The following is a 113,250-nucleotide window of genomic DNA, read 5'->3' as shown; positions in this document are numbered from 1 at the left end:
GAAGACGCCCTCGGCGGTACGCGGGTCGCTGTCCGGGTTCGGGTCCTGGATCCAGAAGCCGCGCGAGCCCGAGGCGCGCACCGCCGTGACGACGCCGGGCACGCCGGTGACCGCCCGGCCGTCCAGCGCGGAGACCCGGGTGGTGCCCTGGATGTCGTGCACCCGCACGGTGCCGGGCTCGGTCGGGTTCCCCGGGTCGCCCGGGTCCTCGCCGCCGCCGGAGGTCTCGCCGGCGGCGTTGACCGGGGTCGGGGCGGCCGCCGCGAGGTCGGCCGCGTTGTCGTCGGTGTCCGCGAGCGAGGCCGCGCGCGCCACGGAGGCGGTGGCGGAGGCGCCCGCCGCCGGGCCGCTGCCCTCCCGGACGACCGCGGTGCCGTAGCCCACCAGGTCGACGATCCGGGTGTCGGCCGCGCAGTCGGCCGCCGTCTTGCAGGTCAGCGGGGTGGTCCCGGAGACCAGGGCGACGGTGCCCGAGGCGGCGGACATCGCGACCGTGCCGGTGGCGTCCGGCGTGGGCAGGGCGACCGTGCCGCCGGTGCCCGCGGCCTGGGCGACCAGATAGCGGCCGCCGGGCGCGACGGAGCCGGTCAGCGCCGAGACCTGCCACAGCGAGCCCGCCGACGGGGCACCGGGCAGGTACTGGACGCTGAAGCCGGAGAGGTCGTACGCGGCGGAGCCGGCGTTCGCCAGCTCGATGAAGTCACGGGTGAGCGTCGCGCCCGCGTTCCCGCCGCCGCCGTACACCTCGGAGATCACGGCGGTGGACGACGGGGCCGCGAAGGCGGCGGGCAGCGCGGTCGCCGAGAGCGTCACGGCTACCGCGCCGGCCAGCAGGACGGAACGGGGTCTTGATATGCGCACGGAAACTGCCCCTCAGAGTGTAGTGAGGGAGCACAAGCTATGCGCGTAGAACCGGCCATGACAAGGCATCAGAGGTTAATTCCAGAAAACGCCCCGACGTCCGCCCGGTGCCCGCCGCAGGGCCCGCGCGCCCGGCGGCCGTTCATCCGGCCGCCGCACGCCCGCCATGCCGCCGCAATACCCGGGCAACACCCCCTCGTCAGCCTCGCTCTGGCCCCTGTGCGGGAGCGCCGCCGTTCGTACCCGGGCGTGTAGTCAGGCCGCGGGCACCCGGTCCAGGAAGCCGCTGACCGAGCCGATCCGCCCGTCGTCGGCCAGAGCGATCACGTCCGAGCCGGCGACGGGCGCCGAGCCGTCGGGCGCCACCAGCTCCCAGCCGAAGCGGACCAGGGTGTGGTGCCCGTCGACCGCCCCGGCCGGCCGGAACACGAAGCCGGGGAACTGTGTCCGCGCGCCGGTGATCGCGGCCGCCAGACCCTCGTGGCCCCGGACGTCGGCGAGCGGGTCGGTGTAGGTGGCGTCCTCGGTGAACGCCGCCGCGACGGCCTTGGCCAGCTCCTCGGGGTCGGCGTTCCACGCGGCGAAGTAGCGCTGGACGGCGTCGTCGTAGGCGGTCATCGTGCGGTCCTCTCATCGGGCCGCCGACCGGTGGGCCGGGGGCGCTGTGCTCGTGAGGAACACGATGTCCGACGGGCCAAAGGGCGTCGATTACCTCCGGGGTAAGGGCCGTTCGACGACACGCGCCGGGGCCGGACAGGCCCTAGGAGGTGCCGTCCGCGATGACGTGCATGGCCGCCTCCTCGGCGGACGCCGCGGCCCCGTCGATCCCGACGTCCTCGCCGGCCATGCTGTCCGGTTCGTTCAGGTCCAGCTCGCGGGTGAGCCGCCCGGCCCGTGCGGTCCCGACCTCCGCGTCCCACGGCTCGCCGTCCCCCTCCGCCACATCGCCCACGTCGTCGCCGGGCGCGTCGGCGCTCTCCGGCAGCTCCCGGGCCAGCCGCCCGTCCAGCGTCTCCCCGCTGACCTGCTCGGACGCGGTGGTGCCCCGGTCCTCCACGGCCCACGGCCGCTCGGGCGGTGAGTACCCCTCGTCCAGGACATCGGCCAGGCCGCGCTCCCGAGCCTCCAGGGTGTCCTCCGTGTCCAGCTGCTCCACGGGGTCGGAGGCCTCCGGCTGCTGGGGCTGATAGACGTCGTCGCCCCGGTCGGCATCTTCCATGACGATTCCCTCCACGGTGTCGGGGATCCCGGTCATGCCTGCCGTACGACGCGGGGGCAAGGGGGCATACGGGCCCGAATGCCTGCGGACTTCCCGTACCACCCCTTCAGGATAGGCAGCCGGGGCCCGGCCCCGCAGCGTGCGGCGGTGCGCGGGCGGGGACGGCCGGTGTGCGCGACCATGGAAGGTGCAGGCCGGACCGCACGGTCCCCGCCGGGAGCCCGTCGTGGCGGCCGGCCAGGAAAGGCCGTCTGGAGAAAACGTCATGGATTACCCGGAGCGCTATCAGCTGGTGTTTCAGACGTCCGCCGTGGAGGACGACGCGGTGATCGTCCGGCGGACGGCACAGTCCGGGGCCGGCGGATACCCGGTCTACGAGGACGAGACCGGGATCGTCCGCGCCGAGATCAGCGAACGCGGTGAGGTCCGCATGCTCGCCAGCGGCGGGCACCAGCGCCTCGGCACCCCGCTGGTGGTGCCCGAACCGGCCGCCTGAGGCGGCTCCGCCCGCCGCCTGCCCACCTCCCGGGAGGTACACCCCGGGAGGATGTCCCCATGACCGAACCGCTTCCGCTCGCCGGCATCACCGTCGTCAGCCTGGAACAGGCCGTCGCCGCGCCCTTCGCCACCCGTCAGCTGGCCGATCTCGGCGCCCGCGTCATCAAGGTCGAGCGCCCGGGCGGTGGTGACTTCGCCCGCCGCTACGACACCACCGTGCACGGCCAGGCCAGCTATTTCGTCTGGCTCAACCGCTCCAAGGAGTCCCTCACCCTGGACTTCAAGACGCCCGAGGGCCGCGAGATCCTCGAAGAACTCCTGGCCGGGGCCGATGTGTTCGTGCAGAACCTCGCGCCGGGCGCGGCCGGCCGTCTGGGCCTGGGCGCCGCCGCGCTCCAGGAGCGGTACCCCTCGCTGATCACCTGCACGGTCAGCGGTTACGGGACGAGCGGCTCGTGGTCGGACCGCAAGGCGTACGACCTCCTGATCCAGTGCCAGACCGGACTGCTCTCGATCACGGGCTCCCCGGAGGAACCCGCGCGCTCCGGGATCTCCGTCGCCGACATCGCCGGCGGGATGTACGCGTACAGCGGCATCCTGTCCGCCCTGTTCACCCGGGCCACCACCGGCCGCGCCCCCACCGTCGAGGTCTCCCTCTTCGACGCGCTCGCCGAGTGGATGAGCCAGCCCGCCTACTACACGCGCTACGGCGGCACCCCGCCGCCCCGCATCGGCGCACAGCACGCCACGATCGCCCCCTACGGCCCGTTCACCGCCGCCGACGGCAGGGACGTGATGCTGTCCATCCAGAACGAGCGCGAGTGGGCCGCCCTGTGCGCCGAGGTCCTCGGGCTGCCCGCTCTCGTGGACGACCCCCGGTTCGCCACCGGCACGGACCGGGTCGCGCACCGCGCGGAGCTGAACGCGGTCGTCGCCGCCCGGTTCGCCCGGCTCGGCAGCGAGGAGGCGGGGGAGCTGCTGGACGCGGCGGGCATCGCCAACGCGGGCGTGAACTCCGTCGAGGAGTTTCTCGGCCACCCCGCCCTGACCGAGCGCGACCGCTGGCGGGACATCGAGGTGCCGGGCGCCCCCGGGCCCGTCCGGGCGCTCCTGCCCCCGGTGGACCTCGGCGGGGTCGGCCCGCGCATGGACCCGGTGCCGGAGGCGGGCCGGGACACCGGGCGCATCCTCGCCGGCCTGGGGCGCAGCCGGGCGGACATCGAGCGCCTGTGCGCCCGTGGAGTGGTGGATCTCGCCGGTCCCTATCACGAGGACATGCCCGGAGACATCCTGCCGACGCAGGACAATCCGGCCTGAGGCGTCCAACACTTGGTCGAAATTTTGCCCCTGGTGGGCTGTCTCCGCAGGACACCAGGCACACTCAACCTGTAGGAATCTCGCCACGAAGAGGATCACGAATGATCACGTTGAACAAGGAAGACGGCCCGGCGGACCTCGACGGGGTGACCCACCTGTCCATCGGTGTCTCCTGGGACCCCACGGTCGGCAGCAGTGGCGGGCTGATGGGGAAGCTGCGCCAGAAGAAGGGCACGGACCTCGACCTCATCGCCATCGCGATGCAGGGCGCGGACCCGGTCCGGCTGGCCGGCCTGGACTCCCTGGACCCGCTGGGCAACGGCTCGCTGGTGCACAGCGGTGACAACCAGACCGGCAAGGGCGACGGCGACGACGAGACGGTGACCGTCGACTTCGCGCGCGTCCCGCCGAACATCACGTCCATCGTCTTCATCGCCGCCGCGTACAAGAAGGGCAGCTCCTTCCAGAACGCGCGCAACATCAGCTTCAAGGTGTACGACGCGACCGGCGGCAGCAGCCAGCAGGTCGCCGACATCTGGCCGAGCCTGCTCAGCAACGACAACGGCTGCGCCGTGGCCAAGGCGATGCGGGTCGGCGGCGCCTGGAAGCTTCAGGTGATCAACGAGACGGGGAAGATCAAGCAGGGCGCCGAGCAGGCCCTGATGCGTTTCGCCGTGAGCAAGTAGCGGCTGTGAGCAAGTTGCAGCCGTGAGCAAGTAGCCGGCCCACCGCCGCCGGGGCGTGTTCCTGGAACGACCGGCCCCGGCCCGCACGCGAGGTGGCTCAGTCCACCCGGCGCGTACGGGCCGGGGCCGCGGCGTTCCCGGAGGCCAGCGGGGACCGCGCAAGTTCCGCACAGCCCGCGGCGATCAGGCCCAGGGCCAGCAGCTCGGGCAGCACCCACCAGCCGGTGCGCAGTTCCTCGCCGAACAGGGTCACCCCGTACAGCACGCTGATCAGGGCGTCGCCCAGCGTCAGACACGGCTGCACGGCGACCAGCGTGCCCGCCTGAAGGGCGTTCTGGAGCAGGAACAGCGCCCCGACGCCGGCCGCCGCGGTGGCGTACAGCTGCCAGGACGTGAAGAGCGCCGCCACTCCGTCCCCGTCGCCGAGCCGCGCCACGGCGTCCTTCATCAGGGCGGCGGTCAGCGCGTACCCGCAGGCGGCGGCCAGGCCGAGCAGGGCGGCCCGGGGGTTGCCCCGGGTGGCCATGGCCCCGGCGATCAGCGCCGCCTCGAACAGGCCCGTCAGGATCAGCGCCGGGATCCACGCGGCCCCCCGCACCATCTCGCTGCCGCCGCCCGGCGCGGCCGAGGCCATGCCGAGCGCCAGCCCCACCGTCACGGCGGCCACCCCGTACCAGACCGCCCGGGGCAGCCGTACGCGCATCACGAACCCCGCCATCAGCAGCGTCGCCGGCAGCTCGATCACGAAGATCGGCTGGACCACCGCGATCGGGCCCGTCGCCAGCGCCACGGCCTGGCAGACGGCGGCGACGATCACCAGGGCGATGCCCGCGAGCCACACCTTCTGGCGCAGCAGATGGCCGATCAGCGACACCCGCATCGCCTCGGAGTCGGGCACGTTGAGCGCGGCACGGCGCTGGAAGACGGAGGCGGAGCCGTTGCTGAGCGCGGTCAGGACGGCGAACAGGACGCTGATCACCGGTCCATGATGCGGGCGGCCCGCGCCCGATCCCGGGTCCCGCCGCCCTGCGGCATGGCGCTCCGCCGCACCGCCCACCATGCCGCCCCCACCATGCCGCCCGCATCAGGACGGAACCTGACCGGATGGGCGCGTAGCGTGCCGTCCATGGCCGTGAAGAAGAAGACCTCCGCCGGCGCAGCCCCCGTCCTCTCGCCGAGGGCCCTGGGGCGGGCGACCCTGGAGCGCCAACTCCTGCTCCGCCGCTCCGCGATGACCCCCAAGGAGGCCGTCGCCCACCTCGTCGGCCTCCAGGCGCAGAACACCAGCCCGCCGTACTACCAGCTCCTCGCCAGGCTGGAGGGGTTCGACCCGGCCGCGCTCGCCGACCTGATGGAGTCGCGCGAGGTCGTCCGCGTCGTCACCCTGCGTTCCACCATCCACACCCACACCGCCGACGACGCGCTGGCCCTGCGTCCGCTCGTGCAGGAGGCCCGCGACCGGGAACTGCGGCTCTTCCGCAAACGCCTGGTGGGCGTGGACCTGGACCGGCTCCGCGACCTGAGCAGGGAGTTCGTCCAGGAGGAACCCCGCACCCCGAAGGAGATCCGGGAGCGGCTGCTCACCGAGTGGCCCGACGCGGACCCGCCCGCCCTGAGCACGGCCGCGCGCTGTCTGCTGCCGCTGGTCCAGGTCACCCCGCGCGGGGTGTGGGGCCGCAGCGGCGCGGTCAGGCTGACCACCGCCGAGCACTGGCTCGGCCGCCGCACCGAACCGGCGCCCGCGCCGGACGCCACCGTGCTGCGCTACCTCGCGGCCTTCGGCCCGGCCTCGGTCAAGGACATGCAGGCGTGGGCCGGGCTGACCCGGCTGCGGGAGGTCTTCGACCGGCTGCGGCCCCGGCTCGTCACCTTCCGTGACGAGCACGGCGTCGAGCTGTTCGATCTGCCCGACGCCCCGCGCCCCGAGGAGGACACCCCCGCCCCGCCGCGTTTCCTGCCGGAGTTCGACAACGTCCTGCTCGCCCACGCGGACCGCACCCGCGTCATCCCGCCGCGCTTCAAGGGCCGCAACGGGGTGGGCAACCAGGCGTACGGGACCGTGCTGGCGGACGGATTCCTCGCGGCGCTCTGGCGGCTGGAGGAGGGCAGGCGCGGCGCCCCCACGATCCTCACCGTGCAGGGGCTGCGCCGGCTCACGCCCGCCGAGCGGGACGCGGTCACGGAGGAGGCCGTCGCCCTGCTCTCGGTGATGACGAAGGCCACCACCGACAGGAACGGCTACGACATCCGGTTCGCCTCGTTCATCGACTTCGGCGACTGACCTGTCGGCCCGCCGACCGGCCCGCCGACCGACCCGCCGACCGCCCGGCCCACCGACAGGCGGCGGCCGGGCCCTATGGCAGCAGCCCCGCCCGGCGGGCCGCGACGACCGCCTCCAGCCGGGTGTGCGCGCCGAGCTTGCGCATCGCGGCGCGCAGATAGCCCTTCACCGTCTCCGGGCGCAGCCCCAGCCGGTCCGCCGCCACCGCGTTGGTCGCGCCCGCCGCCACACAGGCCAGCACGTCCACCTCGCGCGGCGCCAGCTGCACCTCCCGCGACTTCTGCCCCGGGACGCCCGCCGCCGAGGCCAGCCGCCCGCACACCGCGAGCAGCTCGTCGCGCAGCGCCGGGTCCACGACCTTCGGCATCAGGGCCCGCAGCTCGCGGTGCGCCTCCCGGACGTCCTCCCAGGCCCCGGGGGCCGCCCCGGGGTCGGTGTCCTCCTCCCGCGTCACCGCCATCAGCTGCTGCACCTCGTCCCGTACGGCCAGCGCCTGCTCCACGTCACGGGCCGCCGCCACCGCCGCGTCGAACGTGCGGTCCCCGAGCGTGAGGGGCTCGCGCAGCGCCCCGTAGAGCACACCGCGCACCTTGCGCCGGACGACGACGGGGACGGCGACCACCGAGCGCAGGCCCTCCGCGGCCACCGCCGTGTCGTACTCGTGGCTGATGTGGCGCGAGGAGTGGTAGTCCGTCACCGCGCACGGCCGGGACAGCGCGATCGACTTGCCGCCCAGGCCGCTGCCGGCCGAGATCACCAGCCCGCGCAAGGCCGAGGTCTGCGCCCCGGTCAGCTCGGCGATCCGGGCGTGGCGGGTGTCCGAGAGCAGCCCGCCGAACGCGACGGGCAGCCCGCTCGTCCGGCGCAGCCTCATCAGCGCCGCTTGCATCTCGAACGCATCGACGGATTCCGGCACGCTGACGCCTCTCTGCCCGGACCGGGGCTGCGACACCCCGCTCCACCCCCGTTCGGGGGTGGTGAGACCTGGGTCACTGTTTACATCATGTTAAGAGACCGGTCGGGTCCGCAATGATTCGGTCCGCAACAAGGAGGGCACATGTCGGCAACCAGTGCGACGGAGACGTTCCGGGCCGCCCGGGACTTTCTGCTGCGGCACCGCGATGACTACACCGCGGCCTACGAGGGTTTCCGCTGGCCCCGCAGCGACCACTTCAACTGGGCCCTCGACTGGTTCGACGTCATCGCGGAGAACAACGACCGCACCGCCCTGCACATCGTGGAGGAGGACGGCGGCCGCACCGAGATGTCCTTCGCACAGATGTCCGCCCGCTCCAACCGGGCCGCGAACTGGCTGCGCGCCCAGGGCGTCCGCGAGGGCGACCGCATCCTCGTGATGCTCGGCAACCAGGTGGAGCTGTGGGAGACCGCGCTCGCCGCGATGAAGCTGCGCGCCGTCGTCATCCCCGCGACCCCGCTGCTCGGCCCCGCCGACCTGCGCGACCGGGTCGAGCGCGGCCGGGTCCGGCACGTCCTGGTCCGGGACGCCGACACCGCCAAGTTCGACGAGGTGCCCGGCCGCTACACCCGGATCTCCGTCGGCGCGCCCACCGAGGGCTGGCTCGACTATGCCGGTGCCGACGAGCGGCCGGACACCTTCACGGCGGACCGGGAGACCGACGCCGACGAGCCGCTGATGCTCTACTTCACCTCGGGCACGACCGCCAGCCCCAAGCTCGTCGAGCACACCCATGTGTCGTACCCCGTGGGCCACTTGTCGACGATGTACTGGATCGGCCTCAAGCCCGGCGACGTCCACCTCAACATCTCCTCGCCCGGCTGGGCCAAGCACGCCTGGTCCAACCTCTTCGCTCCGTGGAGCGCCGAGGCCACCGTCTTCATCTTCAACTACACCCGCTTCGACGCGGGGCGGCTGATGGCCGAGATGGACCGCTCGGGCATCACCAGCTTCTGCGCCCCGCCCACCGTGTGGCGCATGCTCATCCAGGCCGATCTGTCCCAGCTGACGAACCCGCCGCGCGAGGTCGTCGCCGCGGGCGAACCCCTCAACCCCGAGGTCATCGAGACCGTGCGGCGGGCCTGGGGCGTCACCATCCGCGACGGCTTCGGCCAGACGGAGACCGCCGTCCAGGTCGCCAACACCCCCGGCCAGGTGCTGAAGGCCGGTTCGATGGGCCGCCCCAGTCCGGGCTTCAAGGTGGTCCTGCTCGACCCGGTGAGCGGCGAGCCCGGCGCGGTGGAGGGCGAGATCTCCCTCGACCTGTCGGCCCACCCGGTCGGCCTGATGACCGGCTACCACGGCGACCCCGACCGCACCGCCGAGGCCATGGCCGGCGGCTACTACCGCACCGGCGACATCGGCGCCCGCGACGAGGACGGCTACATCACCTACATCGGCCGCGCCGACGACGTGTTCAAGGCGTCCGACTACAAGATCTCCCCGTTCGAGCTGGAGAGCGCCCTGCTGGAGCACGAGGCCGTCGCCGAGGCCGCGGTCGTCCCCGCGCCCGACCCGGTGCGCCTCGCCGTGCCGAAGGCGTACATCGTGCTCGCCGAGGGCTGGGAGCCCGGACCGGACACCGCGAAGGTGCTGTTCGCCCACTCCCGCGCCGTCCTGGCTCCGTACAAGCGGATCCGCCGGCTGGAGTTCGCCGAGCTGCCCAAGACCGTCTCCGGCAAGATCCGCCGGATCGAGCTGCGCGAGGCCACCGCCCGGGGCACGGGCACCGAGTACGCCGAAGGGGACCTGACGTGACCGAGCTGTCCTACGCCCATGGCACCGGCACCACCGCGCTGCTGGGCGACACCATCGGCCGCAACCTGGACCGGGCGGTCGGGTCCTTCCCGGACCGCGAGGCGCTCGTCGACGTACCGTCGGGGCGGCGCTGGACGTACGCCGAACTCGGCGCGGCCGTCGGGGAACTGGCACGGGCGCTGATGGCGTCGGGCGTGGCCAAGGGGGACCGGGTCGGGATCTGGGCGGTCAACTGCCCGGAGTGGGTACTCGTCCAGTACGCGACGGCGCGCATCGGCGCCGTCATGGTCAACATCAACCCCGCCTACCGGGCGCACGAGCTGGAGTACGTGCTGAACCAGGCGGGGATCTCCCTGCTGGTCGCCTCGCTCGCCCACCGCACCAGCGACTACCGGGCCCTGGTCGACGAGGTCCGGGCCAACTGCCCCGAGCTGCGGGCCGTGCACTACATCGGTGACCGCTCCTGGGACGAACTGATCGCGGTGGCCGATTCGGTGACGGTGGATCAGCTCGCCGCGCGGGAGGCGGAGCTGTCCTGCGACGACCCCATCAACATCCAGTACACCTCCGGCACCACCGGCTTCCCCAAGGGAGCCACCCTCTCCCACCACAACATCCTCAACAACGGCTACTTCGTGGGGGAGCTGGTCGCCTACACCGAGCGCGACCGGGTCTGTCTGCCGGTCCCCTTCTACCACTGCTTCGGCATGGTGATGGGCAACCTCGGCATCACCTCGCACGGCGCCTGCATCGTGATCCCGGCGCCCGCCTTCGAACCGGCCGCCGTGCTCGACGCCGTCCAGCGCGAGCGCTGCACCTCGCTGTACGGGGTGCCCACGATGTTCATCGCCGAGCTCAACCTCCCCGACTTCGCCTCGTACGACCTGTCCTCGCTGCGGACCGGGATCATGGCCGGATCTCCCTGCCCGGTCGAGGTGATGAAGCGGGTCGTCGCGGAGATGCACATGGACGAGGTGTCCATCTGCTACGGCATGACGGAGACCTCGCCGGTCTCCACCCAGACCCGCCGCGACGACGACCTGGAGCGGCGCACCGGCACCGTCGGCCGGGTGATGCCGCACATCGAGGTCAAGGTCGTCGACCCGGTGACGGGCGTGACGCTGGAGCGCGGCGTCTCCGGCGAGCTGTGCACCCGGGGCTACAGCGTGATGCTCGGCTACTGGGAGCAGCCCGAGCGGACCGCCGAGGTGATCGACGCGGGACGCTGGATGCACACCGGCGACCTCGCGGTGATGCGCGAGGACGGCTACGTCCAGATCGTCGGCCGGATCAAGGACATGATCATCCGGGGCGGTGAGAACGTCTATCCCCGGGAGATCGAGGAGTTCCTCTACCGTCACACCGGGATCGCGGACGTGCAGGTCGTGGGCGTGCCCGACGAGCGGTACGGCGAGGAGGTGCTGGCCTGCGTCGTCCCGGCGGACCCGGCGCACCCGCCGACGCTGGAGGAGGTGCGGGAGTTCTGCGCGGGGCAGCTGGCGCACTACAAGATCCCGCGCCTGCTGCAGATCCTGGACACCTTCCCGATGACGGTCAGCGGGAAGGTCCGGAAGGTCGAACTGCGGGAGAACTACCGCCGGTAGGCGCCGACGGGGCCGAGGGGGTCACACGCCGGGGCGCGGTCAGGCGGCTTCGATGATGTCGCCGGCTATGCCCTGTGTGGCGGCGGCCCACTCGATGAGCAGGACCTCGTACGCGGCGGACTCCACGGGGGACCAGTCCTGGCCGGCGCGGGCGTCGACGAGCGCGCGGATCGCCTCGTTCGCCTCGACGGCGGCCGGGTGGGCCGGCTGTGCGGGAAACGCGGTGCGGGGCGGGGTCGTGGGTGGGGTGAGCCGTGGAGTTAAGACCATGCGCACCACTCTAGAGCCCGCCACTGACAAAGGACCGAACATCTGTGGCCCCTGGCTCGAACGTGACCGATTGCACTCACTGTGGCCGGGCGGTTTCTGTGAGGTACGGCACGTCGGCGTACGGGACGTCGCGGCGCATGCAGACCCTCGGCCACCGGTCCAGGCCGTGTTCCGCCTCCTCGGTCCTGATCTTCCGCAGCCCGTCGGTGAGTTCGGCCTCGGTGAGGACACGGAAGCCGAGCCGGGCGTAGTACGGCGCGTTCCACGGCACGCGGGAGAACGTGGTCAGGGTCAGCGCGCCCAGTCCTGCGGCGGCTGCCCAGCCGTCTAGGTGGGCGATGAGGCCGCGCCCCAGCCCGCGCCGGGCGGCCGATGGGTGCACGGAGATCTGCTCGATATGGGCGGCGCCGTCGACCGGGTCGGCGATCAGATAGCCGAGCGGCAGCCCGTCGGGTCCCTCGGTCACCCAGGCACGGCCCGCTCTGCGGTAGCCGTCCAGCAGCTCCAGGGGCGGTGGGTCGTCGTCGGCCACCCAGGACATGCCGACGGTGCGGAAAGGTTCGCCCGCGGCGCGTTCGATCTCCTGGAGCAGGGGGAGATCCGAGCGGCGGGCCGAGCGGATGCGCATGCCTCAGTATGCCGCGCCGGGGCCCCGCCGGTCACGGGGTGCGGAGGTCAGGCGCCGGTGCTGACCAGCTCGTCCGCCGGGCTGTTCACCGGCTGTGGGGTCCCTGTGAGGTCCATGACGAACAGCGGGATGGCGAGCCCGTCCGCCCGCTCCCGGGCCTCCGGCGCGTACCCCGCGAGCGAGAAGAGCACGCCGGACACGGAGCTGTTGAGCGCGTTGAGCCACAGGCACTCGACGTCGCGCAGGCCGGTGGGCCGGGTGGTGGAGTCGACCTGGGCGATCAGTCCGGCCGCCCGCAGATCGATCCGGGACGCGGGGCGGGTGGCCGGCTGGCTGACGTCGCGGTAGCCCAGCCACTGCAGATAGAGCGCGGCGGCGCCGACCGCGTCGCGCGCGGTACGGATCGTGAGCGGCCGAAATGCGGGCCTCGGGGCCGCCGCCGTGCGCGGCAGCGGTATGTGCGCGGGCCGGGTGTCCCTGCCCGCTGCGCGCCCGGCGGCCGCCACCGGGCGGACCGGGATGCGCAGCACGGCTCCGCACGGGCAGCACAGCTCGGGCTGCGGCCACTGGTCGTGCCGTCCGCAGCCCCGGCAGCGCACCGTCACCCAGTCGTCGTTCCAGGTGCGGTGGGTGATCGGGGTGACGGGGGCGCCGCGCAGCAGCGGCGGGGCGGTCGGGGCGCCGCACGGGCACGGGTAGACGGGCGTGACATACGCGTGGTCGCGGCGGCAGGCCGGGCACCGTACCGGCACTGACTCCACCATGGGCTCCTTCCGGGGGCGTACGGACGCGGCCGGACCCCCGGGAGACCGGGCCGACTCCGCTCCGTACCCCCATGCTCCACCAAGAGCGAGGTCCTGGGGAGGGACTTGGGCCACTTCGCGCTCTCTTGACGGCTGTCCGGACGCGCTTTAGATTTGCTTCCGTATAGCAGAATCAAGTTTCCGTAATGCGGAATTGGTGCTCTCAGGTGGCGCGACAGAGCCCGACTCCACCCAGGTCCGAGCAGGAGCACTCAATGCCTCGAATGACCGCTGCCCGAGCGGCAGTTGAGATCCTCAAGCGCGAAGGCGTCAGCAACGCGTTCGGTGTGCCGGGCGCGGCGATCAACCCCTTCTACGCGGCCCTCAAGGCCTCCGGCGGGGTTCACCACACGCTCGCCCGTCACGTCGAGGGCGCCTCCCACATGGCGGAGGGCTACACCCGGGCCCGCCCGGGCAACATCGGCGTCTGCATCGGTACGTCGGGACCGGCCGGCACCGACATGATCACCGGCCTGTACTCCGCCATCGCGGACTCGATCCCGATCCTGTGCATCACCGGCCAGGCCCCGACCGCCGTGCTCCACAAGGAGGACTTCCAGGCGGTCGACATCGCCTCGATCGCGAAGCCGGTCACCAAGGCGGCCACCACCGTCCTGGAGGCCGCGCAGGTCCCCGGCGTCTTCCAGCAGGCCTTCCACCTGATGCGCACCGGCCGCCCCGGCCCGGTCCTGATCGACCTGCCGATCGACGTCCAGCTCACCGAGATCGAGTTCGACCCCGATCTGTACGAGCCGCTGCCGGTGCACAAGCCCGCCGCGTCCCGCAAGCAGATCGAGCGCGCGATCGAGATGCTGAACGCCTCCGAGCGCCCGCTGCTCGTCGCGGGCGGCGGCATCATCAACGCCGACGCCTCCGCACTCCTGGTGGAGTTCGCCGAGCTGACCGGCGTCCCGGTCGTGCCCACCCTGATGGGCTGGGGCATCATCGCCGACGACCACGAGCTGAACGCCGGCATGGTCGGCCTCCAGACCTCGCACCGCTACGGCAACGCGAACTTCCTGGAGTCCGACTTCGTCCTCGGCATCGGCAACCGCTGGGCCAACCGCCACACCGGCAAGCTGGACGTCTACACGAAGGGCCGCACCTTCGTCCACGTCGACATCGAGCCCACCCAGCTGGGCAAGATCTTCGCCCCCGACCTCGGCATCGCCTCCGACGCCAAGGCCGCGCTGGAGCTGTTCGTCGAGGTCGCGCGCGAGCTGAAGGCGGCCGGCAAGCTGAAGGACCGCTCGCAGTGGGCGGCCTCCACACAGGAGCGCAAGGCGACCCTCCAGCGGCGCACGCACTTCGACAACGTCCCGCTGAAGCCGCAGCGCGTCTACGAGGAGATGAACCGGGCGTTCGGCCCGGAGACCCGGTACGTCACCACGATCGGCCTCTCCCAGATCGCGGGCGCGCAGATGCTGCACGTCTACCGGCCGCGCCACTGGATCAACTGCGGCCAGGCGGGCCCGCTCGGCTGGACGATCCCGGCCGCGCTGGGCGTCGCGACCGCCGACCCCGAGGGCTCGGTCGTCGCGCTCTCCGGCGACTACGACTTCCAGTTCATGCTGGAGGAACTGGCGGTCGGCGCCCAGCACCGCATCCCGTACGTGCACGTCCTGGTCAACAACTCCTACCTGGGCCTGATCCGCCAGGCGCAGCGCAACTTCGACATCGACTTCCAGGTCAACCTGGAGTTCGAGAACCTCAACTCCCCGGAACTGGGCGTCTACGGCGTGGACCACGTCAAGGTCGTCGAGGGCCTGGGCTGCAAGGCGATCCGCGTCACCGAGCCGGACCAGCTGCTGCCTGCCTTCGAGGAGGCGAAGAAGCTGGCGGCCGAGCACCGGGTCCCGGTGGTGGTCGAGGCGATCCTGGAGCGCGTCACGAACATCGCGATGAGCGGTACGGACATCGCGTCGGTCAACGAGTTCGAGGACGTGGCGACGGAACCGGGCCACGCCCCGACGGCGATCAGGCCGTACGCGAAGGCCTGAGTCCGGGGGGCCTGCGGGCTGTCCCCCGAAGAGCACCTACGAGGCCGTAGGTGCTCTTCGGCTGTGCGTTTCCCGCCATTGCCCGCCGCAGCCTGACCTGACATCGATCAACTGCCGCCGGCTCCATATCGGCGGGCGGCCGGGATTCTTGCCCTTCGGTAACAGCGGCTCCGGCACCGGCCATTGCGCGTCTGTCGGATCTCCGCGTGCCACGGTCCAGGACCGTCTCATGTTCAAGATCCACTCTCGGCACACGGCCTGGCTGTCGAGCGACGCGCAGGACGTCTTGCTCAGCCTCCGAGCAGGGCCTCTCGTGCTGCCCGAGACCAGATGGATTGCTGACGGACGGAGAAGCCCATCCGGTTCCAGTGGAACAGGATGTGCCGCGCGAGAATGGCGCGTTTGCCGATGCTGAGTGTGCTTGCCTCGGCGGCCTCCGCGAGGTGGCGGCCGTGGTGTCGCAAGGCCTCGACCCACGGACGGACGGGCGTGAGGGGACCGGTCGTGAGGAGGGGGCGGGAATCGGTCAGCAGGAGACGTCTCATGGGTGCCGTCATGGCACTGACCTGCTGCGGCGATACATCCTTGGGGAGGGGCCGTCGCTCTTCGACGCGGCCCCATACGTCGCCCTGCTCGCCTGCTTCGAGCCGGGCCGCCCGCATGAGGAGCGACATGGTCAGAAGCGATGTTTCCTTCGCCCCCAGGATGCCGGAGGGCCCTTCCTCGTAGATGCCGGCGTAGTCGAGGACGCCTTCGCTGTCTGTGTGGAACAGAGCATGTGCGAGGGGCAGCCCGGCGGGCCCGCCGAAGGCGATCATTTCCGGCTCGTACAGGGCAGAGTGCCAGCCGGCGGTCGCACCGCACGACTTGGAGCTGTCGAGGATTGCTGCGATGTGGTCGGCTACGTCCCGCGCGGTCGCTCCGGGAGCGGGGTGGCAGCGCAGGCGCCAGTGCGGTGCCTTCCGTACGAACCACCATTGTCCTACCGGTCCGCCGGTGCGGAGCCTGGGCAAGAAGTAGGCGCGAAAGGCGCGTTCGGCACGTTCGTAGTCCACGAAGAAGATGTTGACCTGATGCCAGCCGCGCGTGGTCCCTTCCAGCGCGGCCCGGCCGGCGGCCTGGTAGCGCTCTACGGCCTCGGCGAGCTGTGCGGCCGGGACATCGGCCGCTCGTGCGGCGTCTTCCACGCGCCCGCCGCTGAAGACGCTGTGGACCGCGTGCTCGACGCGGGCAGGATCGTAGCCGGTCATGTCAGGAGGAGACAGATGTCCCACTGTCCTTGGGGTGTGGTGGCGGCCTCGGCGTCCAGGTGGGCGAGTGCGGCGCCCGCGCGGCCGACGAGGAAGCCGTCTTCCTCGGGGACCGCGGCCAGCAGGTACCGCCGCACGAGCGGTTCGAAGCGGTGGGCGTACTCGCCGGGAGTGTCCGCGTCGGCTGCGACACGCTGCACCGTACGGAGGACGCCGCCGACTCCGTGGCAGAGCCCGCGGTCGGCCAGCATGTCGAGCCGGCGGGTGTCGGCCAGGCAGTAGGTGAGGGCTCGTTCGGCCATGCGTTTGCGGTCGTTGTCTTCCAGAACGATGGCGGCGAGCTGCTGTGCGCGTACGAGTCCCGGTGTGCCGTAGCACCAGCTCGGTGCGGCGGGCCGGGCGGGTGAGGCGCCGCGGTGACTGATCCAGCGCGGCCAGCGCAGTCCGTAGGCGTCGTTCTGCCGGATCTGGTCCAGCCACCGGCAGATGCGTCGGATCGCCTGTTCCTGGCGCTCGGTGTGAACGCCTGCGCGCATGGTCAGGGAGAGCAGTGCGAGTGGACCGGCGATGCCGTGTGCGAGCCCGGCGTTTGCGTGCCCGCCGGGAGTGGCGTTCTGATCGGAGGCGGGGGCGTGCGCCACCCACCAGCCGGGAAGGGGCTGCCCGGCGCGATCAGCGAGCGGTTCGGTGAGGCGGACCAGGTAGTCAAGGATGCCGCGCAGCTCGGGGCCGTGGGGGTTGCGGCGGAGGAGCAGGGCGCCGACCCCCGTCAGGCCGCGCAACAGGTCGTACTCGGCGAACGTGGGGCGCAGGCCCGCGTCGATCCGGTCGTGGGCGGCAGCGAGCCGTGGGCGGGTGTGGGCGGCCACGACCTGATCGAGGGTGTGCAGGGCTCCGGCGTAGCGGTCGGTTCCGTCGGCGGCCAGGTGCAGGGCGAAGGCCATTGCGGGGGCGCCGAGGAAGAGGCCGGCTTCGCGGCCCTCGACGAGCGGGCCGGTGGCGGCGAGTATGCGGCGGGCCTCCGTCCAGCCGCCCGTACCGCGCAGTGCGCGCTCGATGTGCAGCAGCGCTGTGCTCAGGGGGCCGTGCGCGAGGGACTGCCGCGCGGACAGGGAGGTGTCGGGGGTGGGTGGGGCAATGGTCACCGCGCGGCTCCTTCGGTGCGGACGGTCCAGGACAGTGCGGCGGCGCGGACCATGCGTCGGCACAGGGCCTCGGCGTCGGGGTCGATTCCGGCGACGCGGTTGTGGTGCATGTGCAGGAGGGACGGCAGCACGCTCTCCGGCGCGGGGCCCGGGCGCAGGAGCTTGCTGTGGTAGCGGGAAAGCGCGCTGCGGCGCCTCTGCCAGGCGTCGCGCACGGCGTCGCCGCCGGGGAAATCGCTCAGGGACGTGCCCTGGTTGTCGTTCTCGGTGAGCCGCAGGACGAGTGCCTGCGTGTGCCGGGGTGCCGTCGCGCCGTCGGCGCGCAGCAGGTGTTCGGTCAGCCAGGCGTGTGCGGCGCCGGGGGAGCCGAGGAAGCCGGAGGCGATGTCCATGTACGAGGCGGCCGTGATGGCCGGGCGCAGTTCTGCGGGGAGGCCGAGGCGCATCTGCGCCAGCGCGGCAGCCGAGTCGGCGGCGAAGTAGGCCTCGGCAGCGGCCAGGGCGGGGCCGGTCCCGTAGCGGCCGGCTTCGGGCACGTAGGTGTCCCACTGCACGCGCTGGATCAGGCCCTCCTCACGCAGCGCGTCGGCCCACCGGGCCACTTCCCAGGCTGTATCGGCGAAGTCGCCGGGCCGGGGAAGGCTGAAGCGGATGCGGAGATGGGGGTCGGGGTCGGCGTACCGGACGAACCACGCCGCCGGGTCCGACAGATCATCGACCAGCTCGGCAGAGTCCTCGTTCGGGAAGGGCTCCCGGAGCACCGTGGCCACGTCCGTGAGCAGACGCGGGAGGTGAGCGCTGAGTACTTCGTCGGCGCGGTCGGCGCTCCCGTACAGCTTCAGGTATCCGGTGTCGGCAGTGCCGGGGGTCTGGCCGTCCTCCCGGCGGGCGACAGTGTGCCGGCTCGGTGCGGGGGCGGTGGGCTGGTCGGCGGCGAAGGACATGGTCACCTCATGGGCGCGGCCGATCCAGCCGTAGGCGCTCTCCTCCGGCGCTTCGTGCAAGGACAGGGTGCGGTGACGTTCCAACTCCGCTCGCAGGAGGTCTCGGTGACCGGCCTGGTCGAGGTCCAGGCGGAGCTGCTGATCGGTGGAACCGACGAACACCGTGCGCGGCACGCCGTAGCGGGTGCGCCAGTTGATGAAGTCCTCCGTCCACCGGTCGGCTTCAGGAAGGTCGCGGGCGCGCAGTTGCCAGCAGGCTGCCGACAGGATGGTGCGGCCGTGGCGCACTTCTGGAAGGAACGGCAGCCGGGCTGCGACGCCCCAGGCGAAGGGCAGGGGGATGGCGGTGTGGAAGCGGTGGACCTCGGTCAGGAAGCGGACCAGGGGGTGTGTGGCGGAACTCAACTCCACCGCGCTCATCACCGAGGGTTCCAGGCACTGTCCCGTGGAGAGGAAGACGAGGCAGAGGCGTTCGGCGTCACCGACGACCCCCAAGTCGTCCAGGTCGACGGTGGCGTCCGGGTTGTGCTCGCCGATGGCCAGTACCTCGGGGGCGACCAGGGGAGCACGCCCGACATTGGAGGTGTGCCGGCGCAGTGGAGGCGAGGAGACCTGAGCACGAGCCGCGCCTTCGGTCAGGGTCGGCAGGGCCCTGTACGCGTCCTTCATCCGAGCTTGATCGGCCGCGTCCAGCATCGGCAGGAAGCGGCCGGTGAGGGTACCGGCAGCGAGGGACAGGCCGACGGTGGAGAGGGCGAACCGTCCCTCCGTCAGCGCGCGGGTGGACTGCGCGAAGACGGTGAAGCACAGTTCGACGTGGGCCGGGAGTGCCACCGGATCCCCGACGGACAGCGCTTCGACATCTTCCTGGGTGAGGACGATCTCGCGCCGGTCGGTCAGCGCGGCGTTCTGTGCGAGGGCAAGCAGATGTTCGTCGCGCGGCGTCGTGGCGAGGGCGGGGCGGGGCAGAACCGTGCCGCGATACCCGACGGGGAAGCCCAGGCCGGTGTCAGGGCTGGTCAGTTCACGGACCGGGACTACGGTGCCCAAGCTGTAGCGGTCCAGGAACCGTGCCCGGTAGTCCTGCCAGGCCGCCGAGCCGCGCGGATAGGGCGTGATCCGGGCCATCAGGCTCAGAGCCTGCTCCGCCTCGCGGGCCACGGCTTCGGGCAGGATCACGTCACCGTCCGGGCGCACGTTCACAACGAAGCTCTGCTCGGTGACGCCGCTGAGTGCGGCCATCGCGCCAGTGGCCTGCGCGCGCAGGCCCGGCTGCTCGGCGGGAAGAGCACGGTTGTGACGGTCGAGAACACGGTGGACATCGCGAAGCCGGTCGGACGTCCGTGTGTCGGCGCCGCTCTCATCGAGCCGGGCGATCAAGTGGCCAAGAGCGTCAGGGGCGGTCATCGGCGCCTGGAGTTCGGTCAGCAGTACCCGGTGCGTGACCAGTGTGCGGATCATGTCCTCAATGGCTGCCTCGGCGACCTCGGGGTACTCGATGCCGAGTTCGGCCGCCAGTTCGCGGACCGGGACGGGGGTGCGAGCGAGCCGCAGGGCCACTTCGGCGGCACGGGCACGTCGCAGGCTGGTGTCAGTCGGCCCGTCCTCGCCGGGCTGGTTCACCACGGTGATCCGGGAGCCCCGTACGACGTGGGTGGGGTCGGCAACGACCGCCAGGCAGCGCAGGACGGACAGGTCGCTCTCCAACGCGGTGGTGATGGCGTGCAGCCACGCGACGTCGGCGCGCGCGGTCGCGCGGGTCAGTGGACCCCAGTGAACGTGTGCCTCCTTCCCGATACGCGCGACGGTCGGCCCGGCGAACAGCCCGAAGGGGGTCGCCCGGTAACGCATCCTGAGCAGGTAGCGGGCCAGGGACCGGCTGAGCCGGCGAAGGCGGCTGGGTTTGACCGGCTTGCCCGCCACCAGGTCCCGGACGGCATGAGCCAGTAGGGGAGAGGCGTGGCTGATGGCCGCTGCGCGGGAGTCGTCCGCCCAGACGTCTTCGATCCAGGTGCGGGTCTCCTCGACGTCAGCCTCTTCACCCGGCCAATCGAGGGCGGGGGCGTCGAGCGGGACCACCGATGTCCTGATCATGCTCGCGTCAGCGTGGCGGTACATCCGTGCTCCTTCGGATCGCGGCGCCCTGGGGGCGGACGGTCTGCCCGCCCCCGGGACCCCGTCAGCTGCGGGGAGTGTGGTGCCGCCGGGTCAGCTGCCGATGCAGGTGCTGTTGGAGCAGGCCGACTGGCAGGTGGACGTGCAGTTGTCGCCGGTGTCGTTCAGTAGCGCGCCGATGACGGGCGCCGAGGAAACCGTCTCGATGTTCAGGTCGAAGTCCCCGGCGTCGGCGCCGAAGTCCGTCGCCGCCTTCAGTACGGTGCCGGGCTTGGTGCTCATCTGCTGTGCCATCTCGCTCTCCTTCGGGGAGGTGGTAGAGGATGTCCTGTGCGACCTGGTGGTAGCCGGTGGCGGCTACGGCCAGGTGATCGAGACCCGCGAGTGCCGCCGCTCGATACGCCGGCCGTCAGCGGGAAGACGGTCGTCCGGCGCGCCCGCCGGATAGACCTCGATGCGCGCGCGGTCACTGCGGTGCTCGCGGTCCCATACCTGGATCTCCTCGACCAGGCGCTCGGCGAGCTGCTGCCCGCGCGGGCCGTGACCGATGGCGCCCAGCTCGTAGCGGTCCTCCTGGTCCGTGGCCCGCACCGTGCGGTAGGCGAAGCTGCCGCCGTCCACGAGCGTGGGGATGCCGAGCGGGGAGACCGAGGCGACGAGCCCGCGGGAACGTGCGCCCGGCATCGCTGCCAGCAGTGGCAGGTTGTCCAGCGCGGTGGTCAGCCACAGGTCGAGATGTTCGTTGGACTCGCTGCCCCCGAGCGTCACACCGGACCACCGCGTGCTCCTCGGCATCGAGAGGGCCTTGGCCAGGGCTTCGGTGTCCGGCTCGGGGTGACCGTCCAGGCGCAGAGCGACCTGCTCGCCCTCCACGTCGTGGAGCACGGCGAGGCGGACCCTGTTCTCCCCGACGCCCTGCATCGGCACGAAGCCGCACAGCTCGAACCCGTCGCTGACGAGCCGGTCACCGTCGCGGACGAAGGCCACGGTGCGGGTCATGCCTCGCATCCGTAGCGGGACGACGAGACGCCCGCCCTCCTTGAGCTGGTCGAGCCAGGCAGGCGGGATGTCGGCGGCCTGCACCGTCACCACGATCCGGTCGAACGGCGCATGGTCGGGTACCCCGCCCTCCGCGTCCGCGGTGACCACGGTGACGTTGCGATACCCGGTTTCCTTCAGGAAGGCCGAGGCGCGGTCCGTCACCTCCGAATCGATGTCCACGGTCACCACGTGACCGGTGTCGCCGACCACTTCCGAGAGAAGGGCGGCGTTGGGGCCGCCGGAGCCGATCTCAAGCACGGACATCCCCGGCGCGAGGTCTGCCTGCTCCATCTGCATGGCCTGGACGCGCGGCGCGGACACCGAGCTGATCTGCACCCCGCGCTCGTCGGTCTTGGTGATCGTCGCGACTTCGGCGCCGTACGTCGAGACCAGGTCCGCGTCAGGGGTGGCCAGGTGGCGACGGACGTTCCGGAACGCGGCGATCACGCGGGCGCTGCGGGCGGCTCCCAGCTCAATGAGGCTCTCGGCGAGCTCATCGCGCAACTCCTGCTCGGGCGGCTTCTCCACGCTGTCCGTGGTGCTCGTGCTGTCCACGCTGTTCTCCTTCTCGGCTGCGCCGAGCTCGGTCGGGTGGTCGCGGGGTCGGCTCGGGGTCCGGAGAGTCGGCCCCGCGCCGGGGAGGTAACCGATCGACCGCCCGGCCCGTCACATCCGGGCCGCTGAGCGGCCTTCCGGGCGGCGGCCACGAGGCCGCCCTTCCGGTCCCGGAAGTCGCATCGCGTCCGGATCGCCCTGCTGCTCGCGGCCGGCACCGTCATGCAGCAAGCGACGGGTACTGCGTGACGGTGCGAAGCCGTGTACATCAGGTAACTCCGGCTGCGCTGGAACTGGTTAGGGGTTTTGGTGCGGAACCAGGATGAGCTTCCTAGGGGGTTTTGGTACCCCCTTTACCTTTCGGCGTGCGCAAAGCGCTACGGCGCGTCTGCGAGCATCGCGCGCAATAGGTCCGTTGAGGCGTGCACCCTCGGTGAATGAGGTTTCGCCCGGCATCGCGGTCAGCGGACGGCAGCGTTGCTGGGAGAGCCCATCAGGGATGGGGTGATCACGGGATGCTGAACAGGACTGGCGTCGCCGGCGGGCGCGGATCTCGGCATCATCACGGTCCACGCTACGGACGAGGATGGGGCCGCGACCGGGTTGGAGGTGCTTCTCGGTGTCACGGCGGTGCTCGCCGCGTGAGCCCAACCGCGCGCCGATCGGCCTCTGTCCCGGTCGCTGCCCCGGTCACGACCGCGAGGGCCCCTCGCCAGTGCGGTCCTTACTCCTCGGCGGCTGCCGCGAGACCAGTCATCGGACGGGGCGGATCACTACGGTGAGGACCGGCGAGGCCGGTGACGGCTGGCTCTGGCCTATGTCCTCGTAGCCCCATGACTTGTAGAGCGCGTGGACCCTTCCGTCGCCTGCGGCCCCGTTGACCATGAGCGTCACGTACGGCTCGTCGCGGGTGGCGAGGAGGGCGTCGTGGATGCGGCGGGCGGTGCCGGTCTTGCGCCAGGCCGGGCTGACGCCGATCTCTTTGAGAGCCGTGGCCGGGCGCTTGGTGTACTGCTCCGCCGGAGTCGGGCTGGTGCGCTGCCAGTAGCGGTCGCCGTGCTCGATGGTGTTGCTGTACGCGTAGCCGACCGGTTGGTTGTCCGCGTACGCGAGGACGGCAGTGAACCCCGGTTCGGTGGAATGCCGGTCGATGCGTTCGCCGAACGCGGTGACCGCGTAGTTCGGCAGGTGGAGCAGCGGGGCGCGTACCTCGGCGTACACGGCAGACGATCGTCGCGGGCGGTGCCGAGAGCAGTGGGTAGTGCGGCTGGCAGCAAGCCGCATGCTCATGTGGTCGTCTTCCAGGAGGTGGTGTGCTCGTTCCATGTATCCACGGCAGAGCTGCGCGGCGCGGAGGTGCGCAACGAATTCCCGAACTCCCGCAGCATGCAGGTGACCCGGGCGTGTTGGGTAGCCACCTCGGCCGGGACCCTCATCGCGGTGGCCGTAGCGGCGTCGGGTGCACCCTGACCAAGTTGGGCCTGCGCGAGCCGGGCGGTATTGATGGCGCGGTCACGCTGGATCTGAGAAGGAAGGAGGGTCAGGCTCCGGTGGGCGTGTGACTCGGCCTGCTCGAAGCATCCGAGGCGGAGGTACGCCGACAGTGCGAGGGTCTCGAGTTCTGCGCCGTTGCGCACACCGGCCATCCACGCTGGACGAGCGAGATCGGGATCAGCCCGTTCGAATGCGTCCTGGGCGCAGCCGAGAGCGTGCTTCACGGCAGTTGCATCACCCGTGACGCCGAGGGTGGCGGCGTGGCGGGCGTGCCCCAGGCATGCGAACAGCGGATCACGGCGGGTCAGGTGAAGGTTGCGGGCGACATCATTGGCGGCAATCGCGTCGGCGGGGCGGCCCATGTGCCGGTACATGGTGCCCGCGTGACTCCAGATGCGGAACTTGATCGCCTGGTCCCCCGACATCTCCGAGAGGACCTGGGCTTCGCGCATATGCGCCTTCGCGGCATCGTAGCGCCGGCCATCGATGGCCGCCCACATCGCAGAAGAGCGGAATGCGGCTCCGGAGGCGTAGAGACTGCTGCGTACTCGCTGAGTGGCACTGCCCGCGTTCTGGAGGTTCAGCGCCTCGTTGGCGAGCGCAGCGGCCTGCGCCTCGATACGGGGTTGTCCCCCGTGGCGGTGATCGCTGGCGATGATCTCGGCGAAGCGCTTGTTCAGCCGGTTGACGTCGCTCATGCCGATGCGGCGCGGTGACGCGGTCGTTGGGGCTGTTGCTGCTGCGGCCGCTGCCGCAGCGATACCGCCGATGAGGGTACGGCGCTTCATTTCGGGCTCCTCCTGCTGCGATGACGCTGGGGTGGGCGAGGACCGGCTCCGCGGCACGAACCCTAAGGCGACGGCGGGTAATCCGGTGACGTTCTCAAGCGCGGTACGGGTGGCTGACTTCGGCCACATGACTCGGCCCGCTTTCCACGCCCGAACCGATGAACCGTCGAGCCCGCCTGCCCGTCCAGTCAGCTCCTCGACAGCGCTGTTCACGGCATCGGCAAGGCCGTTGGAGCTATACCCATGCTCGGTCATCCACGTCTCAAGGACGGTGTTGCGGATCGCGTCCATGCGGGCAAGGTAGCCGTCATGCTCTCGACCCACCATGTAAAGAGCAGGTCAAAACGCCCTAGGCGAGCCTGTTAGGCGAGCGCTCGAACGCCCTAACCAGCCCTCGGAGAAGCGGAGTTATCTGGATGCCGGTCACTCCTTGCGAGTGACTGGTGACCATTTGTTCCCTCTCTGAAGCAGGAGGCTCGCCATGCCCCACGAACAGCCCCGGAGGAGCCGGCTCGCGTTGGCGGATACGCCCAATGCCGTGGCTCTGGCGCGGCTGCACACTGCCGATGTTCTCTTGGGCTGGGGCGTGTCCTCCGGCATCGTCGACACGGCCAAGCTCCTGGTGTCCGAGCTGGCGACCAACGCCGTGCGGCACACGGAAGAAGGCGCGGCGCCTGCGCTTCCGCTCTCGTCGCAGAGCACCGTGCAGACCTTCGAGCTGCTGGTGGAGGCCGTGCCCGGCGCCGTCAGGCTTTCGGTGTGGGACCGGGATGTGAGGCCACCCGTTCTGAAGGAGGTCGGCGTCGACGCGACGGGTGGGCGCGGGATCTTCATCGTGGCGGCCATGAGCAGGGCCTGGGGTTACTACCCGGCCCGTGGCATGCCGGGCAAAGTGGTGTGGGCGGAGATCGCACTCGCTTCCACGGGGCCGGATGAGGGGCGCGACGCTTCGGTGTCGTCCCCGGGCCGGCCCGCGACGGATGACCTCCGGGGGTCAGGGGACGCACGGGCCGACCCGAACTTGATCGGTCGCGTACTCGTCGGCATCAAAGAACTCTGAGCGCGCAGGCCGAATGTCTTCCGCCCGCGCAGACCGTTGCCCGTGGCTCCGTACGGAAGTCGACGAGCCGAGGTCCTGCGGGATGCGAACCGGGCGAGTGAAACCACAAGCAGGTGCTCGATCTACCCAACGAGGACAACCCCATGACGAACTCGCTGACGACTGCGGCCGAGGATGCCGCCGCGCCGACCGCGATGGGTGCCGTTCGCGCCCTGAAGCTTGTCCTGCAGTACGCCGGTCTCGGCTTCGAGCTGGAGGAGGGCGGCACGCCGGGTGGCTGCCGCCTGCGGTTGGCTCCTTCGGCCGCCCACCCCTGGACGCGCGGAAACGTGCGGGCCCACCTGCTCGCCGAAGGCATTGCCGCAGAGGTGGCGCGGTTTGAACAGCCCTTGCCCCGTCCCGGCCACGAACTGCTTCTCCTTCTGCCTTCGGACGAGGAAGTCCGCTCCCTCGGGCGGCTGTTCGAGGCCCGTCTCACCGAGGTGCAGAACGCGGCGCTGCAGCTGCATCGCGCGCTGGCGCACATCGGCGTCGAGCGGCGCCTGGACATCCAGACCATGGGGGGCCGGACCCTCATCGACATCGGCATGTTCGACCCGGACGCGGCCACGCTGCTGTACCGCAGTCTCGGCGGTGACGAGGCGGTTCTCTGTGCCCTCGACCTCGGGGACTGGCACGACCACGAGCGGTTCGCCCGGGAACTGGAGCGGGCGATCTCCGCGACCGGGCAGGTGCCGCTCGTCGAGTCGGTGCCCACCTGCGGGCAGTGCCGGGGCCGGCACGGCGGCAACCGTATCCGTCTCGACTACCTGGATCCCGACGACGCTCTGCTCCTCGCGGACGCGCTGCACGCACTCGAGGAGATGTCCCCTTCATGACCTTCGCGACCCGCATCACGACGGCCGACAACCAATCGGTCACCGTCGTCAGTCAGAACTCCGCCATCACCGACTGGGCAGGCCGGTACCTGGGTCTGTGGCGGACGGCCGCTGATGTCGGCCCGGGCACCGCCACCGGCCCGGTGATCCGTGCTGACGTCGATGAGGAACAGCATGGCGAGACCGGAGCCCGCGTGCTGGCCGGGCGACCGGAGGAGGTCACCTATGCCACCGCCCCGATGCTGGTCAGCCGTGACAGGGCCGGCCTTGTCACGGCGACGCAGCCGGAGGACGGGTTGTCCTACGCATGGGACCCGGCCGTCGGCCGCATGCGCATCGTCGGTGCCTAGGAGACGGCCGTCGCCACCGCTACGGCCCGCGTCGCGAGGGAGGTCGTCCGCGGGCAGCTCCTCACCGACGGCTGGCAGATCCTCCACGCGTCGGCCGTCACCCGCCCCACCGGCGGTGCCACACTCCTCGCGCTGGGCAACAAGGGGGCCGGCAAGACGACCACCGGATTCCTGCTCGCACGTACCGGCCTCCAACTCCTGGCCAATGACCGAGTTTTCGCTCGGTTCGACGGCGATGTCATCCGCGTCCTGCCCTGGCCCAGTGCAGCGGCCATCGGCTTCGGCCTGCTGGACGCCCTCGGCTGGTACGAGCCCGTACGCGCGCGTACGGGCCGGCGAACGGATGCATCCCACCCAGGCGCAGAGGGTGACCGGCGCGCTCCTCGCCGGCGACCGCACCCCGCTGCGGAAGAAGTCGGGAGCGGAGATGAAGCCGCAGTTCTTCCCCGATCAGTTGGAAACCTGGCTCGGGCTGCCGCCTGCCACCGAAGGACACGTGGTCGGAATCCTCTTCCCGGACATCGCTTCGGAGACCGAACCCGCACTGACCACAGCGGCCCGAGGCGTGACCGATGCCGACTTCTTCAGCTCCGCGACAGAGGACCGGTACTCGGACGTCTTCGGGCTCCTGCCACCCGAGACATCCAACCAGGGCCTCGTCGGTCGTCTGACCCAGCTTCCCCAGCAGGCGCTCACCATGGACCACGATCCCGAGGCAAGCACCGCCGTGCTGCTGGAGGCCGCGAGGTCCGTCTTCTGATGCGAGCAGGGCGCACGAAGGGCGTGGAGCACGGGACCGTAATCCGTACTCCACGCCCGGTTCGGGGAAAAACAGGGGCCGCGGCGGGGGCGAAGGGAAGTGGGTCCGGGGCCTTCAGGTCAGGAGCCCGGGCCACCACCCGCGTACCACCGCACTGGCATCGCACCACCGCCGCGGCCTCGTCCTGCCCGCGTCGCGCGCAACCCCTCATCCGGGTGGGCACGACGGCGCGGGCAGGGTCTGGGGGGAGGGGGCGGTGCCCCTCCCGGTATTAGTCCTCGCGCAGGGCGCGGACTGCCTCCTCCACGCGCTTGCCGTACTCCGGGTCCGCCGCGTGGAAGTGGGCGAGGTTCTTCTCGATCACGTCGTCGCGGGTGACCTGGGACAGCCCGCCCGCGATGTTGGCGATCAGCCGGTCCTTCTCGTCGGCCGACATCAGCCGGTACAGCTCGCCTGCCTGGAAGAAGTCGTCGTCCTTGGTGTGGGCCGGTGCCTCGTGGGTGCCGGTCCAGCCCTGGACGGGCAGCGGGGCGGAGAACGCCGCGTCCGTCTGGGCGGGGCCCGCGTACGAGTTGGGCTCGTAGTTCTTGTCGTGCCGCGCGCCGTTGCGCGTGGCGTGCAGCCCGTCGCGGCCGTAGTTGTCGACGACGGCCGTGCGCGGGGCGTTCACCGGAAGCTGGGTGTGGTTGACGCCCAGCCGGTAGCGGTGCGCGTCCGCGTAGGCGAACAGCCGGCCCTGGAGCATCTTGTCCGGGGACGGGCCGATGCCGGGCACGAAGTTGTTCGGGGAGAACGCGGCCTGCTCGACCTCGGCGAAGACGTTGTCCGGGTTGCGGTCCAGGACCAGCCGGCCGACGCGCTGGAGGGGGTAGTCGCTGTGCGGCCACACCTTGGTCAGGTCGAACGGGTTGAAGCGGTAGTCCGCCGCCTCGGCGGCCGGCATGACCTGCACGTACAGGGTCCAGGACGGGTTGACCCCGCGCTCGATGGCCTGGAGCAGGTCCGTCTGGTGGGAGCTGGCGTCCTTGCCGACGAGCTCCGCGGCCTGCTCGGCGGAGAGCGAGCGCACACCCTGGTTGGTCTTGAAGTGGTACTTGACGAAGAAGGCCTCGCCCGCGGCGTTCGTCCACTGGTAGGTGTGCGAGCCGTAGCCGTTCATGTGGCGGTAGGAGGCCGGGATGCCCCGGTCGCCCATCAGCCAGGTCACCTGGTGCGTCGCCTCGGGGGCGTGCGCCCAGAAGTCCCAGACGTTGTCCGGCTCCTGGCGGCCCGTGAACGGGTCGCGCTTCTGCGAGTGGATGAAGTCGGGGAACTTGATCGGGTCCTTGATGAAGAACACCGGGGTGTTGTTGCCGACCAGGTCGTAGTTGCCCTCGTCCGTGTAGAACTTCAGGGCGAAGCCGCGCGGGTCGCGTACCGCGTCCGCGCCGCCGAGCGAGTCGGCGACCGTGGAGAAGCGGATGAACGTCTCGGTGCGCTTGCCCACCTCGGAGAGGAAGTCGGCGCGGGTGAAGCCCGTGACGTCGTCGGTCACCTCGAAGTAGCCGTACGCGCCGGAGCCCCGGGCGTGCACCACGCGCTCCGGGATGCGCTCCCGGTTGAAGCGGGCGAGCTTCTCCAGGAGGTGACCGTCCTGGAGAAGGATCGGGCCACCGACGCCGGCGGTGGCGGAGTTCTGGTTGTCGGCGACCGGGGCGCCTGACTCGGTCGTAAGCACACGCTGCGTCATGGTGTCGGGGCGACCTTCCGTACGGGAGCTGCTGAACTGCACGTCCTGGGGCTCCAGGAGCGTAAGTACGCCCCGAACCCGACGTCAACAGTTTGTTGAAATTCTTGGAGGAGAGGGTGGCGGGAGGTGTTCCGGGCGGCGCCGGCGCCTGGGCGCGACAGGACAGGTGTCAGCGCCTGCGCCGCCCGGAAGTCTGGGGGGTCAGCCCTGGACGGGCCGGCCGGAGAGGCGCTCGACCGAGCGCAGCAGCGCAGAGTGGTCCAGGCCGCCGTCGCCCTGTGCGCGCAGCGAGGCGACGAGCTGGGCGACCACACCGCCGACGGGCAGCGCGGCACCGACATTGCGGGCGGCGTCCGTGACGATGCCCATGTCCTTGTGGTGCAGGTCGATCCGGAAGCCCGGGGCGAAGTCCCGGTTGAGGAAGTTGTCCTTCTTGCGGGTCAGCACGGTCGAGCCGGCCAGTCCGCCGTTGAGGACGTCGAGCGCGGCGGCGAGGTCGACCCCGGACTTCTCCAGGAAGACCACGGCCTCGGCGCAGGCCTGGATATTGACCGCCACGATCAGCTGGTTCGCGGCCTTCACCGTCTGGCCGGAGCCGTGCGGGCCGCAGAGCACGATGGTCTTGCCGAGTGCCTCCAGCAGCGGCCGCGCGGCGTCGAAGTCCGCCTGCTCGCCGCCGACCATGATGGACAGCACGGCCTCGATCGCGCCCGCCTCGCCGCCGGAGACGGGGGCGTCCAGGACCCGGATGCCCTTCTCGGCGGCGTTCTTCGCGAGGTCCACGGAGGTCTGCGGGGTGATCGAGGACATGTCGATCAGCAGCGCGCCGCGCTTCGCGTTCTCCAGGATGCCCTCGGGGCCGTACGCGATCGCCTCGACCTGCGGGGAGGCGGGCACCATCGTGATGACCACGTCCGCGTCCTCGACCGCCTCGGCGATCGAGCCCGCGCCGGTGCCGCCGGCCGCGGCCAGCCGGTCGACCTTGTCCTGCTCCAGGGTGTAACCGGTGACGTCGTAACCGGCCTTGATCAGGTTCTCGGACATGGGCGAGCCCATGATGCCGAGCCCGATCCACGCAACCTTGGGGAGGTTGTTGCTCATGAGGGTGCCTTCCGATAAACGTGTGTGCGAGTGACGGTCCGCCGTCAGCGGGCGGCCCGCGCGGTGGCCGGGAGCCACTCGAAGGACTCGGCGCTCGGCCGGTCGCCCGGCTTGTACTCCAGGCCGACCCAGCCCTCGTAACCGGCCTTCGCCAGCTCGTCGAGGAGCTGCTCCAGCGGGAGCGAGCCGGTGCCGGGCGCGCCGCGGCCCGGGTTGTCGGCGATCTGGACGTGACCGGTCCTGTCGGCGTACGCGGTGATGACCTGGCTGAGGTCCTCGCCGTTCATCGACAGGTGGTACAGGTCCAGGAGGAACTTCGCGTTGCCGAGGCCCGTCGCCGCGTTGACCCGGTCGACGACCTCGATCCCGGCCGGTGCGCTCACCAGCGGGTAGCGCGGGGACTCCGGCGCGTTCAGGGTCTCGATCAGCAGGACCGCCCCGATCCGGTCGGCCGCGCGGGCGGCGGTGACCAGGTTCTCCAGGGCGAGGGCGTCCTGCTCGGCGGGGTCGACGCCGTCGACCCGGTTGCCGTACAGCGCGTTGAGCGCCTTGCAGCCGACCGAGGCGGCGAAGTCGGCCGCCACGTCGATATTGGCCCGGAAGCGGTCCGACTCCGTGCCGGGCACGGAGAGCGCGCCGCGGTCGGGGCCGGGCAGCTGTCCGGCGTAGAAGTTCAGCCCCACCAGCTGGGTGCCGGCATCGTCGAGCGCCTTCTTGAGCGCGTCGAGCTCGGCCTGGTCGGGGGTGGGGGTCTCGATCCACGGCCACCACAGCTCGACCGCCGTGAAGCCGGCCGCGGCGGCTGCCGCGGGTCGCTCCAGGAGCGGGAGTTCCGTGAAGAGGATCGAAAGGTTCACATCGAAGCGCTGGTCCGGGTAGCCCATGAGGGTTGCGGCGCTCCTTCCGTATTGCGGAAGTTAGTTTCTGCTTAACGGAAGATTGCCCGGGGGGTGGGGGCGATGTCAAGGGGGTGCCCGGAATTCGGGCCGGTCGGGGCGGGCCGGGGCGGCGCGCGTACGGATTCCGGGCGCACGGAAGGCGCACGGAAGGCACACGGAAGCGGGGCGGAGGCCCCCTGGCCCTCCGCCCCGCTTGTGGTGCCTCCTACCGGGTCACCCGGCCGGCACCGTGTCCTGGAAGGTGGTCCCCGCCGCGCGGTAGGCGCTCACCCGGGCGTTGACCTGGGCCGGGGTGAGGACCTGGTCCTTCACATGCAGGACGTAGTCCACCTGCTGGTCGTACGACCGGGGCGTGGTGCCGGTCTGCCCGGCCAGGTCGATCAGCCACTGGTTGAAGTTGATCGACATGCCCCGCTCGGGCAGATAGGCCGCCCCGTGCGTGCCGAACAGCTGGCCGTCGATGTAGTAGGTGATCGCGCTGTTGTCGATGGTCACGACCAGGTCGTGCCAGCCCGCGTAGCTCTGCCGGGACTCGGTGTGCGCGTTGACCGCCTCCCAGGGGTCGGGCCGGTAGGTCTCCCACGAGGTCGTGTACAGGATGTTGCCGCTCTCGCCCCAGCCGCCGTTCGGCAGGTACTCGAAGTCGTACTCCGCGTAGTCGTCCGCCATCGGCGCCTTGAGGTCGTTGATGGTGAAGAACGTCTGCACGAGGTGGTCGCCGTCCGGCCCCGACTTCGGCGCGTCGTTGAACTTCACCCGCGCCGCGTAGGTGCCGTTGCGGAACTTCATGGACTGGGTCAGGATCTCGGTCTGCTTCGTCGACTCACCGCTGCCCGCCGTCGAAGTCTCCAGGTTCATCACGGAGTTGCCGCTCTGTGTGGCGAACGTGACGTTCTCCGGCGCCCAGGTCGCCCCCGGCACCCCGGGACCGCCGGCGTTGGAGCGGACACTCCAGCCGTGGGCCGCGATCTGCGGGTCGGTGTGGCCGCTGTAGTTGAAGTCGTCGAACAGCGTGGGCGCGCCCTCCGGCGGATCGGTGGGGTCGGTCGGGTCCGTCGGGTCGGTGGGATCGGTCGGGTCGTTGCCCGCCGGGGCCTCGCCCCAGACCGTGGCCCCGCCGAGCTGCGCCGTCACCTTCGTCCAGTCGCCGTACGCGGTCGCGCCGGCGCCGAAGGAGTAGTCGTCGCTCTGCACCAGGGGCTGCCAGTTCGACCGGTAGAAGCGCAGTTGCATGTCGCCCGTGTCGGCACCCGGCGCGAGCGTTCCCGCGCCGGAGGTGAAGCCGATCTCCAGATAGCGGTCGGCGGTGGCGGTCGGCGAGGCGAGCGAGCCGAACGTCCCGGTGATGTTCGCGCAGCCCTTCACCGCCCAGGAGCAGGCGAACCGGTAGGCGTCGCCCGCCGCCTCGCCCTTGAAGTAGTAGCGGACCTTGACGTCGCTGAGCTGGACGGCCCCGCTGCCGGTGTTGCGCACCTTCAGCCAGGGCTCGCTCTGATCGGCCGTGGCCCCGGCTGCGCCGGTGCGGTACTGCACGGCGAGCGAGCCGTCGGCGGCGCTCGCCGTGGACGGGACGGCGGCGAGCGCCGTACAGCCGAGGGCCACGGTGGCGGCGGCTGCCGCCGCCGCACGGATGCGGCTCTTCGCGAGTGACTTCATGAGCCTGTTCCTCTCCGGAACGGTCGTGGGGGACTGGATGGTTACGCGGATGGCGCTGTTCCTGGGGAAGCGGCCGTCAGCGGCCGGGGATTCAGGGGGCGGTAGGGGACGCCGAGCGCGTCGAGCCGGGCCGTGTGGCCGCCGAGGCGGGCCAGGAACCCGTGCCAGTCGCGGCCGCCGCCGGACCAGGCCCGGTCCGCCAGCGCGCACAGCCGGGGGAAGGTCAGATACTCGATCCGCTCCGGCGTGCTCGCGTACTCGGTCCACAGCTGGGCCTGGGTGCCGAGCAGCCGGGCGGCCTCGGCCGGGTCCCAGCCGTCCGTCAGCGGCCGGCGGCCGTGCACCGTGCGCAGATCGACCGGCGGGCCGGGCTGCGACGCCGGTTCTGCGGGGTCGGCGGTCTGTGGGTAGTCGAGGTAGGTGGCCCGGTGGTGCGTGGCGATCACCTGGTGGCCGCGGCGGGCGGCGGCGCGGGCGTGCGCCGGGTCGCGCCAGGTCATCACCGTGAAGTCGAGGGGGAGTTCGGTGCCGGTCTCCGCCCAGCCGACCGGCCGCCGGCCCCGCTCCACCAGGAACGACCCGACCCGGCCCATGAACCAGCCGTGCAGCGCCCGGGCATCGGGCAGCCCCTCGGCGGCGGCCCGCTCCCGGGCGGCCGGGCTGTTCTCCCACTCGATGGTCGGGCACTCCTCGCCGCCGATGTGGATGTACGGCGACGGGAAGACGTCCATGACCTCCTCCAGTACCGTCCGGCAGAAGTCGAAGACCTCCTCGTGGACGCCGAACACGTTGTCGCACACGCCCCAGCGGGTCCACACGCCCAGCCGGCGCGAGGGGTCGTTGCCCAGCTCGGGGTGGGCGGCCAGGGCGGCGCGCGCATGGCCGGGCATCTCGATCTCGGGCACCACCCGCACCCCGCGCGCCGCCGCGTAACGCACCAGGTCGCGCAGTTCCTGCCGGGTGTACGCCCCCGAGTGCGGAATTCCGTCGTACGTCTCGGGGGCGCCGCCCGGCGGACCGGACATCGACTGCGTGCGGTGGCCGCCGATCCCGGTCAGCCTCGGATAGGCGGCGACGGGCATCCGCCAGCCCTGGTCGTCGGTGAGATGGAGGTGGAGCGTGTTCAGCTTGTGCAGCGCCATCAGGTCCACGTACCGGCGCAGATACGAGACCGGCTGGAAGTGCCGGGCGACGTCGAGCATCGTGCCCCGCCAGGCGTGCGCGGGTACGTCGCTGATCTCCACGCACGGCAGCGTCCACGGCCCGTCCCGCCGCGCCGGGCCCGAGAGCACCTCGGCGGGCAGCAGCTGACGGATCGTCTGGACGCCGCACAGCAGGCCCGCCGGCCGGGCTGCCCGCAGCAGCACGGTGTCCGGGCCGACGGTGAGTCCGTACCCCTCCTCCCCGAGACCGCCCAGCTGGGGGTCGAGCGCCAGCACGATCCGGCCGGTGGCGGAGGGGGCTAGCGGGAGTCCGGTGGCGGGGCTGAGCAGGGTGCGCAGCAGGTCGGCGGCGCCTTCCGCGCCCGGGTAGGCCCGGATCCCGGTGTCCGGGTCGAGGGTGAAGCTGCCGGGGCGGGACGAGACCTTGGCCGGGCGGGGGACGAGGGTGTGTTCGGGGCGTGGTGCGGGCACGGGGGGCCTCCGGATTCGGATCTGCGGCCGGACGGGAACCGGGGTGTCAGCCTTTGACGGCACCGGCCGCGAAGCCGGAGGTGACATGGCGCTGGAGCAGCAGGAAGACCACCAGCGCGGGCAGGGCGAAGAGCGTCGAGGCGGCCATCGTGGCGCCCCAGTCGGTGCCGAAGGTGTTCTGGAAGGAGGACAGCCAGACCGGCAGGGTGCGGCTGTCCTGGTGCTTGATGATCAGGAAGTTGGCGTACGCGAACTCGTTCCATGCGGTGATGTAGCCGAACAGCGAGGTCGCCATCAGCCCCGGCGCGAGCAGCGGCAGCGCCACCCGCCGGAAGGCCCCGGTCCTGGTGCATCCGTCGACCTGCGCGGCCTCTTCCAGCTCCGGCGGGATCGTCCCGATGAAGCCCCTCAGCACCACGATCGTGAACGGCAGCGTGATCATGAAGTAGACGAGGGTGAGCGTCGGCAGCCGGTCGAGCATGTCGGTGTCGCGGGAGATGATGTAGATCGGGATGATCAGCGACTCCCAGGGCGCCATCTGCGCGATGAAGACCATGAGCATGAACTGCCGCCGGCCCTTCCACCGCATCCGGGCCACCGCGTACGCCGAACCGATGGCGACGAGCAGGGCCAGCAGGACCGCGCTCAGCGTGACCAGGATGCTGTTGCGCCAGAAGAGACCGAAGCCGTCGGCCTGCACGGCGGTGCGGAAGTGGTCGAGCGTCCAGGTGTGCGGGAAGAGCTTCGGATCGGTGGACTGGATGTCCCGGGACGGCTTGAACGCGGTCGAGATCATCCAGTAGACGGGGAACAGACAGACCAGGACGGTCAGTACGGCGGCGGCGTTCAGCGGGATCCGCCGCAGCCTCGGACGCAGCAGGGTCATCGGGATTCGTCCTCCTGACGGAGCATCTGGCGGAAGTAGAGGACGAGCACCCCGGACATCAGGACCACCGTGACCATCGAGGCGGCCGAACCCAGGTCGTAGCGCTGGCCGGCGAGCGCGGTCTGCACCGCGTACACGGGCAGGATCGTCGTGGCGTCCCCCGGGCCGCCGCGGGTCATCACCCAGATCTGGACGAACGCCTTGAACGTCCAGATCACTTCGAGCGAGAAGACCAGCATGAAGATCGGCCGGAGCATCGGGAAGGTGACCGAGCGGAAGATCCGCGCGCCGCTCGCCCCGTCCAGCCGGGCCGACTCGTACAGCTCGGCGGGGACGGTGGTGAGCGCCGAGTACAGGGTGATCGCCGCGAACGGCACCGACTGCCACACGATCAGCAGCACCAGGATCGAGAAGGCCGCAGTGCCGTGCGCGAACCACGGATAGCGGTCGAACGAGGTGAAGCCCGCCTCGGTCAGCAGCCGGTTGACGATGCCGAACTCGGAGTGGAACAGCCACTGGAAGACCGTGGTGGCCGCGATCACCGGCATGGCCCAGGCCAGCACCAGGGCGCTGAGGACCACCCCGCGCCCGAACCGGCCGAGCCGCTCGGTCATCAGGGCGACCAGCGTCGCGATCACCATGATCAGGACGACGTTGACCGCCATGAACAGGAAGGTCCGCCGGACCACCTCCCAGAACCGCGGATCGGACAGCAGCGTGCGGTAGTTGCGCAGTCCGACGAACTCCGCGTCGCCCATGATCAGCTGGCGCAGCCGGAAGTCCTGGAGGGAGATCAGTACGGCCCGCAACAGCGGGTAGAGCAGCAGATAGAGCATGCCGCCGACGGCGGGGGCGATCAGGACGTACGGCCAGGGGCCGCGCGGTTCTCCGGACCGCCTCCCGCGCGGGGACACGGGGGTGCGCGGTGCCGGCCGGAGCCGGGGTCTGGGGGGTGCGGTCCGTTCCCGGATGACCGACACGGCGCGCCTCCTCTCGGTGGTGGGGCGGGCGGGGAGCGGGGAGATCAGGACGCGGTGTTCATGGCCCGAGTGATGTCGGCGGACGCCTTGGCGGCCTCCTTCGCCGGGTCGCCCCCGGTCAGGACGGCGGCCATGTAGTCCTTGATCGGGTTCTCCGCCTCGACGGCGGCCCAGCCGGGCGTGTTGGGCGTGGCATGGCCGTTGGCCGCGCCGACCGCCATCGCCGCCGCGCCCGGATCGCCGGCCACCGCCGAGGCCAGCGTCGTCCGGTTCGGCACATAGCTCATGGCCACGGCCAGCTTCTTCTGCCAGGCGTCACCCGTGAGTTCCTTGACGAAGGTGAGTGCCGCCTCCTGGTGGCCGGAGGCCGTCGGGATCACCAGGTCGGAGCCGCCGGTGAAGACGGCGCCCGGGGTGTCCGCGGTCTTGCCCGGGATCGGGAAGAAGCCGAGCTTGCCCTTGAGATCCGCGTTCTTCTCGGCGATGACATTGGCGCCGCCGGGGGTGGAGATCACCTGCGCGGCCTTGCCCTGGGCCATCACATCGGCCTGCGGCGGGTCGTCCTCGTCGGAGTCCTTGGGCCCCTTGCCGAGCGCCTGGAGCTGTTCGTAGAACTTCATCCCGCGCAGCGCCTCCGGGGTGTCCAGGGCGCCCTTCCACTTCCCGCCGGACTCGGTCGCGAGGTCGCCGCCCTCGTCCCAGACGAAGCCGGCCAGCGCGTACCACATCTGCCCCGGCAGGTAGATGCCCTGCGTACCGCCCTTGTTGAGCTTCTCGGTGGCGGCGAGCCACTGCTCGCGCGTCTTGATCGCGGACGCGTCCACCCCGGCCTTCTCGAACAGGTCGGTGCGGTAGATGACGACGCGGTTGGCCGCGTAGTACGGGACGCCGTACTGCTTGCCCTCGTACGCCCCGGGTTCGGCCAGGCCCTTGAGCCAGTCCTTGCCGTTCAGCTCGTCGACCTTGTCGCTGAGGCCGAGCAGCCCGCCGCTCTGGGCGAACTGCGCGACCTGGGTGTTGCCGCTCTCGATGACGTCCGGCGCGTCGTTGCTGGCCAGCGCGGCGGTGATCTTCTCGCCGATGCCGTCCCACTCCTGGATCTGGACCCGGACCCGGATGTCGGGGTGCTGGTCCTCGAAGCCCTTCACGAACTCCTTCTGGAACTGGGCGGAGACGCTGTCGCGCATCAGCCACACATCGATGTCCGTCCGCCCGTCACCGGACGGCCCGGCGGAGTCGGAGGACGAGCTGCAGGCACTGAGAACGGCGGCCATCACGAGCGCGGACCCACCGGCAAGCAAGCGGTACTTCACGGTTCACCTCTGGAGAACAAGACCTGACCACCTGACCAGTGAAGCCCACTGGACAGCTCACCTCTTGATGGTGGATGAAGGTGGCATAGACCAATGGGACCGTCAAGCCCCTTGGTAGCAAAGGGTTCTGGGGATCTCACGGAAATCCGGCCTGCGAGGATTTCGGCAACACCGGTTACAATCCATCTGACCAGTGGCCGAGTTGGTACGACTGGTTGGTCAACTGGTCAATGAGAGACGGGTCAGGAGGGGCATCGCATGGACGCCGACGCACCGGGGACGGTGCTCAAACGGGAACGGGCCCGCGACGCGGTCCTGGAGCTGATCGAGTCGCGCCGCCCGGGTGACGCCATCCCCTCGGAGCGTTCCCTCTGCGCCACGCTCGGCGTCTCCCGGCCCACCCTGCGGGCCGCGATCGACGAGCTGGTGGCCGCCGGACTGCTGGTGCGCCAGCACGGCCGCGGGATGTTCGTCGCACCCGAGAAGATCACCCAGGAGCTGATCTCGGCCGACCTCGCCCTCTCGGTCCCGCAGGCGGCCGGGGCCTGGTCGAGCCGGCTGCTGGAGTTCACCACCCTCCAGGCCGGCGCCCGGGTCGGCCGCAAGCTGCGCATGTCACCGGCCGCGGACATCGTCTACGTGGCCCGGCTGCGGCTGGTCGACGGCGCCCCGATGGCGATCGAGCACCTGCACATCAGGGCCGAGCTGGTGCCGGGGCTGTCCGCCCAGGAGCTGGAGGACGGCGATCTCTACGAGCATCTGCGCGAGCGCCACGACGTGCATGTCCACGAGGCGGTCCAGGCGATCGAGCCGACCGTGGTCACCCGCGCCGAGGCTCGCCTCCTGGACGTCCCCGAGCTCTCCCCGGCCCTGCTCTTCGAGCGGCTGACCTCGGACTCCACCGGCAGCCCGGTGGAGTACGTGCACTCGCTCTACCGGGGCGACCGCTACCGGATCGTCTCCCGGCTGGCCCTCGGCCCGGCCGCCGCGGTCGAACCGGTCGAGGGCGGCCACCACCCGGGGATCCCGCCGGGGGACTTCGCCCACCGGGACGCGATCACCTCGTCCACCCGCGGCGACATCCAGTCCGGCGGCTGACCCCGTGGAGCCCGCTCCTCGTTGCGCCCTGCGCAATGACCGGTGCGCCTCTTGCGTCGGCCGCCGGGTAAGGCCACTGTGACTGACACATCCGACGCAGCCGACCCCACGAGGTGCCTCGCATGACATCCCCCACCAGCCGCCGCACCCTTCTCGGAGCACTTCTCGCGGGCGGCGCGCTCGCCGCGGCCCCCCGACTGCCCGGCGACCCCTCCGACGCGGGACGCCGCCCCGCCCGGCCGCAGCCCGCCGCCGGCCGGGCCCGGGCGGCCGGCGCGCTGTTCCTCGGCACCTACACCTCGACCAGCCCGGGCGGCACCGGCATCGGCGTCGCCTCGTACGACCCCGGGACCGGTGCCATCGCCGCCCGTACCGTCGTCACCGGCGTCCCGGACCCCTCGTACCTCGCGCTGCACCCCTCCGGCGGCACCCTGTACGCCGTGGACGAGCAGCAGAACGGCGCAGTCACCGCGGTCGCCCTCGCCGAGGACGGGACCTTCGAGGTGCTCGGCGCCCGGGACACCGGCGGCGCGGGGCCCTGCCACCTCTCGGTGCATCCGGGCGGGAAGTGGCTGTTCAGCGCCAACTACACCTCCGGCAGCGTCGCGGTGCACCCGCTGAACGCCGACGGGTCGGTGGGGGAGCGCACGGACCTGGTCGCCCACGGCGCGCCCGCCCCCGGCCCCGGCCAGGACGGTCCGCACGCCCACCAGATCGTCACCGCCCCCGACGGCGGCCACGTGCTCGCCGTCGACCTGGGCAACGACACGGTGTACACCTACCGGCTCGACGAGGAGCACGGCACCCTGGAGCAGCTCTCGTACGCCGCCCTGCGGCCGGGCGCGGGGCCGCGCCACCTCACCTTCCACCCCGATGGCCGGCATGCCTACCTCGCCTGCGAGCTCGACAACACGGCCGTCGTCTGCGGCTACGACCCCGCCACCGGTGTGCTCACCCCGGGCGCCCCGCAGTCCACCGGAACGGGGAGCGGCACCAGCTACCCCGCCCAGTTCCTCGTCACCGGGGACGGCCGTTTCGCCTATCTCGCCAACCGGGGGCACAACAGCCTCACCCGGTACGCGGTCGAGGACGGCGGTGCCGCGCTGCGGCTGCTGGACACCGTCCCGGTGGGCGGCGATTTCCCCCGGCACACCGCCTTCTCGCCGGACGGGGGCCTGCTCTTCGCGGCCAACCAGAAGTCCGGCACCGTCACGGTCTTCCGGGTCGACGGGGAGAGCGGCGCCCTGGAGTCCGCGGGGTCGCCCTTCGAGGCGCCGGCCGCCGTCTGCGTACTGCCGCTCCAGCCGTGAGCGGGGGCCTCCTTCCGTTAGGGTCGTGCCCGAGCCGCGGGTCGCCCCGGACGCGGTGCAACGCATCATGGAGGCACCGTGCGCCTGAGAGTCGAGTTCACCACCGAGCCCTTCGATCTCGACGAGGCACCGGCCCACGCGGTCGTGGCCCGTGAGGTCATCCAGTCGGCCGCGCTGGACGCGGTGGACGTCGGTCCCTTCGGAAACACGGCGGAAGGCGGCGCCGACGAGGTGCTGACCGCGGTGGACGCCCTGCTGCGCCGCACGCTGGCATCGGGTGCCACCCGGGTCTCGCTCCAGGTCAACGTCATCGGAGAGGACCCGAAGTGACCGGGCCCGTGGACCACCCCCTCGTCGCCGCGGTCAAGCCCCTCGTCGACGCCATGGGCGCCGAGCTGCTCGGGCCCGGCGAGGCGCAGGCCGACGACGTCGTGCTCGCCTGGGAGGGCGAGGACGTCATAGCGGTGCGGCTGCCGCAGCTCTCCGACTCGCTGGACCACATCCTGGCCGCGATGGAGCGCCGGCACGGCAAGCCGCTCGCCGAGCTGGACCGCAAGACCAAGCAGGAGGCCGTGCGGCTGCTGGAGGCACGCGGTGCCTTCTCCGTACGCCACGGGGTGGAGACGGTGGCGGGCGCCCTGGGCGTCAGCCGCTTCACCGTCTACAACTATCTGAACCGCGAGAACGGCACCAAGAGCGACTAGTTGGGCGCTCGCAGACAGGTGAACGACACATGATCGATCAGGCCGTCGTCCGGACCCCCGGGCGACGGCCTTTTACATGAACGTAATTTCAACAAAGTGTTGACGTGGTGTTGTGGAGGGCGTTAGCTATCCGCAGCCCGACCAACGCACAGCGAAGAACAGCCACGGAGGCTCCCGTGACTTCGAGCTCCACGCCGGGCCTCGCCCGGTTCAACACCCTGGCGGACCACGAGGCGTCCGCCGCACTGCACGAGGTCTGTGCCAGTGCGGCCTGGGGAAGAGCGATCCTCTCCCGGCGCCCGTACGCCACCGCGGAAGCCCTGCTCTCCGCGAGCGACACCGCCACGGCGGCCCTCGACGCGGGGGACCTCGCCGAGGCCATGGCCGGTCACCCGCCGATCGGCCGCCCGAAGCCCGGGGACCCGACCTCCTCCCGCGAACAGCGCGGGATGGCCGGGGCCACCGAGGAGCTCAAGGCCGAGATGCTCGAACTCAACCTGGCCTACCAGGAGCGGTTCGGACATGTCTTCCTGATCTGCGCCACCGGGGCCACCGGCGAGCAGATGCGCGACGCGGTGAAGTCCCGCATCGGGAACTCGCCCGAGCAGGAGCGCGAGATCGTGCGCACCGAACTGGGCAAGATCAACCGCATCCGCCTCACCCGCCTCGTCACGGAAGACGCGTAACAGAAGGAGAGTGAAGGTCTTGAGCACCTTCGCCACCGCATCGGTGTCCACCCACATCCTGGACACCAGCATCGGCCGCCCCGCCGCAGCCGTCGCCGTCTCGCTCGCCGCCCGCTCGGGCGGGGACGCGCCCTGGGTGACGCTCGGCGGTTCCGCGACCGACGCGGACGGGCGCTGCAAGGACCTGCCGGCCCTGCCGGAAGGCACCACCCACGTACGGCTCGACTTCGAGACCGAGCCGTACTTCACAGCGAAGAAGCAAGCCGAGGCGCAGCAGGACGCCCCCCGCGTAAGGGACAGCGGCGCGTTCTTCCCGGAGGTGGCGATCACATTCGCCGTCACCCCGGGCGAGCACTATCACGTACCGCTGCTGCTCAACCCGTTCGGCTACTCCGTATACCGAGGGAGCTAGCAGACACATGCCCACGATTCTCGGCCAGAACCAGTACGGCAAAGCAGAGAACCGCGTCGTCAAGATCACGCGGGACGGCGACACCCATCACATCAAGGACCTGAACGTCTCGGTCGCCCTGTCCGGCGACATGGACGACGTCCACTACTCCGGCTCCAACGCCAACGTGCTGCCCACGGACACCACCAAGAACACGGTGTACGCCTTCGCCAAGGAGCACGGCATCGAGTCCGCCGAGCAGTTCGGCATCCACCTCGCCCGTCACTTCGTGACGTCGCAGGAGCCGATCCACACCGCGCGGATCCGCATCGAGGAGTACGCCTGGGAGCGCATCGCCACCTCCGACGGGAACTCGCGCTTCATCGGGTCCGACGAGGTCAAGCACTCCTTCGTGCGCAAGAACCAGGAGATCCGCACCACCCAGATCACCTTCGACGGCGACACCTGGCAGGTCATCTCCGGTCTCAAGGACCTCACCGTGATGAACTCGACCAACTCCGAGTTCTGGGGCTACGTCAAGGACAAGTACACGACGCTCAAGGAGGCGTACGACCGCATCCTGGCCACCGACGTCTCCGCCCGCTGGCGCTACAACTGGACCAGCGACGAGCAGCGGATGCCGAACTGGGAGAAGTCCTACGAGCAGGCGCGCAAGCACATGCTCCAGGCCTTCGCCGAGACGTACTCCCTCTCGCTCCAGCAGACCCTGTACCAGATGGGTTCGCGCATCATCAACAGCCGCAGCGAGGTCGACGAGATCCGCTTCTCGCTGCCGAACAACCACCATTTCCTGGTGGACCTGGAGCCGTTCGGCCTCAAGAACGACAACGAGGTCTACTTCGCGGCCGACCGTCCGTACGGGCTCATCGAGGCCACCGTGCTGCGCGACGGCGTCGAGCCGCAGATCCCGGTCGACATGACCAACCTCTGACGCGGCGCCGCGCCGGCTCCCGTCCGTCCACAGCGGACGGGGGCCGGCCGGGCCGGAGGGAAATCCCATGGCAACGCCTGCACCTGGGCCCGCAGAAGCAGAAGGCCCGTGTCCCACCCCACCGGAGTGCTCGGTCCATCCGGTGGACGAGAAGCTCGCCCCCTCGCGGCTGCTGCCCGCCGCGCTCCAGCACATCGCCGCCATGTACGCGGGCGTCGTCACCCCTCCGCTCATCATCGGCCAGGCCGTCGGCCTCGACCAGGCGGGCATGACCCGGCTGATCGCCGCGAGTCTGCTGATCGCGGGCTGCGCCACCGTCCTGCAGACGCTGGGGATCGCCGGATTCGCCGGCAACCGGCTGCCGTTCGTCAACGCCGCCTCGTCCGCCGGCATCGCCCCTATGCTCGCCATCGCGGAGACCAGCGCCCCCGGCCACCAACTGCCCGCCATCTACGGGGCGGTGCTCGTCGCCGGAGTGTTCTGCCTGGCCGTCGGGCCGTTCTTCGGCAGACTCCTGCGCTTCTTCCCGCCGCTGGTCACCGGCGTCGTCATCACCCTCATCGGCGTCACCCTGATGCCGGTCCCGGTCTCCTGGGCCCAGGGCGGCGACAAGACGGCCGCCGACTTCGGCCAGATGAAGTACCTCGCGCTGGCCGCCTTCACCCTCGTCGTGATCCTGCTCATCCAGCGGTTCGGGCGCGGCTTCCTGCGCCAGGTCGCCCTGCTCATGGGCCTGTTGATCGGCACGCTGGCCGCCGTACCCTTCGGCCTCGCCGACTTCTCCGCGCTCCAGGACGCGCCGCTCGCCGCGCTGCCCAGCCCCTTCGCCTTCGGCGCGCCCGAGTTCCGGCCCGCCGCCATCCTCTCGCTGTGCATCGTGATGCTCGTCCTGATGACCGAGTCCGCCGCCGGCATGCTGGCCGTCGGTGAGATCTGCGACCGGCGCACCGACGGACGCACCATCACCCGCGGACTGCGCACCGACGGCCTCGCCACCCTCCTCGGCCCGGTCTTCGGCGGCTTCCCGACGAGCGCCTTCGCGCAGAACGTCGGAGTCGTCTCCCTGACCAAGGTCCGCAGCCGCTACGTCGTGGCCGCCGCCGGCGGCGCGCTGCTGGTGCTCGGACTGTTCCCGGTGCTCGGCGCGGTCGTCTCGCTCGTCCCGATGCCCGTGCTCGGCGGCGCCGGCATCGTGCTGTTCGGCTCGATCGCCGTCAGCGGCATCCGTACGCTCTCCGAGGCCGGGCTCGACGACAGTTCCAACATCATCCTGGTCGCCGTGGCCCTCGGCGCGGGCATCATCCCGCTCGCCGCGCCCGGCTTCTACGCGGACTTCCCGTCCTGGGCGCAGACCGTCCTGGGCTCCGGCATCAGCGCCGGAGCGCTCGTCGCGGTCCTGCTCAACCTGTTCTTCCACCATCTCGGCACCCACAGCCGCACGGCCGTGGCACTCAAATCCTCCTAGGGTCCTGCCGTGCCCACATCGCTGATGAGAGAAGGAAGCACCATGGCAGCATCGGCAGCCCCCGACCGAGTGGAACGCATCGTCATCGAGAACTGCTCGATCGCGACCGTCGACGCCGACGACACCGAGTACGCCTCGGGCCATGTCGTCGTCGCGGGCAACCGCATCGAGTCCGTCGGCGCCGGCCGGGCACCGGAGGGCCTGGAGAACGTCGTACGCCGGATCGACGCAACCGGGCACCTCGTCACGCCCGGCCTGATCAACACGCACCACCACTTCTACCAGTGGATCACCCGCGGTCTGGCCACCGACCACAACCTCTTCGAGTGGCTGGTCGCGCTGTACCCGACGTGGGCGCGCATCGACGAGCCGATGGCCCGCGCCGCCGCGCAGGGCTCGCTCGCCATGATGGCGCGCGGCGGTGTCACCACCGCGATGGACCACCACTACGTCTATCCGCAGGGATCCGGCGACCTGTCCGGCGCCATCATCGGCGCCGCCCGCGACATGGGCGTACGCTTCACCCTCGCCCGCGGGTCCATGGACCGCAGCGAGAAGGACGGCGGGCTGCCGCCGGACTTCGCGGTGGAGACCCTGGAGGGCGCCCTCGCCGCAACCGAGGCGACCGTCGACGCACACCACGACGCCTCCTTCGACGCGATGACCCAGGTCGCCGTCGCCCCCTGTTCGCCCTTCTCCGTCTCCACCGAACTCATGCGCCAGGGCGCGGAGCTGGCCCGGCGCAAGGGCGTCCGGCTGCACACCCACGGCTCGGAGACCGTGGAGGAGGAGAAGTTCTGCCACGAGCTGTTCGGCATGGGCCCGACCGACTACTTCGAGTCGACCGGCTGGCTCGGCGACGACGTGTGGATGGCGCACTGCGTCCACATGAACGACTCCGACATCGCCGCCTTCGCCCGCACCGGCACCGGCGTCGCCCACTGCCCGTCCTCCAACGCCCGGCTGGCCGCCGGCATCGCCCGGGTCCCGGACATGCTCGCCGCGGGCGTCCCGGTCGGCCTCGGCGTCGACGGCACCGCCTCCAACGAGTCCGGCGAACTCCACACCGAGCTGCGCAACGCCCTCCTCATCAACCGCCTCGGCCCGCACCGCGAACGCGCCCTGAACGCCCGTCAGGCCCTGCGGCTGGGTACGTACGGCGGCGCCCAGGTCCTCGGCCGCGCCGCCCAGATCGGCTCCCTGGAGCCCGGCAAGCTCGCCGACCTGGTGCTCTGGAAGCTGGACACCCTCGCGCACGCCTCCATCGCCGACCCGGTCACCGCCCTGGTCTTCGGCGCCGCCGCCCCCGTCACCCTGTCGCTCGTCAACGGCAGGCCGGTCGTCGAGGACAACCACCTGACCACCGTGGACGAGGACGCCATCGCCCGCGCCACCCGCGACGAGGCCCGCCGCCTCGCGCAGATCGCCGCCGGAGCCTGACACCCCGGCACCCCCCGATACCGGCCGGCCGAGGGGGACGGCCCTCGACCGGCCGCCGCGGACCCGAGCGGGGTCCGCGGCAACCGGTACGGGAGGCGCGTACTCAGACGTGCGCGCCTTCCGTCCCGGTGACCCGAGCTGCCCGCACCAGCTGCACGACCTGCCCCACCTGCATCAACGCACCACACGGGGCCCGGTCCGGTGGACCGGCCCCGGCACCACCTCCCTGACACCCACGTCGCCGCAGACGTGTACCCGACCGGAGGAACCGCCGTGGCAGCTACGCCCAGGTTTCGCAACGACGCAAGTGCAGCACCCGCCCCCGACGGTGAGCCGGACACGGCCCCGTCCGACCGCAGGCATCCGGTCGACGAGACGCTCCCCCCACTGAAGATGTTCACCAGCGGCCTCCAGCACGTGGCCGCGATGTACGCGGGCGTGGTGGCTCCGCCCATGATCGTGGGGCCCGCCGTCGGCCTCACGCCCAAGGAGACCGCCTTCCTGATGGGGGCGAGCCTGTTCACCGCGGGCATAGCCACCCTGCTCCAGACGCTCGGCTTCTGGCGGATAGGCGCCCGGCTGCCGTTCGTCAACGGCGTCTCGTTCGCCGGGGTGACCCCGATGGTGGCGATCGGCAAGGACCGGGGGCACGACGGCATCGCCGTGATCTTCGGCGCGATCATCGTCGCCAGCCTCCTCGGCTTCGTCCTCGCCCCGTACTTCTGCAAACTGGTCCGCTTCTTCCCGCCCGTCGTGACCGGCACGGTCATCACCCTGATCGGTGTCTCGCTGCTGCCGGTGGCCTTCAACTGGTCCCAGGGCGGCAACGCGACGGCCGACGACTACGGCTCCACCACCAACATCACCATGGCGGCGGTGACCCTGGTCGTCGTCCTCGCGCTGCGCAAGCTGCTGCGCGGCTTCCTCCAGCAGATCGCGATCCTGCTCGGCCTGGTGGTCGGCACCCTCGTCGCGATTCCCGTCGGCATCACCGACTTCGGTGCCATCAAGGACGCCGACGCGATCGGCTTCCCCACCCCGTTCCACTTCGGGGCGCCGCAGTTCGAGATCGCCGCGATCGTCTCCATGTGCATCGTCATGCTGGTCTGCATGACCGAGTCGACCGCCGACATGCTGGCCCTGGGCAGGATCGTCGACCGGCCGGCCGACGAGCGGACCATCGAGGGCGGGCTGCGCGCCGACACCCTGGGCAGCGCCATCAGCCCGCTGTTCAACGGCTTCATGTGCAGTGCCTTCGCCCAGAACATCGGGCTGGTCGCGATGACCAAGGTCCGCAGCCGCTTCGTCGTCGCCGCGGGCGGCGGCATCCTCATCCTGCTCGGGCTGTTCCCGGTGGCCGCGTCCGTCATCGCGCTGGTCCCGCTGCCGGTGCTCGGCGGCGCGGGCATCGTGCTCTTCGGCTCGGTCGCGGCCAGCGGCATCCAGACCCTGGCCGGCGCCGCGCTGGAGAAGGGCGAGAACGCGCTGATCGTGGCCGCCGCCGTAGGGATCGGGCTGATCCCGATCGCGGCGCCGGAGTTCTACCACGCCTTCCCCAAGGACCTGCTCGTCGTCCTGGACTCGGGGATCTCCACCGGCTGCGTCGTGGCGATCGTCCTCAACCTGGCCTTCAACCACCTCGGCAAGCGGCCGGACGCCGAGCCGGACGCCGAACCCGACGCGGAGTCCGTCGCACAGAAGACGGTCAAGACGGCAACGGCCGGCGTGCACTGACGGACCAGCACCGCGCCGCGGCGCGTACGGCACCGAGCCGTACGCGCCGCGGCGGTGTGCGCCGGGTCAGCCGATGTGGAAGCTGTCGCCGTACACCTTCCAGTCGAGCGGCGGGTCCAGGTTCAGATTGCCGTTCCGCAGGAAGACCCGCTGCGCGGTGTCGACCCGGCTGGTGTCCGAGTGGGCCTCCTCCTGCTGCATGGCCCAGACCCGCGCGTCCAGGAACGCGTCGAGGTAGGCCACCTCGTCACCGCCCTGGGCCGGCGGCTTCGCCTTCGCCAGGGCGCGCTGCCGGATGGACCCGAAGCTCGTGCTGTCGCCGCCGTCGCCGTGCATCACGATGGCGTCGTAGTACGCGAACTGGCCGAGTGTGCCCAGTCCGTCGCTCTTGCCCCGGCTCACGGCCGGGTCGAAGTACACCCGGTCGCGCTCGTCGTTCTGCGCCTGCTGGAAGTCCGGGTCCTGGGCCGCCGTCTCCCAGGCGTCCTGGAAGCCCGGGTCCAGACCGTCGTGCGAGTCGCTGCCGTCCACCTCGCGCAGGGCCGGCAGATACCCGGCGAGCACGTTGTCCGGCTTGCGCTGGGTGTACAGCTCCACCAGGTCGAGCATGTCGCCGGTGCCGGAACAGAAGCCGATGATGCCCGCGGTGTAGCCGCGGCCGTCGCCGATGTCCTCGATGTAGCCGTACTGCGCCTTCCAGTCCAGCGAGGAGTTCTCCGCGCTGGAGACCAGCTGCATGGCGATGTCCTTCTTCGCCGGATCGTCGAGACCGGTCGCGGCCGCCTCCTGGTGGTGAGCCGCCGCGGGGGCGGGGGTGGTGCCGGCGAAGGCGGTGGCGGGCACCGCCGTGAGGGTCAGTCCGAGCGCGACGAGCGCGACGCGCACGGACCGGGTGGTGCGACGTGCGGTGCGCTTGTGGGGAGCGTGCACCTGTCCTCCAAGGGAGTTCGTCGTTCCGGTGTTCTGTTAGGAAGCTTTCCTATCAGAGTCGAACGACCGTCGTACACCCCTTCGACGCAGGCGAGTTGAGCGGCGGGGTCCCGCCAGGGCCGGGTCGCCAGGGTCCGTTGCGGCGGACGGAGAGTCTGTCGTACCGGTGGTGACGGCTCGGTGGCGCTTGAGGCGGTTGTCGGCCCGGACCGGCTGTGATCACGACGGACAGGGGGCTTCCGGCCCTGCTCGACGGCAAGGCGTGCGGTATTTTGCGCGAGACGAAGGAGTACGGACACATGCAGGGAATTTCCTCCGGGAACCTGGTCGGGCAGCTCGTCCGGCTGCTGCCGGAAGTGGAGCCGTACCTTGAGACGGCGGCCCGGCGGCACGGCAGGCGGGCATCCCAGGTGACCCACTGGGACCAGGTCAACACCCACCCCGGGACGCTGCTTTCCGAAGTCCTTGCCTATCCGCTGTTCCAGCCCGGAATGGAGTCCGCCGAGATGGACGTGGCGGACGAGGAATTCCTCGGGCGCTGCTTCGATTTCATCGAGGGCCTCGAGGAGAGTCCGGGGGGCGAACTCGTGGAGACGGCGTACTTCACCTTCGTGGAACCCCTGATGAAGAGCAGGGAAGTGCTCGATCGCGCCTTCCGGTTCGCCGGTCCCAGGACACGTGCGGAGATCCTGTCCATGCTGCGGGGCTGGAACGTCCCCGTGGATGCCTCGTGGGAGGCGGAACGGCGGGCATAGGCGCGGCACCCGGACGCCCGTGCGGGCTGCTGGTCGGTACGGGGGCCGGAGCGGTCGCGGCGACGACCCGCCGGCCCGGACCGCGGCTCCCGGTGCGGGCTACGACCGTCCGGCGGCGGACTCGCCGCCGGGGCCGCTCACCGTCCGCCGCGAAGCGGCAGCGCAGGTCGCGGCCAGCGGCGAACGGCTGTGGCCGGCTCTTTCGCAACAGGCCTCAGGAGCCCTTGATCTCGTAGCTGTCGCCGTACACCTTCCAGCGCAGCGGGGTCTCCAGGCCGAACCTGCCCTCGCGCACGAACACCCGCTGGGCGGTCTCGACCCTGCTGGTGTCGCTGTGCGAGGGCTCCAGGCGGAGCGCGGCGACCCGGGCGTCGAGGAAGGCGTCGAGATAGGCCCCCTCGTCGCCGCCCTCCGCGGGCGGGTCGGCCTCGGCGAGCGCCTGGCGGCGGATCGTACGGAAGCCGACGTTGCCCTCCGCGTCGCCCCCGCCGTGCATCACATAGGCGTCGTAGTAGATGAACTGGCCCAGCGCGCCCAGCCCGTCCTGCTTGCCCTGGCGCACCGCCGGATCGAAGTAGGACCGGTCCCGCTCCGCGTCCTGGGCGGCCCGGAACGCCTGGTCGCCGGCCGCCTTCGCCCAGGCCTCGGTGAACGGGCGGCCGAGACCCGTGTGCGCGTCGCTGCCCTTCACCTCGCGCAGGGCGGGCAGGAACCGCTCCAGCGGATTGCCTGGCCGGGACTTCGCGTACCGCTCGACCACGCTCAGCATGTCGCCGGTCCCCGAGCAGAAGCCGATGATGCCCGCCGTGTAGCCGCGCCCGTCGCCGATGTCCTGGATGTACTTGTACTGGGCCTTCCAGTCCAGGGTGGAATTCTCCGCGCTGGAGACCAGTTGCATGGCGATGTCCTTCTTCGCCGGATCGTCCAGCCCCGCACCGGCGGACCCCTTGCCGGCGGAGGTGTCGGAGACGGCGTCCGTGCACCCGGACAGCACGGCGGTGGCGAGGAGGAGGGCGAGGAGGGACGCGAACGGGGAACGCGGGATGAGCTTCACCGCTCCAGCCTGCCAGGCCGCGGGAGTGATCTTCGCGCATTCGGCTGTAGCGTCAGGGGTATGGATGATCAGTCTGTTGTGGATGTCGGCGATGTGCGGCTGGCGTACCGGACCTGGGGCGACCCGTTCGGCTCGCCCGTCGTGCTGCTGCACGGCCTCGGTGACCGCGCCGGGAGCTGGGAGGCGGCCGGGAGTCTGCTCGGTCAGGAATGGCGGGTCTACGCGCTGGACCTGCGCGGCCACGGCGAGAGCGACTGGCCCGACGAGTACGACTTCGAGCTGATGCGCGACGACGTCCTCGGCTTCCTGGACGCCTGCGAACTCGGCCGGGTCGGCCTGGTCGGCCACGGCATGGGCGGCGTCGTCGCCCACCTGCTCGCCCAGGAGCACGCGGACCGGGTGGAGCGGCTGGTGCTGGTGGAGACCCCGCCGCCGTTCCCCGGCGCGGCCGGCCCCGATGTCCCGCCCGAGGGGCCGGTCGACTACGACGAGGCCGTGCTCGCCGCCGTACGCACGCAGATCGCCGACCCCGACCCGGCCTGGGCGGACGGGCTGGGTGAGATCGTCGCCCCGACCCTGGTGCTCGCCGGCGGACCGGCGAGCACCATGCCGCAGGCCCGGCTCCAGGACATGGCCTCGCTGATCCCGGACTGCCATCTGATCACCCTCGGCGGCGGCCACCGGGTGCACCAGGTCCACGCCGATCAGGTCGCCCAGCAGATCACGGAGTTCTTCACCAGCTGAGCCGGGTGCCGGGCCTGGGTGTCAGGCCCCGGTGCCCGGCTCACGTGCCCGGCCGGTCGGGGTGCGGGCCTCCGTTCAGCCGGCCGGCCGCCAGTCGGGGCGCCGGCCGCTGCGGGCGACCGCCCGGTCCACCAGCGGCGCGTCGTCCGGGACCGCGACCGGCGGGCCGAAGGGGGAGGCCGGCGGCGGGTTGTCGCCCAGGTCGGCCAGCAGCGCCAGCGAGGTGTGCAGATGCGCCTCCTCGGCGCGGTACGGCTGCCCCGTCGCCCTCGCCAGGTCCCAGCCGTGCAGCACCAGCTCATTGAGCGCGACCATGCCCGCCACCTCGCCCGGCAGGTCCACGCTGCCCGCCCGGGTCATGCCCTGCCAGGCGTCGGGGGAGCGCCAGGCCGCCACCAGCTCGTCCAGCGCCACCGGCAGTGCGTCGCGCCAGCCGTCCTCCAGGACACCGGACTCCACCGAGGGGGCGGAGTCGGTCGTCGGGCCCAGGTCCTTGCGCGCGGCGTCCCGGAAGGCCACCGCCAGCCCGCCGACATGGGCGAGCAGGGCCCCCACCGTGACATCGGGGCAGGGGGTCGGCGCGGTGAGCAGGCCGTCGTCGATGGCGTCCAGCTGACCGGCGATCTGGCGGGCGGCCGGTTCCAGGTCGAGGCGGGGCCCGGAACCGGGCGCGGTGTTCGTCTGCGTGTCCATACAGGTGAGACTCCCCGGACGCCCCGGACTCATCGGTCGCCGACACGGGCCGGGCGCACACCGGCACATTGCGGAAGGTTCCGCTCCGTCCCCTTGTCCATGACCCCCACCCCGTGCGATACAGGTCTGGACCATTGCTGTCGGACGGAAGGCAAGACCGTGCAACGCCCCCACGCACCTGCCGCGTTGGCCTGCTCCGCCGCCCTGCTCCTCGCCACCCTGACCGCCTGCGGCTCCGAGGCCGAGGCGGCGGACACCAGGAAACCGACCGTCCCGCACGGGGTGACCGCGCAGGCGAGCAGCGCGACCTCCGCGCACGTCATGTGGGAGGCGGCCACCGACGACACGGCCGTCACCGGGTACGAGATCTACCGCGCGGGCAAGAAGGTCAAGTCGGTCCCGGCGAGCCGGGTGATGATCGACATCGACGGGCTGACCGCCTCGACCGCCTACACCTTCACCGTCCGCGCCCGCGACGCCGCCGGGAACCTCTCCGCACCGAGCGCCGCCGCCTCCGTCACCACGCCCGCCCCCACCCCCGCCGACCACGAACCCCCCACCCGGCCGGTGAAGCTGCGCGGCAAGGCCGACGGCAGCCGGGCCGCCACCCTGTCCTGGGGCGGCTCCACGGACGACATCGGCGTCACCGCGTACGACATCTACCAGGAGGACTCCCGTATCCACAGCGTGCCCGGCACCCGGACCACCGCGCGGATCACCGGCCTGCGCCCCGGCACGATCTACACCTTCACCGTCCGCGCCCGCGACGCGGCGAACACCTCCTCGCCCGACAGCAACGCCCTGGACCTCACCACCGCCTCCGCGCCCGGCGCCCCCGCGAGCACGGCGCCGAGCGACCTGCGGATCACCACGGCCGAGGAGGGCCGGGAGTACGCCGTCGACCTGGACTGGAAGCAGCCCGAGACCGGCGGCGAGATACCCGCCTACCAGCTCTACCTGAACGGCCGGCTGACCACCACCATCGTCTGGGGCGGCACACCCCCCGCAGGCCGGGCGAGTTACCGGCTCACCGTCGCCGAACCGCGCGGCACCCGCTACTCCGTCAAGCTCCGCGCCAAGCTCCCGGACGGCAAGTGGGGCGACTTCTCGGCGCAGCGCACGGTCGTGCTCGGGGAGTGACCCTCCTGCCGCTTCGGCTCCCCCGGGAACCCGCTGATTGGTAGCCTCGTCGGCCAGGGACCACGGGGGAGGGCGCGCATGGTGGCGCGACTTGTGTTCGTGCACGGCATCGGCGGACTTCGGGACACCGTAGGTGAACTGGCCGAGTGGACAGGCGCGTTGGCGGACGGGATGCGGGCCGCCGGTCACTCCGGACTCGCCGCCCGGCTCACCGCCGGCGACGCGGGCATCTGTTCCTTCGCCAACTACGCCGATCTCTTCGCCGACCCCGAGGCGCAGGGCGGACCGGAGCCCGGCGGCGACGGCGCGGCGGACGGCATCCTCGCCGAACTGCTCACCGGCCTGGTGTCCGCACTCGCCGAGGAGAACGCCGGTGGCGGCGAACCCCGCGACGACGTCCGGCGGCACCGGGAAAGGGTCCTGGACCACGCCCGCGCGGAGGCCGCACCGGCGGACCAGGCCCAGGGAGCCCTCTCGGCCGTCCGCCGCGCCCTGAACGTGGCCACCACCCTCATGGCGCTCCGCCCGTGGGGGCCCGTCGCGGGCTGGGCCGCCCCCAAGCTGATGGTCAGGGACCTCGCCCAGGTCGCCCGCTATCTGGCGCGCGGGGAGAGCGACGCGTCGGGGCTGACCCTGGACACCCGGATCCGCCGGCGCCTGCACACCGCGCTGGGGGACACCCCCGCCGTGGTGGTCGCCCACTCCCTGGGGACCGTCGTCGCCCTGGAGGCCCTGCACGCGCGCACGGTCCGCACCCCGCTGCTGGTCACGCTCGGCTCACCGCTCTCGATGCGCACGGTCGTCCGGCCCCGGCTCCGTCCGCAGCCGCCGAGCACACCCGAGCACGTGGAGCGGTGGCTGAACTTCTGGGACAAGGACGACATCATCGCCGCACGGCCCCGGCTCGAACGCGACATCGCCCCCAACACGTCGGGGGTGCTGCCCCGCAGCCGCCGCACCGACGCGGACGGGGTCTGGGTCCACTCCGCCGCGAAATACCTCGCCCAGGCGGCCGTCGCCGGCCCCGTCGCGGAAGCGCTGACGGCGCCAGAGCACCGGTCCGGCTCATGACCCACGGGCCCCGCCGCCATCTGCTGGTCCTGGCGCCGCAGTGCGCGTCGATGCCGCGCCTCACCCGGCTCGACGAGGCGGCCTCCGCGCTCCACGCCGCCCTGGGCCACGCGGAACTGGGCGGCTGCGACCCGGCCCTCCCCGACGGCCGCTCCCTGTACGCCGACGAGGGGCTGACCAGCGAGTGGATCCGCACCCTGATCCGGGAGGCGATCCGGCACGCGGCCGACCGGCGCGCCTCGCTCGTCCTCGCCCTGCTGGGACACGGATTCGTGCCCGGGACGACGAACACGCTGTACCTGATGGGCGCCGACTCCGCGGAGGACCAGACCGAGAGCGCCGTCAACGTGGGCGAACTCCTCGCGGCCGCCGCCAACCGGCTCGACATCCCCAGCGTGCTCGGCATCGTCGACACCTGCCACGCGGCCGGCGCGCTGCCCCCGGGACAGGACCTGACGGCCGGCGCGGGCAACGGGCGCAGCCGGCTCGCCGTGCTCATGGCCTCCTCGCTCACCCAGCCCGCCGTCGACCTCTCCTTCTCCCGGGCGCTCGCCGGTCTGATCCGGGAGGGCTTACCGGGAGCGGGGCCGCTGCTGGGGGTGGACGACGTGCACCGGGCGCTGCGCGGCGCCGTCGTCGGGCAGAACGTGACGGTCAGCCAGCACGACGGCGACCCCTTCGCGACGGAGCCCGTCTGGGTCACCCGCAACCGCCGCGACCAGGACACCGACCCCGGCGGTCTCCTCGGCCGGCTGGTCCGCGAGGAGACCGGCGAGGCCTACGCGGCGCTCGCCACCGCCGAGAGCCCCGCGCCGCCCGCCCCGCACGACGTGCCCTCAGGTCTCGAAGCGCTCGCCGCTCTCAAGGGCCTCCCGCGGTCCCCGGCCCGCGACCGGGCGATCGTCGCCGTGGACGGCCTGCTCATCGCGGCGCGCACCGTCGCCTTCCTCCGCGACCGGCTCGGCGGCGAGCTGACCACCGCCCGGCTGCGCCAGGCCCTGCGCGCCCTGCTGGCGGCGGAACAGCGCACCCTGTCCGCGCCCATGCCCGAGTTCACCGACGTGGCGATCCTGGACCGGCTCGTCGTCGACTTCCCGATGTCCCGGCAGGGCTGCCGCTCCTCGGTCGCCGCGTTCGTCGTCCGCCTCGTGCTCGCCTGCGGCAAGGACCCCGGCGCCCCCGAACTGCACGCCTGGGCGCGGACGGTGCACGCGCAGCAGGAGCTGAACGACGCGGTGACCAAGGCGCTCGACGACCGGGAGGACCGGCAGCTGAGGCTGGCCGTCAGCCTCGACTCCTCGCTCACCGGCGGCTGGCCCGAGACCGTCGGCGCCTGGCTGCTCCAGGACGGCGAACTGCTGGACCGCCGCGACTTCGCCTGCCCCACCGCGGACCGGCGCGGGGCCGAGGCCGCGATCGAGGCGGCGGCCGTCTGGGCCGAGGACCACGCGGAGGCCCTGGGCCGCCGGCTGCGGTGGCTCGACGTCGCCGCGCCGAGCGGTGTCCTGCTGGAGTGGCGGCCCGAGGAGGCGGGGGAGAGCCTGCGCTTCGGCGTGCAGTACGACGTGGTGGTGCACTGGAGCCGGCGCCTCGCCCCCGATCCGCTGCTGCGGCGGATCCAGGGCGCGGTCAGCGAGCGGTGGGAGGAGATCGCCGCCTGCTCCGGGGTACCCGTCGACTGGCTGGAGCACGCCGACACGGCCGACCGGCCCCCGCTCCAGGGCCGGCTGCGCGACGGACGCTACCGGCGGGGCATCGGGCTGACCCACCGCACCGGCCTCGACGACCAGCTGATGGAGATCCTGCTGTCCTACACCCCGGTGCTGCTGTGGCCGCAGGGGGCGGCGGGGTTCCCCGCCGACCGGCACGGCTGCCTGGAGCCCCAGTGGCTGACCATGCCGGAGGGGCTCGGCCACGCCTACCAGCGCCGGTGGCGCGGCGAGCACGCGGGCGACCTTGCCGATCTGCGCGCCGTGTGGGACGACCGGGAGTGGCTGAAGTTCTGCCGACTCGTCAGGAGCACCGTCCCCCCTGTCCACGACACGACCAAGGTCCACGACACGATCAAGGTCCACGACACGATCAAGGAAGCCTCATGACCTGGAATCCGTACTACCGGGGCGACGGAGTGGTGCGGCAGGACACCGAGCTGCCGGCCCCGCCGCCGTGGCGCACCTTCCCCCGCACCACGTCCGCCGAGGTGTTCCAGCCCCCGGAGGGGCTCGTGGACGCGGTCAACGCCGCCCTCGCGCTGCGCAGGCCCCTGCTGATCACCGGCAGTCCGGGCACGGGCAAGTCCACGGTGATCGAGCAGGTGGCCCAGGAACTCGCCCTGGGTCCGGTGCTGCGCTGGCACGTGACCTCGCGCAGCACCCTCGGGGACGCGCTCTACCACTACGACGCCCTCGGCCGGATCCACGCCCACCGTCTGCAGCAGGAGAAGGCGCGGGCCGGCGAGAGCGGAGCCGGTACGGACGACATCGCGGCGTTCATGACGCTCGGCCCCCTGGGCACGGCCCTGCTGCCGTCCGACCGGCCGCGCGCGCTGCTCATCGACGAGATCGACAAGGCCGACCTCGATCTGCCCGGCGATCTCCTCGACGTGCTGGAGCGCGGCACGTTCCGCATCGAGGAGCTGCGCCGCGAGGGGCAGAAGCTGGCCCATCTGCGCATGTCCGGCGGGGACGGGAAGTACCCCGTACGGGACGGGCACGTCCAGTGCACGGAGTTCCCGTTCATCGTCATGACCAGCAACGGGGAGCAGGAGCTGCCCGCGCCGTTCCTGCGCCGCTGTCTGCGCTACACGATGCCGCGCCCCACGGCGGCGCTCGTCCGCGAGGTCGTGCGCGGGCATCTGGCTCTCGACGTCCCCGAGACCGGCCCGCTCGCGGACCTCGTCGACGACTTCGTACGACGCGTCGGCGACGGCGAGCACGTCGCGATCGACCAGCTGCTCAGCACCCTGCATCTGCTGGACGGGGCGGCGGTGCCCGAGGCGGCCGAGCGCGGCAAGCTGATCACGCTGCTGATGAAGAACCTGTCCGGTGCCTGACCGGCCGGTGCCCGAACGGCCCGTGCCGGGAGGGCCGGTGGCCGGCCGGGCCGACGGGCTGGGGGCCGTCGTCGACACGCTGCTCGGTCTGGACCGGGACCTCGACGCCGTGTCCATCGCCGAGATCCTCTGGCTGGCCTCGCGGGAGAACGGTCCGTCCTCGGGCCGGGGGACGGCGGCCGAGGACACCGCACCGGCCGCCCCGGAGCCGCCGCCGCAGCCACCGGCCCCCGGACAGCAGCCCCGTCCGGGCGCGGCGGCGCGGCGCAGCCCGCTGCACACCCCGTGGGAGTCGGGCACCCGTACCCCGGGCGGTACGGGGGTCTCCCTGCCCCGCAGCGGCGCGCTGCCCCGCAGCCGGGAACTGGCCCGCGCGCTGAAGCCGCTCAAACGCCCCTGGCGGCGCGGCCGCAGACAGCGGCTGGACATCGCCGCGACGGTCGCCGACTACGTGCGCGGCGGCGAACTCACCCCGGTCTTCTCCGAGGAACCGGAGCGCTGGTTCGACGCGACCGTGGTCGTCGACCGCTCACCCACCATGCGGGTCTGGGCCGACACCGCCGACGAACTGGTGCGCGTACTCGCCCGCAGCGGAGTCTTCCGCACCCTGCGGGTCCGGGACCTCTACGCGGACGGGTCCGGACTCCCGGCGCTGCACGGGCCGCTCGGCCAGCGCGTCACCGAGGGCGGCGGACGGTCGGCCCAGCCGCGCCGGCTGATGCTCCTCCTGTCGGACTGGGCGTCGGCCGCCTGGCGCGACGGCACCCAGTGGAACCAGCTGCGGACCTGGGCCGCCGCCATGCCCACCTTGCTCCTGAACCCGCTGCCGCCGAAGATCTGGCGGCACACGGGCATGAGCCTGCCCGCCGCCCGGGTGCTCTCGCCCGGGACGGCCGGGGTGCACAACGCCCGTCTGCGGTTCGTCACCTCGCTTCTGATGGGCGAGGCGTTCCCGGAGGCCGCCGACCGCGACTGGCTGCCGGTTCCGGCGACCTCGCTGTCGCCGCACGCCGTCGGCGGCTGGGCCCGCACCCTGATGCTGTCCGACCCCGCGGGCTGCGAGGCCCTGCTGCTGCCCGTACCGGATCTCGTCGGACAGCTGGTGGCGCAGGAGGAGCATCTCCCGCCCGGTGGACGGTCGCTGACGGACGCCTACCTGCACCGCGCCTCGCCGGCTGCGGTGCGCCTGGCCGTGCTGTGTTCCCTGTATCCGCAGGTGAGCATCGACATGCTCGGGGTCGTCCGGCGCAGTCTGGTCCCCGAGGCGTCGTCCGCCGATGTGGCCGAGTTCGTCGTCGGCGGTCTCGTCACGGTGACCGACGCGGCGCGCGAGGGCGGCCCGCTGGTGCTGCGGTTCCGGGAGGGCGCGCGCGAGCAGCTGCGGCCCAGGCTGGGGGCGCTGGACGCGCGGCGCCTGCACAGCGCGCTCGACCGCTACATCGTGGACAACTCCGCCTCGCCGAAGCGGGTCCCGGCCGCCGCGGCGGGCCGGCCGCGGACCGCGCCGGTCCCGGTGGACCCGGAGCCGTTCGCCGAGGTGTCGGCCGGTGCGCTGCAGGCGCTGGGGATCGCGGTGGAGCCGGCCGAGCCCGTCGAGGCGGTGGAGCCGGACTCCGGTGACGAGGAGGCACCCGACCGGGAGGGGCCCGACGCGTGGGAGGCCGACGACGAGGGTCCCCCCTCGCCTCGCGGGTTTTCCCGGACCAGGCCGCGCGGCGCTCCCGGGCGGGACCGGGACCCGGCTCCGTACTTCTTCCTCAGCTACGCGCACACACCGGGGTACGGCGGCGGCTCGGACCCGGACATGTGGGTCGAGCGGCTGTTCCGGGACCTGTGCGGTCATGTGATGGCTCTGACCGACCTTCCGGCAGGCGTCCCGGCCGGGTTCATGGACCGTGAGATCCGGTCCGGCGAGGGCTGGTCGGAGCGGCTGGGCGAGGCGCTGGCGACCAGCCGGGTCTTCGTCCCGCTGTTCTCGCCGCGCTATTTCGCCAGTGAGATGTGCGGCAAGGAGTGGTACGCGTTCGAGCAGCGTACCCTTCACCACCGGACGCGGACGAACCGGTCCGAGTCGGCGATCGTCCCGGCGCTCTGGGTGCCGCTGCCGCCCAGTCAGCTCCCGGGCCCGGCCGAGCGTCTGCAGTACAACCACGGTGATCTCGGCGAACGCTATCTCAGCGACGGGCTGTACGGCCTGATCAAGCTCAGGCTCTTCGCGCAGGAGTACGAGCAGGCGTGCTACGAACTGGCCAAGAGGATCGTCCGGGTCGCCGACACCACGCCCCTCGCCCCGGGGAGCCCCGTCGACTACCGCGACGCCCCCAGCGCCTTCGGGGCGCCGGGCGGCGGGGGAGTTCCCCGTCCGATGCGGATCACCGTCGCCGCCCCCACCCGCCACGATCTGCCCGAGGGGCGTGACCCGGCGTGCTACGGGGACAGCCCGCAGGACTGGAACCCGTACCACCCGGTCTCGGCGCGGTCGCTGGCCCAGGTGGCAGGGGACATCGCCCGGGCCCTGAACTACCAGCCCGTCATCGCCTCGTTCGACGACGCCTCCCGGCGGCAGGAGCCGCAGTGGCTGCCCAGCGCGCCGGAGATCCTCTTCGTGGACCGGTGGGGCCTGGCGGACGAGGGACGCAGACGGCGGCTCGCGGAGTACGACGCGGAGGACCGGCCATGGGTGTCGATGGTCGTGCCCTGGCACCGGGACGACCCGCAGAACGAAGCGGCGGCGTCGGAGCTGGCGGAGACGCTCGAGCGGACGATGCCGGTGAAGATGCGCCAGGGCCGGACCTACAGCCGCGCCGCGGCCCGGGGGGTACCGACGCTGGAGGCGTTCGAGCGGATCCTCCCGCAGGTGATCGAGGTCGCCGCCCAGCAGTACCTGAGGCACGCGACGGTCTACCCGCCGGCGAGCGACCGGGACCCGGGGGCCTTCTCGGCGACGGATCTCGGCCAGGTGCGGCGGCCGAGGGACGACCGGCCCTGAGGGCCGGCCGTCCCAGTGGTCTGTACCTCTTGACGACTTGGTCCAGACCAATTACTTTTCCCTGTGCTCCATGGAACGAAGGACACCCGCACCTCCCCGAGGACCGCCTCACCGGTCCCTGCCTCAAGGGAGAACCATGTTCGAGCACCTGTCCCTCAGACGGAGAACCCCGGCCGCGCTCCTCGGCGTCCTCGCTCTTCTCCTCGCCTTGCTGTCCCTCCAGACGCCCCCCGCCCACGCGGCGGCGGGCAAGCTGACGGCCTCCTTCACCTCCGCCGACAACGGCCCCTGGTGGAAGGGCACCTACATCCTGCGCAACGACACCGACACCGCCGTTACCGGCTGGAGCCTGGAGTTCGACCTGCCGGCCGGAGTCACCCTCGACTCCTCGTACAACGGCACCATCACCACCCAGGGCAGGCACGTCACCGCCGTCAACGCCCACTACAACGGCACGGTCGCGGCCCACGGCAGCACCGAGCCCTACAGCTTCTGGTTCGTCGCCACCGGCCCGATCACCGCGCCGACTGGCTGCCGGATCAACGGCGACAAGTGCGACGGCTCCGCCGACGTGCCGCCGGGCGCGCCCGGCGGGCTGAAGCAGACCGACGTCACCGCCCGCACCGCCTCGCTCTCCTGGACGGCCGCGACGGCGGGCGACTTCCCTGTGGCCTCGTACGACATCCTGGCGGGGGGCAAGGTGCTCGGCACGGCCACCGCGACCACCTCCGCCACGGTCACCGGCCTGACTCCGGCCACCGCCTACTCCTTCACCGTCCGGGCCCGGGACACCCGGGGCAACACCTCCGCCGAGAGCGCCCCGCTGACCGTCACCACGGTCGACCCGGCCACCGACACCACCGCGCCGACCGCCCCCGGCGCCCTGCACTCCACCGCGGTCGACTCCTCGTCCGTCACGCTGGCCTGGACCGCATCCACGGACAACCAGCGCATCGCCGCGTACGACATCTACCGGGGCGCCGCCCTGGCCACCACGGTCTCCGGCACCACGACCGAGGCGACCATCGGAGGCCTGTCGCCCTCGACCTCGTACACCTTCACGGTCAAGGCCCGTGACCCCGCCGACAACGTCTCGCCGGCCGGCAACGCCCTCACGGTGAAGACCGACGACATCGTCGGCGCCGGCAAGTACGCCAAGGTCGGCTACTTCGTTCAGTGGGGGATCTACGGCCGCCAGTACTTCGTGAAGAACCTCCACGACTCCGGGGCCGCCGGCAAGCTCGACATCGTCAACTACGCCTTCGCCAACATCGATCCCGCCAACCTCACCTGCCTGAACGGGGTCACCAAGGGCACCACCGCCGACCCGCAGGACCCCGAGCAGGGGACCGGCGCCGGGGACGCGGACGCCGACTACGCCCGTCCGTTCAGCGCCGCCCAGTCCGTCGACGGTGTCGCGGACGACGGCTGGGGCAGACTGCGCGGCAACTTCAACCAGTTGAAGAAGCTGAAGGCGCTCCACCCGGACCTGAAGATCGTGGTCTCGCTCGGCGGCTGGACCTACTCGAAGTACTTCTCCGACGTCGCCGCCACCGACGCCGCCCGCAAGAAGTTCGTCTCCTCCTGCATCGACATGTACATCAAGGGCAATCTGCCCGAGTACGGCGGCGCGGGCGGCCCCGGCACCGCCGCCGGCATCTTTGACGGCTTCGACATCGACTGGGAGTGGCCGGGCACCGGCACCGGACACCCCGGCAACCACTACTCGCCCGACGACAAGGACAACCTCACCCTGCTGCTCGCGGAGTTCCGCAGGCAACTGGACGCGCTCGGCGGCGGCCACAGGCTGCTCACCGCTTTCACCCCCGCCGACCCGCAGAAGATCGACGAGGGCTGGGACCTGGGCAAGGTCTTCGACTCCCTCGACGTCGCCAACGTCCAGGGCTACGACTTCCACGGCTCGGGCAGCGACAACTCCTGGGAGCCGGACCGCACCGGACACCAGGCCAACCTGTACAACGACGCCCAGGACCCGTACGGCTTCCACTTCAGCGCGGACACCGCCATCAAGGCGTACACGGACGCGGGCGTCGAACCCCGCAAGCTGACCCTCGGCATCCCGTTCTACGGCAGGGGCTGGCAGAACGTCACCGACGGCGGTGCGGCGGGCGAGTGGCAGCCGGCGGGCGGCGCGGCCCCCGGCCAGTTCGCGGAGGAGGCCGGCACCCGGGGCTACGCCAACCTCATCGGCGCGTACCCGGGCATGGCGGTCCACCACGACGAGCAGTCGGTGTCCACGTACGGCTACACCGGGAACCAGTGGTGGTCCTTCGACGACACCTGGTCCCTCGGCAAGAAGACCGCCTATGTGAAGGACAAGGGGCTGCTGGGCGTCATGGTCTGGGAGATGTCGGGCGACACCCCGCAGGGCACCCTGCTGGGCGCGCTGGACTCCGGGCTGAGGTAGCCGGCGACCGCGTCGCGGGCACCCGGAGTCCCGGAGTCCCGGCCTGCCGTGGGGGATATGGCCTCTCAAATCGAGACTTTTCCCCCACGGCGGTAGGCTGGTCGCGGTGCCCCGGGATGGGGCCCGGCCCCAGTCATTCGATGCGCGGGAGGAATCATGACCAGCCCCGAGCAGGACCCGAACCAGCAGGAAGGCCCCGCGGACGGCGGAGCGGCGGGCACGCCCGGCGTCCATGACGGCGGTGCCGACGGCGGCGCGGACGGTGGCGCCGACGGTGGCGCCGACGGGGGTGCGGAGGGCCCTGCGGACGGTGGCGCGGCGGGTACCCCTGGCGTCCATGACGGTGGCGCGGACGGCGGTGCGGAGGGGCCCGCGGACGGTGGCGCGGCGGGCACGCCCGGCGTCCATGACGGTGGCGCGGACGGCGGTGCGGACGCGGCCGGCACCGGTTCTTGAGCGCGCCCCGGACCGAGTCACGGGACCCCGGTGCCGCAACGGCGGGCCCCGGGGTCCTGGAGACACGCCTGACCCGGCTGGGCCGGGACGAATTCGCCCGCGACGTCTGGGCGCGCACCGCGCTGCTCACCCGCCGGGCCAGTGACTTCACGGACCTGTTCTCCGCCGGCGCCGTCGACGAACTGGTCTCGCGGCGCGGACTGCGTACGCCCTTCCTCCGCGTCGCCAAGAACGGCTCCACGCTGACCGAGTCGTCCTACACCTCGTCCGCCGGCGCCGGCGCCACCATCGCGGACCAGCTCGACGACACGGCCCTGTGGCGCGAGTTCGCCGACGGCGCCACGCTCGTCCTGCAGGCACTGCAGCGGACCTGGGGCCCGGTCGCGGACCTCTGCACCGCGCTGAGCACGGAGCTGGGACATCCGGTCCAGGCCAATGCCTACGTCACCCCGCCCCAGAACCGGGGGTTCGACGACCACTACGACGTCCACGACGTCTTCGTCCTCCAGATCGAGGGGACCAAGCGCTGGATCGTCCACCGGCCCGTGCGCCCCGACCCGCTGCGCGACGAGCCGTGGACCGAACGCCGCTCCGTCGTGGCCGAGGCCGCCCGGGGCGAGCCGTACATCGACACCGTGCTCCAACCGGGCGACGTCCTCTACCTGCCCCGGGGCTGGCTGCACGCCGCCGAGGCGCAGGGTGCCGTCTCGATCCATCTGACGCTCGGCATCCACAGCTGGACGCGCTACGCGCTGGCCGAACAGCTCGTCGAAGCGGCCCTCACGGCGCTGCGCGACGACCCCCTGATGCGCGGCACGCTGCCCCTGGGCGCGGACGGGCCGGGCGACGAGACCGGCCTGGTGCGCGAGCGCCTCACCGCCGCCCTCGCCCAGGCCGACCCCGCCCCGCTCTTCCACCGCGCACGCCGACGGCAGGGCCGCGCGGCCCCGCTCGGGCCGCTCGCCCAGCTCACCGCGGTCGACGCCCTCGGCCCCGGGACGACGGTACGGCTCCGGGAGGCGCTGGAAGCACGGCTGCAGGGCACCCGCCTCATCACGCGCATCGGCCGGTTCGACTTCCCGCACACCGATCTGCCGGCGGTGACCCGGCTGCTCGACGGCACGGTGCGCACCGCGGGGGAGCTCGGCGTCCCCCTCGTCCGGAGACTGCTGCACGCGGGCGTACTCGTGCCCGCCGCGCGGTGACGACGTCGCGGTGACCGAGCGACCGGGGCTCCGACCGCCGGGGCCGGACCGCTTCTTCTGCTCAGACGCCGCCCGGGAGCGCGGCGACCCGCTCGCGGGCACGGCGCCGCACGGCCTGGCCTGGGTCCTCGTGGAGCACCGGGGCGGCTGGCCGGCCAACGGCTTCGACGGCCTCGCCCTCGAACCCGCCACCAAGGCACGCGTGTTCGCCGCCGCCCAGGCGGTGCGGGCCCGGATCCTCCTGATCAGACGGCACGCGGGCCGCCGGGACGAGGGCCCCAGGCGCTGGGCCGTACTGCGGTACGAGGGCTCCGGCGCCCACCGCCAGCAGTGGGGCACCTGGAGCCGGGACGAGGACCTGGCGGCGATCGCCGCGGCCCTCGGCGCCCCCGGCGAGACCGGCCTGCCGCCCGTCGTCCTCGTCTGCGCCCACGGCCGCCACGACACCTGCTGCGCCGTGCGCGGCCGGCCCGTCGCACGCGCCCTGACCGAGCGCCTGCCGGACCTGGTGTGGGAGTGCACACACGTCGGCGGCGACCGGTTCGCCGCCAACGTCCTCGTCGCACCCGACGGCGTCTACTACGGCAACCTCGACGCCCCCGCCGCCGTCTCGGCGGTCGAGGAGCACCTGGCCGGCCGGATCCACGCGGCACACCTGCGCGGATACACCGACCTCTTCCCCGCCCAGCAGGCCGCCGTCGCCGCCGTGCTCGCCCGCTTCGGCCCGGCGGCCCGGCACGCCTACACCGTCACCGCCACCTCCCGCGTCGGCGACCACTGGCAGATCCGCGTCACCGGCCACCGGCCACCCGCGACGACGTACGACGTCGAGGTCCGGACCCACCGCGCCCCACCCCGCCGCCTGACCTGCCACGGCCCGGCAACGAGCTCGGCCCTGATCCACGAGGCCACCTCGATCCGCGCCGTCTGAACCCGCCCGGTGGCATACCCGCGCCCCCGGTGCTGTGCGGCACCGGGGGCGCGGGCGTACCCAGGAAGGGGTCAGCGCAGCTGTTCGTACGCGGGCAGGGTCAGGAAGTCCGCGTAGTCCTGGTCCAGGGAGACCTGGAGGAGGAGGTCGTGGGCCTGCTGCCACTTGCCGGCGGTGAAGGCCTCGTCGCCGATCTCGGCGCGGATCGCGGCCAGTTCCTCGGCCGCGACCTTGCGGGCGAGGTCCGCCGTGGCGTGCTCGCCGTTCTCGAAGACCACGTCCGCGTTGATCCACTGCCAGATCTGCGAGCGCGAGATCTCGGCGGTGGCCGCGTCCTCCATCAGGTTGAAGATGGCGACCGCGCCCATGCCGCGCAGCCACGCCTCGATGTAGCGGATGCCGACCGCGACGGCGTTGCGCAGGCCCTCGTAGGTGGGCTTGGCGTGCAGGGTGTCGATGGCGATCAGGTCGCCCGCCGCCACCGAGACGTCCTCGCGCAGGCGCTCCTTCTGGTTCGGCTTCTCGCCGAGGACCGCGTCGAAGGAGGCCATGGCGATCGGGACCAGGTCGGGGTGGGCGACCCAGGAGCCGTCGAAGCCGTCGCCGGCCTCGCGGTCCTTGTCCGCCTTGACCTTCTCGAACGCGACCTTGTTGACCTCGGCGTCGCGCCGGGACGGGATGAAGGCCGCCATGCCGCCGATGGCGTGGGCGCCGCGCTTGTGGCAGGTGCGGACGAGGAGTTCGGTGTACGCCCGCATGAACGGGGCGGTCATCGTCACCGCGTTGCGGTCCGGGAGGACGAACTTGGCGCCGCCGTCACGGAAGTTCTTGACGATGGAGAAGAGGTAGTCCCAGCGGCCGGCGTTCAGCCCGGAGGCGTGGTCGCGGAGCTCGTAGAGGATCTCCTCCATCTCGTACGCGGCGGTGATCGTCTCGATGAGGACGGTCGCGCGGACCGTGCCCTGCGGGATGCCGACGTAGTCCTGGGCGAAGACGAAGATGTCGTTCCAGAGGCGGGCCTCCAGGTGCGACTCCGTCTTCGGCAGGTAGAAGTACGGGCCCTTGCCGAGGTCGATCAGGCGCTGCGCGTTGTGGAAGAAGTAGAGGCCGAAGTCGACCAGCGCGCCCGGCACCGGGGTGCCGTCGAGCTGGAGGTGGCGCTCGTCCAGGTGCCAGCCGCGCGGGCGGGTGACGACGGTCGCGAGCTCGTCGGCCGGCTTCAGGGCGTAGGACTTGCCCGACTTCGGGTCGGTGAAGTCGATGGCGCGGTTGTACGCGTCCATCAGGTTGAGCTGGCCGGTGACGACGTTCTCCCACGTGGGGGCGGACGCGTCCTCGAAGTCGGCGAGCCAGACCTTCGCGCCCGAGTTCAGGGCGTTGATGGTCATCTTGCGGTCGGTGGGACCGGTGATCTCCACCCGGCGGTCGTTCAGCGCGGCGGGTGCCGGCGCGACCTTCCAGGAGTCGTCCGCACGGATCGCCGCGGTCTCCGGCAGGAAGTCCAGCGTGGAGGTGCGGGCGATCTCGGCCCGGCGCTCACCGCGGCGCGCGAGCAGCTCGTCGCGGCGCGGTGTGAACCGGCGGTGCAGCTCGGCCACGAACGCGAGGGCCGCGGGGGTGAGGACCTCGTCCTGCCGGGGCAGGGGCTCGGCATCGACGATGGCCAGCGAGGACGGCGCTGGTGCGGACATGAGCTGTCACTCCTTCAGCGGGCGGTGCGGGCGGCTTCTCACGGCCGCCGGGTCGCCTGAAATGGCACGGCGTGCCAGGGCTCCGGGATACGGCCGTGGGCGCCGTCTGGGGTGCAGAGGGCTTCTGACCAGTGGATAGTAGTTTCCTCATGGTGGAAGTTCAATGGTTTGTTGATATCGAGATTCTCCGGGTCGACAGAAGTGGCGGTCCGCTGGCGCAGCGTGCCAGCGCGCTCACTCCAAGTGTGAGAGGTCCTCGGCCGTGTCGATGTCGTACGCCTGAGCCACATCGGAACACTCGACGAGCGTGATCGCATCGCGGTGCGCCCGCAGATACGCCCGGGCGCCCTGGTCGCCCACCGCCCCCGCCGCGATGTCCGCCCACAGATCCGCCCCGAAGAGCACCGGATGGCCGCGTTCCCCCGCGTACGAGGCCGCCGCGAGGCCGGTGCGCGAGCGGTAGGCCGACCGCACCCGGGCCACCGCCTCCGGCCCGATGCCCGGCTGGTCGACCAGCAGCACCAGGACCGCGTCCGCCCCCGAACCGGCGAGCGCGCCGAGCCCCGCCCGCAGCGAGGAGCCCATCCCCTCGGCCCAGCCGGGGTTGACCGTCACCGTGCAGCCGGGCAGCTCGGCCCTGGCCCGCACCTCGTCGGCCGAGGCGCCGAGCACCACATGGAGGGGGCCGCAGCCGCCCTCGCGCAGGGTGCGCACCGCATGGTCGGCCAGCAGCCCGCCGCGGTGTTCGAGCAGGGCCTTCGGGCGACCGCCGAGCCGGCGCCCGCCGCCGGCCGCGAGCAGCAGCCCGGCGACGACGGGGGAGGCGGTCGGGGAGGAGTGCGGTGTGCTTGTCATGCCGCCTGGATACCGCAGAGCGGCCGCTTGTGCACGGGGCGGGCCCACCGACACGCCCTGTCGACCGGTGGGACACTCCGAGTTCCGGCCGCGGAGTGGCGCCCGGCACCTTTCATGGCGTTAACTTGCCCGCACCCCCGGACACTTGACCACGGTCCGGGACCGGTCGGAACACCGGCACGAAGACGTGCGCGAGGGGGAGTGCTTTGTTGAAGAGCGTGGGGCAGGAGCGGGTGACCGGAAGCGGCGAGGACCCGAGAGTCGCGGAGCTGCGGACCGCCGTCTCCCGGCTCCGCAGGGAGCTGGCCGGGCATCCCGCGGAATTCCCGGACCGCGCGATCGCCGAGGACGAACTCGCGGCGCTCGACGCGATGGCGCTCAGCGGCACCCCCGAGATCCCCCGGCTGCGCCGGTCGCTGCTGCTGATCGCGGGGGCGATCGGTTCCGTCAGCGCCCTGGCCTCGGCCCTGCGGGACGTCCGCGTCGCCGTCGACCTCTTCGGAGAGCCGCCCCGCCGCTGAGCCAGGCGTACGCACGGCCGCGCGTCAGCGGCGGATGGGCCCGCGGGCCGTGGCCACCGCGACCACCGAGGTGCGCGAGTCCACGCCCGGCTTGGCGCGGATGTGCCCCGGACGGGATTGCACCGTCGCCCTGCGGGACGGCCGGCTGACCGTACCCGCACCCGCATCCGTACCCGCCCGAGGGCGCGCCGGATCCCTCAGCTCGCGGGACCGCTGCTGGCCAGCGCCTCGGACAGCTCCTTCGCGGCCTGCTGGAGGATCGGCACGATCCGCTCGGTGGCCGCCTCGGTCACCCGGCCCGCCGGACCGGAGATCGAGATCGCCGCCGAGGTGGGGGAGTCGGGCACGGAGACCGCCAGGCAGCGGACTCCTATCTCCTGCTCGTTGTCGTCCACCGCGTAGCCCACCCTGCGGACCTGCTCCAGCGCCTCCAGGAAGCCGTCCGGCGTGGTGATCGTCTTCTCGGTGGCGGCCGGCATCCCGGTGCGCGCGAGCAGCGCCCGCACCTCGTCCGCCGGGGTGTGCGCGAGCAGCGCCTTGCCGACCCCGGTGGAGTGCGGCAGCACCCGGCGGCCGACCTCGGTGAACATGCGCATCGAGTGCTTGGACGGCACCTGGGCCACGTACACGATCTCGTCGCCGTCCAGCAGCGCCATGTTGGCCGTCTCGCCGGTCTCCTCGACCAGCCGGGCCAGATACGGGCGGGCCCAGGTGCCCAGCAGCCGCGAGGCGGACTCGCCGAGCCGGATCAGCCGGGGGCCCAGCGCGTAGCGCCGGTTGGGCTGCTGGCGTACGTAACCGCAGACGACCAGCGTGCGCATCAGCCGGTGGATCGTGGGCAGCGGGAGCCCGCTGCTCGCGGAGAGCTCGCTCAGGCCGACCTCGCCCCCCGCATCGGCCATCCGCTCCAGCAGATCGAAGGCGCGCTCAAGGGACTGCACACCGCCGCTGGAACCGGCGGGCTTGGAGTCGGAAGTGCTGGCGTGGGACGGCGGCACGTCAACGGTCCTTTCGAAGCGGAAGAGCAAGGCAGCAGCCTACCGGGCGCTTCCCGATCGGCCCACTGCCGAAGGGGCGCCGTCCTGGCCGGTCAGGGCCCGTTTGTCCGGGTGTCCGCACGCGGTACGACGCTCCGGCGGGCGCCGGGTATAGCCCATTCTACGTTCCGCACTCCGAAATAAGTCTTTTACTTTGTGGAAATCTCCAGACGGTGCCATGGGTGGTGACGTGAGTGGTGCCCGAGGTGTACGGGGCGCAGGATGGGGTCTTGACGGGCCGCGTTCCCGAGTGAAGACTCCTTCAACAGTTCGTTGAATTCATGAGGTGGGGAGCACGGGTGTCCGGTACGGACGAGAAGCTGGTACTGCGCTCGACGCGCGTCGTCACCCCCGAGGGGACGCGGCCCGCGGCGGTCGCCGTGACGGGCGGGACGATCGAGGCCGTCCTGCCGTACGACTCCGAGGTGCCCTCCGGCGCCCGGCTGGAGGACTTCGGCGACGACGTCCTGCTGCCCGGCCTCGTCGACACCCATGTCCATGTGAACGACCCGGGCCGCACCGAGTGGGAGGGCTTCTACACCGCCACCCGCGCCGCCGCGGCCGGCGGGATCACCACCCTGCTCGACATGCCCCTCAACTCGCTGCCGCCGACCACCACGGTCGAGCACCTGCGCGTCAAGCAGCGGGTGGCCGAGCCCAAGGTGCACGTGGACACCGGCTTCTGGGGCGGTGCGATCCCCTCGAACGTCAAGGACCTGCGCCCGCTGTACGAGGCCGGGGTCTTCGGCTTCAAGTGCTTCCTCTCGCCCTCCGGCGTCGAGGAGTTCCCCGAGCTGGACCAGGAGCAGCTGGCCCGCTCCATGGCCGAGATCGCGGGCTTCGGCGGTCTGCTGATCGTGCACGCCGAGGACCCCAGCCATCTGGAGTCCGCGCCGCAGCGCGGCGGGCCCGCCTACGCCGACTTCCTCGCCTCCCGGCCGCGCGACGCCGAGAACACCGCGATCGAGGGCCTCATCGCCCACGCCAAGCGGCTGAACGCCCGCGTCCACGTCCTGCACCTGTCCTCCAGCGACGCGCTGCCTCTGATCGCCGCCGCCAAGCGCGAGGGCGTCCGCGTCACCGTCGAGTCCTGCCCGCACTTCCTCACCCTCACCGCCGAGGAAGTCCCCGACGGGGCCACCGAGTTCAAGTGCTGCCCGCCGATCCGCGAGGCCGCCAACCAGGACGCGCTGTGGCAGGGGCTCGCCGACGGCACCATCGACTGCATCGTCTCCGACCACTCGCCCTGCACCACCGACCTCAAGACGCCGGACTTCGCCTCCGCCTGGGGCGGCATCTCCTCCCTCCAGCTCGGCCTGCCCGCCATCTGGACCGAGGCCCGCAGGCGCGGCCACACTCTCGACGACGTCGCTCGCTGGATGTCCTCCGCCCCCGCCGCCCTGGCCGGCCTGCACCGCAAGGGCGCGATCGAGGCCGGGCGCGACGCCGACTTCGCCGTGCTGGCCCCCGACGCCACCTTCACCGTCGACCCGGCCGAGCTCTTCCACCGCAACCAGGTCACCGCGTACGCCGGCCGGACCCTGCAGGGCGTCGTGCGCTCCACCTGGCTGCGCGGCGTACGGATCCAGCACGACGGCACGCTCGCCGGGCCCACCGGCCGGCTCCAGACAAGGGACAACCGATCATGACGGCGACCAACCGCTTCACCGGCGACGCGCACCCCTACGGCGGCGGCGACCCCTACGCCGACTACCGCACCGCCGACTTCCCGTTCACCCGGCTGGTGGACCTCGCCGACCGGCGGCTCGGCGCGGGTGTGATCGCGGCCAACGACGAGTTCTTCGCCGAGCGCGAGAACCTGCTGAAGCCGGAGCCCGCCCACTTCGACCCGGAGCACTTCGGGCACAAGGGCAAGATCATGGACGGCTGGGAGACCCGCCGCCGGCGCGGGGTGAGCGCCGCACAGCCCCACCCCGAGGACGAGGACCACGACTGGGCGCTGGTGCGCCTCGGCGCCCCCGGTGTCATCCGGGGCATCGTCGTCGACACCGCCCATTTCCGGGGCAACTACCCGCAGGCCGTCTCCGTCGAGGCCGTCTCGCTGCCCGGCTCGCCGTCCCCCGAGGAACTGCTCGCCCCCGACGTGAAGTGGACGACGCTCGTCCCCCGTACCCCGGTCGGCGGCCACGCGGCCAACGGATTCACCGTCGACGCCCCGCAGCGCTTCACCCATCTGCGGGTCAACCAGCACCCCGACGGTGGCATAGCCCGGCTCCGCGTCCACGGCGACGTGGCCCCGGACCCCGCCTGGCTGACGGCCCTCGGCACCTTCGACCTCGTCGCGCTGGAGAACGGCGGCCGGGTCGAGGACGCCTCCGACCGCTTCTACTCCCCGGCCACCCACACCATCCAGCCCGGCCGCTCCCGCAAGATGGACGACGGCTGGGAGACCCGCCGCAGGCGCGACAAGGGCAACGACTGGATCCACTACCACCTCGTCGCCCACGCCGAGATCCGCGCCGTCGAGATCGACACCGCCTACCTCAAGGGCAACTCGGCGGGCTGGGCGAGCCTTTCGGTCCGCGAGGGCGAGGACGGCGACTGGAGCGAGGTGCTGCCCAGGACCCGGCTGCAGCCCGACACCGACCACCGCTTCGTCCTGCCCGAGGCCGTGCGCGCCGACCAGGTCCGCATCGACATCTTCCCGGACGGCGGCATCTCCCGGCTGCGGCTGTTCGGCTCGCTGACCGAGCAGGGCGCGGCGGCCCTCGCGGCCCGCCACGCCGAGCTGGGCGGCTGAACGGGCCGGCGGGGGCCGGTGCTCAGAACTCCTCGTGCACCTCGGGGTCCCCGCCGAACCGCTCCCGCGGCCCCGCCGAGACCCGCTCCAGCTCCTCCGGCGTCAGCTCGAACCCGAACAGATCCAGATTCTCCCGCTGCCGCCCCGGATCGGCCGACTTCGGGATCGGCACCGCACCGAGCTGGGTGTGCCAGCGCAGCACCGCCTGCCCCGGCGTGACCCCGTGCGCCTCTGCGACGGCGACCACGTCCGGGTCGGCCAGCAGATCGCGGCCCCGGCCCAGCGGGCTCCAGCTCTCCGTGACGATGCCCTTGGCTTCGTGCACCGCCCGCAGCTCCTCCTGGGGCAGCCGGGGATGCATCTCGATCTGGTTGACGGCGGGCAGCACCCCCGTCTCCTCCTCCAGCCGCGCGAGGTGCTCGGCGGTGAAGTTGGAGACCCCGATCGACCGTACGAGACCCTCCTCGCGCAGCCGGATCAGCGCCCGCCAGGTGTCCACGTACAGACCGACCCGGGGCAGCGGCCAGTGGATGAGATACAGGTCGACGTAGGACAGCCCCAGATTGCGGCGGGACTCCTCGAACGAGGCCAGCGTCTTCTCGTAACCGTGGTGCCGGCCCGGCACCTTGGTCGTGACGAAGACCTCCTCGCGCGGCACCCCGCTGCGGGCGATGCCGCGCCCGGTGCCGGTCTCGTTGCCGTAGTTGAGCGCGGTGTCGACGAGCCGGTAGCCGAGGCCGAGCGCGCCGGCGACGGCCTCCTCGGCCGAGTCGTCGTCCAGGGGCCAGGTGCCGAGCCCCACCGCCGGGATCCGGTGTCCGTCGTCGAAGGTGCGCACCGGGGTGTCGGGCATGATCGTCCCTTCTCGCTGGATCACTGCCCGGCCAGCCTATGACCCGGGCCCGGATCACGCCGGACGAGCGGCCCGGCACCCGGCCCCGGGGGTCAGTACGGGCGGTCCCCGGCGATGGCGACCCGCTCGGCCACCCGCCGGTGCGGGGCGTAGTCGTTGACCGCGTAGTGCTGGGTGGACCGGTTGTCCCAGAACGCCACATCACCCGCGCGCCAGCCGAACCGCACCTGGAACTCCGGCGCGTGCGCCTGCTGGAAGAGCAGCCGCAGCAGCCGGTCGCTCTCCGCCCGCTCCAGGCCCACGATCCGGGTGGTGAACGAGGCGTTGACGAACAGGGTCCGGCGCCCCGTGCCGGGATGGCGCCGCACCACCGGGTGCTCCACCGGCGGGAACTCCTCCTGGTGGGGCGCCAGCCGCTCCGGCGGATAGAAGCGGGAGAACCCAGGGATGAAGTCGTGCACCGCCCGCGCCCCCTCGATGCGCTCCTTCACCTCCTGCGGGAGGTTGTCGTACGCGGCGGCCATGTCCGCCCAGAGGGTGTCGCCGCCGACGGGCGGGACCTCGCGCAGTTGCAGGACCGCGCCGAGGGCGGGGCGCTCGCGGAAGGTCACATCGGCGTGCCAGACGTTCTCGAAGGTGGGCACGGCCGTCCGGTCCAGACGGGCGACCTCGGGGTCGTCCCCCGTGGCCAGCAGCGGGTTGGTCTCCAGCTCACCCCAGTGCGACGCGAAGTCGCGCTGCTGCCGTGAGGTCAGGTGCTGGTCGCGGAAGAACAGCACCTTCCACTCCAGCAGCGCCCGGTCCAGCTCCGCGCGCAGCCCGGGCCCCAGCGGCCGGGACAGATCGACGCCGTGGATCTCCGCGCCGATCACCCGGCCCAGCGGGACCACGCCGAACAGCTCGTAGGGCCGGTCCTCCCACCCCTCGGGCACCCGCCGCAGCACGCGCGGCCCCTCGTAGAGCCCGTCGGCGGGGATGCGGTGCTCGCGCAGGACGGGGGACGTGTCGACGACGGTCATGGGTTCTCCTCCGGGTACGGGGGACGGGCGGGGTCAGCGGGCCGCGTTGCGGACCGCCGTGCCGATCTCGGCGCGCAGCGCGGCGTACTCGGGCAGGCCGCGCAGTTCGTCGGGGCCGACTCCGGTACGGGGCAGGCCGATGGGGACGTCCAGGGCCACGGTCCCGGGCCGGGCCGTGAGGACGACGGTACGGGTGCCGAGGAAGACGGCCTCGTCCACGCTGTGCGTGACGAAGACCGCGGTGGTCCCGGTCTCCGCGCCGACGGTCCGCAGATCCTCCTGGAGCCGCTCGCGGGTGAGCGCGTCCAGCGCGGCGAACGGCTCGTCGAGCAGCAGCAGCCGCTTGCCGCCTGCCAGGGCGCGGGCGATGGCGACACGCTGCTGCTGCCCGCCGGAGATCTGCCAGATCCGCCGGTGCGCGGTGTCCGCGAGACCCACCCGCTCCAGCAACTCGGCGGTGCGCTCGGCCCGTTCGGCTCGCGGCACGCCCGCGTACTTCAGCGCCTGGCCGACGTTGTCGCCGACCGTGCGCCACGGGAAGAGCCGGGGCTGCTGGAAGACGATCCCGGCCTGGCGGCCCGGCTCGGGGGTCTCGCCGTTGACGGTGACCTCCCCGTGCGAGGCCCGCTCGAAGCCCGCGATCAGCCGCAGCAGGGTGCTCTTGCCGCACCCGGACGGGCCGACGAGGACCAGGAACTCACCGGCCGGGATCTCCAGCGAGACCGGCCCGAGCGCGGTCACCGCGTCCGCGCCGCGCCCGTACGTATGGCGTACGTCCCGCACGGAGACGGCGGAGACGGCGGAGACGGCGGAGACGGCGGAGGTCGCGGACGCGGCCGGCTTCCCGGCGGCGGGCCCTTCCTTGCCGAGGGCGTCGAGGTCAGGGAGAGACGGCATCGGCCAGCCCTTCCGCGTAGACGGACTTGCGCAGCGTCTCCAGGTCGGGGGCCGCGTCGATCTGCTTCTGGTCCACCAGGAACTGCGCGGCGCTGTGCAGGTTGTCGGCCAGTCCGCCGATGTGGCCCGGACTGCCGAGCCACTTGGCGTCCGCCTGCTCGGCCGGCTTCAGGAAGATGCCCTGCTTGATCTGCCCGGCCGCCTCGGCGGGGCTGATGCCGAGCTGCTTGCCGACGGCGGTGGAGGCCGCGTCCGGGTCGTCGTGGATGAGGTCGAGCGCCCGCGCCTGCGCCTTGCGCCAGGCGGGCAGCACATCGGGGTGCGCCTTGATGAAGGAGGTGGCGGCGACCCCGAGGTCGAGGGTGGGCTTTCCGGCCGAGGCGAGTTCGCGGCTGGAGATCAGCACCTTGCCGGTCTTCTTCAGCTCGTCGAGGGTGGGCAGCCAGACGTACGAGGCGTCGATGTCGCCGCGCGTCCAGGCGGCCAGGATGTCCTGCGGTTCGAGGTCGAGGAGCTGGACCTTGGACGCGTCCACCCCGGCCTTGTCCAGCGCGGCGAGCAGGCTGTAGTGCGAGGTGGAGCTGAAGGGGGTGGCCACCTTGTGCCCCTCCAGGTCCTTGACGGAGGAGATCTTGGAGCCGTCGCGGGCCACCAGCGCCTCGTTCTCACCGGCCACGTCCAGCACCCAGGTGACCTGGTACGGGATGTTCAGCGGCTTGGACAGGCCCCGGGCGACCGGGCTCGACCCGATGGCGGCGAGGTCCACGGCCCCCGCGACGAAGGCTGTGTTGATGCTGGCACCGGAGTCGAACTTGGTCCACTTGACGGTGTAGCCGGGCAGCGCCTTCTCCAGCCAGCCCTTCTCCTTGACGATCAGGTCGCCGCTGGGGAAGGCCTGGTAGGCGATGCGGATCGTCTTGCCGCCGCCCTTGCCGCCCTCGTCGGAGCCGCCCGAGCCGCACGCGGTGACCACGAGCAGGGCTCCCAGTGCCGCGACGAGCGAGGTGGTGCGGAGCCAACCGCGTGTGCCGGTCATATGCGTGTCCTTCGTGCGGGTGCGGGAGCGGGTCCCTCGGAAAAGCGGGAGGTGGAACGGGAAGTACGGGCGACGGGGCCGGTCATACGTGCCGCCGCCACGGCGCGAGCCGGTTCTCCAGGGCGCGCAGCAGGGCGTCGATGAGCAGGCCGGAGATGCCGATGGCGAAGAGCCCGAGCACGACCGTGTCGGACTGGTTGTAGCGCTGGGCGTCCCGGATGAGACCGCCGATCCCGGGCAGTCCGTTGACCGTCTCGGCGGCGACCACCGAGGAGTAGGCGATCCCGAAGGCGAGCCGGACCCCGATCAGGATCTCGGGCAGCGCGGAGGGCAGCACCACGGAGGTGATGACCTGGCCGCGCCGGGCGCCGATCGCCCGGGCCGCCTCGACCAGCGCGGTCGGCGCGGACGCCACCGCCGACGCGGTGGCCACGGCGACAGGCGGCATCGCCGCGATGGCCAGCAGCCAGAGCTTGGGCGCCTCGTCGATGCCGAACCAGATGATCAGCAGGCTGAAGTAGGCGAGCGGCGGCAGCGTACGCAGGAAGGCGACCGCCGGCTCCAGCACCACCCGGACCCAGGGGAGCGTCCCCATCAGCACCCCGATCGCCAGCCCGGCGGCGGCACCCGCCCCGGCCCCGATGACGATGCGGCGCAGGCTGATGCCCAGGTGCTCGATCAGGGTGTGGCCCTGGTAGCCGCGCACCCCGTCATGGGTGCTCGAGGTCTCCAGCAGCGCGTGCCAGACGGCGGCGGGGGAGGGCACGAGCACCGGCGACCACAGCTCCAGCCAGACCACCAGCTGCCACAGGGCGAGCAGGGCGGCGAGCGCGACGACGCGCAGGCCCACGCGGCGCAGCCGGGCGGCCCGTTCCGGTCGGCCAACGGGTGGCTCCGGCGCACCGGGCGGGGCCGCGCCGGCGGTCCGCTCCTGCACGGATATGGATGTGGACATGAAGAGCTCTCCGGGGGCAGGGAGGGGCGCCGGACCTGATGACGGAACGGGGAGGGCGGGATGCGCGGATGCGGCGCTGGGAGGGACGCGGGAGACCGGTGGCCGGTCGGGCGGGGAGATCCGCGGCGCACGGGGGCGGCACGGGAGGCGTCACTCGGGTTCGGGCATCACTGGGGATGCCGCGTCAGGGCTTCAACAGGAAGCGCTGGAAACACGGCAGAGATCGATGTGGAGACACTCCACCAGAAGACGATCGCCTGTCACGGCAGTTGTTTTAGCACAGCCCCCGGGGAGGCACCAGGCGCGCGCCGCACTGTGAGACGCCGGGAGCCACCGCCACCGGGTGGTGGCGGTGGCTCCCGGCGGATGCGCTCAGGCCGCGTGGCCCCCGTCCACGGTCCACTCGGCGCCGGTGACGAACGCCGCCTCGTCACTGGCCAAGTAGGCGATCAGGGAGGCGACTTCACCGGTGGCGCCGAACCGGTCCAGCGCGTTCGCCGCGCGCTGCCCGGCCGCGTACGGGCCGTCGGCCGGGTTCATCTCGGTGTCGACGGCGCCGGGCTGGACCAGGTTGACCGTGATGCCGCGCGGACCCAGCTCCCGGGCCAGCGGCTTGGTCAGCCCGGACAGCGCCGACTTGCTCATCGCGTAGAGCGTGCCGCCGGGACCGCCCGCGTACCGGCTCAGAGCCGTGCCGACGGAGATGATGCGGCCGCCGGGCTCCAGCACCCCGGCAGGCGAGGAACACCGCCCGTACGTTGACGGCCAGGACCCGGTCGACATCGGCGGGGGTGAGGCCCTCGATCGGGCCGAGGACGCCGATGCCCGCGTTGTTGACCAGGATGTCGAGCCGGCCGAATGCCTCCGCCGCCCGGTGCACCGCAGCGGGCCCGGCGTCCGGGTCGGCCGCGTCGGCGCGCAGGGCGACGGCCCGCCGCCCGCCCGCCTCGATCTTCCGCACGACCTCGCGCGCGGCCTCCTCGTCCCGGACGTAGGTCAGCGCCACATCGGCGCCGTCCCGGGCCAGCCGCAGGGCGGTCGCGGCGCCGATGCCCCGGCTGCCGCCGGTGACGAGCGCGGCGCGGTTCGTGCTGGTGTCGGTGCTGTTCATCAGGGGGTTCCTGTCCATGGCCGGTCGTGCTGACAGGAACAAGCAAAGTCCGCGGGCGCCCCGGACACCGGCGGGAAACGGACGCCCACTCCGCCCTCGCCGGCCCGTTCCAGGGGCTGGTCAGGGCGGGCGGGCGCCCGGTAGCGTGATCGTTACGCGTGCGAGCCGGCGAGGTCTCCACACCACCCCCGTGGAGAACCAGGAGCACCAGCATGTCCTCCGTCGCCGTACCCGTACTCGCCCCGCCGCGCCGCGCGTGGCTCACGGATCTGCCCGTCCTGCTGGTCGCCGTGGTCTGGGGCTCCAGCTATCTGGCCGCCAAGGGCATCACCACGGCGCAGACCGTCATCGCCGTGCTGGTCCTGCGCTTCGCCGTCGTGCTGCCCGTCCTGGTGGTCGCCGGCCGGCGCGGGCTGCGGGCGCTGAACGCGGCCCAGTGGCGGGGCGCGGGGCTGCTGGGCCTGGTGCTCGCGGGGATCTTCCTGGTGGAGACGTACGGCATCGTGCACACCTCCGCGACCAACGCCGGGCTCATCATCAGCCTCACCATGATCTTCACCCCGCTCGCCGAGGCCGCCGTGACACGGACCCGGCCGACCGGGGTCTTCCTCTCGGCCGCCGGGCTCTCCGTGGCGGGGGTGGTGCTGCTGACCCAGGGCGGCGGCTTCACCAGCCCCTCGGCCGGCGATCTGCTGATGCTGCTCGCCGCACTCGCCCGCACCCTGCACGTCCTGCTGATGGCGCGCATCACGTCCGTCCGCTCGGCCGACTCGCTGTCGCTGACCACCGTTCAGCTCGGCAGCGCGGTCGCCGTCTTCGCCCTGCTGGCCGCCGCCCCCGGCACCGGCGACGCGCCGTGGACGGTCGCCGCCGGGTTCGGCGTCCGGGAGTGGGCCGGGCTGCTCTTCCTCTCCGTCTTCTGCACGCTCTTCGCGTTCTTCGTGCAGATGTGGTCCGTACGCCGCACCTCGCCGTCCCGGGTCAGCCTGCTGCTCGGTACGGAACCGCTCTGGGCCGCCGCCGTCGGCATCGCGATCGGCGGCGAGCGGCTGGGCGCCCTCGGTGTCGCCGGTGCGGTCCTCGTGCTCGCGGGCACGGCCTGGGGCCGCCGCAGCGCGGACCCGGCTACTCCCTGACCGCGTCCGACGCGATCATGACGGCGATCCCCGTCACCACCAGCACGATGCCGGCGAAGAGCGGGTAGTCGCGGACGAACGGCACCCGGTGCACCAGGCCGAAGAACCGGAACCAGTCGAACCACTCGTGGAGCAGTCCGGCGGCGCCCTGGACGAAGAGCAGGAAGCCGACCGTCTCGCAGAGTTTCTTCATGACGGCGAGCCTGGCGGACGGCGCGCCGCCGCCGCGTCGGCCGGTGGACTGCGCCGCTGGGCCGAAAGTCTCTCCCTGCGCGACTTTGGTCGTCTCCCGGCCCCGAACCGTCAAAAGCCCGCAGGCAGCTGCGTAGCTTTGTCGATATGACGCGTACGGAATACCCCTGGCTGCTGCCCTCGGCGATGGCCGATCCCGAGCTGCCGGGCGACCGGGGCGGCCGCACGCGCCGCACCGTGCGCGACTGGGTCGTCGACATCACCGCCTTCCTCTGTGCGGCGGGCATGGGGATGGCGACCGTCGCCGCGATCGACGCCGACCACACCACCTCGGACACCTTCGTCCTCGTCGACTCGCTCGTGGGGGCCGCGGCCTGCTGCGCCCTGTGGGTCCGCCGGCGCTGGCCGGTCGGGCTCGCGGTCGCCCTGACGGTCCTGTCCACCGTGGAGCCGGTCGCGGCCGGGGCCCTGCTGGTGGCGCTGTTCAGCGTGGCCGTGCACCGGCCCTTCCGCCCGGTCGCGCTGGTCGGCGCGGGCGCCCTGGCCGTCGCCCCCGTACAGCCGTATCTGCGCCCGGACCCCAACACCTCGTTCATGGCGTCCACCATCATCGGGCTGCTGCTGGTCCTGCTCGTCCTGAGCTGGGGCATGGTCGTACGCTCCCGGCGCCAGCTCGTCGTCTCCCTGCGCGAGCGCGCCCGGCGGGCCGAGACCGAGGCCGCCCTGCGGGCCGAGCAGGCGCAGCGGCTCGCCCGCGAGGACATCGCCCGCGAGATGCACGACGTCCTCGCCCACCGGCTGACCCTGCTCAGCGTCCACGCCGGCGCCCTCGAATTCCGCCCCGACGCGCCCCCGGCCGAAGTCGCCCGCGCCGCCGGAGTCATCCGGGACAGCGCGCACGAGGCGCTCCAGGACCTCCGCGAGATCATCGGCGTCCTGCGCAGCCCCCGGGACGGCGACGGCGAGGGCAACCGGCCGCAGCCCACCCTCGCCACCCTGGACGCGCTGATCGCCGAATCGGGGCTCGCCGGCATGAAGGTCACCCTCGACAACCGCATCGCCGACCCCGCCGCCGCCCCCGCCGCCACCGGACGCACCGTCTACCGCATCGCCCAGGAGGCCCTGACCAACGCCCGCAAGCACGCCCCCGGCGCCGAGGTCACCCTCACGCTCGACGGCGGACCGGGCCGGGGCATCACCGTCGAGGTGCGCAACCCGGACCCCGCCGAACCCTTCGAGCAGGTGCCGGGATCGGGCCAGGGCCTCATCGGGCTGACCGAACGGGCCACGCTCGCCGGCGGCCGGCTCGAACACGGACCCGGTCCCGACGGCGGATTCGTGGTCCGGGCCTGGCTACCGTGGGCGTCATGACCACCCCGACCCCCACGCCCCCCGGTGCCCGGCCCGTGCGGCTGCTCATCGTCGACGACGACCCGCTCGTACGGGCCGGACTCACCCTCATGCTCGGCGGCGCCGACGACATCGACATCGTGGGGGAGGGGACCGACGGCAGCGAGGTGGCCGCGCTCGTCGACCGGCTCCGGCCGGACGTCGTCCTCATGGACATCCGGATGCCGGTGATGGACGGGCTGAGCGCCACCGAGGCGCTGCGCGCCCGGCCGGACGCCCCCGAGATCGTCGTGCTGACGACCTTCCACGCCGACGAACAGGTGCTCCGCGCCATCCGCGCCGGGGCCGCCGGGTTCGTCCTCAAGGACACCCCGCCCGCGCAGATCGTCGAGTCGGTGCGCCGGGTGGCCGCCGGTGACCCGGTCCTGTCGCCCGCGGTCACCCGCCAGTTGATGGCCCGGGCCGCGGGGCCGGGCCACGAGGAGCGGGAGGGCCGCGCCGAACGGGCCCGCCGGCGGCTCGCGCTGCTCGCGGACCGGGAGCGCGAGGTGGCCGTCGCCGTCGGACAGGGCCGCTCCAACGCCGAGATCGCAGCCGCGCTCTACCTCAGCGTGGCCACGGTGAAGACCCAGGTCTCACGCATTCTCGCCAAGTTCGATTTCAACAACCGGGTACAGATCGCCCTGCTGGTCCACGACGCAGGGCTGCTGGAGGATGACGACGAGGGCGACGCGAGCCTGTCTTGAACCTTTCGCCGGGGCCGGGGGCCGCGTCCTACGCTGAGGGTTCCGGTGCTGGCGGCCGGATCCATCAGACCGGGAGGCGGGGCCCATGTCCGAAGTCGATATCGATCTGCGCGGAGTAGCCGACTTCACCGCGAATCCGTATCCGTACTACGAGAGGATGCGCGCCGCCGGACCGGTGCACCCCATCCGCACCGACGAGTTCGACCGGGTCTGGCTCGTCGTCGGCTACGAGGAGGGCCGCGCGGTCCTCGCCGATCAGCGGTTCGGCAAGGACTGGCGGGCGACGCCCGGCGAGATGGGCGGCGACCTGATCAACGCCAACATGCTGGAGGCGGACGCCCCCGACCACACCCGGCTGCGCAAGCTGGTGGCCCGCGCCTTCACCGCCCGCCGCATCGCGTCCCTGCGCCCCCGCGTCCAGGAGATCACCGACCATCTGCTCGATGTGATGGTGCCCGGCGGGCGCGCGGATCTCGTGGACGCGCTGGCCTTCCCGCTGCCGATGACCGTCATCTGCGAACTGATCGGCGTGCCCGATCTGGACCGGTCCGCCTTCCGCAAGCTGTCGAACGGGGTGGTCGCGCCGGAGAGCCCGCAGGAGGAGGGCGAGGCGGCCCGCGCCATGGGCGTCTACCTCGCCGAACTGATCGAGGACAAGCGCTGCTCGCCCGGCGACGACCTGCTGAGCGCGCTGATCGCCGCCCGGTACGAGGACGACGACGCGCTGTCCCCGGACGAACTGGTCGGGATGGCCTTCCTGCTGCTCGTCGCCGGCCACGAGACGACGGTCAACCTGATCTCCAACGGGGTACGCGCGCTGCTCGACCACCCCGACCAGCTGGCCGCGCTGCGCGCCGACTTCGGGCTGCTCGACGGCGCGGTGGAGGAGATGCTCCGCTACGACGGACCGGTGGAGAACTCTACCTTCCGCTTCGCCCGGGAACGCATCGAGATCGGCGGCCGGGTCATCCACAGCGGCGAACCGGTCCTGGTCTCCCTCGCGAGCGCCGACCGGGACCCGGGCCGCTTCCCCGAGCCCGACCGCTTCGACATCCGCCGCGAGACCCAGGGCCACCTGGCCTTCGGGCACGGGATGCACTTCTGCCTGGGCGCGCCGCTGGCCCGGATGGAGGGCCGCATCGCGATCCGGACGCTGCTGGAGCGCTGCCCGGGACTCGCGCCCGACCCGGACGCCGAGGCGCCGCGCTGGGTGCCCGGCATGCTGATCCGCGGGGTGCGCAAGCTCCCCGTGCGCTGGTGATCCCGGCGCGCCGGTGAATCCGTGGCGCCGGTGATCCCGGCGCGCCGGTGGGAGGAGAGGGACCCGTCATGACCGCACTCGACCTGCCGATGGCGCAGAAGGTGCTCGACAGCCAGCCGTTCAGCGCGCTGGTCGGGGCACGGATCACGGCCTTCGGCGACGGGCGCGCCACGCTGGAGATCGACAGCCGTGAGGAACTGCGCCAGCAGAACGGCTTCCTGCACGGCGGGGTGCTGGCCTACGCCGCCGACAACGCGCTCACCTTCGCCGCCGGGACCACGCTCGGCCCGGCGGTGCTGACGGGGGGCTTCTCCATCCAGTACCTCAGGCCCGCCACCGGTGCCGCGCTCGTCGCCCGCGCCGAGGTCGTCCACACCGGGCGGCGGCAGGCCGTGGCGCGCTGCGATCTGTTCGTGGTGGCGCGGGACGGGACCGAGACGCTCTGCGCGGTCGCCCAGGGCACGGTGCTGAGCGCCGCCCCGTCCTGAGCCGCACCCGGTCAGGCGCCCGGGATCCGGGCCAGGTCCACCGGACGGCCCTCCCGCCGTGAGACCTCGCACGCCTCCGCGATCCGCAGGGCGTGCAGCGCCTCGCGCCCGTCGCACGGATTGGGACCCTCGCCCCGGACCAGCCGGAGGAAGGCGTCGAGCTCGGCCTCGTACGCCGGGGCGAACCGCTCCAGGAACCCGGGCCAGGGCGCGGCCGGGGCGCCGGGGCCGTCCGGCTGCGCCGAGGTGAGCGGGGTGCGGGCGTCCAGGCCGACCGCGATCTGGTCCCGCTCGCCCGCCAGCTCCATCCGTACGTCGTAACCGGCGCCGTTGCAGCGGGTCGCCGTCGCCGTGGCCAGGGTGCCGTCGTCCAGCGTCAGCAGCGCGGCCGCGGTGTCCACGTCGTCCGCCGCGCGGAACATCGCGGGACCGGCGTCCGACCCGGCGGCGTACACCCGTACTACCTCACGGCCCGTCACCCAGCGCACCATGTCGAAGTCATGGACCAGGCAGTCCCGGTAGAGCCCGCCCGACAGCGGCAGATACGCGGCGGGCGGCGGCGCCGGATCGGAGGTCACTGTCCGCACGGTGTGCAGCCGGCCCAGCGCCCCGCTCCGCACGGCGGCGCGCGCGGCCGTGTACCCGGCGTCGAACCTGCGCATGAAGCCGAGCTGGAGCACGCTGCCGGCCCGCTCCGCCTCGTGCAGCGCGGCCAGGGTGCCCGCCAGGTCCAGCGCGACGGGCTTCTCGCAGAACGCGGGCAGTCCCGACCGGGCGGCCCGGCCGATCAGCCCCGCGTGCGCGGCGGTGGCCGAGGCGATCACCACGGCGTCCACCCCCGCCCCGAACAGCTCCGCCGTCCCGGCCACCGCCTTCGCCCCGGTCAGATCGGCGACGGCGGCCGCCCGGTCCGGGTCGGTGTCCGTCACCACCAGGGTCTCGACCTCGGGATGGCGGGTGAGCACGCCCGCGTGGAAGGAGCCGATCCGGCCGGTGCCGATGAGTCCGATGCGCATGGACCCAACGTGCCGTCCACCGCCGGTGCTGTCAACTAAATGTCAGGACAAAACAGCATGCGCGCCTCGGCCGTGCCCCGCGCCACGCCCGTGATTCCCGGCTCCGCATACGGTGACAGTGGCGGCCCGCTCTCGTACGGTGACACGGGCTCCCCCAGCTCGCCCCTCCGGGCGGCGGCTCCACGGCCTCGGGGATACTTGCCCAGCCGGGCCGGGACCGCAGGGCCCCGGCTCCACCATCAGCACAGCGAGCAGCACAAGAAGGGCACGGCGTCGTGGCAAGGGTTCGGACAGGGGTACGTGCGATGGGCGCCGTGCTTGCGGCGGTGCTGGGGGCATCCCTCATGGGATGCAGCAGCACCGGCGGCAAGCGGGCGGAGGAGCGTGCGGCCAGGTCCGCCGCCGAGGGCCGGTCCGCGGTGAACACGCCCCGCTGGACCTTCGCCATGGTCACCCACTCGGGCGACGGCGACACCTTCTGGGACATCGTCCAGAAGGGCGCCAAGATGGCGGCCCAGAAGGACAACATCAACTTCCTGTACTCGCACAACGACGAGGGGCAGCAGCAGGCCCAGCTCGTCCAGGCCGCCATCGACAAGAAGGTCGACGGGCTGATCGTCACGCTCGCCAAGCCCGACGCGATGAAGGACGTCGTGGCCAAGGCCACCAGGGCCGGCATCCCGGTGATCACCGTGAACTCCGGCTCCGCCGAGTCCAAGAAGTACGGCGCGCTCACCCACATCGGCCAGGACGAGTCCATCGCGGGCGAGGCCGTCGGCGACGAGCTCAACAAGCGTGGCCGCAAGAAGGCCCTGTGCATCCTGCACGAGCAGGGCAACGTCGGCCACGAGCAGCGGTGCGCCGGGGCCAAGAAGACCTTCGACGGCACGATGCAGAACCTGTACGTCGAGGGCACCAACATGCCCGATGTCCAGGCGTCCATCGAGGCCAAGCTCCAGGCCGACAAGGACATCGACGCCGTCGTCACCCTCGGCGCGCCCTTCGCGGACGCCGCCGTCAAGGCGAAGCAGACCGCCGGCAGCAAGGCCGAGATCGACACCTTCGACCTGAACGCCAAGGTCGCGGCCGAGCTCCAGGCCAAGACGCTCGGCTTCGCCGTCGACCAGCAGCCCTACCTCCAGGGGTACGAGGCCGTCGACCTGCTCTGGCTCTACCGCTACAACCGCAACGTGCTCGGCGGCGGACGCCCGGTCCTCACCGGCCCCCAGGTCATCACCTCCGACGACGCGGCCCAGCTCGCCGAGTACGCGGACCGGGGAACCCGATGACCGCGGCCTCCGGATCGTCGTCCCCCGCGGGCAAGGACGAACGGCTGCTGCGCACCTCACCGCTGCGCAGGCTGCTCGGCCGCCCCGAGCTGGGCTCGGTCGTCGGCGCGCTGGCCGTCTTCCTCTTCTTCGCGGTCGTCGCCGACAGCTTCCTGCGCGCCACCAGCTTCGGCACGGTGCTGTACGCGGCCTCCACCATCGGGATCATGGCGGCGCCGGTCGCGCTGCTGATGATCGGCGGCGAGTTCGACCTCTCCGCCGGCGTGATGGTCACCAGCTCCGCGCTGATCTCGTCGATGTTCAGCTACCAGATGACGGCCAACGTCTGGGTCGGCGTCTTCGTGTCCCTGCTGGTCACGCTCGCCATCGGCGCGTTCAACGGCTTCATGCTGACCCGCACCAAACTGCCGAGCTTCATCATCACGCTGGGCACGTTCCTGATGCTGACCGGTCTCAACCTCGGCTTCACCAAGCTGATCAGCGGGACCGTCTCGACGAAGACCATCGGCAACATGGAGGGCTTCCCCTCCGCCCGCAAGCTCTTCGCCTCGTACTGGACCGTCGGCGGCGTCGAGCTCAAGGTCACCATCCTGTGGTGGGCGGTCCTGGTCGCCGTCGCCACCTGGATCCTGCTGCGCACCCGCTTCGGCAACTGGATCTACGCGGTCGGCGGCGGGGCCGACGCGGCCCGCGCGGTCGGCGTCCCGGTGATCCGGACGAAGATCGGGCTCTACCTCGGCGTCGCCTTCGCCGCCTGGGTCTCCGGGCAGCACCTGCTGTTCAGCTACGACGTGGTGCAGTCCGGCGAGGGCGTCGGCAACGAGCTGATCTACATCATCGCGGCCGTCATCGGCGGCTGCCTGATCACCGGCGGCTACGGCTCCGCGATCGGCTCGGCGGTCGGTGCCTTCATCTTCGGCATGACCAGCAAGGGCATCGTGTACGCGGAGTGGAACCCGGACTGGTTCAAGTTCTTCCTCGGAGCGATGCTGCTCCTGGCCACCCTGCTCAACGCATGGGTACGCAAGCGCGCGGAGGCGACGAAATGACGGTCCGCAAGGAACCGTACGGGCCGAAGGACACCGCGCCGAGGGCGCTGGTCGAGCTCGACCACGTCAGCAAGTACTACGGCAACATCAAGGCGCTCCAGGACGTCTCGCTGGAGGTGCACGCGGGCGAGATCTCCTGCGTCCTCGGCGACAACGGCGCCGGCAAGTCCACCCTGATCAAGATCATCGCGGGGCTGCACCGGCACGATGCCGGGACCTTCCTGGTGGACGGCGAGGAGACCACCCTCGCCAATCCCCGCGACGCCCTGGACCGGGGCATCGCCACGGTCTACCAGGACCTCGCGGTCGTCCCCCTGATGCCTGTCTGGCGCAACTTCTTCCTCGGCTCCGAGCCGACGACCGGCGTGGGCCCCTTCAAGCGCCTCGACGTCCGGCTGATGCGCGAGACGACCCGCGCCGCGCTGCTGCGCATGGGCATCGACCTGCGGGACGTCGACCAGCCGATCGGCACCCTGTCCGGCGGCGAGCGCCAGTGCGTCGCCATCGCGCGGGCCGTCCACTTCGGCGCCAAGGTCCTCGTCCTGGACGAGCCGACGGCCGCGCTGGGCGTCAAGCAGTCCGGGGTCGTCCTCAAGTACGTCGCGGCCGCCCGGGACGCCGGCCTCGGCGTGGTCCTGATCACGCACAATCCGCACCACGCCTATCTCGTCGGCGACCGGTTCGTCCTGCTCAAGCGGGGTGCGATGGCCGGCAGCCACACCAAGGACAGCGTCACGCTGGACGAGCTGACCCGGCAGATGGCGGGCGGCAGCGAGCTGGAGGAGCTGAGCCACGAGCTCGAACGCGCCTCCGGCCCGGGCGGGGCGGGCGGCGTGCCCCCGGCCGGCGACACCCCGTAGCGCCGCCCGTCCGCCGCCCGGTCCGCCACCCCGGACGACAGCCCCGTCGTCCGGGCAGTGGCAGAATCGGGGGCAGACGGGCGCCGTCCGTCACCGGGATCACACCGACCCCGGTCACCCCAGACCCCCCAGGGACGATGAGCACGTACCGCGACTTCACCCACCGCGGCTCCGCCCGCGCCACCGTCCTGCGGACCGTCGGCACCCGGGAGCGGCGCTCGCACCTCACCGCGCCGCGGGTCCCCACCGTCGGGATCGACATCGGGGGGACCAAGGTGATGGCCGGTGTCGTCGACGCCGACGGCACCATCCTGGAGACCCTGCGCACCGAGACGCCCGACAAGTCCAAGAGCCCCAAGGTCGTCGAGGACACCATCGTCGAGCTGGTCCTCGACCTCTCCGACCGGCACGACGTGCACGCGGTGGGCATCGGGGCGGCCGGCTGGGTCGACGCGGACCGGTCCAAGGTGCTGTTCGCCCCGCACCTGGCCTGGCGCGACGAGCCCCTGCGCGACGCCCTCGCCTCCCGGCTGGTCGTCCCGGTCATGGTGGACAACGACGCCAACACCGCGGCCTGGGCCGAGTGGCGCTTCGGGGCCGGCCGGGGCGAGGACCACCTCGTCATGATCACCCTCGGTACGGGGATCGGCGGCGCGATCCTGGAGGACGGTCAGGTCAAGCGCGGCAAGTACGGCGTCGCCGGTGAGTTCGGCCACATGCAGGTCGTGCCCGGCGGCCACCGCTGCCCCTGCGGGAACCGCGGCTGCTGGGAGCAGTACAGCTCCGGCAACGCCCTGGTCCGGGAGGCCAGGGAGCTGGCCGCGGCGGACTCCCCGGTGGCCCACGGAATCATCGAGCGGGTCAAGGGGAACATCCCCGACATCACGGGACCGCTCATCACCGAACTGGCCCGCGAGGGCGATGCGATGTGCATCGAGCTCCTCCAGGACATCGGCCAGTGGCTCGGCGTCGGCATCGCCAATCTCGCCGCCGCGCTCGACCCCTCCTGCTTCGTCATCGGGGGCGGTGTCAGCGCCGCCGACGACCTGCTCATCGGGCCGGCCAGGGACGCCTTCAAGCGCCATCTCACCGGGCGCGGCTACCGCCCCGAGGCACGGATCGCGAAGGCGCAGCTCGGCCCCGAGGCGGGTATGGTCGGCGCGGCCGACCTCGCACGGCTGGTGGCCCGCCGCTTCCGGCGGACCAACCGCCGCCGCGTCGAGCGGTACGAGCGGTACGCGCAGATCTACGACCAGGCCGCGAGCACCCTCCGTAACACCCGCAACACCCGCACTTCCTAGGGACCACCAGACCCATGACCGCAGCCGAGCACCCCGTCGTGCCGCGCCAGTCCCCCTCGCCCGAAGACGGCGAGGGGCGGCCGGCCGAGGACCGCCGCCGCACGATCCGCCGGCGGCTGATCACGGCGACCATCATCGTGCTGCTGATCGGCGTCCCGGCCGGGTATCTGCTGATCTCGGCGGGCCAGAGCCGCCGCTCGGGCCAGGACAAGGCGGCCGAGGCCGCCGCGCAGGGACTCCGCGAGGGCTGGCCGTCCCGGATGCTGCGCCGGATCTTCGAGGTGCCGATCCCCGGCAACGCCGTGGAGGTCCAGTACTACGAGACGAACAACTGGAAGGCCAGCCGGATGTACGTGCAGTTCCGCACGACGTCCAACGGCCTCGACCGGTTCCTGACCGATGTGGGCACCGGCCGCGCCGCCCTCCAGGCGGGCAAGGTCACCGTCGGCGACCGCGACACGAAGATCGCGGGCTGGTACTTCGGCGACGGCGTCTCCTGGGCGGGCACCACGCACACCAACAAGGACCCGCGCCCCACCCAGGACATCACCGTCGACATGACCGACCCGATGTCGCCGGTCGTCTACGTGGTCTCCGCGGCGACCCCCTGACCGTCGCCGCCCAGCGCCCGGACCTCGGTGTACGGGAGCGCCCCGGTCCCGGAACACTTCGGCGCCGGCCGAACCATGCCTGCGGCACCATGGGGATATGTCCCCTCTCGCCGAGACGGCCGCCCTGTTCGCCGACCGCACCCGGGCCGCGTTCTGCCAGGCCCTGCTGGACGGCCGCGCCTGGACGGCGGGTGAGCTGGCCCGACACGCCGGCGTCAGCGCCTCGACCGCGAGCGAGCACCTCTCCCGCCTGGTCGCCGGCGGCCTGCTGACGGAGGAGCGCCAGGGCCGCCACCGCTATGTACGCCTGGCGGGCCCGGAGGCCGCCGCCCTGACCGAGGCCCTTTCCGCCTACGCCCCCGACACGCCCCGCCCGCCGAACCTGCGCGCCTCGGTCCGCCAGGACGCCGAGGCCCGCGCCCGTACCTGCTACGACCACCTGGCGGGCCGGCTGGGAGTGGCGGTCGCGGACGCGATGACGGCCCGCGGTCTGGTCACCGCCAACGGCCCCACCGTGACCCCCGCCGGCCGGACCTGGCTGGCCGGCACCCTGGACTACCACCGCCCCCCGGGCAGCAGACGCCCCCTCGTACGCAACTGCCTGGACTGGACGGAACGCCGCCCCCACCTCGCCGGGGCACTCGGCGCGGCACTGTGCACGGCGGCACTGGACCGGGGCTGGATCCGCCGGATCGGCTCGGGCCGCGCGGTGAAGGTGACACCGGCGGGGGCGACGGCGTTCCGGGAGCTGCTGGGCGTGGAGGCCTGAGCGCCCTACCGCCAGGGGACCTCGGTCGTGGGGAAGTACGGGAGGGCGCGTGCGGTCCACAGGCGGGCGTGGTGGGCCAGGCGTTCGCGGTACTCCGGCCACCGCGGGGCGTGGCCGCACCAGGCCGCCTCGGCGACCGAGGCCAGGCGGGGGAGCAGGAGGACGGAGACGTCGTCGAAGCCCTTGAACTGCTCGGCGAAGACCGTGGCCTCGACGCCCGCGACGCACTCATCGGGGAGTCCGTACGCGGAGGGGTCCCATGACGCGGTGTGCTGGACGCCCAGGGGGCGGTAACCGCCGAAGCCCAGGCGGGCGGTGGCCTCGGCGCGGTCGGACGGGGCGAACCGTGTCGCGTACGGGCGGTCCAGGTAGAGGTGGGACTGGGGTGACAGCAGGACACGGGCGCCGGCCTCGACGATGCGGGTGACGTCGTCGTCGGTGGGGGCGAAGAACGTCTTGAGGGCCCGGTTGATCTCCATGGTCCGCCCTGCGGCGACGAGTTCGGGGCGGGCGGCCAGTTCCTCGGGGGTGTCGGGCAGGTCCATCATCGGTACGTCCACCCAGTGCTGGGCGATGTCCCCGGGGCCGAGACCGGCGCGGGAGGACTCCTGCCAGCCGACCGGGCGTTTGCCCGACTCGCGGACGATCGCGAGCAGTTCGCGTACGGAGGCGGCGAAGCTCTCCTCGGTCGCGCCGAACGCCTCGTCGCCGCCGATGTGGATGTAGGGGCCGGTGGTCAGGGCGCAGACCTCGGTGAGAATGCGGGCGACCGTCCCGCGGGTCGCCGCGTCGGTCAGGTCCAGGGGCGGGACGAAGGGGAAGCGGTCCCGCAGGCCGTCCGGTGCCGGCGCCTCGGCCAGGCCGGGGAGGGCCTGGCGCAGGGTGCGGCAGTGGCCCGGGAGGTCGATCTCCGGGACGACCGTGACGAAGCGGCGGGCCGCGTACTCCTGGAGCGCGCGGTAGTCGGCCGCCGTGTAGAAGGCGGGCGGTGCGCCGTCCGCGCCGGTCTCCGTCAGCCCGGGCACACCCGGGAGTCCGAGGCGCCAGCCCTCGTTGTCGGTGAGGTGCAGGTGCAGCACATTGAGCTTGTAGAGCGCCGCGAGGTCGATGATCCGGCGCAGTTCGTCCGGGGTGAGGAAGCTGCGGGCCGGGTCCACCATCAGGCCGCGCCAGGCGTGGCGGGGGGCGTCCGTCAGCTCCTGGTACGGGAGTTCGCCGTCCTCGGGGGCCGTGGCGAGCAGTTGCACCGCCGTCGTCGCGGCCCGGAACACCCCCTCGGGGGTACGGGCCAGGCAACTGATGCCGTCGGCGGTGATCCGGAGGCGGTGGGACTCGTCGGCGGGCCGCTCACCGCCGTCCGGGGCGACGCCCGCCGTCGCGCGCGGCGGCGGAGGCGGTGCGTCGTCGAGGGCGAGGTGCAGCGTGCGGGCCCCGGGGACGTCGTCCCCGGCGGGCGGCAGACGGCCCGGCAGATGCGGGGACAGCAGCGCCCGAACAGTGTCGGCGACCGGCTCCAGCGCGGGCACGGCCGCCGTCACCCGCCAGGGGCCGGCGGCGCGGAGTGCTCCCGTGCCGGAGTGCGGGGCCGGCTCGGCGCAGGCGTGGGGGATCACGGCGTTCATCTGGCTTGCTCCCTGTGCGCGGACGGGTCCAGGGGGTCGGAACGGCGATGTCAGGTTCCGGCGGTCCGGCCCCCTGGGGGTGCGGCGCGGGCCCGGGACGAGTTCGGTCCGGCCGGCTCTTCTCCCGTACCGCCGCCACCTGTACGCTAACACGAAAACCGATCAATGAACGCTTTTTGCGGAGTGGGCACGACCCGGCTCCGGACGAAGGGAGAACCCTGATGGTGAACGCGGCCGGACTCGGTCCAGCGCTGCCGGAGGGCTTCCTCATGGGAGCCTCCACCTCGGCCCACCAGGTCGAGGGGAACAACGTCTCCAGCGACTGGTGGGCCCTGGAGAACCACCCCGGCAGCTTCGTCACCGAGCCCAGCGGAGACGCCGCGGACAGCTTCCACCGATGGCCCGATGACATGGACCTGCTGCGCGAACTGGGCTTCGGCGCCTACCGGTTCAGCATCGAGTGGGCCCGGGTCGAGCCCGAGCGGGGCCGGATCTCGCGGGCCGCCCTCGCGCACTACCGCGCCATGGTGCGCGGCGCGCTGGAGCGCGGCCTGACCCCGGTGGTGACGCTCCATCACTTCACCTCGCCGCGGTGGTTCAGCGACCTCGGCGGCTGGACCCACCCGGACGCCCCCGAGCTGTTCGCCGCGTACGCGGACACGGTCACCGGCGTCCTGCGCGACGGCGTCCGCTATGTGGCCACCCTCAACGAGCCCAACATCATGGCCCTGATGTACGCCCTGAAGAGCCACGCGGCCGAGCACGGCTGGGACAGCATCGCGCACGGTGCGCAGGCCGCCCGCGAAGGGGGCGCCGCCGCCGTCGACCCCGCGACGTTCGCCCCCGACCCCGAGGTGGTGCGCGCGCTCGTCGGCGCCCACCGGGCCGCCACCGCCGCCCTGAAGGCCGCGCTCCCGGACCTCCAGGTCGGCTGGACCGTCGCCAACCAGGTCTACCAGGCCGAACCCGGCGCCGAAGCGGCCCTGGCCGCCTACGCCCGGTTGCGCGAGGACGTCTTCCTGGAGGCCGCCCGCGAGGACGACTGGATCGGCGTCCAGGCGTACACCCGCCACCGGGTGGGCGTGGACGGCACCCTGCCGCCGCCCGAGGGCGCCGAGACGACGCTCACCGGGTGGGAGGTCTACCCCGAGGCGCTCGGCGAGGCGGTCCGGCACACGGCGGACGTCGTCGGCCGCCATGTCCCCGTCATCGTCACCGAGAACGGCATCGCCACGGACGACGACGACCGCCGCATCGCCTACACGGCCCGCGCCCTGACGAGCCTGGCGGCGGCGATGGACGACGGCATCGACGTCCGCGGCTATCTGCACTGGAGCGCGCTGGACAACTACGAGTGGGGCACCTTCCGGCCGACGTTCGGGCTCATCGCGGTCGACCGCGTCACGTTCGCCCGCACCCCCAAGGAGTCGGCCCGCTGGCTGGGCGCTCTGGCCCGGGCCCGCCGGCTGCCGGACCCGGCCGCGCTCGGCTCGGTCCCCGTCCCGTCCTCGCGTTAGGGTGACCGGCATGGCGAAACGGGGTCCGTACGAGAAGGGCGAGGCCAAGCGCAGCGAGATCCTGCACGCGGCACTGGAGATCTTCGCCGCCGAGGGGTACCGGGGCACGTCCCTGCGCAAGGTGGCGGCCAAGTGCAACCTCAGCCTGCCCGGGCTGATGCACTACTTCGACTCCAAGGAGGACCTGCTCACCCAGGTCCTGCGCATGCGGGACGAGACGGCCCGGGTGCGCCAGGCGGAGCGGGAGGACCCGCAGAGCTATCGCGAGATCATCCGGGAGGGCGCACAGACACCCGGCCTGGTCGAGCTGTTCGTCTCCATGGCCGCCGCCGCCAGCGACCCGGCCCACCCCGCGCACGCGCACTTCGCCGAGCGCTATCCGGTGCTGAGGGAGCGCGTGGCCTCCTACGTCCGGGCACGCGTCGACGAGGGGCGCATCAGCACCCTCGTCCCGCCGGAGCGGCTGGCCGTCCTGCTGATCGCCGTGGCCGACGGGATCCAGCTGCAGTGGCTGATCGACCGGTCGACGGACATGGAGCAGCCCATCGAGGACCTGCTGAGCATCCTCGACCCGCGCCCGGAGTCCGAGCGGAGCTGACCCGGGCGGGCAGCGCAACGACGAGCGGGGGCGGACCGGACGGCTCCGGTCCGCCCCCCGCTCCGTCGCGCGGATCAGTCCCGGCCCCGCCCCGGCGCATCCGCCGCGGCGACGACGGTCCGCGTCCACGCCGTCCAGCGCGGGTCGGGGCCGGCCGAAGGCTCCCAGGCCATCGCCGTACAGACGTACCCGACGGCCAGTCCGCTCTCGGGGTGGGCCGCCCCGAGCCGCCCGCCCGCTCCCGCGTGGCCGAACGAGCCCTCGCCCAGCAGGGGCAGACCGGCCCGGGGCAGCTCGAAGCCCAGCCCGAAACGGGAGCGGTCCGAGGCGTCGCCGCTGTCGAGGGGCGGCGGGGGAGCCAGGTGGTCGTTGCGCGGGGCGCGCGCCCGCTCGACGGTGAGCGGGGAGAGCAGCCGTACGCCGTCCACCGGACCGATCAGCGCGGCGTACAGCCGGGACAGCGACCGGGCGTTGCCGATCCCGCCCGCACCGGGCAGCTCGGCGGCCCTTCCCTGACGTGTGGTCAGCCCGTCCGTGGCGTCGGCCAGTTCGGCCGCCGCCGCCCGCAGCCCGGTGTGCAGCGGGTCGTCCGGGGCGAGACCGAGGCCCGTGAGGAACCCGGCGATCTGCTCAGGCGAGGGCGCCGGGCGGACCGAGAACTGCGGGACGAACCGGTGTTCCTCGTCCCGGGGGAGCCCGATCCACAGATCGAGGCCGAGCGGACCCGCCACCTCGGTGGCGAAGAACGCGCCGACGCTCATCCCGGACGCCCGGCGGATGACCTCGCCGACCAGATGGCCGAAGGTCAGGGAGTGGTAGAGGAAGGCGGTGCCGGGCTCCCACAGCGGCCGGGCCGCCGCCAGCTCCGCGACCCGGAGGTCCCAGTCGCGGAGCCCGTCCGGGCCGGGCCCGGACACGTCCAAGCCGAAGGCGGGCAGCCCGGCCCGGTGGGTGAGCAGGTCGGACACGGTGGTCGCGGACTTGCCCGCGGCGGCGAACTCCGGCCAGTAGCGGGCGACCGGCGCGTCCAGGTCCAGGACGCCGCGCTCGCTCAGCAGATGCGCGCAGACGGCGACCAGCCCCTTGGTCACCGACATCAGCACCCCGACGGAGGCCGCGCCGAAGGCCCCGGGCGCCGCCGTCGCCCCCTCGCCCGCGGATGCCAGGTCCACCACAGGACGGCCGCGGTGGTGGACCGCCAGCTGCGCGCCGCCCGGGTCGTCCGACTGGCCCCGGGCGAAGGCCTCGCGCACCGCCTCCCAGCCGGGCGCCACCCAGCCGCTCACCGCCGCTTCGCCGGCCATCTCAGACCTCCTGCCGCTCCCGGCCGGCGGCCGTGCGCGCCTCGACCTCGGCCGACAGCTCGGCCACCGTCCCGGGCGGCACCGGGCTCTGCGGGAACTCGCAGATGACGTCGAGCGGGACGTCCGCGAGGAAGCGCCGCATCACCGGGTCCGCCGGCGCGCCCTGACCCTCCCGGTCCGTACCGGCGCGGGCCCGGGCGAACCGTTCGGCCAGCAGGGGACCGCCCACCGGGTGGCCGAGCCACTCCGCGAGGGTGTTGCGGCCGGTCAGCCGCAGCCCGGACGGATCGCCGGTGACGTCCACCTCGGCCGTGGCACGGATGTCCCGCGAGGAGGCGCCGGCCTCGACGCGGTAGGTGCCGCCCTCGACCCTCCAGCCGCCCACGCGCTCGCTGTAGTACGCGAGATCGTGCCGCGCCACCTCCACGGCCACCTCGCGGCTCTCGCCCGGCTCCAGGAACACCGAGGCGAACGCGCGCAGTTCGCGCACCGGGCGCAGGACGCGCGAGCCGGCCGGTCCGCCGCTGTAGACCTGGACGATCTCGCGTCCGGCCACGGAACCGGTGTTGGTGACGGTGAGCCGGACGCGGAACCCGGTGCCGTCCTCGTTCTCGGCCACGCGCAGGTCGCGGTAGCCGTACGTCGTGTAGGACAGGCCGTGGCCGAAGGGGAAGGCGACCTCGCAGCGCCGGGCGTCGTATCCCCGGTACCCCACGAACACCCCCTCGCCGTAGCGGGCCCTGCCTTCCTCGCCGGGGAACGAGAGGTGGCTCGGGGCGTCCTCCAGGCGCAGCGGCACGGTCTCCGCGAGCTTGCCCGACGGGTTGACCGCGCCGAACAGCACCCGGGCCAGGGCGCCGCCGCCCGCCTGGCCGAGCAGCCAGCCCTCGACCAGGGCGGGCACCCGGTCCTGCCAGGGTGCGGTGCGCACCACCCCGCCGTTGGAAAGGACCACCACCACACGGGGGTTGACCGCCAGGACCCGGTCCAGCAGTTCGGTCTGGGCGGTGGGCAGCTCGATGTGGTCGCGGTCGAAGCCCTCGGACTCGTCCTGGGCGGGCAGGCCGAGGAACAGGACCGCGGTGTCGCTCTCCGCCGCCAGCCGCACGGCCTCGTCGGCCCGCTCCTTGTCGCCCTCGCCCTCGTCGGCGCCGGGCAGGGCGTACCCGGCGGCGAAGCGCACCTCGGCGCCGGTGGCCAGTTCGCGCAGTCCGGCCAGCGGGACGTCCAGCCGGGTCGGCGTCACCTGCGAGCTGCCGGCGCCCTGGAAGCGCGGGGTGCGGGCGAGTTCACCGATGACGGCCACGCTGCCGGCCGCCGGGTCCAGCGGCAGCAGTGCCGGTTCGTTCCTGAGCAGGACGACGCACTGGTCGGCGGCCCGGCCGGCGAGGCGGTGCCGGTCGTCGGCGCCGGCGGAACCGGTGGGCCGGACGGGGACCGCCGTGCGCCGGGCGAACGCGACGAGCCGGTCCACCGCGCGGTCCAGGACCGCCTCGTCGAGCGCGCCGGACTCCACCGCGGCGACCACCTCGCGGTCGGTGCGGCCCCCGGTGCCGGGCATCTGGAGGTCCAGGCCGGCGCGCAGGGCGGCGACCCGATCGCGTACCGCTCCCCAGTCGGACATGACGATCCCGTCGAAGCCCCACTCGCCGCGCAGGATGTCGGTCAGCAGCCGGGTGTGCTCCGAGACGGGCACGCCGTTGACCCCGTTGTAGGAGGCCATCACCGACCACGGGCGGTCGCGGCGGACGATGCGCTCGAAGGCGCGCAGATAGATCTCCCGCAGCGGGCGCTCGTCGATGTCGGCGCTGACCCGCATCCGGTCCGTCTCCTGGTTGTTCGCCGCGTAGTGCTTGAGGGCGGCGCCCACCCCGGCGTTCTGGAGCCCGCGCACCATGGCGCCGCCGAGCTCGGACGAGACCAGGGGGTCCTCGGAGAAGTACTCGAAGTTGCGTCCGCACAGAGGCGACCGCTTGATGTTGATGCCGGGGCCGAGGACGACGCCGACGCCGTGCTCCGCGGCCTCGGCGGCGATGGCGCCCGCGACCTCCTCGGCCAGCTCCGGGTTCCAGCTGCTGCCGAGCGCGACGGCGGGCGGGAAGCAGGTCGCGGGGGCGGCGCTGTGCAGATCGACCTGTCCGCCGTCGCCGCTCTCCTTGGGCAGGCGCAGCCCGTGCGGGCCGTCGGACATGGAGACGGCGGGTGCCCCGGCCGCCTCGGACCCCTGGGTGACGAAGTCCCCGGCGCCGCTGGTCAGGGAGGCCTTCTCGGCGAGCGGGAGTCCCGCGGCGGGCGACGGAGGGGAGGACGGGTGTTGCTGAGTCATACGGGGCACCTGTCGGGCTTTCGTGGAGAAGGGGCCGGCGGCCGGTGCGCGGGTGCGCGGACCGTGCGGTCGCGGCGGTCCGTACCGCGCGTCGGGGGCAGGACGGTGTGCGACCCAAAAACGTATGGTGATCGGTTTTGGGTGTCAAGGGTGTGCGTGTACGGGTTCCGCCACCCCCTCTCTCGGCCTCCGGGCCCCCTTCCGGCGCCCCGGATTTCTTTTCGGCGGGGCTATTGACGGCCAGAAACCGATCATCGTACGGTTTTCGAGCTCGGGCGGTCCGCTTCGATGAGATCCCCTCCACCGTCCGCCCCATCGGCTCCCCTCTGCCACGAATCGAGGAACGGTCATGTCGGATTCCGGTCGGTCGTCCACCCCCGCGCGCCGAGAGGCGGGCCATCCGGCCCCGGCCCCGCGGCGGGCCGCCGCCCCGCGCCTGGCCTTCGCCGCGGCGGCGACGGCCGCACTGCTGATCGGCGCGGCGTCCCCCGGCATCGCGGGCCAGCCCGGTGAACGGGCCGGCAGGGGCGCGCACTACGTGGCGCTCGGCGACTCGTACAGTTCCGGACCCGGCATCCCGCAGCAGACCGACACGGTCTGCGGGCGCTCCGACCGCAACTACCCCTCGCTCGTCGCGCGGGCGGTCGGTGCCGAGGTGTTCACCGATGTGACGTGCGCCGGCGCCGACACCACGCACATGGCGGGCCGGCAGGAGTCCGCGCCGCCCCAGCTCGACGCCCTGCGCCCCGACACCACGCTGGTCACCCTCGGGATCGGCGGCAACGACCTCGACCTGACCGGGATCATCACCCGCTGCGTGCTGCTCGGCTATCTGGCCCCGCACGGCGCGCCGTGCAAGCACAGCTTCACCCTGCTCGGAACGGACGAGATCGGCGCCCGGATCAACGCCACCGCGCCGAAGATCGACGCGGTGCTGAAGGAGATCCGCACCCGGTCGCCGCGCGCCCGGGTCCTGCTGGTCGGCTACCCCTCGCTGCTGCCGGACGACGGCACGCCGTGCCGCGCCACGATCCCGCTGGCCGACGGCGACTTCGGCTGGGTCAAGGACGAGGAGAAGCACTTCGACACCGTGCTGGCGCAGCAGGCCAACGTCTACGACGCCGAGTACGTCGACACCTACGGGCCGTCCGTCGGGCACGACGCCTGCCAGGCGCCCGGGGTGCGCTGGATCGAACCTGCGGACTCCGCCGAGGGCGCGGGCTTCCATCCCAACGCGAGCGGACACAGGAGCATGGCCGATGCGGTCCTGGCCACCCTCACCCGCTGACGGGCCCGGCCTCCTCGCGGTCCGGACGCAGCCCCTGCCGGCGGAGGAAGGTGCGGACCTGCTCCGCCATGTCGACGGCGTCCGGCTCCAGCAGCCACTGCGTCTGCAGCCCGTCCATCAGCGCCAGCCACTGCTGGGCCACGGCGGCCGGATCGCCGGACGGCTCCGGATCCGCCCGGGCGAACAGGAGCCGTACGAGATCCGTCAGCTCCCGGCGCAGGAGGCGGTAGCGCTTCACGAAGTACGCGTGGGCGGGGTGGTCCGGATCGGACGCCTCCGCCGACAGCTTCGCGTACAGCGCGACCAGGCCCGGGGTCTCCGCGTTGCGGGCGACCACCTCGACCAGCCGGCGCAGCCGCTCCTCGGGCTCCGGTTCCGGCTCCGGGACGCCCGGTCCGAGCATGCCGGGGAAGAGCAGCCGGGCATCGGTCTCGTCCCGCAGGCTCAGCACGTCCAGGAGCAGCGCCTCCTTGCCGGGGAAGTGGTGCAGCAGTCCGGCGTGCGTGAGCCCCGCATGGGCGGCGATGTCGCGCAGCGAGACCGCGTGGAAGCCGGAGCGGGCGAACAGTTCGGTGGCGGAGGCGAGGATCCGGGCGCGGGTGCGCTCGCCCTTGGACACGCGGTGCGGCACACCGGGCGCATGGTCGGTCACTTCGGCGCTCTCCTGGGGCAGTCGGTCCTTGCCCGGCAGAACTTACCAACTGGTTGATTTCTCGTTCCAAAACCTACCAACTGGTTAATTCCGTGGGTAGGCTCACCCGCACTCCTCCCGGGGCGGTCGTCCCCGGCTCTCCAGACGGAGCGAAAGACATGAGCAGAACTGCCCGAACCGCGCTGGCGGCCGCCTGTGCCGCGGCCTCGCTCGCCCTCGCGGGATGCGGAGGCACCGGCGGCGGTGCCGGGGGCGCCGGATCCTCGACGCTGAACATCGCGACGATGACCCTCCCGCAGAGCCTCGACCCCGCCGTCGCCACCGGAAGCGCCCTGCCGTACTTCCAGGCGGTGTACGACACCCTGATCAAGCGGGAGCCGGACGGCCGCTTCAGCCCGATGCTCGCCACGGAGTGGACGTACAACGCGGACCGCACCGAACTGGCGCTGACGCTGCGCGAGGGCGTCGAGTTCGCCGACGGCAGCCCCTTCGACGGGGCGGTGGTCAAGGCCAACCTGGAGCGCTTCCAGAAGGGCGGCGGGGCCTCCGCCAAGTGGCTGGCCGGCCTGGAGAAGGTCGAGGTCGCCGACGCCTCCCACGTCACGCTCGAGCTCAAGCAGCCCGACCCGGCGCTGGAGTTCTATCTCAGCGACGCCCCCGGTCTCATGGCCAACCCCAAGCGGTTCGCCCAGGGCGACAGCATCAGGACGACGCCCGACGGCACCGGCCCGTACCGCCTCGACAAGACGCGGACCACGGTCGGCACCAAGTGGGCGTACCAGCGCAACACCCACCACTGGGGCAAGGAGCTCCCGTACAAGAACATCACCATCAGCTTCTTCGACAACGAGACCGCGATCACCAACGGCATCAAGACCGGGCAGGTGAACGCGGCGCTGCTGCAGACCGCCGACCAGCAGATCGCCGTCGAGTCCGACCCGAAGGTCAGGACCCAGAAGCAGGAGATCGACTTCCAGGGCCTGCTGCTCTTCGACCGGGACGGCAAGCTGACGCCGGCGCTGCGCGACCCGCGCGTGCGCCAGGCGCTCAACTACGCCGTCGACCGCGACACCATGCTCGACCGCATCCGCCAGAAGCGCGGCCGGATCACCTCGCAGGTCTTCGGGCCCGAGACCCGGGCGTACGACAAGAAGCTCGACACGTACTACACGCACAACCCGGCCAAGGGCAGGGAACTGTTCAAGGAGGCCGGGTACGCGAACGGCTTCACCCTGAAGCTGCCCCGCATCGCGGCCATCGTCAACGACGCGCTCGCCGCGTCGCTCCAGTCCGACTTCAAGGCCATCGGCGTGAAGCTCGTGTGGGACACGCTTGACGGCGCCACCGCGGTCCAGAAGGTGTTCAAGGACCGGGCCTACTCCGGCATGGTCATGAACATGGGCCAGCCCGCCTCCGACTGGGCGGCGGCCAACGACCTCGTCACCCCGGGCGCGTTCAACATGTTCGGCACCACGGACGCCGAGACGCGCAAGCTGCTGCCCCGCATCCAGACGGGCACGGCGGCCGAGGCGAGGACCGCCGCGCGCGCACTCGACGAACACCTGGTGCGGGACGGCTGGTTCGTGCCCTTCTACCGGATGAGCTACCTCCATGTCTCGGACGGCACCGTGAAGATCGCCCCGCAGTCCGGCATGGCCGTGCCCTCGATCTACAACTACGCGCCGGTCAACTAGCCCCCCGCGCCGACGGATACCGAGTGTCATGCTGAACTTCATCGCCCGCAGGATCGCCTCCGGCGTCGTGCTGCTGATCGTCATCTCCTTCCTCTCCTATCTGCTCCTGTCCGTTCCGCACCTCGACGTGGGCCGCCAACTGCTGGGGGAGAGCGCCACCCAGGACGCCGTCGACGCGAAGAACGCCTCCCTGGGCCTCGACCGTCCGGTGCTGCACCAGTACACGGACTGGCTGGCGCACGGGGTCCGGGGCGACCTCGGCACCTCGTGGTTCACCAGCGAGGACGTGGGCCAGGCCGTCGGCAACCGGCTGCCGGTGACCGTGAGCCTGATGCTCGGCGTCACCGCCGTCACCACGGTCGTCGCCTTCCTCCTCGGCGTGTGGGCGGGCGTGCGCCGGGGCGCGGTCGACCGGTTCGTGCAGATCCTCGGCGTGGCGGGGTACGCCCTGCCGGGGTTCCTGCTGACCCTGGTCCTGGTCCTGGTCTTCGCGGTCCGGCTCGACTGGTTCCCCGCCATCGGCTACACCGGCTTCACCGACTCGCCCGGCGGCTGGCTGTCCACCGTCACCCTGCCGGTGCTCTCCCTGTCGGTGGCCTCCGTCGCGGGCGTCTCCCAGCAGGTGCGCGGAGCGGTCATCGACGTCCTGCGGCAGGACTACGTACGCACCCTGCGCGCCCGCGGACTCCCCGCGTCCCGGATCGTGTTCAAGCACGTGCTGCGCAACGCCTCGGCGCCCGCGCTGTCCGTGCTCGGCATGCAGTTCGTCGGACTGCTCGGCGGCGCCGTGCTCGTCGAGCAGATCTTCGGCCTCCCCGGCATCGGCAGCATGACCGTCACCTACACCACCCGCGGCGACATCCCCGTGATCATGGCGCTCGTCATGCTCACCGTGGTCGGTGTCGTCCTGATCAACCTCCTGGTCGATGTGCTGATCGGCTGGCTCAACCCCAAGGCGAGGGCCGCATGAGCGAGAACCTCACGGCGACCGCGGCCCCGGCCCCCGTCGCCGCACCGCCCGGCCGCGAGCCGGGCCCCCGGCGCACCGGCGGCCTCACCCGGCGCGTGCTGCGCAACCCGCTGGGCGCGCTCTCCGCCGCCCTGCTGCTGATCCTGGTCCTGGCCGTGCTGCTGGCACCCCTGCTCGCACCGCAGGACCCCGGCGCCTCCTCGCTCGGCGACGCGTTCGCCGGGCCGGGCGCCGGGCACCCCCTAGGGATGGACTCGGCCGGCCGCGACATCCTGTCCCGGGTGCTGTACGGCGGGCGCAACACCCTCGGCGGCGCCGTGCTCGCGCTCGCCGTCGCACTGGTCCTCGGGGTGCCCTCCGGACTCTTCGCCGGCTACTACGGCGGCCGGTTCGACGCCGCCGCCAACTGGGCCGTCAACCTCGTCATGGCGCTGCCCGCCATGGTCGTCCTGCTGGCGTCCCGGGCCATCCTCGGCCCCCATGTCTGGGTGCTGATGATCGTCCTCGGCGTCCTGACCGCACCGGCCTTCTTCCGCCTGGTGCGCGGCATCGTCGCCAACGTGCGGGGCGAGCTGTACGTGGACGCCGCGAAGGTCTCCGGACTCTCCGACGCCCGCATCGTCGCCCGGCACGTGCTGACCGTCGTACGCGGCCCCATCATCATCCAGGTGGCGCTCGTCGCGGGCATCGCCATCGCCCTCCAGGCGGGCCTGGAATTCCTGGGCGTCGGCAGCGGATCGGCGGCCACCTGGGGCGCCATGCTCAACGAGGCGTTCCAGAACATCCAGCGCGCACCCCTGCTCATCCTGTGGCCCGGCCTCGCCCTCGGCCTCACCAACTGCGCCCTCGTCCTCCTGGCGGGCGCCCTGCGCGACGCACTGGAGGAGCACGCGCCCCGGCCGGCCCGCCGCGGGCGCCGCACCCCGGCGACCGCCGCGCCGGTGACGGACCGGGCGGAACAGGGCCGGGCGCAACAGGGACAGGACCGCGCCGCGCTCCTGTCCGTACGCGGCCTCGCCGTCGCCTACGCGCAGCCCGACGGCACGGACAAGGAGGTCGTGCACGGCGTCGACCTCGACGTACGTCCCGGGGAGATCGTCGGCCTGGTCGGCGAATCCGGCTCCGGCAAGACCCAGACCGCCTTCTCGGTCCTCGGCATCCTCCCGGAGGGCGGCCGTGTCACCCGGGGCAGCATCACGGTCAACGGCCGCGAGGTGGCCGGCCTGGGCGAACGCGACCGCCGCGCCCTGCGGGGGCGGACCGTCGCGTACGTCCCGCAGGAACCCATGAGCAACCTCGACCCCGCCTTCACCGTCGGCAGCCAGCTCATGGAACCCCTGCGCCACCACCTCGGGCTCACCCGCAAGCAGGCGGCCGCCCGCGCGGCGGAACTCCTGCGCCTGGTGGAGATCCCCGACCCGGCCCGCACCCTGCGCCTCCACCCGCACGAGATCTCCGGCGGCATGGCCCAGCGCGTCCTGATCGCCGGCGCGATGTCCTGCGACCCCGAACTCCTCATCGCGGACGAACCGACCACCGCCCTCGACGTACGCGTCCAGGCCGAGGTCCTCGACCTGCTGCGCCGCCTGCAGGAGGAGCGCGGACTCGGCGTGCTCCTGGTCACCCACAACCTCGGCGTCGTCGCGGACGTCTGCGACCGGGTGGCCGTCATGAACGCCGGGCGCGTCGTGGAGTCCGGCACCACCGAACAGATCCTCGGCTCACCCCGAGACCCGTACACCCGCACCCTCCTCGACGCCGTACTCGACGACGCCCCCGTCCGCGCCCCCTGGCACGGCCCGGCAGCAAGGACCGCCACCGCATGAGCACCCCGCACACCGCCGGTCCCGCCGAACCCCTGCTCGCCGTGCGGGACCTGCGGGTCTCCTTCCCCGGCAAGGGGTGGCGCGCCCCGGAGACCGAAGTCCTCAAGGGTGTGGACCTCGCCGTCCGGCCGGGCGAGACCCTCGGCCTGGTCGGTGAGTCCGGCTCGGGCAAGTCGACCATCGGCCGTGCGGTCCTCGGCCTCGTCCCCGTACGGTCGGGCTCCATCTCCTTCGACGGGGAGCCCATCGAACGCGCCGACACCCGCCGCCGGCGCGCCCTCAGCCGCGACCTCCAGGTCATCTTCCAGGACCCCTACACCTCCCTGAACCCGGCCCGCACCATCGGTGACACGCTCGCGGAGCCGCTCATCGGCCAGGGCACCGGTGCCCGGGAGGCCCGGGGGAGGGTCGGCGAGCTGCTGGACCGGGTGCATCTGCCGGCCGACGCGGCGGACCGGCTGCCGAGGGAGTTCTCCGGCGGCCAGCGCCAGCGCGTCGCCATCGCCCGCGCGCTGGCCCTGCGCCCGAGGCTGGTCATCTGCGACGAACCCGTGTCGGCGCTGGACCTCACCACCCAGCGCACGGTTCTCGACCTCCTCCTGGAAATCCAGCGGGAGACGGGGGTCGCCTACCTGTTCGTCTCCCACGACCTGTCCGTCGTCCGCTTCATGAGCCACCGGGTGGCGGTCATCCACCGGGGCGAGATCGTCGAGACGGGTGACGCCGCGACGGTCACCTCGCGGCCGGACCACGCCTACACCCGGACGCTGCTGCTCGCCTCCCCGGTCGCGAACGTGGCCGAGCAGCGCCGGCGGCGCGCGGAGGCGCGGCAGGGCGTCCGGTAGCAGAACCGGCAGGGTTTCGGGCAGGCTCTCCCGCATGGTTTCGGTAGGGAAGGGGGCGGCCCCGCCCGCAGATAGACGAATGGGGCCGCGAGGGGCAGCGGGTCAGCTACCGAGAGCGGCAGCTACGGCGGACTTTCCGGGGAAGTCCTCGGGGACGGCATCCATGAGCAGTTCGTCCACGGGTTCGCCGAGCCAGAATCCCGAACGGCGGAGCCGACCGGCGGGGCGGAACCCTGCCTTCTCGTACGCGCGGGCTCCGGCCTTGTTGGGCTCAAGCACCTTGAGCCACACCGCCCGCAGGTGGGCAAGGTGGAACGCCCAATCCAGGGTCAGCCGGGCCGCTTCGGTGGCGTGGCCCTTCCCGCGCTCGGCGGGGGCGAGCACCATCACGAACTCGGCTGTGCGTACGAACGGATTGACTTCCAGAATCGTCATCCCCACAGGCGTGCTGTTCTCCAGCCGAACCACCTCGAACTGCTGGAAGCGGTCGTTTCCTCGCTGACGCTCGTATCCGGCGGCGCGAACCTCCCACGCCTGTGCCCACTGGTTCCCGTACCCCGTGATCGTTGCGGGGTCGTTCTCCCACTTGTGGTACTCGGGCAGCATGTCCGCGCGGGGCATGGCGAGGGCGAGGGCTTGGCCGCTCAACAAGATGTGCGGGTCACTCACGGTCGTACCTTCCTGGTGCCCCGGCCGAACCGGGGCCGTCTGGTGTGTAGGTGGGCGTGTACAGCGCGGTGTCCGCCGGCTCCTCGACCGGAGACCCGTCCGGGCCGGCTATCCATGCGTGCAGCCGTACGGGGTCGAGAGCGACACCGTGCCGCCACTCTGCGCGGCGTCGTACGGTCGTCAGAACGAGTGCGGCAGCCGTCGAGTCCTCCAGGCACGCCCAGCGCATCGGCAAGAGCTGTGCAGCCCAGCGGACCGCGCGGACAGCGTAGCGAGCCTGAGCGGCCGTAGCCGGGGGCAAATCGCGCCCCGAGCACGCGAGCCGTACGAGCCGTGAGAACCGGTTCCGACGACGCCCGGCAGACCACACGGCGGCAGTTGCGAGGACGACCGGCACAGCGACAACCCGCCACCGCAGCGGTATCGGAGCCGGCTCGGGTGGGGCTGCGGACTGTTCGACGGTCCCCCACGTGAGAACGGTCTCCGGTAGGTCAACGACCTTTGCGCCCATGGCGGTTACCGCCTCGGCCGTCGGGCGCAGCTCGGTTGTCCCCGTGTCGTAGTCGATCACGACGGATGCATGGGAAGCGCGGGCGACCACGGCGTTGGTTCGGCTCACAGTGCACCCGCCGGGGTTGGTGCGGCCTGCGTCCAGTCGGTCCCGGGCGTCCGCTCGACCGCCTCTAGCCATGCTTCGGCAGCGAGCGCGGACAGCAGCGGGGGCCAGATCGTCTCGGGCCTTGACCCCTGATCCTGGACACACGAGACACTGGATCCTGAGGATCTGAGAACGGACATCTCGTGGTCATGAAGAACTACCCGCCGGAGTTCAAGGCGGACGCGGTCGCGCTGTACGAGTCGCGGCCGGAAGCGACGATCAGGTCGGTCGCGGCCGATCTGGGGATCAACCCGGAGACCCTGCGGAACTGGGTGAGGGCAGCCGGGGTGAGCCGTCCCCGAGGACGACGGACGCAAGAACCGGCCCAGCCGCCGGTACCGCTGGAGGCGGAGAACGCCGCCTTGCGAAAGAAGGTCCGCGAGTTGGAGGAGGAACGGGAGATCCTGCGGAAGGCGGCGAAGTATTTCGCCGGGGAGACGCGCTGGTGAACCGCTTCCAGTGTGTCGCCGACCTCCAGCGCCGTCACGGCGTGAAGCGGCTCTGCAGGATCCTCGGCGTCAGCCGCTCGAGCTTCTACTACTGGCAACGGACAGCCGCTGACCGGGCCGCCCGGCAGGTGGCCGACGCCCGCCTGGCAGCCCGGATACGGGCGGTGCACCAGGAATCGGACGGCACCTACGGAGCCCCGAGGATCACCGCCGAGCTCCGCGAGGAGAACGGTGTCGCGGTCAACCACAAGCGCGTCGCCAGGATCATGCGGGCGTCCGGGATCCAAGGGATCCGGTTGCGGCGCCGGCACCGCACCACCGTCTCTGACCCGGCCGCGGCCAAGGCCCCGGACCTGATCGGCCGCGACTTCACCGCGGACAAGCCGAACACGAAGTACGTCGGTGACATCACCTACCTGCCCGTCGCCGGCGGGAAGTTCTGCTACCTGGCGACCGTCATCGACCTCGCATCGCGCCGTCTCGTCGGCTGGGCGATCGCCGACCACATGCGCGCGGATCTCGTCACCGACGCCCTGGCCGCGGCGATCCGCACCCGCGGCAGCCTTGCCGGATCGATCATGCACACCGACCACGGAGCCCAGTACACGAGCAGGAGTTTCGCCGAAGCCTGCAGGTCAGCAGGGGTGCGGCGAAGTATGAGCGCGGTCGGGTCCAGCGCGGACAACGCACTCGCCGAGTCCTTCAACGCGACCTTCAAACGCGAGACCCTGCAAGGACGAAAGAGCTGGCCGACCGAGCGCGAGGCCCGACTCGACGCCTTCCGATGGCTCCACCGCTACAACACCCGACGCCGACACTCCCGCCTCGGACAACGACCACCGATCACCTTCGAAAACGCCCTCCGCCACACACCAACTACGCTGGCACAAGCCGCATAACCCGTGTCCAGAATTCGGGGTCAAGGCCCGTTCGATGGGGGCCGAGACCACCGCGTCCACGACCGCGCCGTCAAAGTAGGGGGAGTGCAGCGGCAGGCCGAGCGCGTCTGAGAGCTGGATTTCCGAGTACGCCGACCGTGCCACCGTGCGCAGCGAGTCCACCAGCGCCATGTCTGGATCGGCGCTCGTGCTGGTGTCCACCCACGGCACGGGCGCGACGAGCCATCCGGGACGCCCGATATCCGAGCGGCCGATACGGGCAGCGTTACCCCGCAGCGCAGCAGCCATCAGCGGACGGGGACTCTGGCGACGCAGCCGAGCCCAATCCCGCGCGTCCCTGAACATCCGAACCCAGTGACCACTACGCGCGAGACTCGCGAGATGTGCGGGAGCGGACAAGAACAGGTTGTCCCCTCCGTCGCCGGTCAGGTGACAGACGGAACCTGCGGCGGCCATCGTGCCGAGCTGGTCCGCGTACATCGCCCACACAGCCGTGGACGGAGCCGGCTCGTCCGTCGCGGGCAACGGCACGTTGGGTGCCGCGAACGGCAGATGACGAGCGCTGAGAGGAAAGGGCTCGCGGGTGAGACCCGGGACGGTCAGGGCTTGCGCGTACTGCATGTCTCCGCCGCTGGTGATGCCCGCGGGGTGCACGGTCACGCCCGTAATCGGCCCGTACTGTGCGGCAACCAACGCGACGGTCGTGGAGTCCATGCCCGCGAGGTCCGTGGTCGCGGTCACTCTCTCGACTCGTACGCGGACACCTTCGCCGAGGGCGAGCCGAAGTGCTGCTGATGCCTCGCGTGGTGTGCGTCGTGTCGGTCTCCACCACTCGGCGAGTGACGGTCCGCCCTCGGCGTCGAGCACCAGCAGATGCCCCGCCGGAACAGGGGACACGCCCGCCCACGCGCTACGGCCCGAAGCGGGGCTGCGCTTGTCCCGCAAGTACGCTGCGAGCCATCCGGTATCGACGCGTCCGCCGGCGAGCGAGGACAGTGCGAACGAGCTGGACCCCCAAACCGCTCCGCCCGGCGTGCTGACTGTATAGAGGGGGGACGCAGCCACCGTGTCCGCGAGGATTTCCACGCGGCCTCGCTCGGTCAGGCGAACAACGGTGTGCGAGCCCGCCCATGTCCGTGCGACCATCGCCAGATCGGGGGCGGACAGGGCACGGCCTAAATCGTGATCTGTGGCCGAGCACGGACCGAGCACAGCGATTCGTGCGCTGCCGAGTTCCAGGGTCCGCACGTGCTCGGCCTGCCACCCGCCGCAGACCCACAGCGCGGGGTCATGCCAGAGCAGCCGCGCACCTACCGGCGTCGCGGCGGAGCGGTTGCCTGGTGCACTCCCGCCGTACCAACGCGGTTTGCGTTCTTCCATTTCGTCACCTCTTCCGCCATGAACCGGAGCGGCGGCCCCTGGGGGAATACCTCCCGCCGGGGCCGCCGCAGTTCGATCAGTCGTACGGGCTCTGCTTCGACTCGGTGCTGTCGAGTCGCTACCGCGCGTCAGCTTGGCAGCGTCGCCCAGAACGATGACCGAAGGAACGGCGAGGGCGTCAGCGTCCTTCGCCGTGTCCGCAGGGTGTTCCTGAGTCATGTCTGAGTCCTCCTTTCGATGTGAGTCGGAACAGGGCAACCCCTTGCCGGGTGGGAGCGCCCACCCTTTGTGGGCAGGGGGAGGCAGGCCCGTCCTGGTCATCCGGGGGCTGTGAGCACGACCGGGACGGGGGCTTGTGGGGCTACCGGAACAGGCGTGTGCGCGGTGCCTTGTGTCGGGGGCCCGTACGTCGTGGCAGCCCCTCGGCTCCGGAAACGGCCCCGCGCGTGCTCGGCGATCCGGTGGTGAAGGCGGGTGATGCACGGGCCGCAGTAGTACAGGTCAGCGACCACGTGGCCCGTCGTCTGCGCGACGCCGAGCCACAGCACCCGCGCATGTTTCTGGTCGCACCAGCCCCAGCACGGGCCGTACGTCCAGCGGTTCCCGTCGTCGGTACTCGTCGGCTCGGGCGTGCCCGCCACGTCGGGATGCAGGATGCCGGACGGCAGGGTGATACTCATGGGCCGGTCCGGTCTCGGAAGCCTCGGCGCAGTCCGTTTCCCTCGCTGACGCGCTCCCGAAGGGTGGTCAACAGCGGGGAGTCCTCGCCCGTGTCGGCCTGGTCGTCGCCCTGCCCCTGGTGCTCGGCGTCGGCCTGGTCGTTGCAGTGGAGGTGCGCCGCGATGATCGCGGTGTAGTGCTGGACCCCGCCGTCGCTGCCGTGGATGCGCGAGGCCGAGCGGCCACGGTGAGCGGCGGTGCAGATGCGGCACTCAGGGTGTGCCACCGGCTCGAGCTCGGGTTCGTCGGCCGTCCTGGCGCTCGTCATGGCCTCGGGCATCGGGGTACCTCGGTTCCGGGGGTTCGGAGTTGCAAGCGGTACAACACCTAGAGTGACGCCCCGGCGGTACGCTCAACAGGTGGGCAGCTTGGACAACGCCAACTGTCCAGGAATCCTGGTGGTGTTCGTATGACTGTGGAAACCGTGGAAGACCCCGCGTCAGACCCGAGTGCGTCACCCCTCAAGCACTTCGGGAATGAGGTACGGCTGGAGCGTGAGCTACTTGGCATGTCGCGAGCCAAGTTGGGCAAGGCTGCCAACTGCGGTGACTCGTTGGTCGCCAAGATCGAGAACGGGGACCGCGTACCCCAATTGGAGTTCGCGGAAGCCTGCGACAGGGAGTTTCCGCACGCCAACGGGAGGTTTGTTCGTCTGCTGCCGCTCGTCATCCGGTACGCCTACCCGCCGTGGTTCCGGCCGTACGTGGCCCTTGAGCAAAAGGCCACCGCGGTACGGATGTTCCATCCCACCCTTCTACCGGGGCTGGTGCAGACACGCGCCTACGCCGAGGCGGTCTTGCGCACCGGTCGTCCGACGAACCTCGAAGACCTGGTGACGGTCCGGCTCGAACGGCAACGAATACTGACCCGCGAGGACAGCCCCGCGCGCTTGTGGTTGGTGCTGAACGAAGCGGTGCTGCGGAATCCCGTAGGAGACGCGGCCCTCATGCGTGAACAGCTTGGGCGGCTGCGCGAGCTGTCAGAGGTCCCCCGCCACCGAGTGCAGATCGTCCCCGCAGGCAAGACCAACAATCTTGTCGTCAGCCCGTTCGGCATCCTGTCGTTCAATGAAGGCGGTGACGTGGTGCACGTGGACGGCTTCCCTCGCGGGTACGTGCTCGCCGAACCAAACGACGTAGGCGAGGCCCAAGATGCCTATGATCTGCTCAAGGCCATGGCGGCACCGCCGGACGAGACGGCCGAGCTGATCAACAAAGTCATTAAGGACTGTTATTCATGACCGACCGACCCGCAGGCCCCGACTGGACCTCTCCCCAACGCAGCCAGAGCAACGGCGGTGAATGCGTGCAGCACGCCCCTAAGTGGGCTCGCGCCACGGGTGACTATCTCGTCCGGGACAGCAAGGACCCCGAGGGCCCCCACCTCACCCTCACAGCCGATCAGTGGGCGGGGTTGGTCGCGTTCGCCCGCGAGCACGGCTGACGCACCACGGCCCGTCCGAGGCTGCGAAGAACGAGCCCCGCCACTCCACCCCCCCCTCGGAGCGGCGGGGCTCACTCGTGTTACGCGGCGAGTCCGAATTCGCGGAACACCCAGATCACGAGCAGCGAGGGCGACCCCAGCTCGGGCGTCCGGTCGGTCAGACAGACCCCACGCCCCACGGCGTCCTGGGATCTTGTGCACGCTGACCCCGCACTGACCGGTGATCTTGTGCCGGACGAGCACCGCCGCGAATTGCTGCGTCTCGGCCCACGCCTTGCCCCTGTCCTCGAGCCCGAGGACGAACGCGCGCGCCGCCATCACGCGGCCAGGAGCATGGTCGGGGCGGGCTCGTGCTGCCCGTGGACGCACGCTGTCCACGGCTCGTCCCACTGAGCTTTTCCCACCTCATGCTGACGTGTGATGGAGGACGATTATGGCTTGAACGATCGCGGTGATGCGGTTGGTGCCGCAGCGGAGCTTCCATAGGAGTCGCCAGCTCTTCCAGACCGCGATGGCTTGCTCGACCAGGCAGCGGATCTTGGCGTGACCGCTGTTGTGTCGGCGCTTCCACCGCTTGAGCCTGCGGCTTCGGAACAGGACGCGGACGGGACGGCCGGCTTCCTGGTACGCCTTGGACGCCCAGCACTTCAGCTCGGTCCCAACGAGCGCGTCGATGATCCCTTGGGTCCGTGCGGCGGTCAGGTCGTGAACGGACCAGGGCAGGGCGGGGAACGCGCACAGCAGCCGCCGAACGGATCGGTGAGAACCTGGACGTTCATGCCGTGGCGCTTGTGTTTCCCGGAGTAGTACGGGGTGTCGGCGGCTATCCGGTCGATTGGAGGAGGGCGTCGTCGAGGGTCACGAACGCCTTGGTCCGGATGGTCTTCATCGCCTCGGTCAGGGGCGGGGCTAGAACAGCCAGGACGTCGATGAACTCGCGCATGTAGCGACAGACCGTCCTGATGCCGATGCGGAACCCGGCGGCGCGAGCTGGGCATAGGTATCGCCGCACCGCAGGTGGGCCAAGGCGAGCAAGGCCTGTCGGCCTGCGGGCAGACGCCGCCAGCGCGTCCCGATCTCCCGCCGCCGGGCATGCAGCCGGGCGCTCAGGTAGCGCAGGGTGCGGCTGGACAGATCTATCGACGACGGGTAGATAAGCACGCGCAGCTCCTGGTGGGGCACGGTGGATCTTGGCCGTGACACCTCCTACCAGGAGCTTCATCGCGTTGTGGAACCGCCCGACTGACTTACACCGCCGACAAGTTGGAAACAGATCAGTGTTGGGTGACCCCGGGGGGCAATGAATTCTGTGTCCTGCGCAGCGAGTCCGACCGTGCGGCGATGTCCTCCTGAGATCCCCCTGTGCCGGGACAGCAGAACACCGGCAGCGCGACACGCAGAAAATCTGTCACGGCGAAGGTAGACATCCGCAGTCCCGGGTTCTAGTGTCGTGTCCGTACCCAAGGAATGCGGCACAGAAGGAGGCAGACACCATCAGGATCGCCCGGGGCGAGGACGTAGCCGGCCCGGGTACCGCAGGCCCCGGAACGGAAGGTGGTCCCACGGTCACGCATACGCGATCCCTACGCGCATCGCTCTCTTCCGGGAGAGCGTGCGGAAACAGAAGCCCGGCGTCGCAGTAGCCGGCAGATGGTGTTCACGTCCCTCGGGGCCCTGGTGCCAAACGGCACCAGGGCCCCTCGATGCGTTCCCGACACGGACAACGGAGGTGCGAATGACCGCAGAGAACCCGGCAAGGAACTCGGCAGAGAATTCACTGGACCGTCTCGACGACGACGACTACCCCGCCTACACCATGGGCCGGGCCGCCGAGATACTCGGCACCACGCCGGCCTTCCTGCGGGCCATCGGCGAAGCCCGCCTCATCACCCCTCTGCGCTCGGAGGGCGGCCACCGCCGCTACTCGCGCTACCAGCTGAAGATCGCCGCCCGCGCCCGGGAACTCGTCGACCAGGGCACCCCGGTCGGCGCCGCCTGCCGCATCGTCATCCTGGAGGACCAGCTCGAGGAGGCGCGGCGCCTCAACGAGGAACACCGCGCCGCCGGGCCGCGCGACACTGCGGACGCCTGAGCGCGCGGACCGGCGGCGCGGACCGGTCGTGCCGTCACGCGGCCTGGACGAGTTCCGCGCGGCCGAACAGCAGGGCGTAACCGGGCGGGAGCTGGGCGAGGATGCGGTCCAGCAGTCCGGGTCCCGCCAGGAGTCCGACGGCGGCGAGCACGGCCCCGGTGTCCCAGCGGGCGGTGGCGGGTGTGCCGCCCGTACGGCCCGCCAGGTCCTTGACGAAACCCCAGCCGGTGAGCGGCCGGGGGTCCGGGATCTGCCCGGTGAGGATCCGCGCGGCCTCGACGGGCAGGCGGGCGGCGAGGTCGACGCGTTCGTCGCCCGTCAGCTGACGGCCCAGGGCCTCCAGCACGGTACGGGTGACGTCCTCCGCCCGCTCCCGGGTGGGGTACGCGCCTTCGTACCGGATTCTTTCGAGCATCTGGTGAAACGTCATGCCGGGCCGGGCCGCGGCAGGTTCACGCAGCGAGTGCATGGGAGCAGGGTGCCTTTCTCATCCTGGGGTTCTCGTCCTGGACTCGGCCGGGTCCATCGGCCGGGCTTTCTCGATGTGCGGGCCGCGCTGCCGCGCGCACGGCGGTGCCGGGGCCGTGTGCGCGGCAGTGCGGGAGTGCTCAGCCGCGGATCTGCCGGTGCGCGGACTCCCCGCCGATGGCGATCTTGCGCGGCTTGGCGCGCTCGGCGATCGGGATGCGCAGCGTCAGCACGCCCGCCTCGTAGTCGGCCGTGATGCGCTCGGTGTCGAGGGTGTCGGCCAGGACCAGCTGGCGGGAGAAGACACCGAGGGGCCGCT

At 71.9% G+C, this 113,250-nt stretch carries 101 protein-coding genes and 4 pseudogenes (2 of these 105 running past the window's edge); 57 read left to right on the top strand and 48 right to left on the bottom strand.

Features of this window, described 5'->3' with window-relative positions; all coding sequences use genetic code 11:
* The 3 genes from RLT58_RS06560 to RLT58_RS06550 all read right to left on the bottom strand — a co-directional run.
* Positions 1-861 carry the beginning of a DUF8508 domain-containing protein gene (locus RLT58_RS06560; protein ID WP_311309447.1) on the bottom strand. The gene continues 1,593 nt to the left of window position 1, outside the view, so 861 of the gene's 2,454 nt are visible here — the first part of the coding sequence; the start codon lies at positions 859-861; the stop codon falls past the left edge of the window.
* Positions 862-1,116: 255 nt separating this feature from the next.
* Positions 1,117-1,479: a nuclear transport factor 2 family protein gene (locus RLT58_RS06555; RefSeq protein WP_311309446.1), complete on the bottom strand. Its 363-nt coding sequence runs from the start codon at positions 1,477-1,479 to the stop codon at positions 1,117-1,119.
* Positions 1,480-1,621: 142 nt separating this feature from the next.
* Positions 1,622-2,080 (bottom strand): DUF5709 domain-containing protein, encoded by a 459-nt coding sequence (locus RLT58_RS06550; RefSeq protein ID WP_311309445.1) that lies wholly within the window; start codon positions 2,078-2,080, stop codon positions 1,622-1,624.
* 265 nt (positions 2,081-2,345) lie between these two features.
* Between RLT58_RS06550 and RLT58_RS06545 the strand changes: the two genes are divergently transcribed.
* From RLT58_RS06545 to RLT58_RS06535, 3 genes are all read left to right on the top strand, one after another.
* The gene (locus RLT58_RS06545; RefSeq protein WP_311309444.1) at positions 2,346-2,576 is read left to right on the top strand and encodes a DUF6296 family protein; all 231 of its coding nucleotides are present in this window, start codon (positions 2,346-2,348) and stop codon (positions 2,574-2,576) included.
* Positions 2,577-2,635: 59 nt separating this feature from the next.
* Positions 2,636-3,895, top strand: a complete 1,260-nt coding sequence (locus RLT58_RS06540) for a CaiB/BaiF CoA transferase family protein (RefSeq protein ID WP_311309443.1) — start codon at positions 2,636-2,638, stop codon at positions 3,893-3,895.
* A 101-nt stretch (positions 3,896-3,996) separates the two neighbouring features.
* Positions 3,997-4,581: a TerD family protein gene (locus RLT58_RS06535; RefSeq protein WP_311309442.1), complete on the top strand. Its 585-nt coding sequence runs from the start codon at positions 3,997-3,999 to the stop codon at positions 4,579-4,581.
* A 97-nt stretch (positions 4,582-4,678) separates the two neighbouring features.
* Here the strand turns inward: RLT58_RS06535 and RLT58_RS06530 are convergent, their stop codons facing one another.
* Positions 4,679-5,560 (bottom strand): DMT family transporter, encoded by an 882-nt coding sequence (locus tag RLT58_RS06530; RefSeq protein ID WP_311309441.1) that lies wholly within the window; start codon positions 5,558-5,560, stop codon positions 4,679-4,681.
* Positions 5,561-5,707: 147 nt separating this feature from the next.
* Between RLT58_RS06530 and RLT58_RS06525 the strand changes: the two genes are divergently transcribed.
* A complete protein-coding gene (locus RLT58_RS06525) occupies positions 5,708-6,862 on the top strand; it encodes a winged helix DNA-binding domain-containing protein (RefSeq protein ID WP_311309440.1) in 1,155 nt (384 codons plus the stop codon).
* 73 nt (positions 6,863-6,935) lie between these two features.
* Here the strand turns inward: RLT58_RS06525 and RLT58_RS06520 are convergent, their stop codons facing one another.
* Entirely contained in the window at positions 6,936-7,778 is an 843-nt protein-coding gene (locus tag RLT58_RS06520; RefSeq protein WP_311309439.1) for a helix-turn-helix transcriptional regulator, read from the bottom strand.
* Positions 7,779-7,919: 141 nt separating this feature from the next.
* On the opposite strand from RLT58_RS06520, the gene RLT58_RS06515 reads away from it, so the two are divergent.
* On the top strand, positions 7,920-9,596 hold the full coding sequence (locus tag RLT58_RS06515; protein ID WP_311309438.1) for an AMP-binding protein: 1,677 nt from the start codon (positions 7,920-7,922) through the stop codon (positions 9,594-9,596).
* The gene (locus RLT58_RS06510; protein ID WP_311309437.1) at positions 9,593-11,200 is read left to right on the top strand and encodes an AMP-binding protein; all 1,608 of its coding nucleotides are present in this window, start codon (positions 9,593-9,595) and stop codon (positions 11,198-11,200) included. The genes RLT58_RS06515 and RLT58_RS06510 overlap by 4 nt, the downstream gene beginning before the upstream one ends.
* A gap of 39 nt (positions 11,201-11,239) precedes the next feature.
* Here the strand turns inward: RLT58_RS06510 and RLT58_RS06505 are convergent, their stop codons facing one another.
* From RLT58_RS06505 to RLT58_RS06495, 3 genes are all read right to left on the bottom strand, one after another.
* Positions 11,240-11,470 carry a hypothetical protein gene (locus RLT58_RS06505; RefSeq protein ID WP_311309436.1) on the bottom strand — a complete coding sequence of 77 codons (231 nt, stop codon included), beginning with the start codon at positions 11,468-11,470 and terminating at the stop codon, positions 11,240-11,242.
* A 76-nt stretch (positions 11,471-11,546) separates the two neighbouring features.
* Positions 11,547-12,098, bottom strand: a complete 552-nt coding sequence (locus RLT58_RS06500; protein ID WP_311309435.1) for a GNAT family N-acetyltransferase — start codon at positions 12,096-12,098, stop codon at positions 11,547-11,549.
* A 47-nt stretch (positions 12,099-12,145) separates the two neighbouring features.
* Complete coding sequence (locus RLT58_RS06495) at positions 12,146-12,859, bottom strand: hypothetical protein (RefSeq protein ID WP_311314427.1); 714 nt, start codon at positions 12,857-12,859, stop codon at positions 12,146-12,148.
* A gap of 266 nt (positions 12,860-13,125) precedes the next feature.
* Between RLT58_RS06495 and gcl the strand changes: the two genes are divergently transcribed.
* Positions 13,126-14,901, top strand: coding sequence for a glyoxylate carboligase (gcl, locus tag RLT58_RS06490; RefSeq protein ID WP_311309434.1), 1,776 nt, complete (start codon positions 13,126-13,128; stop codon positions 14,899-14,901).
* 290 nt (positions 14,902-15,191) lie between these two features.
* On the opposite strand, the gene RLT58_RS06485 is transcribed toward gcl, so the two are convergent.
* The 7 genes and pseudogenes from RLT58_RS06485 to RLT58_RS06455 all read right to left on the bottom strand — a co-directional run bounded on the left by RLT58_RS06485 (position 15,192) and on the right by RLT58_RS06455 (position 24,524).
* Positions 15,192-16,151, bottom strand: coding sequence for a thiopeptide-type bacteriocin biosynthesis protein (locus RLT58_RS06485; RefSeq protein ID WP_311309433.1), 960 nt, complete (start codon positions 16,149-16,151; stop codon positions 15,192-15,194).
* Complete coding sequence (locus tag RLT58_RS06480; RefSeq protein ID WP_311309432.1) at positions 16,148-17,296, bottom strand: lanthionine synthetase C family protein; 1,149 nt, start codon at positions 17,294-17,296, stop codon at positions 16,148-16,150. The genes RLT58_RS06485 and RLT58_RS06480 overlap by 4 nt, the downstream gene beginning before the upstream one ends.
* Positions 17,293-20,358, bottom strand: a complete 3,066-nt coding sequence (locus tag RLT58_RS06475; protein ID WP_311309431.1) for a lantibiotic dehydratase — start codon at positions 20,356-20,358, stop codon at positions 17,293-17,295. Before RLT58_RS06475 ends, RLT58_RS06480 begins: the two co-directional genes overlap by 4 nt.
* 90 nt (positions 20,359-20,448) lie before the next feature.
* On the bottom strand, positions 20,449-20,649 hold the full coding sequence (locus RLT58_RS06470; protein WP_311309430.1) for an FxLD family lanthipeptide: 201 nt from the start codon (positions 20,647-20,649) through the stop codon (positions 20,449-20,451).
* A 63-nt stretch (positions 20,650-20,712) separates the two neighbouring features.
* Positions 20,713-21,951, bottom strand: a complete 1,239-nt coding sequence (gene fxlM / locus RLT58_RS06465) for a methyltransferase, FxLD system (protein WP_311309429.1) — start codon at positions 21,949-21,951, stop codon at positions 20,713-20,715.
* 753 nt (positions 21,952-22,704) lie between these two features.
* Positions 22,705-23,228, bottom strand: a pseudogene (locus RLT58_RS06460) (GNAT family N-acetyltransferase).
* A 9-nt stretch (positions 23,229-23,237) separates the two neighbouring features.
* Complete coding sequence (locus tag RLT58_RS06455; RefSeq protein WP_311309428.1) at positions 23,238-24,524, bottom strand: NsdA family TPR-like regulatory protein; 1,287 nt, start codon at positions 24,522-24,524, stop codon at positions 23,238-23,240.
* 190 nt (positions 24,525-24,714) lie between these two features.
* Here RLT58_RS06455 and RLT58_RS06450 point away from each other — a divergent pair, with 190 nt between their 5' ends.
* From RLT58_RS06450 to RLT58_RS06435, 4 genes are all read left to right on the top strand, one after another.
* Positions 24,715-25,293: an ATP-binding protein gene (locus tag RLT58_RS06450; protein WP_311309427.1), complete on the top strand. Its 579-nt coding sequence runs from the start codon at positions 24,715-24,717 to the stop codon at positions 25,291-25,293.
* Between the two features lie 143 nt (positions 25,294-25,436).
* Positions 25,437-26,171, top strand: a complete 735-nt coding sequence (locus RLT58_RS06445) for a hypothetical protein (protein ID WP_311309426.1) — start codon at positions 25,437-25,439, stop codon at positions 26,169-26,171.
* Positions 26,168-26,521 (top strand): hypothetical protein, encoded by a 354-nt coding sequence (locus tag RLT58_RS06440; protein WP_311309425.1) that lies wholly within the window; start codon positions 26,168-26,170, stop codon positions 26,519-26,521. Before RLT58_RS06445 ends, RLT58_RS06440 begins: the two co-directional genes overlap by 4 nt.
* 367 nt (positions 26,522-26,888) lie before the next feature.
* Positions 26,889-27,281, top strand: a complete 393-nt coding sequence (locus RLT58_RS06435) for a hypothetical protein (RefSeq protein ID WP_311309424.1) — start codon at positions 26,889-26,891, stop codon at positions 27,279-27,281.
* Positions 27,282-27,552: 271 nt separating this feature from the next.
* On the opposite strand, the gene RLT58_RS06430 is transcribed toward RLT58_RS06435, so the two are convergent.
* The 8 genes from RLT58_RS06430 to RLT58_RS06395 all read right to left on the bottom strand — a co-directional run bounded on the left by RLT58_RS06430 (position 27,553) and on the right by RLT58_RS06395 (position 37,479).
* On the bottom strand, positions 27,553-29,010 hold the full coding sequence (locus RLT58_RS06430) for a catalase (protein ID WP_311309423.1): 1,458 nt from the start codon (positions 29,008-29,010) through the stop codon (positions 27,553-27,555).
* Positions 29,011-29,211: 201 nt separating this feature from the next.
* Positions 29,212-30,111 carry a 2-hydroxy-3-oxopropionate reductase gene (locus RLT58_RS06425; protein WP_311309422.1) on the bottom strand — a complete coding sequence of 300 codons (900 nt, stop codon included), beginning with the start codon at positions 30,109-30,111 and terminating at the stop codon, positions 29,212-29,214.
* Between the two features lie 44 nt (positions 30,112-30,155).
* Entirely contained in the window at positions 30,156-30,995 is an 840-nt protein-coding gene (locus RLT58_RS06420; protein ID WP_311309421.1) for a TIM barrel protein, read from the bottom strand.
* Between the two features lie 228 nt (positions 30,996-31,223).
* Positions 31,224-32,666, bottom strand: coding sequence for a cellulose binding domain-containing protein (locus RLT58_RS06415; protein WP_311309420.1), 1,443 nt, complete (start codon positions 32,664-32,666; stop codon positions 31,224-31,226).
* 41 nt (positions 32,667-32,707) lie between these two features.
* Positions 32,708-34,300 (bottom strand): beta-N-acetylhexosaminidase, encoded by a 1,593-nt coding sequence (locus RLT58_RS06410; RefSeq protein WP_311309419.1) that lies wholly within the window; start codon positions 34,298-34,300, stop codon positions 32,708-32,710.
* A gap of 46 nt (positions 34,301-34,346) precedes the next feature.
* A complete protein-coding gene (locus RLT58_RS06405) occupies positions 34,347-35,186 on the bottom strand; it encodes a carbohydrate ABC transporter permease (protein WP_311309418.1) in 840 nt (279 codons plus the stop codon).
* A complete protein-coding gene (locus tag RLT58_RS06400; RefSeq protein WP_311309417.1) occupies positions 35,183-36,166 on the bottom strand; it encodes a carbohydrate ABC transporter permease in 984 nt (327 codons plus the stop codon). The genes RLT58_RS06405 and RLT58_RS06400 overlap by 4 nt, the downstream gene beginning before the upstream one ends.
* 44 nt (positions 36,167-36,210) lie before the next feature.
* Complete coding sequence (locus tag RLT58_RS06395) at positions 36,211-37,479, bottom strand: extracellular solute-binding protein (RefSeq protein ID WP_311309416.1); 1,269 nt, start codon at positions 37,477-37,479, stop codon at positions 36,211-36,213.
* Positions 37,480-37,737: 258 nt separating this feature from the next.
* Here RLT58_RS06395 and RLT58_RS06390 point away from each other — a divergent pair, with 258 nt between their 5' ends.
* The 10 genes from RLT58_RS06390 (at position 37,738) to RLT58_RS06345 (ending at position 47,259) form a co-directional block, all read left to right on the top strand.
* Complete coding sequence (locus RLT58_RS06390; RefSeq protein WP_311309415.1) at positions 37,738-38,577, top strand: GntR family transcriptional regulator; 840 nt, start codon at positions 37,738-37,740, stop codon at positions 38,575-38,577.
* 122 nt (positions 38,578-38,699) lie between these two features.
* Complete coding sequence (locus tag RLT58_RS06385; protein ID WP_311309414.1) at positions 38,700-39,887, top strand: lactonase family protein; 1,188 nt, start codon at positions 38,700-38,702, stop codon at positions 39,885-39,887.
* A 78-nt stretch (positions 39,888-39,965) separates the two neighbouring features.
* Positions 39,966-40,217: a YkoF family thiamine-binding protein gene (locus RLT58_RS06380; RefSeq protein ID WP_311309413.1), complete on the top strand. Its 252-nt coding sequence runs from the start codon at positions 39,966-39,968 to the stop codon at positions 40,215-40,217.
* The gene (locus RLT58_RS06375) at positions 40,214-40,591 is read left to right on the top strand and encodes a helix-turn-helix domain-containing protein (RefSeq protein ID WP_311309412.1); all 378 of its coding nucleotides are present in this window, start codon (positions 40,214-40,216) and stop codon (positions 40,589-40,591) included. Before RLT58_RS06380 ends, RLT58_RS06375 begins: the two co-directional genes overlap by 4 nt.
* Before the next feature lie 176 nt (positions 40,592-40,767).
* Positions 40,768-41,277, top strand: a complete 510-nt coding sequence (gene uraD / locus RLT58_RS06370; protein WP_311309411.1) for a 2-oxo-4-hydroxy-4-carboxy-5-ureidoimidazoline decarboxylase — start codon at positions 40,768-40,770, stop codon at positions 41,275-41,277.
* 19 nt (positions 41,278-41,296) lie between these two features.
* Positions 41,297-41,689 carry a hydroxyisourate hydrolase gene (gene uraH, locus RLT58_RS06365; RefSeq protein ID WP_311309410.1) on the top strand — a complete coding sequence of 131 codons (393 nt, stop codon included), beginning with the start codon at positions 41,297-41,299 and terminating at the stop codon, positions 41,687-41,689.
* Between the two features lie 7 nt (positions 41,690-41,696).
* A complete protein-coding gene (gene pucL, locus RLT58_RS06360; protein ID WP_311309409.1) occupies positions 41,697-42,620 on the top strand; it encodes a factor-independent urate hydroxylase in 924 nt (307 codons plus the stop codon).
* A gap of 67 nt (positions 42,621-42,687) precedes the next feature.
* Positions 42,688-44,085 carry a nucleobase:cation symporter-2 family protein gene (locus tag RLT58_RS06355; protein ID WP_311309408.1) on the top strand — a complete coding sequence of 466 codons (1,398 nt, stop codon included), beginning with the start codon at positions 42,688-42,690 and terminating at the stop codon, positions 44,083-44,085.
* A 42-nt stretch (positions 44,086-44,127) separates the two neighbouring features.
* A complete protein-coding gene (locus tag RLT58_RS06350) occupies positions 44,128-45,525 on the top strand; it encodes an 8-oxoguanine deaminase (protein ID WP_311309407.1) in 1,398 nt (465 codons plus the stop codon).
* 273 nt (positions 45,526-45,798) lie between these two features.
* Positions 45,799-47,259, top strand: a complete 1,461-nt coding sequence (locus tag RLT58_RS06345) for a nucleobase:cation symporter-2 family protein (RefSeq protein WP_311309406.1) — start codon at positions 45,799-45,801, stop codon at positions 47,257-47,259.
* Between the two features lie 66 nt (positions 47,260-47,325).
* Here the strand turns inward: RLT58_RS06345 and RLT58_RS06340 are convergent, their stop codons facing one another.
* Positions 47,326-48,189: a chitosanase gene (locus RLT58_RS06340; RefSeq protein ID WP_311309405.1), complete on the bottom strand. Its 864-nt coding sequence runs from the start codon at positions 48,187-48,189 to the stop codon at positions 47,326-47,328.
* Positions 48,190-48,404: 215 nt separating this feature from the next.
* Between RLT58_RS06340 and RLT58_RS06335 the strand changes: the two genes are divergently transcribed.
* Entirely contained in the window at positions 48,405-48,944 is a 540-nt protein-coding gene (locus RLT58_RS06335) for a hypothetical protein (RefSeq protein WP_311309404.1), read from the top strand.
* A 214-nt stretch (positions 48,945-49,158) separates the two neighbouring features.
* Here RLT58_RS06335 and RLT58_RS06330 read toward each other — a convergent pair whose 3' ends face one another.
* Positions 49,159-49,998, bottom strand: coding sequence for a chitosanase (locus RLT58_RS06330; protein WP_311309403.1), 840 nt, complete (start codon positions 49,996-49,998; stop codon positions 49,159-49,161).
* A 60-nt stretch (positions 49,999-50,058) separates the two neighbouring features.
* On the opposite strand from RLT58_RS06330, the gene RLT58_RS06325 reads away from it, so the two are divergent.
* On the top strand, positions 50,059-50,742 hold the full coding sequence (locus RLT58_RS06325) for an alpha/beta fold hydrolase (RefSeq protein WP_311309402.1): 684 nt from the start codon (positions 50,059-50,061) through the stop codon (positions 50,740-50,742).
* 75 nt (positions 50,743-50,817) lie between these two features.
* On the opposite strand, the gene RLT58_RS06320 is transcribed toward RLT58_RS06325, so the two are convergent.
* Entirely contained in the window at positions 50,818-51,435 is a 618-nt protein-coding gene (locus tag RLT58_RS06320; protein WP_311309401.1) for a TIGR03086 family metal-binding protein, read from the bottom strand.
* Between the two features lie 186 nt (positions 51,436-51,621).
* On the opposite strand from RLT58_RS06320, the gene RLT58_RS06315 reads away from it, so the two are divergent.
* The 9 genes from RLT58_RS06315 (at position 51,622) to RLT58_RS06275 (ending at position 64,707) form a co-directional block, all read left to right on the top strand.
* On the top strand, positions 51,622-52,575 hold the full coding sequence (locus RLT58_RS06315) for a fibronectin type III domain-containing protein (RefSeq protein WP_399131835.1): 954 nt from the start codon (positions 51,622-51,624) through the stop codon (positions 52,573-52,575).
* A gap of 78 nt (positions 52,576-52,653) precedes the next feature.
* Positions 52,654-53,646, top strand: coding sequence for a hypothetical protein (locus tag RLT58_RS06310; protein WP_311309399.1), 993 nt, complete (start codon positions 52,654-52,656; stop codon positions 53,644-53,646).
* Complete coding sequence (locus RLT58_RS06305; protein ID WP_311309398.1) at positions 53,643-55,745, top strand: vWA-MoxR associated conflict system protein; 2,103 nt, start codon at positions 53,643-53,645, stop codon at positions 55,743-55,745. The genes RLT58_RS06310 and RLT58_RS06305 overlap by 4 nt, the downstream gene beginning before the upstream one ends.
* Positions 55,742-56,698 carry an AAA family ATPase gene (locus tag RLT58_RS06300; RefSeq protein ID WP_311309397.1) on the top strand — a complete coding sequence of 319 codons (957 nt, stop codon included), beginning with the start codon at positions 55,742-55,744 and terminating at the stop codon, positions 56,696-56,698. The genes RLT58_RS06305 and RLT58_RS06300 overlap by 4 nt, the downstream gene beginning before the upstream one ends.
* Positions 56,691-59,687 (top strand): TIR-like protein FxsC, encoded by a 2,997-nt coding sequence (locus RLT58_RS06295; RefSeq protein ID WP_311309396.1) that lies wholly within the window; start codon positions 56,691-56,693, stop codon positions 59,685-59,687. Before RLT58_RS06300 ends, RLT58_RS06295 begins: the two co-directional genes overlap by 8 nt.
* A 136-nt stretch (positions 59,688-59,823) precedes the next feature.
* Entirely contained in the window at positions 59,824-62,115 is a 2,292-nt protein-coding gene (locus tag RLT58_RS06290) for a glycosyl hydrolase family 18 protein (RefSeq protein ID WP_311309395.1), read from the top strand.
* Between the two features lie 156 nt (positions 62,116-62,271).
* Positions 62,272-62,571, top strand: coding sequence for a BatC protein (locus RLT58_RS06285; RefSeq protein WP_311309394.1), 300 nt, complete (start codon positions 62,272-62,274; stop codon positions 62,569-62,571).
* Positions 62,568-63,776 (top strand): cupin domain-containing protein, encoded by a 1,209-nt coding sequence (locus RLT58_RS06280; protein WP_311309393.1) that lies wholly within the window; start codon positions 62,568-62,570, stop codon positions 63,774-63,776. The genes RLT58_RS06285 and RLT58_RS06280 overlap by 4 nt, the downstream gene beginning before the upstream one ends.
* Positions 63,777-63,786: 10 nt before the next feature.
* Positions 63,787-64,707 (top strand): ferredoxin family protein, encoded by a 921-nt coding sequence (locus RLT58_RS06275; RefSeq protein WP_311309392.1) that lies wholly within the window; start codon positions 63,787-63,789, stop codon positions 64,705-64,707.
* 71 nt (positions 64,708-64,778) lie between these two features.
* Here RLT58_RS06275 and aceB read toward each other — a convergent pair whose 3' ends face one another.
* Positions 64,779-66,398 (bottom strand): malate synthase A, encoded by a 1,620-nt coding sequence (aceB, locus tag RLT58_RS06270; RefSeq protein WP_311309391.1) that lies wholly within the window; start codon positions 66,396-66,398, stop codon positions 64,779-64,781.
* A gap of 234 nt (positions 66,399-66,632) precedes the next feature.
* Positions 66,633-67,253: a nucleotidyltransferase family protein gene (locus RLT58_RS06265; RefSeq protein WP_311309390.1), complete on the bottom strand. Its 621-nt coding sequence runs from the start codon at positions 67,251-67,253 to the stop codon at positions 66,633-66,635.
* A gap of 218 nt (positions 67,254-67,471) precedes the next feature.
* On the opposite strand from RLT58_RS06265, the gene RLT58_RS06260 reads away from it, so the two are divergent.
* Positions 67,472-67,774, top strand: coding sequence for a DUF5955 family protein (locus RLT58_RS06260; protein WP_311314426.1), 303 nt, complete (start codon positions 67,472-67,474; stop codon positions 67,772-67,774).
* A gap of 197 nt (positions 67,775-67,971) precedes the next feature.
* On the opposite strand, the gene RLT58_RS06255 is transcribed toward RLT58_RS06260, so the two are convergent.
* On the bottom strand, positions 67,972-68,772 hold the full coding sequence (locus tag RLT58_RS06255; RefSeq protein WP_311309389.1) for an IclR family transcriptional regulator: 801 nt from the start codon (positions 68,770-68,772) through the stop codon (positions 67,972-67,974).
* Positions 68,773-69,110: 338 nt separating this feature from the next.
* Here RLT58_RS06255 and allB point away from each other — a divergent pair, with 338 nt between their 5' ends.
* Entirely contained in the window at positions 69,111-70,460 is a 1,350-nt protein-coding gene (gene allB / locus RLT58_RS06250; protein WP_311314425.1) for an allantoinase AllB, read from the top strand.
* On the top strand, positions 70,457-71,572 hold the full coding sequence (alc, locus tag RLT58_RS06245) for an allantoicase (protein ID WP_311309388.1): 1,116 nt from the start codon (positions 70,457-70,459) through the stop codon (positions 71,570-71,572). The genes allB and alc overlap by 4 nt, the downstream gene beginning before the upstream one ends.
* 22 nt (positions 71,573-71,594) lie before the next feature.
* Here alc and RLT58_RS06240 read toward each other — a convergent pair whose 3' ends face one another.
* From RLT58_RS06240 to RLT58_RS06215, 6 genes and pseudogenes are all read right to left on the bottom strand, one after another.
* Entirely contained in the window at positions 71,595-72,425 is an 831-nt protein-coding gene (locus RLT58_RS06240) for an aldo/keto reductase (protein ID WP_311309387.1), read from the bottom strand.
* Between the two features lie 92 nt (positions 72,426-72,517).
* Positions 72,518-73,444, bottom strand: a complete 927-nt coding sequence (locus tag RLT58_RS06235; protein WP_311309386.1) for a TauD/TfdA dioxygenase family protein — start codon at positions 73,442-73,444, stop codon at positions 72,518-72,520.
* A gap of 33 nt (positions 73,445-73,477) precedes the next feature.
* Positions 73,478-74,341 (bottom strand): ABC transporter ATP-binding protein, encoded by an 864-nt coding sequence (locus RLT58_RS06230; RefSeq protein WP_311309385.1) that lies wholly within the window; start codon positions 74,339-74,341, stop codon positions 73,478-73,480.
* Positions 74,325-75,377 (bottom strand): taurine ABC transporter substrate-binding protein, encoded by a 1,053-nt coding sequence (locus tag RLT58_RS06225; RefSeq protein ID WP_311309384.1) that lies wholly within the window; start codon positions 75,375-75,377, stop codon positions 74,325-74,327. Before RLT58_RS06225 ends, RLT58_RS06230 begins: the two co-directional genes overlap by 17 nt.
* Positions 75,378-75,459: 82 nt before the next feature.
* Positions 75,460-76,332: an ABC transporter permease gene (locus RLT58_RS06220; protein WP_311309383.1), complete on the bottom strand. Its 873-nt coding sequence runs from the start codon at positions 76,330-76,332 to the stop codon at positions 75,460-75,462.
* A gap of 372 nt (positions 76,333-76,704) precedes the next feature.
* Positions 76,705-77,443: pseudogene (locus tag RLT58_RS06215) on the bottom strand (SDR family NAD(P)-dependent oxidoreductase).
* 212 nt (positions 77,444-77,655) lie between these two features.
* Here RLT58_RS06215 and RLT58_RS06210 point away from each other — a divergent pair.
* Positions 77,656-78,579, top strand: coding sequence for a DMT family transporter (locus tag RLT58_RS06210; protein ID WP_311309382.1), 924 nt, complete (start codon positions 77,656-77,658; stop codon positions 78,577-78,579).
* Here the strand turns inward: RLT58_RS06210 and RLT58_RS06205 are convergent.
* Positions 78,569-78,772: a hypothetical protein gene (locus RLT58_RS06205; protein WP_311309381.1), complete on the bottom strand. Its 204-nt coding sequence runs from the start codon at positions 78,770-78,772 to the stop codon at positions 78,569-78,571. The two genes, RLT58_RS06210 and RLT58_RS06205, sit on opposite strands and share 11 nt — an antisense overlap.
* Positions 78,773-78,918: 146 nt before the next feature.
* On the opposite strand from RLT58_RS06205, the gene RLT58_RS06200 reads away from it, so the two are divergent.
* The 4 genes from RLT58_RS06200 (at position 78,919) to RLT58_RS06185 (ending at position 82,616) form a co-directional block, all read left to right on the top strand.
* The gene (locus RLT58_RS06200) at positions 78,919-80,142 is read left to right on the top strand and encodes a sensor histidine kinase (protein ID WP_311309380.1); all 1,224 of its coding nucleotides are present in this window, start codon (positions 78,919-78,921) and stop codon (positions 80,140-80,142) included.
* Complete coding sequence (locus tag RLT58_RS06195) at positions 80,139-80,867, top strand: response regulator transcription factor (RefSeq protein WP_311309379.1); 729 nt, start codon at positions 80,139-80,141, stop codon at positions 80,865-80,867. The genes RLT58_RS06200 and RLT58_RS06195 overlap by 4 nt, the downstream gene beginning before the upstream one ends.
* 85 nt (positions 80,868-80,952) lie before the next feature.
* Positions 80,953-82,128, top strand: coding sequence for a cytochrome P450 family protein (locus RLT58_RS06190; protein ID WP_311309378.1), 1,176 nt, complete (start codon positions 80,953-80,955; stop codon positions 82,126-82,128).
* 68 nt (positions 82,129-82,196) lie between these two features.
* Complete coding sequence (locus RLT58_RS06185) at positions 82,197-82,616, top strand: PaaI family thioesterase (protein ID WP_311309377.1); 420 nt, start codon at positions 82,197-82,199, stop codon at positions 82,614-82,616.
* Between the two features lie 11 nt (positions 82,617-82,627).
* On the opposite strand, the gene RLT58_RS06180 is transcribed toward RLT58_RS06185, so the two are convergent.
* Entirely contained in the window at positions 82,628-83,632 is a 1,005-nt protein-coding gene (locus RLT58_RS06180; protein ID WP_311309376.1) for a Gfo/Idh/MocA family protein, read from the bottom strand.
* Positions 83,633-83,937: 305 nt separating this feature from the next.
* Between RLT58_RS06180 and RLT58_RS06175 the strand changes: the two genes are divergently transcribed.
* From RLT58_RS06175 to RLT58_RS06150, 6 genes are all read left to right on the top strand, one after another.
* Positions 83,938-84,921, top strand: coding sequence for a sugar ABC transporter substrate-binding protein (locus RLT58_RS06175; RefSeq protein WP_311309375.1), 984 nt, complete (start codon positions 83,938-83,940; stop codon positions 84,919-84,921).
* Complete coding sequence (locus RLT58_RS06170; protein ID WP_311309374.1) at positions 84,918-85,970, top strand: ABC transporter permease; 1,053 nt, start codon at positions 84,918-84,920, stop codon at positions 85,968-85,970. The genes RLT58_RS06175 and RLT58_RS06170 overlap by 4 nt, the downstream gene beginning before the upstream one ends.
* Entirely contained in the window at positions 85,967-86,830 is an 864-nt protein-coding gene (locus tag RLT58_RS06165; RefSeq protein ID WP_311309373.1) for an ATP-binding cassette domain-containing protein, read from the top strand. Before RLT58_RS06170 ends, RLT58_RS06165 begins: the two co-directional genes overlap by 4 nt.
* Before the next feature lie 137 nt (positions 86,831-86,967).
* Positions 86,968-88,131: an ROK family glucokinase gene (locus tag RLT58_RS06160; RefSeq protein WP_311309372.1), complete on the top strand. Its 1,164-nt coding sequence runs from the start codon at positions 86,968-86,970 to the stop codon at positions 88,129-88,131.
* Between the two features lie 14 nt (positions 88,132-88,145).
* A complete protein-coding gene (locus tag RLT58_RS06155; protein WP_311309371.1) occupies positions 88,146-88,742 on the top strand; it encodes a hypothetical protein in 597 nt (198 codons plus the stop codon).
* A 97-nt stretch (positions 88,743-88,839) separates the two neighbouring features.
* Positions 88,840-89,511, top strand: a complete 672-nt coding sequence (locus tag RLT58_RS06150) for an ArsR/SmtB family transcription factor (RefSeq protein ID WP_311309370.1) — start codon at positions 88,840-88,842, stop codon at positions 89,509-89,511.
* A 5-nt stretch (positions 89,512-89,516) separates the two neighbouring features.
* On the opposite strand, the gene RLT58_RS06145 is transcribed toward RLT58_RS06150, so the two are convergent.
* Complete coding sequence (locus tag RLT58_RS06145; protein ID WP_311309369.1) at positions 89,517-91,133, bottom strand: family 20 glycosylhydrolase; 1,617 nt, start codon at positions 91,131-91,133, stop codon at positions 89,517-89,519.
* A 221-nt stretch (positions 91,134-91,354) separates the two neighbouring features.
* Between RLT58_RS06145 and RLT58_RS06140 the strand changes: the two genes are divergently transcribed.
* Together RLT58_RS06140 and RLT58_RS06135 are read left to right on the top strand one after the other, a co-directional pair.
* Complete coding sequence (locus tag RLT58_RS06140) at positions 91,355-92,650, top strand: glycoside hydrolase family 1 protein (protein WP_311309368.1); 1,296 nt, start codon at positions 91,355-91,357, stop codon at positions 92,648-92,650.
* A gap of 10 nt (positions 92,651-92,660) precedes the next feature.
* Complete coding sequence (locus RLT58_RS06135) at positions 92,661-93,248, top strand: TetR/AcrR family transcriptional regulator (protein ID WP_311309367.1); 588 nt, start codon at positions 92,661-92,663, stop codon at positions 93,246-93,248.
* 74 nt (positions 93,249-93,322) lie between these two features.
* On the opposite strand, the gene RLT58_RS06130 is transcribed toward RLT58_RS06135, so the two are convergent.
* Both RLT58_RS06130 and RLT58_RS06125 read right to left on the bottom strand, forming a co-directional pair.
* Positions 93,323-94,552, bottom strand: coding sequence for a serine hydrolase domain-containing protein (locus RLT58_RS06130; protein WP_311309366.1), 1,230 nt, complete (start codon positions 94,550-94,552; stop codon positions 93,323-93,325).
* 1 nt (position 94,553) lies between these two features.
* Positions 94,554-96,878: a glycoside hydrolase family 3 C-terminal domain-containing protein gene (locus RLT58_RS06125; protein WP_311309365.1), complete on the bottom strand. Its 2,325-nt coding sequence runs from the start codon at positions 96,876-96,878 to the stop codon at positions 94,554-94,556.
* Positions 96,879-97,227: 349 nt separating this feature from the next.
* Here RLT58_RS06125 and RLT58_RS06120 point away from each other — a divergent pair, with 349 nt between their 5' ends.
* The gene (locus RLT58_RS06120) at positions 97,228-98,166 is read left to right on the top strand and encodes an SGNH/GDSL hydrolase family protein (RefSeq protein ID WP_311309364.1); all 939 of its coding nucleotides are present in this window, start codon (positions 97,228-97,230) and stop codon (positions 98,164-98,166) included.
* Here the strand turns inward: RLT58_RS06120 and RLT58_RS06115 are convergent.
* On the bottom strand, positions 98,156-98,818 hold the full coding sequence (locus RLT58_RS06115; RefSeq protein ID WP_311309363.1) for a TetR/AcrR family transcriptional regulator: 663 nt from the start codon (positions 98,816-98,818) through the stop codon (positions 98,156-98,158). The two genes, RLT58_RS06120 and RLT58_RS06115, sit on opposite strands and share 11 nt — an antisense overlap.
* A 158-nt stretch (positions 98,819-98,976) precedes the next feature.
* On the opposite strand from RLT58_RS06115, the gene RLT58_RS06110 reads away from it, so the two are divergent.
* The 4 genes from RLT58_RS06110 to RLT58_RS06095 are packed head-to-tail and all read left to right on the top strand — an operon-like array spanning position 98,977 to position 104,153.
* A complete protein-coding gene (locus RLT58_RS06110) occupies positions 98,977-100,512 on the top strand; it encodes an ABC transporter substrate-binding protein (RefSeq protein WP_311309362.1) in 1,536 nt (511 codons plus the stop codon).
* Between the two features lie 28 nt (positions 100,513-100,540).
* A complete protein-coding gene (locus RLT58_RS06105; protein ID WP_311309361.1) occupies positions 100,541-101,482 on the top strand; it encodes an ABC transporter permease in 942 nt (313 codons plus the stop codon).
* On the top strand, positions 101,479-103,308 hold the full coding sequence (locus RLT58_RS06100; protein WP_311309360.1) for a dipeptide/oligopeptide/nickel ABC transporter permease/ATP-binding protein: 1,830 nt from the start codon (positions 101,479-101,481) through the stop codon (positions 103,306-103,308). Before RLT58_RS06105 ends, RLT58_RS06100 begins: the two co-directional genes overlap by 4 nt.
* On the top strand, positions 103,305-104,153 hold the full coding sequence (locus RLT58_RS06095; RefSeq protein ID WP_311309359.1) for an ABC transporter ATP-binding protein: 849 nt from the start codon (positions 103,305-103,307) through the stop codon (positions 104,151-104,153). Before RLT58_RS06100 ends, RLT58_RS06095 begins: the two co-directional genes overlap by 4 nt.
* Positions 104,154-104,255: 102 nt before the next feature.
* On the opposite strand, the gene RLT58_RS06090 is transcribed toward RLT58_RS06095, so the two are convergent.
* Together RLT58_RS06090 and RLT58_RS06085 are read right to left on the bottom strand one after the other, a co-directional pair.
* Positions 104,256-104,822, bottom strand: a complete 567-nt coding sequence (locus RLT58_RS06090) for a GNAT family N-acetyltransferase (RefSeq protein ID WP_311309358.1) — start codon at positions 104,820-104,822, stop codon at positions 104,256-104,258.
* The gene (locus RLT58_RS06085) at positions 104,815-105,333 is read right to left on the bottom strand and encodes a lasso peptide biosynthesis B2 protein (RefSeq protein WP_311314424.1); all 519 of its coding nucleotides are present in this window, start codon (positions 105,331-105,333) and stop codon (positions 104,815-104,817) included. The genes RLT58_RS06090 and RLT58_RS06085 overlap by 8 nt, the downstream gene beginning before the upstream one ends.
* Positions 105,334-105,623: 290 nt before the next feature.
* Here RLT58_RS06085 and RLT58_RS06080 point away from each other — a divergent pair.
* Positions 105,624-106,828, top strand: a protein-coding gene (locus RLT58_RS06080) for an IS3 family transposase (RefSeq protein WP_311309275.1) whose coding sequence is annotated in 2 segments (ribosomal slippage) — positions 105,624-105,915 and positions 105,915-106,828 — 1,206 coding nt in all. Because the reading frame shifts where the segments join, the coding sequence is not laid out codon by codon here.
* Between the two features lie 24 nt (positions 106,829-106,852).
* Here RLT58_RS06080 and RLT58_RS36080 read toward each other — a convergent pair.
* Positions 106,853-108,208 (bottom strand): annotated as a pseudogene (locus RLT58_RS36080) (albusnodin/ikarugamycin family macrolactam cyclase); the annotation flags it as partial.
* A gap of 676 nt (positions 108,209-108,884) precedes the next feature.
* A complete protein-coding gene (locus tag RLT58_RS06075) occupies positions 108,885-109,208 on the bottom strand; it encodes a hypothetical protein (RefSeq protein WP_311309357.1) in 324 nt (107 codons plus the stop codon).
* Positions 109,209-109,337: 129 nt separating this feature from the next.
* Between RLT58_RS06075 and RLT58_RS06070 the strand changes: the two genes are divergently transcribed.
* Positions 109,338-110,168 (top strand): helix-turn-helix domain-containing protein, encoded by an 831-nt coding sequence (locus tag RLT58_RS06070; protein WP_311309356.1) that lies wholly within the window; start codon positions 109,338-109,340, stop codon positions 110,166-110,168.
* Positions 110,165-110,371 carry a DUF397 domain-containing protein gene (locus RLT58_RS06065; RefSeq protein WP_311309355.1) on the top strand — a complete coding sequence of 69 codons (207 nt, stop codon included), beginning with the start codon at positions 110,165-110,167 and terminating at the stop codon, positions 110,369-110,371. Before RLT58_RS06070 ends, RLT58_RS06065 begins: the two co-directional genes overlap by 4 nt.
* 405 nt (positions 110,372-110,776) lie before the next feature.
* On the opposite strand, the pseudogene RLT58_RS06060 reads toward RLT58_RS06065, so the two are convergent.
* Positions 110,777-111,532: pseudogene (locus RLT58_RS06060) on the bottom strand (transposase family protein).
* Between the two features lie 574 nt (positions 111,533-112,106).
* On the opposite strand from RLT58_RS06060, the gene RLT58_RS06055 reads away from it, so the two are divergent.
* Entirely contained in the window at positions 112,107-112,463 is a 357-nt protein-coding gene (locus RLT58_RS06055) for a MerR family transcriptional regulator (protein ID WP_311309354.1), read from the top strand.
* A gap of 34 nt (positions 112,464-112,497) precedes the next feature.
* Here RLT58_RS06055 and RLT58_RS06050 read toward each other — a convergent pair whose 3' ends face one another.
* Both RLT58_RS06050 and RLT58_RS06045 read right to left on the bottom strand, forming a co-directional pair.
* On the bottom strand, positions 112,498-112,932 hold the full coding sequence (locus RLT58_RS06050; protein WP_311309353.1) for a DUF2267 domain-containing protein: 435 nt from the start codon (positions 112,930-112,932) through the stop codon (positions 112,498-112,500).
* A gap of 139 nt (positions 112,933-113,071) precedes the next feature.
* Positions 113,072-113,250, bottom strand: the 3' end of a protein-coding gene (locus RLT58_RS06045; protein ID WP_311309352.1) for an Hsp20/alpha crystallin family protein. 256 nt of this gene lie beyond the right edge of the window; the window shows 179 of its 435 coding nt (coding positions 257-435); its start codon lies beyond the right edge, outside the window; its stop codon occupies positions 113,072-113,074.

Origin of the sequence: Streptomyces sp. ITFR-16 (genome assembly GCF_031844705.1) — a bacterium.
In the GTDB taxonomy this organism is placed as follows: Bacteria; Actinomycetota; Actinomycetes; order Streptomycetales; family Streptomycetaceae; genus Streptomyces.
Note: the sequence above shows the minus strand (reverse complement) of the source record. Positions and strands in the feature narration are given on the sequence as shown.

What these genes read in the sequence shown, in the direction of transcription:
- RLT58_RS06555 (WP_311309446.1), bottom strand. Translation starts at nt 1,479, where the DNA reads ATGACCGCCTACGACGACGCCGTCCAGCGCTACTTCGCCGCGTGGAAC.
- RLT58_RS06550 (WP_311309445.1), bottom strand. Translation starts at nt 2,080, where the DNA reads ATGGAAGATGCCGACCGGGGCGACGACGTCTATCAGCCCCAGCAGCCG.
- RLT58_RS06545 (WP_311309444.1), top strand. Translation starts at nt 2,346, where the DNA reads ATGGATTACCCGGAGCGCTATCAGCTGGTGTTTCAGACGTCCGCCGTG.
- RLT58_RS06540 (WP_311309443.1), top strand. Translation starts at nt 2,636, where the DNA reads ATGACCGAACCGCTTCCGCTCGCCGGCATCACCGTCGTCAGCCTGGAA.
- RLT58_RS06535 (WP_311309442.1), top strand. Translation starts at nt 3,997, where the DNA reads ATGATCACGTTGAACAAGGAAGACGGCCCGGCGGACCTCGACGGGGTG.
- RLT58_RS06525 (WP_311309440.1), top strand. Translation starts at nt 5,708, where the DNA reads ATGGCCGTGAAGAAGAAGACCTCCGCCGGCGCAGCCCCCGTCCTCTCG.
- RLT58_RS06515 (WP_311309438.1), top strand. Translation starts at nt 7,920, where the DNA reads ATGTCGGCAACCAGTGCGACGGAGACGTTCCGGGCCGCCCGGGACTTT.
- RLT58_RS06505 (WP_311309436.1), bottom strand. Translation starts at nt 11,470, where the DNA reads ATGGTCTTAACTCCACGGCTCACCCCACCCACGACCCCGCCCCGCACC.
- RLT58_RS06500 (WP_311309435.1), bottom strand. Translation starts at nt 12,098, where the DNA reads ATGCGCATCCGCTCGGCCCGCCGCTCGGATCTCCCCCTGCTCCAGGAG.
- gcl (WP_311309434.1), top strand. Translation starts at nt 13,126, where the DNA reads ATGACCGCTGCCCGAGCGGCAGTTGAGATCCTCAAGCGCGAAGGCGTC.
- RLT58_RS06485 (WP_311309433.1), bottom strand. Translation starts at nt 16,151, where the DNA reads ATGACCGGCTACGATCCTGCCCGCGTCGAGCACGCGGTCCACAGCGTC.
- RLT58_RS06475 (WP_311309431.1), bottom strand. Translation starts at nt 20,358, where the DNA reads ATGTACCGCCACGCTGACGCGAGCATGATCAGGACATCGGTGGTCCCG.
- RLT58_RS06470 (WP_311309430.1), bottom strand. Translation starts at nt 20,649, where the DNA reads ATGGCACAGCAGATGAGCACCAAGCCCGGCACCGTACTGAAGGCGGCG.
- RLT58_RS06455 (WP_311309428.1), bottom strand. Translation starts at nt 24,524, where the DNA reads ATGGACGCGATCCGCAACACCGTCCTTGAGACGTGGATGACCGAGCAT.
- RLT58_RS06450 (WP_311309427.1), top strand. Translation starts at nt 24,715, where the DNA reads ATGCCCCACGAACAGCCCCGGAGGAGCCGGCTCGCGTTGGCGGATACG.
- RLT58_RS06445 (WP_311309426.1), top strand. Translation starts at nt 25,437, where the DNA reads ATGACGAACTCGCTGACGACTGCGGCCGAGGATGCCGCCGCGCCGACC.
- RLT58_RS06440 (WP_311309425.1), top strand. Translation starts at nt 26,168, where the DNA reads ATGACCTTCGCGACCCGCATCACGACGGCCGACAACCAATCGGTCACC.
- RLT58_RS06430 (WP_311309423.1), bottom strand. Translation starts at nt 29,010, where the DNA reads ATGACGCAGCGTGTGCTTACGACCGAGTCAGGCGCCCCGGTCGCCGAC.
- RLT58_RS06425 (WP_311309422.1), bottom strand. Translation starts at nt 30,111, where the DNA reads ATGAGCAACAACCTCCCCAAGGTTGCGTGGATCGGGCTCGGCATCATG.
- RLT58_RS06420 (WP_311309421.1), bottom strand. Translation starts at nt 30,995, where the DNA reads ATGGGCTACCCGGACCAGCGCTTCGATGTGAACCTTTCGATCCTCTTC.
- RLT58_RS06415 (WP_311309420.1), bottom strand. Translation starts at nt 32,666, where the DNA reads ATGAAGTCACTCGCGAAGAGCCGCATCCGTGCGGCGGCGGCAGCCGCC.
- RLT58_RS06405 (WP_311309418.1), bottom strand. Translation starts at nt 35,186, where the DNA reads ATGACCCTGCTGCGTCCGAGGCTGCGGCGGATCCCGCTGAACGCCGCC.
- RLT58_RS06390 (WP_311309415.1), top strand. Translation starts at nt 37,738, where the DNA reads ATGGACGCCGACGCACCGGGGACGGTGCTCAAACGGGAACGGGCCCGC.
- RLT58_RS06385 (WP_311309414.1), top strand. Translation starts at nt 38,700, where the DNA reads ATGACATCCCCCACCAGCCGCCGCACCCTTCTCGGAGCACTTCTCGCG.
- pucL (WP_311309409.1), top strand. Translation starts at nt 41,697, where the DNA reads ATGCCCACGATTCTCGGCCAGAACCAGTACGGCAAAGCAGAGAACCGC.
- RLT58_RS06355 (WP_311309408.1), top strand. Translation starts at nt 42,688, where the DNA reads ATGGCAACGCCTGCACCTGGGCCCGCAGAAGCAGAAGGCCCGTGTCCC.
- RLT58_RS06350 (WP_311309407.1), top strand. Translation starts at nt 44,128, where the DNA reads ATGGCAGCATCGGCAGCCCCCGACCGAGTGGAACGCATCGTCATCGAG.
- RLT58_RS06325 (WP_311309402.1), top strand. Translation starts at nt 50,059, where the DNA reads ATGGATGATCAGTCTGTTGTGGATGTCGGCGATGTGCGGCTGGCGTAC.
- RLT58_RS06320 (WP_311309401.1), bottom strand. Translation starts at nt 51,435, where the DNA reads ATGGACACGCAGACGAACACCGCGCCCGGTTCCGGGCCCCGCCTCGAC.
- RLT58_RS06310 (WP_311309399.1), top strand. Translation starts at nt 52,654, where the DNA reads ATGGTGGCGCGACTTGTGTTCGTGCACGGCATCGGCGGACTTCGGGAC.
- RLT58_RS06305 (WP_311309398.1), top strand. Translation starts at nt 53,643, where the DNA reads ATGACCCACGGGCCCCGCCGCCATCTGCTGGTCCTGGCGCCGCAGTGC.
- RLT58_RS06300 (WP_311309397.1), top strand. Translation starts at nt 55,742, where the DNA reads ATGACCTGGAATCCGTACTACCGGGGCGACGGAGTGGTGCGGCAGGAC.
- RLT58_RS06290 (WP_311309395.1), top strand. Translation starts at nt 59,824, where the DNA reads ATGTTCGAGCACCTGTCCCTCAGACGGAGAACCCCGGCCGCGCTCCTC.
- RLT58_RS06285 (WP_311309394.1), top strand. Translation starts at nt 62,272, where the DNA reads ATGACCAGCCCCGAGCAGGACCCGAACCAGCAGGAAGGCCCCGCGGAC.
- aceB (WP_311309391.1), bottom strand. Translation starts at nt 66,398, where the DNA reads ATGTCCGCACCAGCGCCGTCCTCGCTGGCCATCGTCGATGCCGAGCCC.
- RLT58_RS06265 (WP_311309390.1), bottom strand. Translation starts at nt 67,253, where the DNA reads ATGACAAGCACACCGCACTCCTCCCCGACCGCCTCCCCCGTCGTCGCC.
- alc (WP_311309388.1), top strand. Translation starts at nt 70,457, where the DNA reads ATGACGGCGACCAACCGCTTCACCGGCGACGCGCACCCCTACGGCGGC.
- RLT58_RS06240 (WP_311309387.1), bottom strand. Translation starts at nt 72,425, where the DNA reads ATGCCCGACACCCCGGTGCGCACCTTCGACGACGGACACCGGATCCCG.
- RLT58_RS06235 (WP_311309386.1), bottom strand. Translation starts at nt 73,444, where the DNA reads ATGACCGTCGTCGACACGTCCCCCGTCCTGCGCGAGCACCGCATCCCC.
- RLT58_RS06230 (WP_311309385.1), bottom strand. Translation starts at nt 74,341, where the DNA reads ATGCCGTCTCTCCCTGACCTCGACGCCCTCGGCAAGGAAGGGCCCGCC.
- RLT58_RS06225 (WP_311309384.1), bottom strand. Translation starts at nt 75,377, where the DNA reads ATGACCGGCACACGCGGTTGGCTCCGCACCACCTCGCTCGTCGCGGCA.
- RLT58_RS06220 (WP_311309383.1), bottom strand. Translation starts at nt 76,332, where the DNA reads ATGTCCACATCCATATCCGTGCAGGAGCGGACCGCCGGCGCGGCCCCG.
- RLT58_RS06210 (WP_311309382.1), top strand. Translation starts at nt 77,656, where the DNA reads ATGTCCTCCGTCGCCGTACCCGTACTCGCCCCGCCGCGCCGCGCGTGG.
- RLT58_RS06205 (WP_311309381.1), bottom strand. Translation starts at nt 78,772, where the DNA reads ATGAAGAAACTCTGCGAGACGGTCGGCTTCCTGCTCTTCGTCCAGGGC.
- RLT58_RS06200 (WP_311309380.1), top strand. Translation starts at nt 78,919, where the DNA reads ATGACGCGTACGGAATACCCCTGGCTGCTGCCCTCGGCGATGGCCGAT.
- RLT58_RS06195 (WP_311309379.1), top strand. Translation starts at nt 80,139, where the DNA reads ATGACCACCCCGACCCCCACGCCCCCCGGTGCCCGGCCCGTGCGGCTG.
- RLT58_RS06190 (WP_311309378.1), top strand. Translation starts at nt 80,953, where the DNA reads ATGTCCGAAGTCGATATCGATCTGCGCGGAGTAGCCGACTTCACCGCG.
- RLT58_RS06185 (WP_311309377.1), top strand. Translation starts at nt 82,197, where the DNA reads ATGACCGCACTCGACCTGCCGATGGCGCAGAAGGTGCTCGACAGCCAG.
- RLT58_RS06180 (WP_311309376.1), bottom strand. Translation starts at nt 83,632, where the DNA reads ATGCGCATCGGACTCATCGGCACCGGCCGGATCGGCTCCTTCCACGCG.
- RLT58_RS06175 (WP_311309375.1), top strand. Translation starts at nt 83,938, where the DNA reads ATGGGCGCCGTGCTTGCGGCGGTGCTGGGGGCATCCCTCATGGGATGC.
- RLT58_RS06170 (WP_311309374.1), top strand. Translation starts at nt 84,918, where the DNA reads ATGACCGCGGCCTCCGGATCGTCGTCCCCCGCGGGCAAGGACGAACGG.
- RLT58_RS06165 (WP_311309373.1), top strand. Translation starts at nt 85,967, where the DNA reads ATGACGGTCCGCAAGGAACCGTACGGGCCGAAGGACACCGCGCCGAGG.
- RLT58_RS06160 (WP_311309372.1), top strand. Translation starts at nt 86,968, where the DNA reads ATGAGCACGTACCGCGACTTCACCCACCGCGGCTCCGCCCGCGCCACC.
- RLT58_RS06155 (WP_311309371.1), top strand. Translation starts at nt 88,146, where the DNA reads ATGACCGCAGCCGAGCACCCCGTCGTGCCGCGCCAGTCCCCCTCGCCC.
- RLT58_RS06150 (WP_311309370.1), top strand. Translation starts at nt 88,840, where the DNA reads ATGTCCCCTCTCGCCGAGACGGCCGCCCTGTTCGCCGACCGCACCCGG.
- RLT58_RS06145 (WP_311309369.1), bottom strand. Translation starts at nt 91,133, where the DNA reads ATGAACGCCGTGATCCCCCACGCCTGCGCCGAGCCGGCCCCGCACTCC.
- RLT58_RS06140 (WP_311309368.1), top strand. Translation starts at nt 91,355, where the DNA reads ATGGTGAACGCGGCCGGACTCGGTCCAGCGCTGCCGGAGGGCTTCCTC.
- RLT58_RS06135 (WP_311309367.1), top strand. Translation starts at nt 92,661, where the DNA reads ATGGCGAAACGGGGTCCGTACGAGAAGGGCGAGGCCAAGCGCAGCGAG.
- RLT58_RS06130 (WP_311309366.1), bottom strand. Translation starts at nt 94,552, where the DNA reads ATGGCCGGCGAAGCGGCGGTGAGCGGCTGGGTGGCGCCCGGCTGGGAG.
- RLT58_RS06125 (WP_311309365.1), bottom strand. Translation starts at nt 96,878, where the DNA reads ATGACTCAGCAACACCCGTCCTCCCCTCCGTCGCCCGCCGCGGGACTC.
- RLT58_RS06120 (WP_311309364.1), top strand. Translation starts at nt 97,228, where the DNA reads ATGTCGGATTCCGGTCGGTCGTCCACCCCCGCGCGCCGAGAGGCGGGC.
- RLT58_RS06110 (WP_311309362.1), top strand. Translation starts at nt 98,977, where the DNA reads ATGAGCAGAACTGCCCGAACCGCGCTGGCGGCCGCCTGTGCCGCGGCC.
- RLT58_RS06105 (WP_311309361.1), top strand. Translation starts at nt 100,541, where the DNA reads ATGCTGAACTTCATCGCCCGCAGGATCGCCTCCGGCGTCGTGCTGCTG.
- RLT58_RS06100 (WP_311309360.1), top strand. Translation starts at nt 101,479, where the DNA reads ATGAGCGAGAACCTCACGGCGACCGCGGCCCCGGCCCCCGTCGCCGCA.
- RLT58_RS06095 (WP_311309359.1), top strand. Translation starts at nt 103,305, where the DNA reads ATGAGCACCCCGCACACCGCCGGTCCCGCCGAACCCCTGCTCGCCGTG.
- RLT58_RS06085 (WP_311314424.1), bottom strand. Translation starts at nt 105,333, where the DNA reads ATGGGCGCAAAGGTCGTTGACCTACCGGAGACCGTTCTCACGTGGGGG.
- RLT58_RS06075 (WP_311309357.1), bottom strand. Translation starts at nt 109,208, where the DNA reads ATGCCCGAGGCCATGACGAGCGCCAGGACGGCCGACGAACCCGAGCTC.
- RLT58_RS06070 (WP_311309356.1), top strand. Translation starts at nt 109,338, where the DNA reads ATGACTGTGGAAACCGTGGAAGACCCCGCGTCAGACCCGAGTGCGTCA.
- RLT58_RS06065 (WP_311309355.1), top strand. Translation starts at nt 110,165, where the DNA reads ATGACCGACCGACCCGCAGGCCCCGACTGGACCTCTCCCCAACGCAGC.
- RLT58_RS06055 (WP_311309354.1), top strand. Translation starts at nt 112,107, where the DNA reads ATGACCGCAGAGAACCCGGCAAGGAACTCGGCAGAGAATTCACTGGAC.
- RLT58_RS06050 (WP_311309353.1), bottom strand. Translation starts at nt 112,932, where the DNA reads ATGCACTCGCTGCGTGAACCTGCCGCGGCCCGGCCCGGCATGACGTTT.